94 protein-coding genes and 1 pseudogene (1 of these 95 only partly in view) are annotated in these 103,195 nt (G+C 58.1%); 63 read left to right on the top strand and 32 right to left on the bottom strand.

Features of this window, described 5'->3' with window-relative positions; translation table 11 throughout:
• The 4 genes from P4L78_RS22665 to P4L78_RS22650 form a co-directional block, all read left to right on the top strand.
• Positions 1–191: hypothetical protein (locus P4L78_RS22665; RefSeq protein ID WP_309330953.1), on the top strand; the 191-nt coding region annotated here is incomplete at its 5' end.
• 19 nt (positions 192–210) lie between these two features.
• Positions 211–582, top strand: a complete 372-nt coding sequence (locus P4L78_RS22660; protein ID WP_309330950.1) for a hypothetical protein — start codon at positions 211–213, stop codon at positions 580–582.
• A gap of 487 nt (positions 583–1,069) precedes the next feature.
• Positions 1,070–2,209 (top strand): hypothetical protein, encoded by a 1,140-nt coding sequence (locus P4L78_RS22655; protein WP_309330948.1) that lies wholly within the window; start codon positions 1,070–1,072, stop codon positions 2,207–2,209.
• A 1,059-nt stretch (positions 2,210–3,268) separates the two neighbouring features.
• Positions 3,269–5,158, top strand: a complete 1,890-nt coding sequence (locus P4L78_RS22650; RefSeq protein ID WP_309330947.1) for a methyl-accepting chemotaxis protein — start codon at positions 3,269–3,271, stop codon at positions 5,156–5,158.
• A 240-nt stretch (positions 5,159–5,398) separates the two neighbouring features.
• Here the strand turns inward: P4L78_RS22650 and P4L78_RS22645 are convergent, their stop codons facing one another.
• On the bottom strand, positions 5,399–7,609 hold the full coding sequence (locus P4L78_RS22645; protein WP_309330945.1) for an OsmC domain/YcaO domain-containing protein: 2,211 nt from the start codon (positions 7,607–7,609) through the stop codon (positions 5,399–5,401).
• A gap of 227 nt (positions 7,610–7,836) precedes the next feature.
• On the opposite strand from P4L78_RS22645, the gene P4L78_RS22640 reads away from it, so the two are divergent.
• Positions 7,837–9,267 carry an MFS transporter gene (locus tag P4L78_RS22640; protein ID WP_309330942.1) on the top strand — a complete coding sequence of 477 codons (1,431 nt, stop codon included), beginning with the start codon at positions 7,837–7,839 and terminating at the stop codon, positions 9,265–9,267.
• Between the two features lie 147 nt (positions 9,268–9,414).
• Here P4L78_RS22640 and P4L78_RS22635 read toward each other — a convergent pair whose 3' ends face one another.
• From P4L78_RS22635 to P4L78_RS22610, 6 genes are all read right to left on the bottom strand, one after another.
• The gene (locus P4L78_RS22635; RefSeq protein ID WP_283147997.1) at positions 9,415–10,158 is read right to left on the bottom strand and encodes a FadR/GntR family transcriptional regulator; all 744 of its coding nucleotides are present in this window, start codon (positions 10,156–10,158) and stop codon (positions 9,415–9,417) included.
• Positions 10,159–10,203: 45 nt separating this feature from the next.
• A complete protein-coding gene (locus P4L78_RS22630; protein ID WP_309330940.1) occupies positions 10,204–11,736 on the bottom strand; it encodes an alpha-N-arabinofuranosidase in 1,533 nt (510 codons plus the stop codon).
• A 95-nt stretch (positions 11,737–11,831) separates the two neighbouring features.
• Complete coding sequence (locus P4L78_RS22625) at positions 11,832–13,166, bottom strand: extracellular solute-binding protein (RefSeq protein WP_309330938.1); 1,335 nt, start codon at positions 13,164–13,166, stop codon at positions 11,832–11,834.
• Between the two features lie 63 nt (positions 13,167–13,229).
• A complete protein-coding gene (locus tag P4L78_RS22620; protein ID WP_283148000.1) occupies positions 13,230–14,072 on the bottom strand; it encodes a carbohydrate ABC transporter permease in 843 nt (280 codons plus the stop codon).
• The gene (locus P4L78_RS22615; protein ID WP_309330936.1) at positions 14,069–14,989 is read right to left on the bottom strand and encodes a sugar ABC transporter permease; all 921 of its coding nucleotides are present in this window, start codon (positions 14,987–14,989) and stop codon (positions 14,069–14,071) included. Before P4L78_RS22615 ends, P4L78_RS22620 begins: the two co-directional genes overlap by 4 nt.
• A gap of 11 nt (positions 14,990–15,000) precedes the next feature.
• Entirely contained in the window at positions 15,001–16,083 is a 1,083-nt protein-coding gene (locus P4L78_RS22610) for a sn-glycerol-3-phosphate ABC transporter ATP-binding protein UgpC (RefSeq protein ID WP_309330933.1), read from the bottom strand.
• 507 nt (positions 16,084–16,590) lie between these two features.
• Here P4L78_RS22610 and P4L78_RS22605 point away from each other — a divergent pair.
• The 3 genes from P4L78_RS22605 to P4L78_RS22595 all read left to right on the top strand — a co-directional run bounded on the left by P4L78_RS22605 (position 16,591) and on the right by P4L78_RS22595 (position 20,858).
• Positions 16,591–18,279, top strand: a complete 1,689-nt coding sequence (locus tag P4L78_RS22605; protein ID WP_283148003.1) for a SulP family inorganic anion transporter — start codon at positions 16,591–16,593, stop codon at positions 18,277–18,279.
• 106 nt (positions 18,280–18,385) lie between these two features.
• On the top strand, positions 18,386–19,771 hold the full coding sequence (locus tag P4L78_RS22600; protein WP_309330930.1) for a diguanylate cyclase: 1,386 nt from the start codon (positions 18,386–18,388) through the stop codon (positions 19,769–19,771).
• Between the two features lie 193 nt (positions 19,772–19,964).
• Entirely contained in the window at positions 19,965–20,858 is an 894-nt protein-coding gene (locus tag P4L78_RS22595) for a DMT family transporter (RefSeq protein ID WP_309330928.1), read from the top strand.
• Between the two features lie 91 nt (positions 20,859–20,949).
• Here P4L78_RS22595 and P4L78_RS22590 read toward each other — a convergent pair whose 3' ends face one another.
• The gene (locus P4L78_RS22590) at positions 20,950–22,224 is read right to left on the bottom strand and encodes an MFS transporter (protein WP_309330926.1); all 1,275 of its coding nucleotides are present in this window, start codon (positions 22,222–22,224) and stop codon (positions 20,950–20,952) included.
• A gap of 178 nt (positions 22,225–22,402) precedes the next feature.
• Between P4L78_RS22590 and P4L78_RS22585 the strand changes: the two genes are divergently transcribed.
• Positions 22,403–23,287, top strand: coding sequence for a LysR family transcriptional regulator (locus tag P4L78_RS22585; RefSeq protein ID WP_283148007.1), 885 nt, complete (start codon positions 22,403–22,405; stop codon positions 23,285–23,287).
• Between the two features lie 91 nt (positions 23,288–23,378).
• Here P4L78_RS22585 and P4L78_RS22580 read toward each other — a convergent pair whose 3' ends face one another.
• Entirely contained in the window at positions 23,379–25,067 is a 1,689-nt protein-coding gene (locus tag P4L78_RS22580) for a carbohydrate-binding protein (protein ID WP_309330924.1), read from the bottom strand.
• A gap of 344 nt (positions 25,068–25,411) precedes the next feature.
• Here P4L78_RS22580 and P4L78_RS22575 point away from each other — a divergent pair, with 344 nt between their 5' ends.
• The 8 genes and pseudogenes from P4L78_RS22575 to P4L78_RS22540 all read left to right on the top strand — a co-directional run bounded on the left by P4L78_RS22575 (position 25,412) and on the right by P4L78_RS22540 (position 31,848).
• Entirely contained in the window at positions 25,412–26,038 is a 627-nt protein-coding gene (locus tag P4L78_RS22575) for an ABC transporter substrate-binding protein (RefSeq protein WP_309330922.1), read from the top strand.
• Positions 26,039–26,463: 425 nt separating this feature from the next.
• Positions 26,464–28,851: a HAMP domain-containing protein gene (locus P4L78_RS22570; protein ID WP_309330920.1), complete on the top strand. Its 2,388-nt coding sequence runs from the start codon at positions 26,464–26,466 to the stop codon at positions 28,849–28,851.
• Positions 28,852–28,920: 69 nt separating this feature from the next.
• Entirely contained in the window at positions 28,921–29,286 is a 366-nt protein-coding gene (locus tag P4L78_RS22565; RefSeq protein ID WP_283148011.1) for a response regulator, read from the top strand.
• 579 nt (positions 29,287–29,865) lie between these two features.
• Positions 29,866–30,132 (top strand): annotated as a pseudogene (locus tag P4L78_RS22560) (methyl-accepting chemotaxis protein); the annotation flags it as partial.
• A 3-nt stretch (positions 30,133–30,135) separates the two neighbouring features.
• The gene (locus P4L78_RS22555; protein ID WP_309330918.1) at positions 30,136–30,708 is read left to right on the top strand and encodes a hypothetical protein; all 573 of its coding nucleotides are present in this window, start codon (positions 30,136–30,138) and stop codon (positions 30,706–30,708) included.
• 75 nt (positions 30,709–30,783) lie between these two features.
• On the top strand, positions 30,784–31,041 hold the full coding sequence (locus P4L78_RS22550) for a hypothetical protein (RefSeq protein WP_309330915.1): 258 nt from the start codon (positions 30,784–30,786) through the stop codon (positions 31,039–31,041).
• Positions 31,042–31,043: 2 nt separating this feature from the next.
• Positions 31,044–31,196 carry a hypothetical protein gene (locus P4L78_RS22545; protein ID WP_283148013.1) on the top strand — a complete coding sequence of 51 codons (153 nt, stop codon included), beginning with the start codon at positions 31,044–31,046 and terminating at the stop codon, positions 31,194–31,196.
• 136 nt (positions 31,197–31,332) lie between these two features.
• A complete protein-coding gene (locus P4L78_RS22540; protein ID WP_309330913.1) occupies positions 31,333–31,848 on the top strand; it encodes a hypothetical protein in 516 nt (171 codons plus the stop codon).
• A gap of 103 nt (positions 31,849–31,951) precedes the next feature.
• On the opposite strand, the gene P4L78_RS22535 is transcribed toward P4L78_RS22540, so the two are convergent.
• From P4L78_RS22535 to P4L78_RS22525, 3 genes are all read right to left on the bottom strand, one after another.
• On the bottom strand, positions 31,952–33,220 hold the full coding sequence (locus P4L78_RS22535) for a cytochrome c peroxidase (protein ID WP_309330911.1): 1,269 nt from the start codon (positions 33,218–33,220) through the stop codon (positions 31,952–31,954).
• Between the two features lie 87 nt (positions 33,221–33,307).
• Positions 33,308–34,639 (bottom strand): alkaline phosphatase family protein, encoded by a 1,332-nt coding sequence (locus P4L78_RS22530; RefSeq protein ID WP_283148016.1) that lies wholly within the window; start codon positions 34,637–34,639, stop codon positions 33,308–33,310.
• Positions 34,640–34,870: 231 nt separating this feature from the next.
• Positions 34,871–36,265 carry an FAD-containing oxidoreductase gene (locus P4L78_RS22525; protein WP_309330909.1) on the bottom strand — a complete coding sequence of 465 codons (1,395 nt, stop codon included), beginning with the start codon at positions 36,263–36,265 and terminating at the stop codon, positions 34,871–34,873.
• 279 nt (positions 36,266–36,544) lie between these two features.
• On the opposite strand from P4L78_RS22525, the gene P4L78_RS22520 reads away from it, so the two are divergent.
• The 8 genes from P4L78_RS22520 to P4L78_RS22485 all read left to right on the top strand — a co-directional run bounded on the left by P4L78_RS22520 (position 36,545) and on the right by P4L78_RS22485 (position 42,555).
• The gene (locus P4L78_RS22520) at positions 36,545–37,117 is read left to right on the top strand and encodes a flavodoxin family protein (RefSeq protein WP_283148018.1); all 573 of its coding nucleotides are present in this window, start codon (positions 36,545–36,547) and stop codon (positions 37,115–37,117) included.
• 118 nt (positions 37,118–37,235) lie between these two features.
• Positions 37,236–37,856 (top strand): esterase, encoded by a 621-nt coding sequence (ypfH, locus tag P4L78_RS22515; protein ID WP_309330907.1) that lies wholly within the window; start codon positions 37,236–37,238, stop codon positions 37,854–37,856.
• A 53-nt stretch (positions 37,857–37,909) separates the two neighbouring features.
• Positions 37,910–38,119, top strand: coding sequence for a hypothetical protein (locus tag P4L78_RS22510; protein WP_283148020.1), 210 nt, complete (start codon positions 37,910–37,912; stop codon positions 38,117–38,119).
• Between the two features lie 260 nt (positions 38,120–38,379).
• Entirely contained in the window at positions 38,380–39,249 is an 870-nt protein-coding gene (locus P4L78_RS22505) for an HDOD domain-containing protein (protein WP_283148021.1), read from the top strand.
• A 60-nt stretch (positions 39,250–39,309) separates the two neighbouring features.
• Complete coding sequence (locus P4L78_RS22500) at positions 39,310–39,651, top strand: FKBP-type peptidyl-prolyl cis-trans isomerase (RefSeq protein ID WP_309330905.1); 342 nt, start codon at positions 39,310–39,312, stop codon at positions 39,649–39,651.
• A complete protein-coding gene (locus P4L78_RS22495; protein ID WP_309330903.1) occupies positions 39,644–40,054 on the top strand; it encodes a nuclear transport factor 2 family protein in 411 nt (136 codons plus the stop codon). The genes P4L78_RS22500 and P4L78_RS22495 overlap by 8 nt, the downstream gene beginning before the upstream one ends.
• 133 nt (positions 40,055–40,187) lie before the next feature.
• Entirely contained in the window at positions 40,188–40,721 is a 534-nt protein-coding gene (locus tag P4L78_RS22490; protein ID WP_309330902.1) for a GrpB family protein, read from the top strand.
• 214 nt (positions 40,722–40,935) lie between these two features.
• Complete coding sequence (locus P4L78_RS22485) at positions 40,936–42,555, top strand: methyl-accepting chemotaxis protein (RefSeq protein ID WP_309330900.1); 1,620 nt, start codon at positions 40,936–40,938, stop codon at positions 42,553–42,555.
• A gap of 40 nt (positions 42,556–42,595) precedes the next feature.
• Here P4L78_RS22485 and P4L78_RS22480 read toward each other — a convergent pair whose 3' ends face one another.
• On the bottom strand, positions 42,596–43,684 hold the full coding sequence (locus tag P4L78_RS22480; protein WP_309330898.1) for a CAP domain-containing protein: 1,089 nt from the start codon (positions 43,682–43,684) through the stop codon (positions 42,596–42,598).
• 592 nt (positions 43,685–44,276) lie between these two features.
• On the opposite strand from P4L78_RS22480, the gene P4L78_RS22475 reads away from it, so the two are divergent.
• The 11 genes from P4L78_RS22475 (at position 44,277) to P4L78_RS22425 (ending at position 55,063) form a co-directional block, all read left to right on the top strand.
• Positions 44,277–45,398, top strand: a complete 1,122-nt coding sequence (locus tag P4L78_RS22475; RefSeq protein WP_283148027.1) for a methyl-accepting chemotaxis protein — start codon at positions 44,277–44,279, stop codon at positions 45,396–45,398.
• Positions 45,399–45,468: 70 nt separating this feature from the next.
• Entirely contained in the window at positions 45,469–45,837 is a 369-nt protein-coding gene (locus tag P4L78_RS22470; RefSeq protein WP_283148028.1) for a response regulator, read from the top strand.
• 9 nt (positions 45,838–45,846) lie between these two features.
• Positions 45,847–46,170 (top strand): STAS domain-containing protein, encoded by a 324-nt coding sequence (locus tag P4L78_RS22465; RefSeq protein ID WP_309330895.1) that lies wholly within the window; start codon positions 45,847–45,849, stop codon positions 46,168–46,170.
• Between the two features lie 2 nt (positions 46,171–46,172).
• On the top strand, positions 46,173–48,353 hold the full coding sequence (locus P4L78_RS22460; RefSeq protein WP_309330893.1) for a chemotaxis protein CheA: 2,181 nt from the start codon (positions 46,173–46,175) through the stop codon (positions 48,351–48,353).
• 13 nt (positions 48,354–48,366) lie between these two features.
• Positions 48,367–50,004: a methyl-accepting chemotaxis protein gene (locus tag P4L78_RS22455; RefSeq protein ID WP_309330891.1), complete on the top strand. Its 1,638-nt coding sequence runs from the start codon at positions 48,367–48,369 to the stop codon at positions 50,002–50,004.
• Positions 50,005–50,015: 11 nt separating this feature from the next.
• Entirely contained in the window at positions 50,016–50,552 is a 537-nt protein-coding gene (locus P4L78_RS22450; protein ID WP_283148031.1) for a chemotaxis protein CheW, read from the top strand.
• A gap of 125 nt (positions 50,553–50,677) precedes the next feature.
• Positions 50,678–51,250, top strand: coding sequence for a chemotaxis protein CheW (locus P4L78_RS22445; protein WP_309330888.1), 573 nt, complete (start codon positions 50,678–50,680; stop codon positions 51,248–51,250).
• Between the two features lie 56 nt (positions 51,251–51,306).
• The gene (locus tag P4L78_RS22440) at positions 51,307–52,131 is read left to right on the top strand and encodes a CheR family methyltransferase (RefSeq protein WP_309330885.1); all 825 of its coding nucleotides are present in this window, start codon (positions 51,307–51,309) and stop codon (positions 52,129–52,131) included.
• On the top strand, positions 52,128–52,649 hold the full coding sequence (locus tag P4L78_RS22435) for a chemotaxis protein CheD (protein ID WP_283148034.1): 522 nt from the start codon (positions 52,128–52,130) through the stop codon (positions 52,647–52,649). Before P4L78_RS22440 ends, P4L78_RS22435 begins: the two co-directional genes overlap by 4 nt.
• Before the next feature lies 1 nt (position 52,650).
• Complete coding sequence (locus P4L78_RS22430; RefSeq protein ID WP_309330883.1) at positions 52,651–53,787, top strand: chemotaxis response regulator protein-glutamate methylesterase; 1,137 nt, start codon at positions 52,651–52,653, stop codon at positions 53,785–53,787.
• Positions 53,788–53,845: 58 nt separating this feature from the next.
• Positions 53,846–55,063 (top strand): EAL domain-containing protein, encoded by a 1,218-nt coding sequence (locus P4L78_RS22425; RefSeq protein ID WP_283148036.1) that lies wholly within the window; start codon positions 53,846–53,848, stop codon positions 55,061–55,063.
• A 2-nt stretch (positions 55,064–55,065) separates the two neighbouring features.
• Here P4L78_RS22425 and P4L78_RS22420 read toward each other — a convergent pair whose 3' ends face one another.
• Complete coding sequence (locus P4L78_RS22420; RefSeq protein WP_283148037.1) at positions 55,066–55,470, bottom strand: lysozyme inhibitor LprI family protein; 405 nt, start codon at positions 55,468–55,470, stop codon at positions 55,066–55,068.
• A gap of 211 nt (positions 55,471–55,681) precedes the next feature.
• Here P4L78_RS22420 and P4L78_RS22415 point away from each other — a divergent pair, with 211 nt between their 5' ends.
• Positions 55,682–56,455 carry a DUF4105 domain-containing protein gene (locus P4L78_RS22415; protein WP_309330881.1) on the top strand — a complete coding sequence of 258 codons (774 nt, stop codon included), beginning with the start codon at positions 55,682–55,684 and terminating at the stop codon, positions 56,453–56,455.
• Here the strand turns inward: P4L78_RS22415 and P4L78_RS22410 are convergent.
• The gene (locus P4L78_RS22410; RefSeq protein ID WP_309330880.1) at positions 56,452–56,802 is read right to left on the bottom strand and encodes a hypothetical protein; all 351 of its coding nucleotides are present in this window, start codon (positions 56,800–56,802) and stop codon (positions 56,452–56,454) included. The two genes, P4L78_RS22415 and P4L78_RS22410, sit on opposite strands and share 4 nt — an antisense overlap.
• Before the next feature lie 291 nt (positions 56,803–57,093).
• On the opposite strand from P4L78_RS22410, the gene P4L78_RS22405 reads away from it, so the two are divergent.
• Positions 57,094–58,494, top strand: a complete 1,401-nt coding sequence (locus tag P4L78_RS22405) for an HdeD family acid-resistance protein (protein WP_283148040.1) — start codon at positions 57,094–57,096, stop codon at positions 58,492–58,494.
• Positions 58,495–58,556: 62 nt separating this feature from the next.
• Positions 58,557–59,111 carry a DUF1697 domain-containing protein gene (locus tag P4L78_RS22400; RefSeq protein WP_283148041.1) on the top strand — a complete coding sequence of 185 codons (555 nt, stop codon included), beginning with the start codon at positions 58,557–58,559 and terminating at the stop codon, positions 59,109–59,111.
• A gap of 19 nt (positions 59,112–59,130) precedes the next feature.
• On the opposite strand, the gene P4L78_RS22395 is transcribed toward P4L78_RS22400, so the two are convergent.
• Positions 59,131–60,051, bottom strand: a complete 921-nt coding sequence (locus P4L78_RS22395) for a polysaccharide deacetylase family protein (RefSeq protein WP_309330878.1) — start codon at positions 60,049–60,051, stop codon at positions 59,131–59,133.
• Between the two features lie 221 nt (positions 60,052–60,272).
• On the opposite strand from P4L78_RS22395, the gene P4L78_RS22390 reads away from it, so the two are divergent.
• On the top strand, positions 60,273–61,652 hold the full coding sequence (locus P4L78_RS22390) for a S41 family peptidase (protein ID WP_309330876.1): 1,380 nt from the start codon (positions 60,273–60,275) through the stop codon (positions 61,650–61,652).
• Here P4L78_RS22390 and chrA read toward each other — a convergent pair.
• Positions 61,632–62,861: a chromate efflux transporter gene (gene chrA / locus P4L78_RS22385; RefSeq protein WP_309330874.1), complete on the bottom strand. Its 1,230-nt coding sequence runs from the start codon at positions 62,859–62,861 to the stop codon at positions 61,632–61,634. The genes P4L78_RS22390 and chrA overlap by 21 nt on opposite strands.
• Before the next feature lie 241 nt (positions 62,862–63,102).
• On the opposite strand from chrA, the gene P4L78_RS22380 reads away from it, so the two are divergent.
• From P4L78_RS22380 to P4L78_RS22365, 4 genes are all read left to right on the top strand, one after another.
• Positions 63,103–64,731 carry a methyl-accepting chemotaxis protein gene (locus P4L78_RS22380; protein WP_309330871.1) on the top strand — a complete coding sequence of 543 codons (1,629 nt, stop codon included), beginning with the start codon at positions 63,103–63,105 and terminating at the stop codon, positions 64,729–64,731.
• Between the two features lie 210 nt (positions 64,732–64,941).
• Positions 64,942–65,745, top strand: a complete 804-nt coding sequence (dkgB, locus tag P4L78_RS22375; protein ID WP_309330868.1) for a 2,5-didehydrogluconate reductase DkgB — start codon at positions 64,942–64,944, stop codon at positions 65,743–65,745.
• 256 nt (positions 65,746–66,001) lie between these two features.
• A complete protein-coding gene (locus tag P4L78_RS22370; protein ID WP_309330866.1) occupies positions 66,002–67,342 on the top strand; it encodes a tetratricopeptide repeat protein in 1,341 nt (446 codons plus the stop codon).
• Positions 67,343–67,434: 92 nt separating this feature from the next.
• A complete protein-coding gene (locus tag P4L78_RS22365) occupies positions 67,435–68,322 on the top strand; it encodes a phytanoyl-CoA dioxygenase family protein (RefSeq protein ID WP_309330864.1) in 888 nt (295 codons plus the stop codon).
• A 15-nt stretch (positions 68,323–68,337) separates the two neighbouring features.
• Here the strand turns inward: P4L78_RS22365 and P4L78_RS22360 are convergent, their stop codons facing one another.
• Positions 68,338–69,033: a glutathione S-transferase N-terminal domain-containing protein gene (locus tag P4L78_RS22360; protein ID WP_309330863.1), complete on the bottom strand. Its 696-nt coding sequence runs from the start codon at positions 69,031–69,033 to the stop codon at positions 68,338–68,340.
• Between the two features lie 131 nt (positions 69,034–69,164).
• On the bottom strand, positions 69,165–69,425 hold the full coding sequence (locus P4L78_RS22355; RefSeq protein ID WP_309330861.1) for a cysteine-rich CWC family protein: 261 nt from the start codon (positions 69,423–69,425) through the stop codon (positions 69,165–69,167).
• A gap of 122 nt (positions 69,426–69,547) precedes the next feature.
• Here P4L78_RS22355 and P4L78_RS22350 point away from each other — a divergent pair, with 122 nt between their 5' ends.
• On the top strand, positions 69,548–70,309 hold the full coding sequence (locus P4L78_RS22350) for a 3-oxoacyl-ACP reductase (RefSeq protein ID WP_309330858.1): 762 nt from the start codon (positions 69,548–69,550) through the stop codon (positions 70,307–70,309).
• Positions 70,310–70,375: 66 nt separating this feature from the next.
• Here P4L78_RS22350 and P4L78_RS22345 read toward each other — a convergent pair whose 3' ends face one another.
• Both P4L78_RS22345 and P4L78_RS22340 read right to left on the bottom strand, forming a co-directional pair.
• Positions 70,376–71,305: a lysophospholipid acyltransferase family protein gene (locus tag P4L78_RS22345; RefSeq protein ID WP_309330856.1), complete on the bottom strand. Its 930-nt coding sequence runs from the start codon at positions 71,303–71,305 to the stop codon at positions 70,376–70,378.
• A 128-nt stretch (positions 71,306–71,433) separates the two neighbouring features.
• Positions 71,434–72,711 (bottom strand): MFS transporter, encoded by a 1,278-nt coding sequence (locus P4L78_RS22340; RefSeq protein WP_309330854.1) that lies wholly within the window; start codon positions 72,709–72,711, stop codon positions 71,434–71,436.
• A 125-nt stretch (positions 72,712–72,836) separates the two neighbouring features.
• Between P4L78_RS22340 and P4L78_RS22335 the strand changes: the two genes are divergently transcribed.
• Positions 72,837–73,451 carry a TetR/AcrR family transcriptional regulator gene (locus tag P4L78_RS22335; RefSeq protein ID WP_309330852.1) on the top strand — a complete coding sequence of 205 codons (615 nt, stop codon included), beginning with the start codon at positions 72,837–72,839 and terminating at the stop codon, positions 73,449–73,451.
• Between the two features lie 30 nt (positions 73,452–73,481).
• Here P4L78_RS22335 and P4L78_RS22330 read toward each other — a convergent pair whose 3' ends face one another.
• The 3 genes from P4L78_RS22330 to P4L78_RS22320 all read right to left on the bottom strand — a co-directional run bounded on the left by P4L78_RS22330 (position 73,482) and on the right by P4L78_RS22320 (position 75,357).
• The gene (locus P4L78_RS22330; protein ID WP_283148055.1) at positions 73,482–73,664 is read right to left on the bottom strand and encodes a hypothetical protein; all 183 of its coding nucleotides are present in this window, start codon (positions 73,662–73,664) and stop codon (positions 73,482–73,484) included.
• A 293-nt stretch (positions 73,665–73,957) separates the two neighbouring features.
• Complete coding sequence (gene bla / locus P4L78_RS22325; protein ID WP_309330850.1) at positions 73,958–74,857, bottom strand: class A beta-lactamase; 900 nt, start codon at positions 74,855–74,857, stop codon at positions 73,958–73,960.
• A 185-nt stretch (positions 74,858–75,042) separates the two neighbouring features.
• Positions 75,043–75,357 (bottom strand): FlxA-like family protein, encoded by a 315-nt coding sequence (locus P4L78_RS22320; protein ID WP_309330848.1) that lies wholly within the window; start codon positions 75,355–75,357, stop codon positions 75,043–75,045.
• Between the two features lie 321 nt (positions 75,358–75,678).
• On the opposite strand from P4L78_RS22320, the gene P4L78_RS22315 reads away from it, so the two are divergent.
• The 10 genes from P4L78_RS22315 (at position 75,679) to pgaD (ending at position 87,332) form a co-directional block, all read left to right on the top strand.
• A complete protein-coding gene (locus tag P4L78_RS22315; protein WP_283148058.1) occupies positions 75,679–76,710 on the top strand; it encodes a M14 family zinc carboxypeptidase in 1,032 nt (343 codons plus the stop codon).
• Positions 76,700–77,500 (top strand): alpha/beta fold hydrolase, encoded by an 801-nt coding sequence (locus P4L78_RS22310; RefSeq protein ID WP_283148059.1) that lies wholly within the window; start codon positions 76,700–76,702, stop codon positions 77,498–77,500. The genes P4L78_RS22315 and P4L78_RS22310 overlap by 11 nt, the downstream gene beginning before the upstream one ends.
• A 124-nt stretch (positions 77,501–77,624) precedes the next feature.
• On the top strand, positions 77,625–78,872 hold the full coding sequence (locus tag P4L78_RS22305) for a SpoIIE family protein phosphatase (protein WP_309330845.1): 1,248 nt from the start codon (positions 77,625–77,627) through the stop codon (positions 78,870–78,872).
• The gene (locus tag P4L78_RS22300) at positions 78,869–79,471 is read left to right on the top strand and encodes a SiaB family protein kinase (protein ID WP_309330843.1); all 603 of its coding nucleotides are present in this window, start codon (positions 78,869–78,871) and stop codon (positions 79,469–79,471) included. The genes P4L78_RS22305 and P4L78_RS22300 overlap by 4 nt, the downstream gene beginning before the upstream one ends.
• 24 nt (positions 79,472–79,495) lie before the next feature.
• Positions 79,496–79,885 carry a DUF1987 domain-containing protein gene (locus tag P4L78_RS22295; protein ID WP_283148062.1) on the top strand — a complete coding sequence of 130 codons (390 nt, stop codon included), beginning with the start codon at positions 79,496–79,498 and terminating at the stop codon, positions 79,883–79,885.
• Between the two features lie 9 nt (positions 79,886–79,894).
• A complete protein-coding gene (locus P4L78_RS22290; protein ID WP_283148063.1) occupies positions 79,895–80,611 on the top strand; it encodes a diguanylate cyclase in 717 nt (238 codons plus the stop codon).
• A gap of 367 nt (positions 80,612–80,978) precedes the next feature.
• On the top strand, positions 80,979–83,489 hold the full coding sequence (pgaA, locus tag P4L78_RS22285; protein WP_309330841.1) for a poly-beta-1,6 N-acetyl-D-glucosamine export porin PgaA: 2,511 nt from the start codon (positions 80,979–80,981) through the stop codon (positions 83,487–83,489).
• Positions 83,489–85,516: a poly-beta-1,6-N-acetyl-D-glucosamine N-deacetylase PgaB gene (gene pgaB / locus P4L78_RS22280; RefSeq protein WP_309330839.1), complete on the top strand. Its 2,028-nt coding sequence runs from the start codon at positions 83,489–83,491 to the stop codon at positions 85,514–85,516. The genes pgaA and pgaB overlap by 1 nt, the downstream gene beginning before the upstream one ends.
• Positions 85,513–86,826 carry a poly-beta-1,6-N-acetyl-D-glucosamine synthase gene (gene pgaC, locus P4L78_RS22275; RefSeq protein WP_309330836.1) on the top strand — a complete coding sequence of 438 codons (1,314 nt, stop codon included), beginning with the start codon at positions 85,513–85,515 and terminating at the stop codon, positions 86,824–86,826. The genes pgaB and pgaC overlap by 4 nt, the downstream gene beginning before the upstream one ends.
• A complete protein-coding gene (gene pgaD / locus P4L78_RS22270; protein WP_309330834.1) occupies positions 86,823–87,332 on the top strand; it encodes a poly-beta-1,6-N-acetyl-D-glucosamine biosynthesis protein PgaD in 510 nt (169 codons plus the stop codon). Before pgaC ends, pgaD begins: the two co-directional genes overlap by 4 nt.
• A gap of 34 nt (positions 87,333–87,366) precedes the next feature.
• Here pgaD and P4L78_RS22265 read toward each other — a convergent pair whose 3' ends face one another.
• From P4L78_RS22265 to P4L78_RS22255, 3 genes are all read right to left on the bottom strand, one after another.
• Positions 87,367–87,519: a hypothetical protein gene (locus tag P4L78_RS22265; RefSeq protein ID WP_309330831.1), complete on the bottom strand. Its 153-nt coding sequence runs from the start codon at positions 87,517–87,519 to the stop codon at positions 87,367–87,369.
• Positions 87,520–87,591: 72 nt separating this feature from the next.
• The gene (locus tag P4L78_RS22260; protein ID WP_309330829.1) at positions 87,592–89,265 is read right to left on the bottom strand and encodes a sialidase family protein; all 1,674 of its coding nucleotides are present in this window, start codon (positions 89,263–89,265) and stop codon (positions 87,592–87,594) included.
• Positions 89,266–89,628: 363 nt separating this feature from the next.
• Positions 89,629–90,519, bottom strand: coding sequence for a metal ABC transporter substrate-binding protein (locus P4L78_RS22255; RefSeq protein WP_309330828.1), 891 nt, complete (start codon positions 90,517–90,519; stop codon positions 89,629–89,631).
• 407 nt (positions 90,520–90,926) lie between these two features.
• Here P4L78_RS22255 and P4L78_RS22250 point away from each other — a divergent pair, with 407 nt between their 5' ends.
• Entirely contained in the window at positions 90,927–91,475 is a 549-nt protein-coding gene (locus tag P4L78_RS22250; RefSeq protein ID WP_283148071.1) for a glutathione peroxidase, read from the top strand.
• 189 nt (positions 91,476–91,664) lie between these two features.
• On the top strand, positions 91,665–93,029 hold the full coding sequence (locus P4L78_RS22245) for a DUF6445 family protein (protein WP_309330826.1): 1,365 nt from the start codon (positions 91,665–91,667) through the stop codon (positions 93,027–93,029).
• Here P4L78_RS22245 and P4L78_RS22240 read toward each other — a convergent pair.
• The 3 genes from P4L78_RS22240 to P4L78_RS22230 form a co-directional block, all read right to left on the bottom strand.
• Positions 93,026–94,468 carry a sigma-54-dependent Fis family transcriptional regulator gene (locus P4L78_RS22240; protein ID WP_283148073.1) on the bottom strand — a complete coding sequence of 481 codons (1,443 nt, stop codon included), beginning with the start codon at positions 94,466–94,468 and terminating at the stop codon, positions 93,026–93,028. The genes P4L78_RS22245 and P4L78_RS22240 overlap by 4 nt on opposite strands.
• A gap of 100 nt (positions 94,469–94,568) precedes the next feature.
• Positions 94,569–95,858 (bottom strand): HdeD family acid-resistance protein, encoded by a 1,290-nt coding sequence (locus P4L78_RS22235; protein ID WP_283148074.1) that lies wholly within the window; start codon positions 95,856–95,858, stop codon positions 94,569–94,571.
• Positions 95,859–96,086: 228 nt separating this feature from the next.
• Positions 96,087–97,697, bottom strand: coding sequence for an alpha-amylase family glycosyl hydrolase (locus P4L78_RS22230; RefSeq protein WP_309330824.1), 1,611 nt, complete (start codon positions 97,695–97,697; stop codon positions 96,087–96,089).
• Between the two features lie 237 nt (positions 97,698–97,934).
• Here P4L78_RS22230 and P4L78_RS22225 point away from each other — a divergent pair, with 237 nt between their 5' ends.
• The 3 genes from P4L78_RS22225 (at position 97,935) to P4L78_RS22215 (ending at position 101,068) form a co-directional block, all read left to right on the top strand.
• Positions 97,935–98,606: a glutathione S-transferase gene (locus P4L78_RS22225; protein ID WP_283148076.1), complete on the top strand. Its 672-nt coding sequence runs from the start codon at positions 97,935–97,937 to the stop codon at positions 98,604–98,606.
• 171 nt (positions 98,607–98,777) lie between these two features.
• A complete protein-coding gene (locus tag P4L78_RS22220; protein WP_309330821.1) occupies positions 98,778–99,803 on the top strand; it encodes a tetratricopeptide repeat protein in 1,026 nt (341 codons plus the stop codon).
• A 107-nt stretch (positions 99,804–99,910) separates the two neighbouring features.
• Positions 99,911–101,068: an iron-containing alcohol dehydrogenase gene (locus tag P4L78_RS22215; RefSeq protein ID WP_309330819.1), complete on the top strand. Its 1,158-nt coding sequence runs from the start codon at positions 99,911–99,913 to the stop codon at positions 101,066–101,068.
• Positions 101,069–101,090: 22 nt separating this feature from the next.
• Here P4L78_RS22215 and P4L78_RS22210 read toward each other — a convergent pair whose 3' ends face one another.
• Complete coding sequence (locus tag P4L78_RS22210) at positions 101,091–101,363, bottom strand: GNAT family N-acetyltransferase (RefSeq protein WP_283148079.1); 273 nt, start codon at positions 101,361–101,363, stop codon at positions 101,091–101,093.
• A 44-nt stretch (positions 101,364–101,407) separates the two neighbouring features.
• The gene (locus P4L78_RS22205) at positions 101,408–101,638 is read right to left on the bottom strand and encodes a (4Fe-4S)-binding protein (RefSeq protein WP_283148080.1); all 231 of its coding nucleotides are present in this window, start codon (positions 101,636–101,638) and stop codon (positions 101,408–101,410) included.
• Positions 101,639–101,897: 259 nt separating this feature from the next.
• Between P4L78_RS22205 and P4L78_RS22200 the strand changes: the two genes are divergently transcribed.
• Positions 101,898–102,914: a tetratricopeptide repeat protein gene (locus P4L78_RS22200; RefSeq protein ID WP_309330818.1), complete on the top strand. Its 1,017-nt coding sequence runs from the start codon at positions 101,898–101,900 to the stop codon at positions 102,912–102,914.
• A gap of 162 nt (positions 102,915–103,076) precedes the next feature.
• Positions 103,077–103,195 carry the 5' portion of an FAD/FMN-binding oxidoreductase gene (locus tag P4L78_RS22195; RefSeq protein ID WP_309330817.1) on the top strand. Its footprint extends 3,763 nt past the window's final position, so the window shows 119 of its 3,882 coding nt (coding positions 1–119); it begins with the start codon at positions 103,077–103,079; its stop codon lies off the right edge, out of view.

Here is a 103,195-nt window from a genome sequence, read left to right as displayed (position 1 = left end):
GCCCCCTGTTGGGAGGCTTGAGCGGCAGCTATCGGGATCGACTGTTGCAAATGGTCATGATGATCAGCGCGGTGATCACATACGAACAGCGTCGTGATCAGGAATGGCAGATTGGGTGCTCACGAATAAACAGATTTCGCACATGGTCATTGAATCGAGGTGGGCGTCCGGCGCAATATGATCGGGTGTAAAACCTGGAGGGCCCAAGTCATGAAAATTGCGTTTCAACAATCTCTGATTGAGCAATTGCACGAGGCCGGCTCCCGGTCTTTGTCTCCAGCGAAAGTGTGTGAGTTCTTCGGGTTCAGTAATCAGGATCTGGCAGACAGGGCGAGAGTGGATCGGCATACCGTGACGGCGTATCCGCAAGCGCCGCAACTGCAGAAGTACCTGAAAGATCTGGTTTCGGCCCTCGCGGTGGCGACCGAAGCAACCGGCGATGCGAAGCGTGCGGCCTTCCTTTTGCGCAATGAACCTCTACGCGTGTTTGGCTACAAAACGGCCGATACACTAATCCAGGAAGGGCGAACCAACGCAGTTATCGCTTACATCGAATCAAGCAGGGCCGGTGCAGCAGGCTGACCCACATTCAGAGCTAAATGACGAGTAAAGGCCCTTGATTTGGCGTTTTCCGCTAGTCTAGCTGCACCCACAAGCGCCGCAATTTATGCGGAAGCCGCCCTGTCGTCGGCGGGATTTAACCGATGCCAGTACTAGGGAAAGGCCAGAGCTATGCCTTGAGGGGCATATGCCATGGGGCACAGGATATGACTTCTGATTATCGGAGAGTCTGGACGCTACCACTGCTGGATAGCTGCGACGGTACCTGTTCACATGCTTCTCCCTTTCGAAGCTGGCGCTCTTCTCGCTTGATGCGATCCCACCCCCAATTCGGGTCTGGGGTACGCATTTCATGTACTTCGGCCCGAGTTTGAGGCCAACCAGGCGATTTGAATTTGATTTCTCGCCAGCAGGCTTTCGGGCCCTGTCTCGCCATACGAAAATAGCTCAATTATCCATAATAATCCGAATAGGATAATTTATCCTTTGTGGATAATTCAGGATAAATATGGCCGCCAACGACATTTTTGTGTTCCACCGGCCAGAGCTTGCAAAGCAGTTCTGCGATGCCCTTGAGGGCAAAAGTGCGCTGCTCGACAAGCGCAGCGGGTTGTTCCTTGCTGCAATGCGCCGGGTAGGAAAGACAACCTGGCTTCGTCAGGACTTGTTGCCGGAGGCGAAGCAGCGCAAGTGGTGCTCAATCATTGTGGACCTGTGGGCAGACAAAACGTGTGATCCTGCGAACCTGTTGATCCGTGCCATCAAGCAAGCATTGCTGGACAACATTCTCTTCGTTGGCAAGACCGCCATCAAGACAGGGTTCAAGACAGTCAACGTCGCCGGCTTCAGCTTCAACATGGATGCGAGGGGCATCCCGGAAGGCGTGACCTTGACCGCCGCGCTCCAGGCGCTGCATGGACAGGTGAAAAGGCCAATTCTGCTGATGATTGATGAGGCGCAGCACGCGCTGATCAGTGAAGCAGGCCTGAATGCCATGTTTGCCCTGAAAGCGGCCCGCGATGCAATGAATCGGTCCGATCAGGCACCGGCACTGATGCTGGCGTTCGTTGGATCTGATAGGGACAAGCTCGCCCAGCTATGCGCCGGCCCGGCAATGCCCTTCATGGGGTCATCGGTCACGGCATTTCCCCTACTGGACCGCGAATTTACCGATGCCTACACCGCCAAAATCAACACCGGCCTGGCGGCCACCAACCAGTTCAAGCCCGAAGATGTATTTGAAGCATTCAAAATGGTGGGCCAACGGCCAGAATTTTTGCGGGAAATCATCAGCACGATCGCGCTGGACGCCATTGCAGCGCCCGAGCTGGGCTCCCGGCTCAAGACCGATGCCTGGATCAAGGCAACTGTGTGGAAGGAGTTTGAGCAGGCCTACAGCTCGTTGAGTGGCCTGCAAAAAGCGATCGTCCGGGTCATGGCCAGCTCGCCCGCTGGTTCCTTCTCGCCTTTCTCGAAAGCATCTATGGACACATACGGCAAGGTTACCGCCAAATTGACCTCAGGCGCCGTGCAGAAGGCGCTTGTTGGGCTGCGCGATAAAGGCTACGTATGGAAGGAGGCTCGTGGTTCCTATGAGCTTGGGGACGCCGAATGGGCGACCTGGCTCAAGTCCCACGATCTGATTTAACGGTGCGGCTTGATGCACCTCGCAGTGACGCTGTTGGCCGCACCGTATGCCTGCGTGGCATCAAATTTGCCAGAAATCCCTGGTTTTCGCTGCTCCGGTTTTGCGGGAGGAGATCAGTCACAGTCGAGATATCAACTTTAATTGTCAAAATGCGAAATTCTGACGTGCTGGAACCCGTATGAATGCTCGAAGTGAGATATCAACTTTAATTGTTAAAATCACGTTTTTTTATGCAATTAAAGTAGAAAACTACTGCCCCTTGGCGGTGTCGCCGGTTGCGGGAGGCCATTTTGCAAGCTATTCCAGCCTAAAGTCGAACACTCCAAAACTATTGATTCACATTCCGGGTTCGCAAAGCCCTAAACAGCAAAGTACGGCCTTTCAGAATTAGCACTTAAATGCGATATCGGGGATTCCAATATCACGCGCTACCCGGCGCGGGTTGAAGGCGGAATCTACACAGAATGGTTTGTGATTTTTATCAAATTTTCCCGAGCTTTCATGTTTTGCTCAGATTTGCTCAGGAATGTTGCCCTCATACTAACCGGCCCGGCGTTGGGAGTTATCGTGCTGATATGGGGCCTTCGCGATTGAAGTTCGTCTTGTGGCCTTGGTGGAGTTGCAGCATTCCGCTGAGAGAGATTACTAAGGAATCAGTAAACGCGCCCAATGGGCATGCCAGTCCGCATGTCCGGATCCAGACCCAGAATTGCTTTTGCTGAGACCGGGACAGTTGCCCTCGCATAGCCCGTGGGTCTCTCGGCCCCACGACTGGCCAAAAATTATATACAGTGCCAAACCCCGGAGTCTATTTACTATTTTTCACGCGCCCAGCCAAAGGTTGGCTTGGGACTTGGCAAGCTGGTTGCGTTGCGCCGGGTTGCTGGGTCCTGTCGTGGCATGGGTAATTGCGGATATGCCGTGTAGCCCATTGGGCAAGATAATTCAGGCGGTTCGAGCATCGCTAGCAGACCAAAACCAGACAAAACTCCGGCGGCGACGGTGTCGCGCTTAAACCACCTCGCAGTAGAGATAATATTCAAAAGAGTGAGCTAGCCCGTGTATTTACGAAGTCTACAAAGCAAGCTGGTGCTTGCTGTCAGTGTGATCGTCATTGTGACCGGTGTGGTTGTTGCCGGTGCCGGATATCAGTTCTCGGCAAAACAGCAGGAAGAAGAGTCCAGAGCCCAAATCAGTACCGTGGGCAGTGTGCTAGGCGTTCATATTGGCAACTGGATTGGCAGCCGGGCCCAAGTGCTCAATGCCTTCAAGCCGGTTCCCCACGATGCCGGGCTCGTACCAATGATGGGGTACGTGCGCGATGCAGGCGGATTCGCCAACGTGTTTCTGGCCTATCCGGATGGCACGCAACAGAACGCCAACAATGTCGTATTGCCGCCGGATAATAATGATCCTCGCAAATGGCACTGGTGGGGCCGCGCAGAAGCCGAGCAGACCGGCACCTTTGTCGAAATGCCTTCTGTTGCCGCCGCGACTGGCGCGGCTGTTTCCAGCTTTGCGCATGCTGTAGTCAGCAATGGGCAGGTTGTGGGCGTGCTGGGCGCGGATGTCGAAATCTCGGTCATCATGCAGGAACTCAAGCGCACCCAACTCCCGGGCGAGGGTTATGCCTTTATCGTCAACAAAGATGGCCAAATCTTTGCGCATGGTGACCCTGCTCGCCTGAATCAACCTGCTTCCGCACTGGGGGCCACGCTGACACCGGCGCTGCTGGAATCCACCTTCAATGGCAAGGTTTTTTCCGAAGTAGACATCGATGGTCGAACCAAAATGGTTGCGGTGTTCCCGGTGCAAGGGACGGAATTCCGTCTGGTTGTGGTCAGCGACAAATCCGCATTGCAGAGCGCCAATCGCGAGTCGCTGCTGAGAAATGCCGAGTTCCTGGCTGTGCTGCTGGTATTGATCATCGGTACAAGTGTGTTCTATTTGCGCTGGCGTCTACGACCCTTGCTGAATATTCGCGATGCGATGCGTGAGATTTCTCAGGGCGATGCGGATCTCTCGCGCCGTCTGCCCGTACTGGCCAACGATGAAGTCAGCCAGACCAGCGAAGCGTTCAACCAGTTCATTGGTCAGTTGGGCGGGACGATTGCCGCCGTGCGTCAGCGCAGCCAGCAACTGGTTACCGGAGTCGAGAATGCCCGTAACGAAATCCAGCGTATTGCGGGCGATGCTAACTCGATTTCTGATTTTGCCGGCCAGAACGCCGCGGCCATCGAGCAGGTGACAGTCAGTGTTTCGGAAGTGGCATCATCCGCCCAGGAAGCGGACACCTTGGCGACTGAGACTGCGGAGCAAAGCAATCGTAGCGCACGCGATCTGGAGCAGATTACCAAGGAAAGCGGGCACACCCTGCAAACGGTGCAGGCCGTCTCCGGCATGCTCGACACTCTGGCGCAACGTGCCAGTGAGATCCGTTCCATCACGACAGTGATCGGCGAGATTGCCGGACAAACCAATTTGCTGGCGCTGAATGCGGCCATCGAAGCGGCTCGTGCCGGGGAACAGGGACGCGGGTTTGCGGTAGTGGCAGATGAGGTTCGTAAACTGGCGGAACGGACTAGTTCAGCGACCCACGAAATCACCGAAATGCTTGAGTCGATCAGTACCGAAAGTGCGCATGCGGCAAGCAGCATGCAAGGCACGGTGGATAGTGTGAATGCGAGTGTGGGCCTCACCAATACTGCCAGTCAGCGCATGTTGGCGGTTTCGGGCAGCATCCAGGAAATGGTAGGGCGCGTGGGTCACATTGCCGATGCGACCTTGGAGCAACGCAATGCTACCAATGCGATGAGTGAAAGCACCGAGCGGATCAACCAGCGCATTGCAAAGACCGATGCGGAGTTGCAGGCTACTTCTCGCAATCTGTCCGATCTGGAGCAACTGGCCCAAGCCATCAACGCGGACTTCGAACGGTTTCGCTTGTAAGCCCCGTATTGCCAGGAAACCGAACCGCTGAGCCGGTTCAGTTTCCTGGCATCCAATGCGGAGCTGATCCCCGGTGTTAGCCAATGAACTGCGCGGGTTACCCGTCTAGCAATTTGCTCCCACCGCTGCGAAAGCCATCGCCATGCTCCGCGCGAATCGTACTTGTCGGGCAGCTGGCTATTTGACTCGCCCCGGTTTTCCTGAAGACCGGGACGGTCCAAACAAGCCCGACAATAACTCCTAACCTTGACTGGAAATAGCCGCCGCCGTGGCCCGTGCTACGTGCAGTTTCTTGTAGCTGTCGATCAGGCGATGGTGGCGGTCAAGCCCTTCCAGTTTCATGCTCGTTGGCGTCAAACCGAAGAAGCGCACGCTGCCATCCACGGACCCGAGCACTGCGTCCATGCGTTCATTACCAAACATCCGGCGGAAATTGGCGACGTAATTGTCCAGTTCCAGCTCGTCGTCCAGCAGCACTTCCAGCACCACATTCAAGGCCTGATAAAACAAGCCGCGCTCGAGTGTGTTGTCGTTGTACTGCAAGAAGGTGCCCACCAGCTCTTGCGCGTCTGCAAATTGTTTCAAGGCCAGATGAATCAACAGCTTCAGTTCCAGAATGGTGAGCTGGCCCCAGGCCGTATTTTCGTCAAATTCAATACCGATCAATGTGGCGATGTCGGAGTACTCATCGCGCTCACTGTTATCCAGGCGCGCCAGCAATCGTTGCAGGCTGGCATCGTCCAGGCGATGCAGGTTCAGGATGTCTTCGCGGAACCACAGCGCAATGTTGGTGTTGTCCCAGACCAGATCGTCGACCGGATAAACCTCAGAATAACCCGGCACCAGAATGCGGCAGGCCGTGGCGCCTAACTGGTCGTATACCGCCACGTACGCTTCTTTGCCCACGTCTTGCAGAATGCCGAACAAGGTTGCGGCTTCCTCTGCATTGGAGTTTTCACCGTGGCCGGAAAAATCCCACTCCACAAATGGGTAGTCCGCTTTGGCGCTGAAAAAGCGCCAGGACACCACACCGCTGGAATCGATGAAATGCTCAACAAAGTTATTCGGCTCAGTCACGGCGTTGCTTTCAAAGGTGGGCTGAGGCAAATCATTCAGGCCTTCAAAACTGCGACCCTGCAGCAGTTCGGTCAGACTGCGTTCCAGCGCCACCTCCAGGCTTGGGTGCGCGCCAAACGAGGCAAACACGCCGCCAGTTCGCGGGTTCATCAAGGTGACGCACATCAATGGGTACACGCCACCTAGCGATGCATCTTTCACCAGCACCGGAAAGCCTTGTTCTTCAAGGCCTTTAATGCCAGCCACAATGCCGGGATATTTGGCCAGCACTTCTTGCGGCACATCCGGCAAGGCGATTTCACCTTCAATAATTTCGCGTTTTACCGCGCGCTCGAAGATTTCCGACAGGCATTGCACCTGCGCTTCGGCCAGCGTATTCCCGGCACTCATGCCATTGCTGACGTACAGGTTTTCAATCAGATTGGACGGAAAATACACCACCGCGCCATCCGACTGGCGCACATACGGCAGCGAGCAGATACCGCGCTCGACATTGCCGGAGTTGGTGTCGATCAGGTGCGAGCCACGTAACTCGCCATCCGGGTTGTAGATGTCCAGACAATATTCATCGAGGATTTCAACCGGCAGTGCATCTTTGGGGCCAGGCTTGAACCAGCGCTCGTTCGGGTAATGCACAAACGCCGCGTTGGCGATGTCTTCGCCCCAAAACGAACCGGCGTAGAAATGGTTGTTGCTGAGGCGCTCGATATATTCGCCCAACGCCGACGCCAACGCGCTTTCTTTGGTCGCGCCCTTGCCATTGGTAAAACACATTGGCGAGTGCGCGTCGCGGATATGCAGCGACCAGACATTGGGAACAATATTGCGCCATGAGGCGATTTCAATCTTGATACCCAAGCCCGCCAAAAGGCCCGACATATTGGCGATGGTTTGCTCTAGCGGCAGGTCCTTGCCTGGAATAAAGGTGCGGGCATCGGAGTCGGAATTGAGCGTCAGCAATGCCTGCGCATCGGCATCCAGGTTTTCGACCTCTTCAATCACAAACTCGGGCCCGGCTTGCACCACTTTTTTCACGGTACAACGGTCGATGGAGCGCAAAATGCCCTGGCGATCTTTGTCGGAGATATCCGCTGGCAATTCGACCTGAATCTTGAAAATCTGCTGGTAACGGTTTTCCGGATCAACAATGTTGTTCTGCGACAGGCGGATATTCTCGGTCGGGATATTGCGGGTGTCGCAGTACAACTTCACAAAGTAAGCCGCGCACAAAGCCGATGAGGCCAGAAAGTAGTCGAACGGGCCGGGAGCCGAACCATCGCCTTTGTAGCGAATGGGCTGATCGGCAATGACCGTAAAATCATCGAATTTGGCTTCAAGACGAAGCTTGTCGAGAAAGTTGACCTTGATTTCCATGGGGCGAATTCCAGAATAATGCGCAAAATGATTTGGCCGCTATTATCCGGGTTTTTTCCGCCCTGAACCTGGGCTTCGCAGTAATGGCTGCTGACCGGGTCCACGCCCGCTCTGCGCAGCAAGCAAAGTACGCTCTCGCGCGGATACGAAATTCGGCTTATGGGTGCCATGGTCTGGACGCGTTAGTATCGATATGAAACCCGGCAGTGCTATCAGGTAAGAAACAGATGTCTACGAATTCACAAGCCCTCACCGCAGCAAGCCATCGGGGTGTGGTCTGGTTGGTGGCGGGCGCATTTTTTATGGAGTTGCTCGACTCCACCGTCATCACCACCGCACTGCCACAGATGGCGCAGAGTTTTCATACGCAACCCATTCATCTATCCATCGGCGTCAGCGCTTATATGCTGGCGCTGGCGGTGTTCATTCCATTAAGTGGCTGGATGGCCGACCGGTTTGGGCCCCGTGCGGTATTTGGTGGGGCGTTGCTTTTGTTTACACTGGCTTCGCTGCTCTGCAGCGTCAGTACCAGTCTCTGGTTTTTTACCGGCGCGCGTATTTTGCAAGGATTGGGCGGGGCGATGATGGTGCCCGTCGGGCGCATGGTGGTGCTGCGTAATACGCCTAAAGAAAAGCTTGTGCATGCCATCGCCACGCTGACCTGGCCCGCGCTAGGGGCGCCGGTACTCGGGCCGCCATTGGGTGGTTTCATTACCAGCCACTGGAGCTGGCACTGGATTTTCCTGTTGAATCTCCCGTTTGGTTTGATCGGTTTCGGGTTGGCGCTGTGGCTGATCAAGGGCGAGCCGGGCGGACGACGGCCATTCGATATCGTGGGTTTTCTGCTGAGTGGCCTCGGCTGTTGCGGGTTGATGTACGCGTGTGATCTGGCCAGCCACGCACCATTTGATCCGCTACAGATCGGTGTATCTGCCAGTGTTGGTTTGGCGGGGCTGGTCGGGGCGGTCCGTCATTTGCAGCGCACGCCTCACCCCCTGGTCGATCTGGCGGCCTTGCGTATTCCGACGTTTGCCGCAGCCATGCGCGGGGGCTCGTTTTTTCGCATGGCAATCAACAGTGCGCCGTTTCTGATGCCGTTAATGTTCCAGCTTGGCTTCGGCATGGATGCCGTCACCTCAGGCCTGCTACTGCTGGCACTGTTCGCCGGCAACATCTGCATGAAACCGGCGACCACTCCCTTGATGCGAGCCTGGGGTTTTCGCACTGTTTTGCTGATCAACGGGATCATGGTGGCACTGGGCTTTCTGCTGTGTGTGGGTTTGACGGCGCATACGCCTGCCTGGCTGATCATGCTGGTGCTGTTCTTTACCGGGCTGAGCCGCTCCATGCAGTTCACCGGCCTGAGCACGTTCAGCTTTTGCGATATCCCCAACGAGCGCATGAGCGGCGCCTCTACGTTGAGCAGCATTCTGGTACAGATGAGCGCCGGTCTGGGTGTGGCATTGGCCGCAATTGCGCTGCGGCTGGCTTCAATCTGGTTTCCAGCACCCGGGCAAACTTTGTCGGTGGCGGCTTTTCAGATCACTTTCGTGGTGATGGCCCTGCTTTCGCTAGCGGGTCTGCCCGATCTGTATCGCCTGCATGCAAATGCGGGTGCTCAAGTCAGCGGGCATCGCCCGGTTGCCCAGGCGGTGTAACCCAGCCATCCAGGGTTGTGATGCTGGTGGATATCGAGCGCTCGTTATGCAGATAGTCTTACCTGCCAATCACCGTTGGTATGGCCACGTCCGCTATTTGATTCAACGAGATTGAATGGCCAATCCTGGCTTGGGAAAAACGCCAAATCAAGGCTGATGATGCCCGCCAAGTCGTTGTTCATCACCCACGGCCAAGGGCAAAACTCTAGCATGGGAGACCGTCAGCAACTTCACCATGGCTTCGGCGGCGACTGCGGGCGAGCGGGCGGCGATGGCTTCATGTACACCCAGGTAATACGGAAGGTCTTCGCCCGGATTTGAGCCGTGCCGGTGCAGCATGCCGGAAGAAACCCGCAACGCCGCTTTGATGGCGCCGCCAATGGTAATGAACATGCCATTGCGTGAGGCGTTGATGATGGCCATGTGAAAGTCCAGATCGGCCTGCGCCGCCATACGGACGTTGGTGCCCGCGTTGGCCAGCTCGCCATAGCCGCGGGCAATCAGACGCAGGTCATCAGGCGTGCCATGCAACGCGGCCAGATGGCTGGCGCGTGGCTCAAAGCACAGCCGCATTTCGAAGATGTCCTCGACGATGTCGCGGTCAAACTGGGCGTCGAGCCGCCATGCCAGCACGTCGCGGTCCAGCAGGTTCCAGTCGGTAAACGGCAATACCCGAGTACCGATTTTGGGCGATACCTCGATCAGCCGCTTGCCCGCCAGGCTTTTGATGGCCTCACGGATCACAGTGCGGCTGACACCGTAAGCGGCGCACAGATCAGCCTCGACCGGCAGCACCTCGCCGGGGCGAAACTCACCCCCGACCACGCGCATGCCCAAGATGCGGGCCACTTGCGAGCTCATGGTGCCGACCAGCTTTTCACGTTCGAACACAGTGGTCTCCTCGCGACGCACGGCAAGCGGCCCGTTGCCCGGGGTTCAGGACGTTGCGCCGCAACGGTCAGCAGCGCGGGTCACGATCACGTTCCATGAGCCCGGCTTGAGGCGCGCGATCAGCGTTTCGCCATCGGCGCGGACATCCGGGTTGATGGCCGGAGCCACGGTGTCGGGCGCTTCGAGCGTATTGGTGGCTTTCATATTGGCGTGATGCAGCTCCAGCGCCGTTTCAATATGCCGGTCACGCCCAAGCCCGCGCAGTTCAATCTTCAGTTCCATGTCTTCTGACAAGTGCCGGTTCAGGGCAAAGATCACGGTCTGGCCGGTCGCCTCATCGTCGACCACGCTGGCACACAGGTAGGGGATTTCTGCGAATGACTTGGCACTGTAGCTGGGCGATTCCACGACTGAGCGCAGCACCCGGCCATGGGCGAACTTCGAGGCTTGGGCAAACGGGTAGAAAATGGTTTGCCGCCACGCCGCACCGCCCGGCTCGGTCATGATCGGGCCGATCACGTTCACCAGTTGCGCCAGGCACGCCGTTTTGACGCGGTCGCAATTGTTCATCATGACGATCAGCGCGCCGCCGTTCACCAGCGCATCTTCAAAGTTGTACACCTCTTCGATGAGCCGTGGCGCTTGCGGCCAGCCGGGCTTGCGCAGGTCGTCGATGCTACGGGCTTTGTACCAGACATTCCATTCGTCAAACGACAGCATGATGCGTTTGCGCGAATGCTTGCGTGCCGCCACGCCATCGGCCACGGCCACGATCTCTTTGATGAACTGGTCGGTCTGTTCGATGTTGCCGAAAAACTCCTCGGTGGAGTCATAGCGGTTGGTGAAATAGGTATGCAGCGAGATGAAGTCCACTTCGTCAAAACAGTGGTCGAGTACGGTGTGTTCCCACTCGCCATAAGTGGGCATATCCCATTGGGATGATCCACATGCCGCCAAGGTAATGGTCGGATCAACCTGGCGCATGACCTTGGCGGTTTCCAGCGCAATGCGCCCGTATTCCTCTGGCGTTTTGCGGCAGATTTGCCACGGCCCGTCCATTTCATTGCCCAGACACCAGAACTTGATGTCATGCGGCTTTTCAACGCCATGTTCACGGCGCAAGTCGCTCAGCGCGGTGCCGCCGGGGTGATTGCAGTACTCCAGAAAGTGCCGGGCTTCGTCCGGCCCGCGCGTGCCCAGATTGACCCCAAACATGGGCTCGATATCCGCCTTGGCCGCCCAGCGCATGAATTCGTTGGTGCCAAACTGGTTGGTTTCGGTGGAATACCACGCCAAGTCGAGGCGCACCGGGCGTTTTTCTTTCGGGCCAACGCCGTCTTCCCAGTTGTAGCCCGACATGAAGTTGCCGCCGGGATAACGCACGATGGTTGGTCCCAGTTCGCGCGTGAGTTCCAGCACGTCCTGGCGAAACCCGTCCTCATCGGCAGTGGGGTGGCCCGGCTCGAAAATACCGGTGTAGACGCAGCGGCCCATATGCTCGACAAATGTGCCAAACAAACGACGGTCCAGGTCGGCAATTACAAAATCGCTGTCGACGATGAGGCGCGAACTGATCATGGCAAAACGTTCCTGAATGAAAATATCCGGTTTCGGTTATGCCGGGGCCGGGAAGCCACGGCATAACCGACGGGTAGATGGGCGATGGCTGCGCGTTACTTCACACTGGCCAGCAGCGTATTGACGCGTTGTTCAATGGCATCCTGCACGGCGGGAACGGCTTTGCCGGACAGCATCATGCTGGAGATTTCTTCGCCGATAATCGCTTCAATGGCGCGCTGACGCGGCACATTGCTAGGCGTGGTGATACCGATCTGCGTGATCTCCAGGATGTTCTTGCGGAACGGCAACGCCTGGTATTGCGCGCTCTGCGCCACCTTGTTGTTGGCAGGCAGATGGCCGGTGCGTGACCAGTCATAGTCGTGTTCCCACAGGAACTTCATGAAGCTCAGCGCGGCCTTTTTCTCGGCCTCGTTGTGCGTGCCACCCTTGATCATTACCCAGCTATGACCGTCGGCGAACACGGCTTTCTTGCTGTAAAGGTTGGGGAACGGCACCACGTCGTAGCCGTTATGCAGCGGCGAATCCGCTTTGTCGGCAGCGGTCATGAAGTCGTCAATGGTCCAGTTGCCGACCACATCCACGGCCACATCACCGTTGGTGAACGCTTGCTGGGTCGCGCCGTAATCCAGGCCCTTTTTGATGTAGCCGTCGGTCCACAATTTGTTCATCAGATTGAGGGCATTGGTGGCAGCAGGCGTGTGCACGTTGATCTTGCGGCCATCTGCACTGAATACCTGCGCATTTTGCTGATACAGCAGCGTCAGAAAGGTGCGGGTTGGTGCGGCAGTTTCATTGGCGGTGGTCCAGGAGAAATACGGCTTGCCGGTGGCGTCCTTGATCTTTTTGGCCTGTGCCAGCAATTCGTCGGGCGACTTGGGCAGAATCGGCGCGCCGTCGGCGCTGGTCAGGCCGGCTTTCTTGAAGTCATTGACGTTGATGTGCCACAGCCACGACCACGTATCAAACGGCAACGCATAAGTTTTGCCACCGATGATCACGCCACGACGTGCTTGCGGGGTGAAGTCGGCAGTGTTGATGCCCACGCTCTTGAAGCTGTCGTCGAGTGGATCAACCAGCTTGCGCGAGACAAAATCGCCCAGCACGGATTGGTGCATGACCGCGATGGTAGGCGTGTTGTGAGCAACGATGCGCGAGGTCAGCTGATCGTAGTACGGGCCCCATTCGGCCACTTCCGGCTTCACCACCACGCCATCCTTGTTGGTGGCGTTGTATTGGTTGACCAACGAAGTGATGATGCCGCACTCGCCCTTGGCCTTGCTCACGTCCGTTACCTTGCCGTAATCGGCCTCGCACGCGCCGAAAAAGCGCGCCAGAGTGATTTCCGTAGCGCCATGTGCGGTGGTCAGCGTTGCGCCCAACAGCAGTGCAAGCCACGGTTTGATCTTGTTGATTCCTGCAGTTTTCATGGGTTCTCTTCTCCAGCTTATGTAAGAGCGCCGGGCGGGCAGCTTGGCAGCGCTGCCGCGCAATTAGCGCACGGTGGTACCGGCCACGGCCGAAACGATATGTTTCTGGAAAAACAGGTAAATGATGAAAATCGGTAACCCGGCAAATACCGCCTGCGCCATCAGGTAACCAATACCTTCAGACTGGGCAAAGTTGCTTTGGGTGGCCGCCAGCCCGAGCGTGAGGGTGTACATCTCGGGTTTGGAGGCAGAAATCAGCGGCCACAGATAATCGTTCCAGGCCGTGAGGAAGGTGAAGATGCCCAGCGTTGCTTGCGCCGGAATCGACAGCGGCAGGACGATGCGCAGAAAGATCTTCCAGCGCGGTGTGCTGTCGAGCAGGGCGGCTTCTTCGATATCTTTGGGGATGGCGCGGAAATACTGCGTCATCAAAAACACCCCGAACGGTGCGGCCAGCCGCGGCAGGATTAAACCGCTGTAGGTGTTGTGCAGATCCAGATCGGCAAACATGCGATGCAATGGAATAACCACGGCTTGTTCCGGCACGGCCAGCCCGGCCAGCACAAAAACATACAGCCACTTTTGCCCCGGAAACGACGTGCGGGCAAAGCCATAACCAGCCAGCGAGCACAGCACCAACGTCAGCAGCGTCTGGGTAATCGACACAATGGCGCTATTCAGAATCCAGCGAAAAACCGACGAGGTGCCCAGAATGTCGGTGTAGTTTTTCAGCGTGAATGGCGCGCCGATCAACACATCGGTGTGCTGCGCCAGAAAGGCATTGGGTTTAAATGAGAGCGCCAGCACCCAGGCCAGCGGCGCAATCCATGCCAGCGCCAGGATGACCACCGCCGCCAGGATCAAGCGGTTGCCCCATTGCCCGCCACGATATTGACTGGTGCTCATGGCTGCCCCCGGCTGGAAACCCACATCTGAATGGCTACGCCGATCAGCATCAGGCCAAACAGCACCTGCGCGGCTGCCGCGGAATAGCCCAGCGCCCATTGCTGGAAGCCAGCTTCGTAAATGAATTGCACGATTGGGCGTGAGGCGTTGTTGGGGCCGCCGTTAGTCATCAACTGCGCCTGGCCGAACAACTGAAATTGCAAGATCACTTCAATGATGGCTACTAGCGCAACCGTGCGGCGGATCGAAGGCAAGGTGATGGCCCAAAAGGTGCGCCAGCGCCCGGCGTTGTCCATGGCGGCGGCCTCGTAGATTTCTTCCGGAATCTGTTGCAGCGCGGCCAGAAACAACATCATCGGCAAGCCGATAATCCACCAGACCGTCACCATGCCAATGGCCGGTAATGCCAGCGCGCTACTAGTGAGCGGGTTGATGGATTCCAGCCCGACGGCGTGCATCAGATTGGCCAGCAAGCCTTTGTCAGTCATGAACACCAGCCGCCAAACCAGGGTGACGATGGTGACCGACAGCACAGAAGAGCCAAAAAAGATGGTGCGCAAAACGGTGCCGATGCGGTCTTGCCGGTTCAGCGCCAGCGCCAGCAGCAAACCCAGCGCCACAAATGCGGGCGTGGTCATCAGCACAAACAGAAAGGTATTGCGGATGGCGCCGCGGAAAATATCGTCGTGCCAAAGGCGGACAAAATTGGCCAGGCCCACGTAAACGCGATCACCAGACAATACGTCGACTTCGTTCAGGCTTAGCCAGAAGCCGTTGAAGACCGGCACCACCAGCAGCGCGATATAAACCAGCAAAAAGGGCAGGACGAACAGCGCGTTGGTCCAGTGTCGCACGCCCCGGCTTTTCAGCCGGACAAGTGCAGGCGCGGTGACCGGCGTGGGCAGCGAACGTGTCATGGCAACCTCGCTCATGCTGCGTGCCAGCCGCGACCGGCTTCGTCAAACAGATGGACGTGGCTGGCCTCGAAATGCAGACCCACGTTGTCACCGCTGCTGACCGGGGATTCACGATGCGCTTGTGCCACCACGATATCGCCACTGCCGAGCGTGACATGGACTAGCGTGCGCTCGCCGAGGCGTTCGATCACATCGGCGCGGCCGCGTACCGGTGATGCGTCATCCAGCGTGAGCGACTCGGCGCGCACACCCGCCACCAGTTTTGCGCCGCTCTGAATCGGCGCCGCCGGCACACCGGTTTGCAGTTCGGTGCCATCCGCCAGGCGCACCCGGATACAGTTATCCGCAGCGGCAACTGGCGTAGCGTCGATGAAGTTCATGGCCGGAGAACCAATGAAGCCCGCCACAAAGCGCGTGGCCGGGCGGCGGTAGATTTCAATCGGGCTGCCCATCTGCTCAATGCGGCCGCGATTGAGCACCACAATGCGCGTGGCCAGCGTCATGGCTTCAACCTGGTCGTGCGTAACAAACACCATCGTGGTTTTCAGGCGCTGATGCAGCCGCGCCAGCTCTACCCGGGTGCGGTTACGCAGGGCCGCATCCAGATTGGACAACGGCTCGTCAAACAGAAACGCTCCGGGTTCTTTCACCACGGCGCGACCGATGGCGACGCGCTGGCGCTGGCCACCGGAAAGCTGTATCGGCTTGCGGTCCAGCAGGCTTTCCAGTTCCAGCATGCGGGTGGCTTCGGTAATGCGCCGGGCGATATCGGCTTCGGGCACGTTCACGTTGCGCAGGCCGAAAGCCATGTTCTCGCGCACCGTCATATGCGGATATAACGCGTAATGCTGAAACACCATCGCCAGATCGCGCTCGCCAGGCGCGAGCGGGGTCACGTCTTTGTCGCCAATGCGGATTTGGCCGGCACTGACGGGTTCCAGCCCGGCGATCATCCGCAACAAGGTGGATTTGCCACAGCCGGATGGTCCGAGAAAAACCAGGAACTCGCCGGATTCCACTTCGAGATTGAATTCGGGAATGATCTCTGTCGTGCCATAGCGCTTGCTCACGCCAACCAGTTGTATGCCTGCCACTGCCGCGCCTCCATGTCTTGTTTTGGTGCTTTGGTATTATGAAAGGCATCATAAAGGGGCAAGTTATGGCGCTGGCATGGGGTGGCTGGCTGGGTTTCTGGATAATCCGGCTATGGATTGTCTTGGAAATGACCCCAACCTGAAGAACTGACTTCTTGAAAGTCTTTGCAGGTTTATCGATGCGGATTGGTGTGGCGGCATACCGTGCTGTGACGTTCACAATGCCGACTCAGTGGTCAGCAGATGTCCGTCCCCGTAACGCGGACTAGTCACGAGATGGTAATCGTGCGCCTTAGCTTCTAAGCTAAAACAACAATTGCCTCTAAATAGGTGCGGTTACCAGCAGGCTGGATACGCCAAATAAAGTCGCCACGCGTGGCGGAACAGTGTTCCGAGGGTATTCACGCGAGGGACGTAGCAAATGGCGGAATGACTCCCCCGCGAAACTTCCCCAGCAAAAAAACGCCGATCTCAATAGCTATTCAAGTTAATTGCGGACCCATTCCCATGAATGCACAAGCCAGCAGCGGTATCGCAACGCTATTACCGGAGTGGCTGCGGCGTTACCAGTCCGCCTGGTTACAGCCTGACTTGCTGGCAGGCGCAACCGCCGCTGCGGTGGTCATCCCCAAAGCGCTCGCTTATGCCACCGTCGCCGGGCTCCCGGTTCAGGCGGGCTTGTACACCTGTTTTATCCCGATGCTGATTTATGCTTTCGCGGGCTCATCCCGGCCGCTCAGTGTGAGCACCACCACCACGCTGGCGATCCTGGCCGGTGCCGCCTTGCTGCCTTTTGCCAGCGCGGATGCCGGGACGCTGGCATTGGCCTCCGCTGCATTGGCGTTTCTGGTTGGCGTGATTTTGTTGCTGGCAGGCGTATTGCGCTTGGGCTTTGTCGCCAACTTTATTTCCGAACCGGTATTGATTGGCTTCAAGGCCGGTATTGGCGTGGTCATTGTGCTGGATCAGTTGCCCAAACTGATTGGCGTTCATATCGACAAAGGCTCGTTCGGTCACAACGTACTGGCGACGCTGGCGGGCATCCCCCATGCGTCTATGCCCACGGTGGCCGTCGCAATTTGCATGCTGGTTATTTTATTGGGCATGGAGCACTGGGCACCGCGCTGGCCGGCGCCGTTGATCGCCGTGGCCGGGGCAATTCTGGCGACAAAGCTGCTGCATCTGGATCAGCACGGCGTGAGCATTGTCGGGGTGGTGCCCACCGGCTTGCCGCCCGTGACGCTCCCGGATTGGCATCTGTTTGCTGGTCTCTGGCCCGCCGCCACCGGTATTGCGCTGATGAGTTTTACCGAAAGCATCGCGGCAGGCCGGGCCTTTGCCGACAGCGACGAACCCGTGCCACGGCCTGATCGCGAGTTGTTTGCCCTTGGCCTGGCCAATATGGGTGGTGCGTTGCTCGGTGCAATGGCTGCGGGTGGCGGCACCAGTCAGACCGCGGTAAATCGTCTCGCTGGCGCACAGTCACAACTGGCTGGGTTGATCACCGCGCTGCTCGCGTTGGTCACCATGCTGGTTTTGGCCCCGCTGATCGGCCTGATGCCTCACGCCACGCTGGCTGCGGTGGTGATCGTGTATTCAATTGGCCTGATAAAACCGGCGGAATTCGCCAACATCCTCAAAGTGCGCCGCACAGAGTTTGTGTGGGCATTGGTGTCGATGGCGGGCGTCATGCTGCTCGGCACGCTGCAGGGCATTGTGGCGGCAATCATTGTGTCTTGCGTGGCGCTGGCGTGGCAGGTCTCCAACCCGCCAGTGCATGTTCTGGGCCGCAAACCCGGCACAAACGTCTTCCGGCCGCGTACCAACGAACATCCAGAGGATGAAACCTTCGCCGGTTTGTTATTGCTGCGCCTGGAAGGTCGCCTGTTCTTTGCCAATGCCGAACATATCCGCTTGAAAATCCAGCCGCTGGTGCTGCAAAGCCAGGCCAAGGTGGTCGTCCTGGATTTACGCGCCGTATTCGATCTGGAATATACCGCCCTGAAAATGTTGATCGAAGCTGAACAGCATCTTCGCCAGTTGGGCATCACGCTGCTACTGGTTGGGCTGAATCCCGGCGTGCTCGCCGTTGTGATGCAATCCCAACTCGGCACAACACTCGGACGTGAACGCATGCTGTTCAACCTGGAACAGGCCGTGACACGGTATACAGCGCGGGTGGACGATTCAGGCTGAGGTTTGTTGTTGCCAGGGTTACTAGTCCATTCTGTGATCGCATATTGTTTCAGACAACTCATTATTGCCGCAACCGGACGCTTTTCAGAATTGAATGGAGCCAGCTATGTCCCAGCAGTTGACCCAACCCGCTATCGCCTGGCATGACATGCTGGGCAGCGTTTCTGTCCAGGCACGCGAAGTGGTTTGCCAGATGGCCGCGCAGCATCGGCGTGAACTGGCGACCCATTTTTATGAACAGATGCTGCAAGACGAAGAAGCGTCGCGGCTGATTTCGCATGATCAGGTCAAAACCCGGCTGCATAGCGCCATGATGCAGTGGATCGCCAACCTCTTCGCCGTAAAGTCGGGCGATGATGTCCAGCCGCTGATTGAGCAGCAGACCCGCATCGGCGAAGGTCACGCGCGGATTGATGTCCCAGTGCACTTGGTATTGCGCGGTGCCGGCCAGTTGAAAGTGGCGTTTGTTGCCTTGCTGCGGCAATCGCCCATGCTTGATGAAGGCCAGCGCCTGGAGGCGCTGTGGTTGGTGTCGCAAGCCATTGATATGGCCATGCAGATAATGAGCCAGGCGTATGGCAAATCGCATGACCGTAACTCGCGTGCCGAAGAGGCGTATCGGCTGTTTTCGGTGATCCAGAACGCGGCGGCCGAGCAAGAACGCCAGCGCGCGGCCATGCTGGATTGGGAAAACCTGTTGATGTTTGAGCTGGCTATCAATCCGGAAGGAACCAGCTTGCCGCAGATACGCGCTTCGGAATTCGGTTTGTGGTTCCGCCACAAAGGCGCGCATGCGTTTGAAGGTGCACGCGAAACGGACATCATTTTGCAGGCGATGGACGCAATCGACATGGCGCTGTTGCCTGGTTTTGCTCCGTTGCAAAATGCGGCGCCTGAAGTCAGGGTGCAGCAATTGCGCGATCTGCGTGAGCAAACCAGCAATATCGGTTTCAGTCTGGAAGCCTTGTTCCAGCAAAGTGGCGAGCTGGAGTCCGGGCGCGACGTGCTCACGCGGTTGTTGAACCGCAAGTTTCTGCCGGTGGTGCTGAGCAAAGTGGTTAAGGTCGCAGTCCAGCAGGCCAGTTATTTTGCGGTGCTGGCCATTGATATTGATTACTTCAAGAAGGTGAACGACACCTACGGGCATGAGGCGGGCGATATGGTGCTGCAGCAATTGGGCTCCATGCTGGTCAGCTCCTGTCGTGGCGGCGATTACACCTTTCGCCTGGGCGGTGAAGAGTTTTTGATGATAGTGGTAGATGTCACCGCCGCCAACGCGCTGAAAGTAGCCGAAAAATTGCGCCAGCAGGTGCAGGATTTCGTCTTCAATTTGCCAGGTGAACAGACGCTGAAATTGAGTATCAGCGTGGGCGCTGCGCTGAACGATGGTCACCCCGATTACCAACGCACATTGAATCAGGCCGACGAAGCGTTGTACAAGGCCAAACACAATGGGCGCAATCGGGTCGAGGCTGCCTGGAGCGCTCACTGAGGCTGTACTGATCATGCCCCAGCCGATCTGACCCTCTGCCAGTCAACGGCAAGTAGCCAGACTGGGGAGCGCGAACGCTTCCTTTTTTGCCGGGCGGCGATCCGGAATGCGCTTCGCCTTGCGGTAAACGGGCATTGCCACAGGTCAAGAAACCCGCTTATTGTCTGGCGATTGCCTGTTAATCCGGTTTCTCATGAAGTCCCTCTCTTTGCTCCCCTCGCGTCAGGAACTGGCGCTCATTCTGGTCACCGTATTCTGGGGTGGTACGTTTTTTGTAGTGCATCTGGCCATGCAGCATGCGGGTCCGCTGTTCTTTGTCGGCGTGCGTTTCTGCACGGCTGGCGTGATGGCGTTGCTGTTTTGTCGTGGGCATATGCGCGGGCTGATCCGTAAAGAGGTGGTGGCCGGGGCGTTGATTGGGGTGTCGATCTTTCTGGGTTACGGCTTGCAAACCTATGGCTTGCAGACCATACCGGGCAGCCAGTCCGCGTTTATCACCGCGATGTATGTGCCCATGGTGCCGCTGGTGCAGTGGCTGGTGTTGGGTCGACCTCCGCATCTGATGGCATGGATCGGCATTCTGCTGGCGTTTGCCGGTTTGATGTGCCTGTCCGGGCCGGACGCCGGATCGCTCAGCTTTGGGCCTGGAGAAATCGCCACCTTGCTGTGTGCCGTGGCCGTGGCTGGCGAGATTCTGCTGATCGGGCGCTTTGCCGGGCGCGTGGATAGTCGCCGGGTGACTGTGGTGCAGTTGCTGGTGGCCGGTCTGTTATCCCTGTTGATCATGCCGGTGGCGGGTGAGCAAATCCCGGATTTCTCCTGGTATTGGGCGCTACCTGCGATCGGCATGGGTTTGATGAGCATGGTGATTCAACTGACCATGAACTGGGCGCAGAAAACCGTTTCGCCTACCCGGGCCACAGTGATCTACGCCGGTGAGCCAGTCTGGGGCGGCGTGGTCGGGCGCATTGCCGGTGACCGCTTGCCCGCGCTGGCCATTGTGGGCGGTGCGTTGATTGTGGCCGGGGTTTTGGTCAGCGAACTCAAATTCAAAGCTGCCCCGGCGGTTGAGACTGCCAAACCCTGAGCATATTGATTGCGCTGTCAGGCCAGATACCGCTTGAGCGGCATCTGGCCTGATCTTTCGAGTACAACTGGTGGCCAGGCTGTCACAACGGTTATTTCCGGGTGTGGCGGGTTTTAGCTGCCCAGTAGCGCACGCCGAAGGCAGCCAGCGAGGCCAATGTGGCCATGCCTGTCACTGCCATCCAGCCCCATTGGGCCAACAGCGCACTACCGAGCGCTGCGCCCGCTGCCATGCCGATAAACATGCTCACAAACAGCACCGCGTTCAGGCGGCTACGGGCGCCGGGTTCGATCCCGTAAACAATGCTTTGATGGGCTATAAGCGTGGTCTGTACACCCATGTCAAAGGCAACCGTGCCGACACCCAGCAGCCACAGCTGACCCACTGGCGAGAAAAACGGACTCAGGCACAGCAGCGCAAACGAAAGCGTAGTAATGCCAGTGCCAATGCGGGTAACCAGTTCCGGGCCTTTGCGATCGGCCAGATGCCCCGCCAGTGGCGCTGCCAGCGCGCCAGCCGCTCCGGCCAAACCAAAAGCCCCCGCTACAGCACTGCCCAGATGAAACGGTGCAGCGTGCAGCATGATGGCTAGTGTCGACCAGAAGGCGCTAAAGCCCATAGACAATAGCTCCTGTGCCAATGCCGCGTGGCGCAGTGCGCGATGGCGGCGCAACAAGTCAAGCAAGGAAGCCAGCAAAGCGGCGTAGGACAAACTGGTGGTTGGGGCAAACCGCGGTAAGCCACGCCAGATTGCGATGCCAATGAGTGCCACACCCATCGCCGCAGCGATAAACATCGCTCGCCAGCCAAAGTGTTCTGCCACAAAGCCGCTCACCACGCGGGACAGCAATATGCCCATCAGCAAGCCGGTCATGACCGTACCCACCACCTTGCCGCGCCGGGTTTCGTGCGCCAGGGTTGCTGCTGCGGGCACAATATCCTGTGCCAGGGTGGCAGATAAGCCGATGACCAGGCTCGCGCCCAGCAGCAGGGCCAGAGACGGCGCCAGCCCTCCAGCGAGCAACGCCACCATCAGCACGACCAGCTTGATCAGGATGATGCTGCGCCGATCATAACGATCCCCCAGCGGAGCCAGCAGCAAGATGCCCAAGGCATAGCCTAATTGCGTCAGCGTGGGCACAAAGCCAATGGCCCGATCGCTGGCGCCAATGTCTGCCGCGAGCACACCCAGCATGGGCTGGCTGTAATACAAAGAAGCAACGGCCAGGCCAGCCCCGCCAGCCAGTAGCAGTGTTAGCGGCCTTGAGGGGCCATGATGCGCGGCAGTTCCCGCAGTTCCCGCAGTTGTGGCTGCGTGGGTAGCCGTTAATGACGTCTGGTTATACGATTTATGGATGTCAGACATGATGCGATCTCCGCTGTAATCAAGTGATGCAGAGTGTGATTGCGAACGGGTAGCTGCGGTAGTACCGTGAATTGCACAGTTGTTATACATTGAACGTATGAAGAAATCAGTCATTGCCCTTCCAGCCCGTGCCCCCATGCCACCGCTGCTTTCTGAAGCGGGAGACCGGATTGAATTGATGCAGACGTTTGTACGCATCGTCGAGGCGGGCAATCTTTCCATTGCCGCTGTGCAGATGGGCACCACCCAGCCCACAATCAGCCGCCGCTTGCAGGCATTGGAACGCTCGCTGGGAGTGCGGTTGCTACAACGCACCACCCACACAATGCGCCTGACGGTAGATGGTCAGCGCTGTTACGACCGCGCCAAAGAGCTGCTGGCAAGCTGGGCCGCATTTGAGTCGGACATGCGCGGTATTGGTGATGAACCGGAAGGCGTATTGCGGGTGGTTGCGCCGCATGCATTTGGCCAGGAGCGCATGGTCAAACCGCTGGCCCGGTACCTGGAGCGTTATCCACGCATGTCCGTCGAATGGCTGTTGCATGATGACAGCGCCATCCAGGATCTGGTGAGTGCCGGTATCGATTGTGTTATCCAGTTGGGCGAAGTGACCGACTCCGCGCTGGTTGCCATCAAACTGGCTGAAGTACCGCGCATTGTGGTGGCGGCGCCTTCGGTTCTGGCAGGCGCGGCAGTACCCCAGCATGCGGCTGATCTGGCCCGGTTCCCGTGGGTGGCGTTGCGCACGTATTACCGCAACGAGATCACCTTGCAGCATATGGAAACGGGCGAAGAACAGCATATTGCGCTTGCCCCGCGCATGAGTACCGACAGCCTCTATGCCTTGCGCAGCGCCATGCTGCTGGGTCTGGGGGTCGGCGTGGGGTCGGCTTGGGTACTGGCGGATGATCTGGCGGCCGGTAACCTGATTCAACTCACACCACAGTGGCAAGCGACGCCGCTGCCGGTGAGCCTGGTTTATCCGTATGCCCGTTTCTACCCGGCCCGATTGCGCTGTTTTGTCGAGATCATGCGGGCGGCGGTGCCTGGCGTGGTGGTGTAGTGCATCGGGTAATTTGGCCATTGCGTTTGACCTGACCAGCCGCGTCCCGATCACGGCGACGCGGCTGGTGTGATGCAGCGTTTACTCTCGTTTATTGCCCGTATTGGTTCAGATAGGTCCGATACGGTTGCGAGAACGAGAAGTTGCTATAAGCATCCCAGTTGATCGACCACGTCATCAAGCCGCGCAACGTCGGGCTGACCTGGTGCGGCGTGTAGGTGCCGCAACCTGTTCCCTTCATCAGGCAATCCAGCGCAGATTCAACGCCGGTGGTGTCCACAAAGCCATTACCCGCATTGGCGTTGGCAGGGATACCGACCGCAATCTGGTCTGGTCGCAAGCCTGGCCACACTTTGCCGCTATTGTTGGCCACGGCAAAGCCCGCGATCTCCATATCGGTCATCGCGGTGAGGAAGTCCGCGCCACCCATGGTGTGGTACTGGCCATCCAGTCCGGTGATCGGCCCGGAGTTATAGTCCTGCACCATCAGCAATGTAAGCTGATTGCGCATGGCGTAGATCACCGGCAGGAAAGCACCAGAACGCGCGTCGGCCGAGTTGTTCGGACCAGGTCCATAAAAGCTGCGGCCCAACTGCACGAAGAAGGTTTCCGGCGCCATGGTCAGGACAAAATTGCTGCCATAGTGGCTAGTAATCTGCTGCAGCGCGCTGATCAGATTGACCACAATCGGAGTGGTAGGGGCCGTGAAGTCCGTATCACCCTGATTCAGTGACAGTGACTGGTTTTCAAAGTCGATATCGACGCCGTCCAGACCCCACGTATCAATGATGTGTTCGACCGAACTCACAAAATTGTTCACCGCCGTGGCGCTGGTAAGTTGCACCAGCCCGTTGGCGCCGCCCACAGAGATAATCACCTTCTTGCCTGCCGCCTGCTTGGCCTTGATGGCGGCTTTGAAGTCGGCATCGCTTTCCACGTTCGGGCATTCGCTCGGTTGGCAGCGGGTGAAGGTGATATTGCCGCTGGTATCCGAATCACCGAAGGCCAGGGCGATCACGTCCCAATTGCTGGAGACATTGGCCATCGGGATATAACCGGAGCCATTGGCAAAGCTGGAATGCAGATAACCCACCAGCACGTGCCTGGGCAAGCTACCCGACGGGGTCGGGGCGGGTGTCGGAGTGGGGGTAGGCGTCGGCGTTGGCACCGGAGTTGGCGTTGGTGTGGGAGTCGGCGTTGGGGTAGGTGTCGGAGTCGGAGTTGGTGTGCCACCGCTGCAGTTACCCACAACCAGCCACGGCTGGCCGCTGCCTGCAGCGCCGGAGTTGGTGGCCGGGCTCTGGTTTTGAGTCCAGAAGTTGGCTTTGTAGTTGACGCCATTCAGGCTCACCGTGGCGCCACCGTTATATGCCGTGGCGGCGCTCCACGTGCTGTAGCAACCCGACGAAGGAGTAGGGGCTGGCGTTGGGGCCGTCGTTGGTGTCGGTGTTGCGGTCGGAGCAGGCGTTGGTGTTGGCGTAGGCACCGGGGTGGGTGTCGGGGTAGGCGTTGGTGTCGGTGAGGCGCCGCCAGTATCTACGCCCAAATCCTTCCACAAACTGGGCGTAGAGGCCGGGTTCCAGCCCGCGCCAACGTAATCGGTCTGGGTTACCAGCGCCGAATAATCATGGCCGTTGTAATAGACAACGGTACCGGCGCTGTAAGTGCCACCATCTTGCCAGACCGGGTAAGCGGCAAAGGCCATGGTAGCGGCAAAGGTGGCTGGCAGCGCGGCGAGCGCAAGCCGGCCCCGTCCGCGTGCGAACAAAGGTCGTTTCATATAAGTCTCCATCCATCCAGTATTGGCTTATTCGTTTATTACGCCCGCTTGCCTGCCGGGTCGTGCTCGTATGATAACGGCATTGTTTGACGAATCAAGGTGTTGATTGAAATAGAGAAAGTCAGATGGGAGGAGTCTGGTTTTACGGTGGAAACGGGCAGATCGGCGGCTGCGAGAAGCAACTGCCGGGCAATTCACCGCATTTTCTGGCAAAACACCTCACAGGCGTTGTCGACATGGTCATGTTAGGGTCATGCAACTGCGGCATTGTTACGTTTCAAGTTGCCGTGCCAAGCAGATTTGCTACCCACCCTCGGCCCACCTCCCACTAGAGAGACCCCTACATGACTCGTTTTACGCAATGGATTGTTGCGGCCTTGCTGCTCGCCTTGTTGCCGGTTTCTGCCATGGCGCTGGAGTCCGATCCGGCTTCTCCTGAAGCCATCGTGCGCGGGGTGAGCAAGGATGTGCTGGAAATCATCAACGACAACGGACAAGACCCGGCGCGTCAGCACACGCTGGCGGATGCCCGGTTGGTGCCACTGGCCGATTTCAATCGCATGACCGCGCTGGCGGTGGGACGTTACTGGCGCAGCGCTACGCCCGATCAACAACAGGCGCTCACCACCGAGTTTCGCGCCATGCTCGTGCGGACCTGGGTGGCCGTGCTCAGCAATCACAAAGGGGCGCAGGTTGATGTCAAAGGCGCTCGCCCCGGTGATTCTGACGATGAGCAAACCGTGCATAGCGTGGTGAACCAGCCTGGCCAGCAAGCCATTGCGCTGGATCTGAACTTTGAAAACACCGCTGCGGGCTGGAAGGTCTATGACATTTCGGTCGAGGGCATCAGCTTTATCAATAGTCACCGCAACCAGTTCGGCACGGTTATCCAGAAAGATGGCGTAGATGGTTTGATCAAGCAGTTGGCCGCCAGCAACGCCAAAGCCGCCAGTCGCAATGCCACGAAATAAGCTGGTCGCGCAGATATCGCGATAAAACAGCGGCACCTGCCCAATCTGGCCGGACCCACACTGTTCAGCCCCAAAAAAAGCCGCCCACGAGGGCGGTTTTTTTTGTTCCCCATTCGGCGTGCAACGCGTCATCAGCTTGAACTGGAGCTCAACAACATCGCCGTTTGTCAGTGAAAATGTAATTTTGTGTCAGCATTCGTCCATAAATGGTTAATGAGAACACTCTAATATAGTGCGCTGATGAACACCTCGTGATGTTGTTACGTGTGTGTTACAGGCGATTTTTAGAATTTATATAATTGAATTGTATGAATTTTATTGATGATCACGATTCAGTGGGCTGGTGGGTCAAGCCCGGCAGTGCCCTGGATGGCAAGTTGCAACAAAAGCCGAATTCGTAAGTAAACTCAGAAGGGATTAGTAAGATGACTATCCGGCAACGCATCATCCTGCTTGTGGCGCTGACCTTTGCCGCAATCATGGCGATTGGCGGCTACGCGATCATTCAGTCTCGTGCCAATGCTTCTGAAGTCAAAATCGTGACTGAAGGTGTGGTGCCCAGCACGCTGGCCTCGGCGGATCTGGTCGCGCGCCTCAAAGACGTACAGCAAGCCACCATGAGCCTGGTGTTTGCGCCTGATGACAACGTTGCCGCTCAGGCTGCCGACAAGCTCAAGCAGCAGCAAGCGTTGTTGCAAAAGAGCCTGGAGTTGCAACGCCAGCAAGCTAATAGCGACACCCAGAAAGCGCTGGTGCAGCAGGCCACGCAAAGCATGGCTAGCTACTTTGGCGCGATTGATGACACCGCCAAATTCAAGGCGGCCGGGCAGCAAGACGTGGCCGCAGCATCGTTGTTTGCCAGCGTCGCGCAGTATCAGGGCGAGCTGGAACAAATTGTCGAGACTTTGCGGGTAGAAAAAAACCGCACCAAAGATGCCGCCATTTCTGGCCTGAACCAGAACCTGGCGCGCACGGTATCGACCATTTCTGTGGTGACTGCGCTGGCCGTGATTGTGCTGACCGCAATTGGCATCTTGCTGTATCGGCAGATCGCCCGGCCGATTGGCCAGATGCAATCCATGATGAGCGGCATCGCTGCCAGCCAGGATTTCACCCAACGCCTGCCGGTTGAGCGCAAGGATGAAATTGGCCAGTCCATGACCGCATTTAACGTCATGATCGAGCAAATTCAGCACAGCTCGGTCTTGCTGCGCCAGAAAACCAACGACATCCAGTCCATGCTGCAGAACATGCCGCAGGGGATTCTGACCGTCACCGCAAATCAGAAGATTCATCCGGAATACTCCGCTTACCTCAGCACCATCCTCGAAACCGCCGACATCGCCGGGTGCGACGTCATGGACGTGTTGTTTACCCATACCAATCTGGGTGCCGATGCGCTGTCGCAAGTGAACGCCATCTGGGGCGCGTGTATTGACGAAGATGTGATGAATTTTGAGTTCAACCAGCACTTGATGGTGGGCGAAATCGAAAAGACCATGCCTAACGGCAAGGTCAAGATTCTGGATCTGAACTGGTCGCCGATCACCGACGAAAACGACACCACCGTGCGTCTGATGCTGTGCGTGCGTGACGTGACCGAACTGCGCCAACTGGCGGCAGAAGCCAACGACCAGCGGCGTGAACTGGAAATGATTGGCGAAGTGCTGGCAGTGAGCCAAGACAAATTCCATGAGTTCATCATCGGCACCATCCGCTTTGCCGATGAAAACGAGATATTGATTCGCGAATCGCAGGCGATGACCGAACACGTGGTGGCGCAGTTGTTCCGCAACATGCACACCATCAAGGGCAATGCGCGCACCTACGGCCTGCATCATCTGACCAACGTGGTGCATCTGGCTGAACAAAGCTACGAACAACTACGCAAACCACACGCTGCCATCGTGTGGGATCAGCAGCAACTGCTGGATGAACTGGCACAGGTGCGCGCCACGGTGACGCAATATGCGCGCATCAATGAAGTGAGTCTGGGTCGCAAGGGTTCCGGTCGCAACGATCAGGCCGAGCGTTATGTGATGGTCGATAAACACCAGATTCAGGAAACGTTGCGTCGCCTGGAAAACATCAATACCAACAATCTGCATGAACTGGTCGCCGCCCGCGATGCCGTGCGCAAGACCTTGCGTTTGCTCGGTACTGAACCGCTGGCGCAAACGCTGGCTGGTGTGCTGGACTCGCTACCGGCGCTGGCCACCGAGTTGGGCAAAGCTGTCCCGCAAATCAAGATTGAAGATGAAGGCTATGCCATCCCGGCGCATGCGGCTTATCTGTTGAAAAACGTGTTTATGCATCTGATGCGCAATGCGCTCGATCATGGTCTGGAAGATCAATCAACCCGCTTGGCGCAGGGCAAAGCGGCGGCGGGGACGCTGGCGCTCAAACTGGCTGTGACCGACGGCCAGCTGCAGATCGCCTTGCAGGACGATGGTCGCGGTCTGGCGCTGGCGCGGATTCGGGCCACTGCCATGCAGAAAGGTTTGATTGCCACAGATGTCACGCTCAATGACGAACAAACCGCACAACTGATCTTCCATCCGGGGTTCTCCACTGCCGACAAAGTGACCGAAATTTCCGGGCGTGGCGTGGGCATGGATGCGGTGCAGGACTTTATCAAACGCGAGCGCGGCGATATCCGCATCCAGTTTGTCGATCAAGCCGAGGGCGCCGATTTTCGGCAGTTTGCCACCGTGGTTGCGTTGCCGGAGTCGTTTGCCGTGCATATCGACGCTCCGGTGGCGCCGGTGTTGATTCACGCCGCTGCAGTACCGGCGCAAGCCGCGCTGGTTTAACCGTTTACCCAATCTTCAATTTAATCGAGGCGCCGCAGGTGGGCGCCTCTCTTACCTGGAAATAATCCAATGGCACAAGTACTGGTCGTCGACGATTCAAGCACCGTTCGCAACGAAGTCAGCGAATTTCTCAAATCCAGCGGGCTGACCGTGGCCGTTGCGGTAGACGGCAAAGATGGTCTGGACAAGCTCAAGGCCGACAGCGGCATCAAGTTGATTGTCAGCGACGTCAACATGCCCAATATGGATGGCCTGACCATGGCCGAGAAGATTCGTGGCGATCTGAAAAACAGCGCGGTCAACATCATCATGCTGACCACCGAAAACAGCCCGGTGATGAAAGAGCGCGGTAAAGCGGCTGGTATCAAGGGCTGGATTGTGAAGCCATTCAATGGCGCTTCGGTGGTGGCGACATTTAAAAAGCTGGCGAGCTGATCGTTTGCTGGCCGTTAAACCCGCGGGGCACCGATCTGCGCTGCGGTATCAAGGAACAAGTTTTCAATGAATGTATGGCTTTATGGCGTGGCGTTTACGGCGGTGGGCTTTATCTGTGGCGCCGCCATATTCTGGTTGCGTGCGCACACACACCAGCGCGATTTCGATCTGCTGCAACGCGCCCAGGCGCGGCGTCTGGCCGAACTGGAACAGCGGCCAACTGCTGCCGTGCTGGATGAGCAGTTGCGCCCGCTGCGTGACGAGATCAACCGTCTGACCCAGCAATTGGCCGAGCAAGGTGCGGCCCACGCCGTGGCGCTGGACGTTGCCGCACAGCAAGCACTCGCCGAGCGCGACCAATGGCTGGTGCAAACGCAACGCGACCATGCCACGCAATACGAGCGCCTGCACATGGCGCTGGCGGATGAACACGCCACGCTCAAGCAGGATATCGATTCGTTGCTGGGGATCGTCAAGGTGGTGGAACGCTGGCATGACGAACTGCAAGGCATTCTGGCCAACAACCGCCATCTGAAAGCGCAAAACGAAGAGTTTGCCCGCATCGTCAAAAACGTAGTGATGCTGGCGCTCAATGCCGCTATCGAGGCGGCTCGTGCAGGCGAGCATGGGCGCGGTTTTGCGGTGGTGGCTGATGGCGTACGCAATCTGGCGCTGACCTCCTCGGACGTGGCTCGTCAGTACCAGCAGAATCTGGATAAAAACGATTTGATCACCACCACCACATTCCAGGACATGCAAGCCAGCGGCAACATGATCCGCAACGCGGTGTTCGGCCTGCGGGCCACGGCGGACAAGATTCACGCCACCATGGAAGTGACCGGCTAATTTATGTTTACCGCAAAAGCTGTCACCGCCATCAACGGGTTATTTGAAACCGCCATCCAGAACCACGCCCGGGCCGATGCTGCTGAAGCGTGCGTGGTTGACTATGTGGCCCAGGCGCCAGCGTTATCGAAAGATGGCAAAGGGCTGCTGGTGGTGCTCAATATTTCGTCTTACCTGTTTCGTATTGTCGCGCTGTTTGATTTCGGCACTGACCAGGCCAGCACGGCGCATCTGGCGCGCCTGGTGCGTAGTAACGAGAGCACCTTGAGCGGCCAGGCGTTGCACGATGCGTGTTCGGAGTTGGTGAACATGATTTGCGGCACGGTGAATCGCAGCGTGTGCAGCAGTTTTCGCCATGCGGGCATGTCCACGCCATTTATTCTTGAACGTAGTTGCGCGCAGTATCTGGCCGAGATCAACCCTTCGGCCACACAGGCCCTTGCGGTAACGGTCAATGAAACCGTGCGCTTCAATGTCACGATCTGTTTGTGCTGTGCGGCTGATACCGAGGTGGATTTCTCGGTAGAAGAAACCCAGCTAGAAGAAGCGGAATCGGGCGAGCTGGAGTTGTTTTGATCACCACCGGCGTCTATCAAGTCATGCAAGTTGAAAGCGTAGTCACCGCGTAACAAGCGCACCACATACTTATAGATGAAGCACGATGTCACTCAGAAGCCGCCCGCAAGGGCGGTTTTTTTTGCCATTTCGCGCTTTGTTCCAACGATTGCCCGTCGTCGGAAATGGGTGGGAATCACGGAAAAAAGACGACAAATCGACCACTGGTCGGGGCGCTGCCAGCGCGGCCAGAGAATGCGGGCACATCAGTTTTTGCTGTTTTTAATCTTTGTGGTGCTGCAGCATAATCACCTCGATTCTTTTCGTTTGAGCATGAACAAAGCGAGGACATGACCATGAATGATCTATCCAGGACCATCGTGCCAGCCAACTCCCGCCGGCCTGCCGCCGCGCCGGAATTGCCCAAGAAAAAACGCCGCCAGACCTTTGAGCAGCGTAACCCGGCCGGATTTGCCTGGCTGATGCCGCAAGACGAACCCAGGAAGTAAATCCAGTCCTGCGTCCTGAGAATCGGCGCGCGCAGGGCCGAAGGCATTATTGCCAAGTGCCGTAAGGATGGTGTCGTGTTTCTGATAAAACTATATATACTGTATATATTATTTTTATCAAAAAGTTGAGGGCGCCATGAAGAAAGCCGCAGTAAATGTTCCAGTGACCGAAGTCGCAACCGCACCCGCCAAACCCGCCGCTACTCCCCGCCGCCGTCCGCTCTCTGCCAAATCCGAAACTTCTGCTTCTGCCGCACCAGCCGCCAAAAAAGCTGCTGCCACGCCAGTCGCGAAGAAGGTCGCTGCTGCTCCGGTAGCCAAAAAGGTTGCAGCTGCGCCAGTTGAGGTGGTGGTGGAAACCAGCAAGAAAAAGAAAAAACCCAAGGTCATCCGCGATAGCTACACCATTCCGGAATCGGACTACGCCAAGCTGGCTGAACTGAAAAAGAAAAGCCTGGAACTGGGTATTCACGTCAAGAAGAGTGAACTGCTGCGCGCTGGCCTGCATGCGCTGGAAGCCTTGCCGGTGGCTCGCCTTAAAACTTTGCTGGGCAAAATTGAGAACATCAAAACCGGGCGCCCTGCAGCTGAAAAACCGGAAGCCCTGGCCAAGACAGACAAAACTGCTGCGCCAAAGCAACCCGCCAAATAATTGAGGATTGAACTGGTGCTGACTTGTGTCGGCCACCAATAAAAACAGCCCCGGACTATGTGTCGGGGCTGTTTTGTTTTGCGGCTCCAGTTCAAATGAGCGCTTATTTTTGCGCCATCTGGGCATCCGCATCGTTCAGCGTTTTGAGAAAGGCGATGACATCGTCAATCTGCTGGTCGTTCCACGCTGGATTGCCGCCACGCTTGCGCGTCAGTGGTTCGTCGTTGGTATCGACGTTGTCGCGTAATGCGGTAGGCAGATCGTTGAACTTGTCGATCTTGCCCTTGTGTACCGGATACCAGCGTTGCGGCTGGGTGTCGCGCTGTACGTAAAACTGCAGCGCGGTTTTCAGGTCGTGATACTGGCCGTTGTGAAAGAACACCTGGCGCGTAGCAACGTTGCGCAAAGTAGGCGTGCGGAACATGCCGCACCAGGTTTTTTGCTTGCTTTGATCCTGACGCAGCGGTCCGCACAGGCCCATGTCAAAAAACTTTGGATCACGGTTCACTGCCAGCTTGTTATTGCGCGGTACGCCCAATACTTCAAATTGATAATCGGTAAACAGCGGGTGAGTGCCATCTGCCCCTTTGGTATCAAAGTGGCAAGAAGCGCAGTTGCCGCTTTTGGGGTCATCAAACAATTGCTTGCCGTGCAGTTCCTGGTGGGTGAGCGTGGCTTTGCCATCCATCCAGGCATCGAACTTGCTGCTGTAGGGATGAAAACTCGCGTCGTTCAGCTGGAATTGCGCCAAGGCGACACCGGCAAAGTGCAGGGCGTCCTGATCGCCTTTCAATGCCTGCTCGCCAAACACTTTTTTGAATGCGGCGGCATTGGGGCTACGGCGCAAACGCGCGGCGAAATCAGCTGGCGAGGTATTGGCCATTTCATCCGGGTTTAACAACGGAAAAGCAGCCTGGTCATGCAAGGCGTCAAAGCGGCCATCCCAGGTGAAGCCGCCCGTTGGCGGTAGTTCCTGCGATTCCAGTCTTTCCATCAGGCTGGATGGCGATTCCACATGCCATGCCGGTGTGCGATTCAACACGTAACGCAGTGTCGGCACTGCCCGCATGCCCTGGTGTTGCATATCCGGGCCGCCAGGTTGTACCGAGAGCGCATTGGGCGGGCCGTAGGCCTGACTGGCAGAGTGGCAAGAGGCGCATGCTTGCTGGCCAGATGCCGACAAGCTGCGATCAAAAAACAGTTGTTTGCCCAGGTCGGCTGCACCTGGCCATTGTTTAGGGGTTGTACTCACCGCGCTTTGCGGCTGGCTGGCAGTGGGCTGGGTGTGGCTGGTGGTGACCAGGGCAGTGGCGCTGGCCACGCCAGCCACCAGTAGCAACAGCCAGGCTTTACGTTGGATGAGGGGATTCATTGTGCTTTGGGGTGAAAGCACCGAACCGCGCTCATCTTGCCGGCGCGGTTCGGTGTAAAGGTCAATAAGAGATCAATCAGCCATCAATCAATGCAGATTGGTGAAGATGTCGCTGCCAAAACTGGCCAGCCCAGTTTGCCCGGCATATCCCAGATGACCCAGCTGGAAGATGTCTTCAATCGTGCGCAGCATCGAATAGTGGTTGTAGCCGGTGCTGGTCACCGTGCCGCCCTTGATGAACGGCGACAGCAGAACCGCACCGGTGTTGTCACCACCAAAGCTGTTGTAGGTAATGTTGACCTGGAAGGTAATGCCGTGAGTCAAGTACGAGCCCAGCGCTTGCGTTTGCGGGTAAGACGCCAGGTTCGGGCCTGGTTTCTGGCCGCAGCAGGTTGCGCCGGTGTAGATCGCGGTCAACGTGCCCGTAGTGGCGCTGGTCATGACTGTGGTGCTGGTCGCTGCCGAGCTTTCGTCAAAGTTGATGATCAGCAAACCGTCTTGCTTGAAGGCAGGCGACGCCATGATGATCGGCACCCATTTCTTCAGGAAGGCATCGGCGGAAACCAGACCGCCAGTCTCACCGGTGACGCAGGTGCCGGAGCTGCCGCCGCCGCCATCGTGGCCGTCATGGCACAGGTTAGGCGTAATGAAGTTGAAGTTGGAAGTGGTCGAGATCGACTGCAGATCGGTCTGCAGATGAGCCAGTTCCACCACATTGGCCGCGCAATCAGACGAATCAATGATCGAGTGGAAATACGCAAACGGATTATGACGTGTCGCGTACTGATCGCCATTGGCCACAGCCACGCTGGACGCTTCCGGGCTTTGCGTCATGTCTTGTGTGCCAATCACCGGATGGCCACAGGTTGCGGATTCACGGGATGGATCGTTACCCATGTCTTCCATGTAACCGTGCCAGGTCAGATTGGCTGCTTTCAACTGGTCAGGCAGGGTTTTGACTGTGGCGGGGTAAACGCAGCCATGACCGATGGCCTGGCCGTCAGCATCGGTGCCGGTTTGCGCGAAATCGCTGTAGGTCTGGCAGTCGGTATTGGTATCCGGATTGCCTGCCTGACCCGAGATCATGGCGATGTAGTTATCCAGACTGACGTGGCCGGTGCCGAAGTACTGGGTCAACAACGCGCCCTGGGTCGGCAGAGTCTGCGATAGATAGGTCGCCGGGCTGCTCGCACCGAAGGTGGTGGTGTAGTTTTCGTTTTCCAGCGTAATCACAAAGACGTGCTTGATACTGCTGCTGATGGTCGGCGCAGGAGTCGGCGTCGGGGCTGCAGTAGGCGTTGGGGTCGCTGTCGGCGTGCTGCTGCTATCGCTGCTACCGCTATTACAGCCCACCATCGCGCCCATGACGATAAACGAGCCGAGTAATGCGGCAAGCCACCGGTTCGATCTTGATTTCATTATTGATGTTCCCTGATCCAGTTTTTTGGGTTCACGCCAACGCTCGAGACGGCGCTGGTCGCTGCTGTATCAGAACATACATGTATGTATTTTTTATGAAGGCAAGGTTGCAGTGGGGTGCAACCGGGCACGCCCAAGTGAGATTCACTGCAAGGAATGGCAGGGGTAATCAGGAAGGGAGAGTGCCACTGCCACTGGTCAAGGCAGCAGCCACCCGGCGGGTCGGTGAACTCAAACCAGTGGCTTTAGCCCATCCAGCAAAGTGGGCACCAGCTCGCTGATGGTGGGGTGGATATGCAGCGCGTATTGCAGCGTAGGGTAAGGTGCGCCAGCGGTCATGATGTCGATGATGCTATGGATGGCTTCGTCGCCTTCGATGCCCAAAATGCCTGCGCCAATGATCTGGCGGGTTTGGGCATCGACCAGCACTTTCATCATGCCGTCGGTTTCCCCGCGTTCACGGGCGCGGCCGACGCGTGACATGGGCATGGTAGCGATCAAGGCGTCGCGGCCGCTTTTGCGCACTTCGGCTTCGGACATACCGACGCGCGCCAGTGGCGGATCAACAAACACCGCATAAGCCATGATCCGTGAGTCGACGCTGCTGCGGCGGCCATCCAGCAAGTTGGCGGCCACGATCTGGAAGTCATCATAAGAGGTATGGGTGAAGGCGCCGCGCCCGTTAACGTCACCAATCGCCCAGATGCCGGGCACGGATGTACGTAACTGGCCATCCACGGTGATCAAACCCTGCGTGTTGGTGGTGATGCCAGCCGCGGCCAGGCCCAGATCGTCCGTGTTGGGTTGGCGGCCAGTGGCAAACAGCAAATGTGAGGCATCCAGCGGCTCGTTGGCGTTCTGCAAAGTCAGGCGCACGCCATCGTCAGGCAGCGGGTCAACGCGGGCGAGGTCAGCGTTGAACAGAAAATTGACGCCTTCGCGCTGCAATACGCTTTGGATGATCAACGCCAAATCTTCATCTTCTCGCCCCAGCACGCGTTCGCCGCGCACCAACACCGTAACGCGGCTGCCAAAACGCCGGAAGATCTGCGCAAACTCCAGCGCAATATAACTGCTGCCGACAATGACCAGATGCTCAGGCAAGTCAGTTAATTCCAGCAACGTTGCGTTGGTGTGGTAGCGGATATGTTCCAGGCCAGCTACCGGCGGCACCATCGAACGCGTGCCGGTATTGATGAAAATCTCGCTGGCTTGCAGCTCTTGGGTTATCTGGCCATTCGCGTTGCTGATGCTCAGCGTATTGGCACTGGTAAAGCGGGCGTGACCGTTGAAAATCGTCACGTTGTCTGCGGTGCGCAGCCATTTTTCCACGCCATCGCGCGACTGGCCGATGATCTGGTCTTTACGTGCTTTGACCCGCGCCAGATCAACACTGATCGTGCCGGAGATATCGACACCCAGCGCGGCGGCATGGCGTGCGACATGCGCGGCGCGAGCGCTCGCAACGTAGCTTTTGGTCGGCGTGCAGCCAACGTTAACGCAGGTGCCCCCAAACGCCGCCCGCTCGATTACCGCGGTTTTGCGCCCGCTGGCGCCCAGCCGCACTGCCAGCGGCGAACCGCCCTGGCCGGTGCCAATGACAATTGCATCAAACTGATCGGGCATGACTGGTTTTCCTGTGGCGAGCGTCAGCACAAGCGGCGACGGGCTTTGTGAGCATAGACGATGCCACCGGGGAAGAAAGCCGCGTTGCCGCCAGCGGCGCTGTCACGTGTTGACTAGACCAGTCGTGTACTTCTCCCCATCACTTTTCCATCCTATAGTGGCGGCTGGCGTCCCGATCCGGGTGGTGTGTTTGTGGCTCGGGTTCGTGCTGTCTTGTCTGTGCAATGCCCGCTTCAAACCGCGTTTATTCCCCTTTTCTTATGACCAGGAAGGTTACCCATGACGAAGATTGCCATTGTGTTTTTCAGCGGCTACGGCCACACCGCCAAGCAGGCGCAAGCAGTACACGAAGGTGCGGATTCGGCTGACGGCGCGCAAGCCACGCTGTATCAGATTGATGCCAATGGTGATTTGCCTGAGGGGGCATTTGAAGCCATCAGCGCGGCGGATGCCATCATTTATGGCAGCCCGACCTATATGGGCGGCCCGGCATGGCAGTTCAAGAAATTTGCCGATGCTTCATCCAAACCATGGTTTACCCAAGCCTGGAAAAACAAGGTTGCCGCTGGCTTTACCAACTCCGCCTCGGTGAACGGCGACAAGTTTTCTACCATTACCTATTTCTGGACGTTGTCGCAGCAGCACGGGCAAGTCTGGGTCGGCACCGGTTTGATGCCAGCCAACACCAAGGCCCATGGCCCGAACGATGTGAACTGGACTGCCGGCTCTGGCGGTGCGCTGGCTATTTCGCCAGCGGATGCTTCGCCGGACGAAGCACCGCGCGCTGGTGATCTGGAAACCGCGCGCCTCTTGGGCAAGCGCGTCGCCGAGTTTGCAGCGCGTCTGAAGTAATCCGCAGTAATCAGTCTGAGTATGAGCGGGGTACGGTGCGAAAATTGCACCGCCCCGCTTTTTGGTCGCCGGGGTGGGCTGTCCATACCGGCAACGATGAATATCCAGTGAAAAGCGAATGAACAGTTCAATCATCATCCAGCAACCGCAAGGCTCGGCCACGCAACTGATTTTGTTGTTTCACGGCGTTGGCGCCAGTCCGGAACATATGGTGCCGTTGGGTGAACAGTTGGCAGCCCGGTTTGCGCAGGCGTTTGTTGTCAGCGTGCAAGCATCCCACGCATCTGATCTGGGGAGTGGTTATCAGTGGTTTTCAGTGCGCGGCGTCACCGAAGAAAACCGCCCCGCGCGGGTGGCGGAGGCGCTACCGGTTTTTGTCGACCACGTTAAGCATTGGCAAACGCAAGCTGGGGTTAACGCGGCCGCCACGGTGCTGGTCGGATTCTCGCAAGGTGCCATCATGGCGCTGGAATCAACTCAGCTGGCGACACCCATCGCTGATCGCGTCATTGCTTTGTCCGGCCGTTTTGCCCAGCCGCCACGGTCTGCGGCGTCAGGCGTCAAACTGCATTTGATCCACGGTACAGCCGATGCCATCATGCCGTATCAGCAAGCCGAGCAAGCTGCCCGACAATTGAATGACCTGGGCGCCGAGGTTACGCTGGACCTGATTTCAGGCCTTGGCCATGGCGTAAACGGTGAGGTACTGGCGCATTTGCTACAGCGATTGACCAGCTAACAGCGCGGTTCATGGCGGGCCGGTCAATTCGCTATTTGCCTTGGTGTTTTTCAGTGAGATTCGATATCTACGGCAGATTCCAGCTGGAAATACGGCGCGAGCAAAACCAATGGGCTATTTATCGCCCAGGCGTTGGCACATTGCTGGCAGATCACAAAATCGTGATTCCGGCCGATTTGCCCGAAAGTGAAATCACCTTGTTTCTGAATGACATGTTTCATGAAGTGGCCGATGGATCGCGCGATATTGTATTAATGCCCTAACGCTGAAGTTACAGCCCAAACGCAGAAATTTTTTTATTAGTATTCGCTTAAATACGCCTGCACATTGTTTGGGCAATACGGCACAACAAAGCAGATTCAAAGCGGATGTTGCCGAGGCTTTTGCCGCTGTATTCATGCCAAACGCCGTGCATTGTGGTTTTGTTGCGGACAGAACCAGCGGGGCTGGCCAATTGCGGCTGCACCCTCGCGCCCGTTGAACTAGAATACAGCCATCTTGTTGGAGGCCTATTTTTACCATCATGTCTGAACATCAATCTCCGGATTTGGCTGGCCAAAAGCTCAATGAGCAGCGTTTTCATATTCTGGAACGCATTGCCAATGACATGGGCGGGAATATTGTTTTTCCGGTTTGCTTTGAAATTACCGCCAAAATCAGTTTGGTGATGCGCAGTAATTCTGCATCAATCCAGAAAATTGCCGTTGAAGTACAAAAAGACCCGTTGGTAACCACCAAGTTGCTGAAACTGGCTAATTCGGTGACGTATAACCCGACCAATGCTACCACCGTCGATTTGCACACGGCGCTGTTGCGGGTCGGCATGGAAGCGACGCGGGCTTTGGCGCTGGCCTGTGCCATGGAGCAAATGTCGCAATCCAAAGAGGTTTCGCCTTTTGAAGCGTTTTCTCGCGAAATCCTGGCTCACAGTCTGAAAACGGCGGTCATTGCCAAGCTGCTGGTGCAGCGGTTGAATGTGCGGTTGAATGCCGACACCGCATTTCTGGCCGGTCTGGTACACGATCTGGGTGCGTTTTATATCCTGCATCACGCCGCACGTTATCCAGAACTGGTCGAACGCCCGGACTCGGTGAAGTACCTTGTGGCGCAATGGCATGAAAGCATTGGTGTGATTTTGCTGGACGCGTTGGGCCTGCCAGCCGAGGTGGTGGAGGCCGTGGCAGATCACGATTTCCCGCGCAACCGGGTGGAAAACCTGCGCACGCTTTCGGACGCGGTCTATGTCGCTAACCTGTTTGCGGACGGTTTTGGCGAAATGAACAAACTCGATACTCCCGATCTACACTTGCCCGATGAGTTGGCAGATCCCAAATACGTGGATCTCAAACCGGAAATGGATGCCGCCTGCGAAGAAATCTTGAGCACCTGGTAGGCTTGCGCCACACGTGAATGGATTGCACGGGCAATACAAACGAAGAACGGAACTTGTTGAATGAGCACTGAATTACAAATTGAAGATATCACCGTGGGTGACGGCAAGGCGGCGGTCAAGGGCGCGCTGATTACCACGCAGTACAGCGGGTTTCTGGAAGATGGCACCTGTTTTGATTCGTCGTACGAGCGTGGTCAGCCGTTTCAGTGCGTGATTGGCACCGGTCGCGTAATCAAGGGCTGGGATCAAGGCTTGATGGGCATGAGGGTGGGCGGCAAGCGCAAGTTGTTTGTACCAGCCCATCTGGCCTATGGCGAAAGGCAGATCGGGGCGCATATCACGCCCAATTCGAATCTGGTTTTTGAAATTGAATTGCTCGAAGTGCTGACTCGCGATGACTGAGCCTGCCGAATCCATTAATGTCATGCAGCAAGTGGCGCAGACGCAGATTCTGGCGGCAGAAGAACAATTGCGCCAGGCCATGCTCGACTCCGACATCGCCACGCTCCAAGCCCTACTGGCGCCCGAGCTGATTTTTACCAATCATCTGGGCCAGCGGGTCAGCCTGCAAGATGATCTGGATGCCCACCGTTCGGGACAATTACAGATTCATACGCTCACCCTGAGCGAGCAACAGGTGCACACGCACGGCGATATGGGCGTGGTGTCGGTGCGCGCCCAGATAGCCGGGATTTACGCGGGTCAACCGGCCAATGGTGATTTCCGGTTTACGCGGGTTTGGGCCTTGACTGCCGACCGCACGGCCTGGCGAGTTGTCGCCGCGCATAGCGGGCTGGTAGTGTGACGGGTTGATCGTAATCCCGGAAATGCCAGATGACACTCCTGTTTGCCGTTCGCGTCCTGGCGCTGCTAGTCTGGCTGGAAGCGCTGTCCTGGGCGTCGGTGCGCTGCAATCCAAAGTGGTTTGAACAACAGCAATGACGCCCGAAGAGTCATTGCACCAGGCCATCAATCAGCAGGTGGCGCTGGTGCCTTATGACCCCAACTGGCCGATATTGTTTGCCCGGGAGCAGGAACGGCTAAGGCAGCTGTTCGGCCCGATATTCCTCGATATCCAGCACATCGGCAGCACAGCCATCCCCAATATGCTCGCCAAACCGGTGATCGACATCCTCGCCGGAGTCGAGTCCATGCCGGTCGCGGTGGGACTGAACGGGCCGCTGTGCAACGCCGGCTACACCACCTCCGCGCAATTCAACGCTTCACTCACCGATCGGCAATGGTTCATGCGCTGGTCTGAAGGCGTGCGTACCCATCATTTGCATGTGGTCGTCTACGGCTCGACTCAATGGCAAGAGCGTCTGCAGTTTCGCGACGCGCTGCGCCATAACCCCCAACTCGCCGCGCAATACGCCGCGCTCAAGACGCAACTGGCGCAGCAGTTCGACGATGACCGCGAGGCCTATACCGATGCCAAAGGCGAGTTTGTCCGGGCAGTGCTGGGCAGCTAAGCACCGACACCCCCTCCGGGCTAGCCCTCCAGAATGTGCCACTCCGGATTCCAGGTGCGAACGCCATCCACCTGCTAGATTGCAGCAATAACGGTGCAAAACCGAACGTCAGCCGCCCTTGCAACGCCTGTTCTCTCTCGCCACGACCTCCAGTCACGTGTCGTCGGGCTTGAACACGCGCATTACAAAAATCAGATATGCCAGGAGCAGGCTCATGAATATCAGCACCCGCATTGCGTCTCTTCTTGCCCTTGCCGTGATGGGCCTGGTGGTGCTCGCCGCCTGCGCCTTTGTTTCTTTCAGCCGTCTCACGGGCAATCTGCAAGACATTGCCGATAACACACTACCCAGCGAAGCCACCATCGCTGCCATTCAGCTCAACATCAGTCGTACCAAACTGGCGGTGGAAGAATTGCTGCGGCAAGACGGCGGCCAACAGGCGCAGGATGCGCACATGGCGGAACTGCGCACCCAGGTGGCCGTGCTTTTCAAAAAGTACAATCACAGCATGATCTCGGATGAGAAAGACAAGGGGATGCTGGAAGCCAACCTGGCGTTGTTCAACCGCTGGCTGGGTGGCGTGGACCAATACATGGCGTTGGCTAAAGCGGGGCAGGCTGACAAAGCCCGGCAACTTCTGACTGAGCAAGTGCTGCCACTGGACAAACAACTGGACGATGGTCTGGATGCCTGGACCAAATACAACGACGGGCTGGGTGAGCAAGCCAAGCAGGCGGCGTACAGCACTATTTCGGCATCAAGGATCACGCTGATTATGGTCAGTCTGGTGACTATTCTCGCGGTCTTGGGCATTGGCATCTGGTTGTATCGCGGCATTACCGGACCGGTTTCCAGCTTGCGTACTTTGCTGCAGGACATCTCGCAAAGTCTGGATTTCACCAAGCGCTCGCCCGCCACCTCAAAAGACGAAATTGGGCAGACGGTCACCGCAGTCAACCACTTGCTCGAGACGGTTGAACGCAGCATGCAGCAAATTCTCTTTGCCACCGGCGAGGTGTCCACCATGGCCAGTACCATGTCTGGCACTGCCAACGAGGTTGCCACCAGTTCCCGGCGGCAAAGTGACGCGGCCAGCAATATGGCGGCGGCGGTCGAGGAGGTCACCGTCAGTATCAACCACGTGGCAGATCAGGCTCGCCAGGCGGCCAATGCGTCGTCACGCTCGGGCGAACTGGCATCTGAAGGCGAGCGGGTTATCGGCCAGACCACCAGCGACATCCGCGAAGTTCAGCGCACCATTGAAACCGTTGCCACCAAGGTCGAAGAAGTAGAAGGCAGCAGCTTGCAGGTCGACTCAGTACTCAAGGTCATCAAGGATGTGGCCGAGCAGACCAATTTGCTGGCGCTGAACGCGGCCATTGAAGCCGCCCGTGCAGGTGACGCGGGTCGTGGTTTTGCCGTGGTGGCCGATGAAGTGCGCAAACTGGCCGAACGCACAGCATCTTCGACCGTGGAAATTGGCAAGATCATTCAGAAGATGAAGGACACCAGTCTGGACGCCAACAAGCAGATGTCTGGCGCAGTGGAAGTTGCGCGTTCAGCCGTAGGCCGTGCGGCGCAGGCAGAAAGCTCGATCGCCACCATCCGCGAGTCGTCCAGCGTTGCGGTGGATTTGGTCGGGCAGATTACCAATGCCATTGCCGAGCAAAGCACCGCCAGCAATGTCATCGCCAATCAGGTCGAATCGGTCGCACAAATGACCGAACAAAACAGCGAGGCGGCACAAAGTACAGCCAGATCGGCGGACGAACTCAAGCTTATTGTGGCGCGCCTGACCGCCGAAATTGGCCGTTATCGCCTGGTGCCAGCCTGAGCCGGGATCATCCGCTCAGGCCAGACAAGCGCCCTGGGGCTCAGGGCTGCACAAAAGTCACGGTGTAACTGAAGCTGCGTGCGCTGCCGCCGATCATGACATTGGCGATGCTCACGCTCAGTTTGGTGTCGGCAGGCAAGCGTGACCAGCCGCTGGCGGAAGTGCTTAGCGACCAGCTCAGGGTGTTGTCACCGTAACCATTGGGTAATTGGCCGACACCGGTCAAAGCCACTGGATTGCCCGCATCATCTTGCACCGTGACGGTCGCCGCCGAGAAATCGGCGCCTGGATAAGAAAACGACCATTGCATAGCGGGATCAGCAATGTGGCTGTCTACCGGGACGTAACCAGCCGGTGGCCACGCCACGCCATTCGCAAGCGTCACTGCCGGGCCATCATTGCCGAGCACCCACAGCGCGTTGGCACGTGGGGTATCGCCAGGCCCGACGATGGCCAGACGCGAATACAGTACCCAGCGCCGATGCCCCAGCGAACTGACGCCGGAATCCTTGATGTACAAGCCCGGGCCGCCAATGCCGCTATTCAATGTGGGCGAGCCGAGCGCCAGATTGGAACTACCGGCGGCAGTGGCGCCATCTGCGGTGTAACAAGTCCAGCTGGTGGGTGGCGAGTGATTGAGCGCGCTGTTGGCGTCCATCATCAGTGCGGCTTGCTGCGCCTTGGCGGCCAGCGGCAAGGACAAGGTGACATTGCCGCTTTCACCGGCCATGGCGCGGTAATAATTCAGCAGGCGGACTTCGGCGTTTTTATAGGCCAGGGGCGTGTCGCCAGCCAGGCAACTGCCGACATTGCCGGTCCAGCTGAAAGCGGTTTGCTGCAATGGCAAAAACGAATCCTGATACCGTGCGATGACCTCGGCCCGGTTGCTGGTATCGATCGGGGCGAAAGCGGTACCGCTGGCATTGCCCACAGGCGTTGGTGTTGGCGTGGGCGTTGCAACGGGTACTGGCGTCGGCGTGGCTGTCGGCGTCGAAGTTGTTGAATCCGAACCACCACCGCCGCCGCAAGCGGCCAGCAGCAAAGTGGCTTGCAGCGTTAAAGCCAAAGCCAGTTGGCGGGTTTGTCGAGCGGATCGGGTCGGCGCGGAGGGCGTTGAATATTTCATCATGTATCCGGTTCTGGTTTGGGCGCCATAGTAAATGCCGCGCGTCGCCAGGCCTGACGTCGGTGATGATTGGTTGGCTTCAAATCCGTCTTCAGGGGGCACAAGAAATGGGGCAAGCCGCTTTACCTGATCCGCTGAAAATGGTGACTAACTTTTAACACGTGTCAGCAAAAGCGCTGCGCCGTTATGTCTGCAGCTTGTTGCTTGGCAGTTGGCTGGCGAGTTGCAGTGACCGAAAACAGGACCAGCGGTAGCAGTCGGTAGGTGCTTTTTTATCGATTTATTTCATCGGCTTACTTGTTGCTCAATGGGCGGCCGGAAACAATATTTACCGGTGTTCCTTGCTTTATCAGCGCGCCTGATTACTCTCATAAATACTGCCGTATAAAATTACAAAACCATGATGCGCTGATTGAGTTTTCCTGTTCAGGCTTACGGATGATGTCTGCTGCAGGAGTCTGGTTGCGCCATCAACCGCGCACTAATTACAGCGTGCCAGCGTGTTCGTGATCGATGTAGATCAGTCACCAGTGTTGCCGCCGCCAAGGCGCAAGCTGGGCCGACGGAGCTGGGTCTGGTGCAGAAGGGGGGCAAGGTGAAACAACAGCACATCGCATTATTGGCGCTCGGTCTGATCAATCTGGCCGTGAGCTGTTTGATCGCCAGTATCTGGTGGTACGGCTTGATACTCGGGCTGGTGGTGGGCGCCCTTGCCTGGCTACTGGTCAGCCAGCTATCCAGCCTGGCCGCGCGTGAGGTTCGCAGCCTGGAACCCATTGTCCAGGTCGATTCCGAACTCACCCGATATGCCCAATTGCCTGATCTGGTCACCGGCGTGGTGCCGTTGTGGTGCCGCAATATCGAGCTGGCGCGCGGGCAAACCCGCGAGGCCGTAGATAACCTGGTGGTGCGCTTTGCCGGAATCAACCAACGCCTGGGCGGTACGGTTGAGCTGGCATCGGCTAGTGGCGGCGGCGCCATGGTGCGCATGATCGATGAATCCCGCACCCAACTGGATGGCATTGTGCGCGCGCTGGAACAAGTGCTGCATGCGCGTGAATTGCTGCTGCATGAAATAGAAGGTCTGGGCGAATTCAACGCCGAACTCCAGAAAATGGCCGCTGACGTGGCGCAAATTGCCGGGCAAACCAATTTGCTGGCGCTGAACGCTGCCATTGAAGCCGCGCGGGCCGGTGAGGCGGGCCGCGGGTTTGCGGTGGTGGCCGATGAAGTACGCAAGCTGTCCAATATGTCGGGCGACACCGGCAAGCGCATTGCCACCAAGATTGAATCCATCAATCACACCATCGAAGCCGCGCTGCACTCCGCCAGCGAAATCTCCAAAGAAGAAGCCGTGATGATTGCCAACTCGCAGCATGTCATTACCGGCGTGGTGGAGAACTTCCAGCAAGCCGCCGAGCAACTGGCGGGCACGGTGGGGCAACTGGAGGCCGAAAGCCGCTCGGTGGAACAAGAAGTGCAGGAAGTGCTGGTTAATCTGCAGTTTCAGGATCGCATCAGCCAGATTCTGGAACACGTCACGCTGGATATGCAAAAGCTCGCCAGCCTGTTGCAAGGCCAGCAATTGTTGCCGGAACAGCGCGCATGGCTGGCCGAACTGGAGCGCTCTTACACCACGCTGGAACAGCGCTCTGTGCATCACGGGCAGCAAGCGAATGCGGCGGCGGCCTCGTCATCATCCATTGAATTCTTTTAGCCTGGCCCGGTTAATCCAGCCACTGAACCCCCCTGATTACATTGACTGACCTTTTCCCAAGGACCTCTTCATGGCCAAGACCATCCTCATCGTCGATGACTCTTTCAGCTTGCGCCAGACATTGGGTATCGCCCTGAAAAGTGCTGGCTACGACGTGGTGGAAGCGGTCGATGGTAAAGACGCGCTGACCAAACTCGATGGCCGTAAATTCAATCTGATCATCTCTGACGTGAACATGCCCAACATGGATGGCATCAGCTTTGTCAAAGCGGCCAAGTTGCTGCCCAACTACAAGTTCACGCCGATCATCATGCTCACCACCGAAGGCGACGAAACCAAGAAGGCCGAAGGTCGGGCGGCGGGAGTACGGGCGTGGGTGATCAAGCCGTTTCAGCCGCCGGTGCTGCTCGATGCCGTCTCCAAACTGATCATGGCTTAGGAGCCAGCGATGATGCCAGTGGACTCCGCCGGGCCAGTTGCCACCTGCAAATTTGAAGGTGAGATCACCATTTTCCGGGCGGCTGAACTCAAAGACACCTTGCTGCAGGCGCTGGCGCTGCCCGAACCGGCACTGGAAATCGATCTGTCCAGCGTTGAGGAAATCGACAGCACCGGCATCCAGTTGTTATTGGCCTTGCAGCAAGAAGCCCGCCGCCAGGACAAAACGGTGATCTGTACCCAGCCCAGCCCGCAATTTCTGGCGGTGGCGCAATTGCTGAATCTGGCCGATCGGCTGCTGGCGGGACCGGTAGTGCTGGTTGAGGAGGGCTGAGCATGGATATGGATATGGCCCGTGACGCGCTGGTGCAAGAAGCGCGCGAATTACTCAGCGCAATGGAAAGTGCGCTGCTGCAAATTGAAACCAGCGGTGCCGACAGCGAGGCCATCAACGCCATTTTTCGCGCCGCGCACACCATCAAGGGCTCCGCCGGGCTGTTCGCATTCAATCGCATCGTCAGCTTTACCCATATCGTGGAAAGCGTGCTCGACCGCGTGCGCAACGGCAAATTGCCAATTGATGGTCCGATGTTGTCGCTGCTGCTCAATTGCGGCGATTACATCGCGCAATTGGTCGATGCCATTGCTGATCGGACTGAAGAAATTGAACCCGATGAAACACGCCGCGCCGGGCTGGAACAACAGCTGAATGGTTTGCTGGGAGAGATTCCCTCGGTAGCTGCGGCGGCTGAAACCGCTCCGGTAGAGGCCGTCGACGATGTATTGCCAGAGGTGGTGGCTGCTGATGGCGTGGCCAACGACAACTGGCATTTGTCGCTGCGCTTTTCGCCCGACGTGCTGCGCATGGGTCTGGACCCTCTGTCTTTCCTGCAATACCTGGGCAACGTCGGCACCATCGTTAATCTGCATACCTTGACCGAGGGTGTGCCCGCGCTGGCTGAACTGGACCCGGAACAACATTATCTGGGGTACGAGCTTGATCTGGTTTCCACTGCCGATCGTGCCAGCATCGACTCGGTGTTCGATTTTATCCGCGATGACGCAACCATCCATCTATTGGCCCCGCATGCGCCAATTGCCGAATATCGTGCATTGCTGGCCGAGGTTGCCGAGCCGGAACGGGTGGCAGAGCTATTGGCGCAAGGCAGTCTGACCGCCGACGAACTGGCACAGGCGCTGGCACCCGAAGGGGGGGGCGAAGAGGTCACCGCCGTGGCGCAAGTGCTGGCGGTGGATTCGCTCCTCAAGGCCGCTGTGCCGACCAATCGTCCCGGCGAAGAAAAGCGGGGCTATGAACAGAAGTTCATCAAGGTTGAGGTCTCCAAGCTGGATCAACTGATTGATCTGGTCGGAGAGTTGGTGATTGCCGGGGCCGGGGCTTCGCTGATTGCCAGCAAGCGCAAGGATTCGCAGTTTGAAGAGGCCGTGCAATCCATCTCGGAACTGGTCGAACACATCCGTGACGCCGCGCTCAACTTGCGCATGGTGCCCATCGGCGAAGTGTTCCAGCGCTTTCCGCGCGTGGTGCGGGATATCTCGCTGGAACTGGGAAAAGAGATTGAACTGGTGGTGACCGGGGCGGATACGGAACTCGATAAAAGCATGGTGGAACGACTGGCCGATCCGCTCATGCATATTGTGCGCAATGCCATGGACCACGGCATTGAAGCCACCGAAGCGCGTATTCAAGCAGGCAAAGCGGCCGCGGGCACGCTGCGGCTGAACGCCTATCACGAGTCCGGCAGCATTGTGATCGAAGTCTCGGACGATGGTCGCGGCCTGAACACCGCGCGCATTCTGGCCAAGGCGGTGGAGCGCGGGCTGGTCGCGCCGGAGCAGATTCTGGCCGAACACGAGATTTTCCGGCTGATCTTTGAACCGGGTTTTTCCACTGCCGAGCAAATCACCAACTTGTCTGGCCGCGGCGTGGGCATGGATGTGGTGCGCAAGAACATCGAGTCGCTGCGTGGCGAAGTGGAGATTCTCAGCACCGAAGGCGTCGGCACCACCGTACGCATTCGCCTGCCGTTGACGCTGGCCATTATCGATGGCTTCCAGGTCATGGTGCATGACGCGGTGTTTGTGATTCCGCTGGATCTGGTCATCGAGTGCATCGATCTGGCAGGCCAGGACGGGCATCACGATATCGTCAAACTCAGAGGCGAGCCGCTGCCGTACTTGCGCTTGCGCGATCTGTTTGAAATGCCCCGGCTGGAACAGGGCCGGGAAAGCCTGGTGGTGGTGCAGTTTGGCCAGCAACGCGCCGGGCTGGTGGTTGATCGCTTGCTGGGCGAATTCCAGGCGGTGATCAAACCTTTGGGCGAATTGTTCAGCAGGATAAAAAGCATCAGCGGTTCCACCATCCTGGGCGATGGCAAGGTGGCGCTGATTCTGGATGTACCGAATCTGGTGCATCAAGCCATGGTGCAACAAGCCGTACCGCACCCCGGCAAGGCCGCCAATGGCTTTGCTTCCCCCCAGAAAAGCAACGGATGATCAGGGAGTTCTCATGAATGCCATCAATCAAATGCGGCTGGGCAGCAAGCTGCTGATCGGCTTTTGTATTGCGTCTTTATTGACGCTATTGATTGGGGTCTTTGCCCTGATCAACATCACCCGCGTGGGGGCCGGTGGCAGTGCCATCTATACCGAAAACTTGATGGCTATCAGCAACCTGGGGCGGGCCAATACCGCGCTGAGCGCACACGCCCGTACCGTGGTGCGGATGATGACGCAACCCGACCAGACCGAGGAACTGCGCAACGCTGCGGTGCGTTATCAACAGTATGCGGACACGTTCAATAAATATTGGCCGCTCTACCTGCAAACCGCGTCATCAGAAAATGAAGGACGCCTGCGCGAAACGCTCAAACCCATGCTGCAAGACTATTTTGCGGCCTCAGATAAAGCACTCAAGCTGATCCTGGATGGCCATGCCGAAGAGGCAAAGCCGCTGGTTAACAATGATCTACGCAAAATGGTCAGCAAGATGGACGGCATCCTCAGCGATATCTCCACCGATAACGAGAAACAAGCGCACGACGCCAACGAGAACAACCAGCAAACCGTCACCAATGTGCGCAACATGACCATCGCCATTGTGATCGTGGCATTTGTCCTCTCGATTGCCATGGGCATTTTGCTGGCACGTATGGTGACCCGTCAGGTCGGCGGCGAGCCGACCGAAGCGGTGCGCATTTTGCAGCAAGTGGCAGACGGCGACCTGACCGTGCGCGTAGATGTACGGCCCGGCGATACCACATCGATGCTCTACAGTATTCAACTCATGATTGAGAAACTCACTGGCGTGATGAGTGATGTCTCGACCTCGGCCAGTGCGCTGGCGTCGGCTTCAGAAGAAATCTCCGCCTCTGCCCAGGCGCTGAGTCAGAACGCCTCCGAGCAAGCGGCCAACGTGGAAGAAACCAGCGCGGCGGTGGAAGAAATCACCTCCACCGTTTCGCAGAATTCCGAGAACGCACGCGTTACCGACGGCATGGCGACCAAGTCTTCCAGCGATGCGGGCGAGGGCGGTGATGCGGTGAAACAGACGGTGCAGGCCATGCAGCAAATTGCCGGCAAGATCGGCATCATCGATGACATTGCCTACCAGACCAATCTGCTGGCGCTGAATGCCGCCATTGAAGCGGCGCGCGCGGGCGAGCACGGCAAAGGCTTTGCCGTGGTGGCCGCTGAAGTGCGCAAGCTGGCAGAGCGTTCGCAAGTGGCCGCGCAAGAGATCAGTTCGGTGGCGGCCAATAGCGTGATGATGGCGGAACGCGCCGGTAGCTTGCTGGATCAGATGGTCCCGGCGATCCGCAAAACGGCTGATCTGGTGCAGGAAATCTCGGCGGCATCGCGCGAACAGGCCAGCGGGCTGGACCAGATCAACACGGCGGTATCGCAACTGGCTCAAACCACGCAAATGAACGCCTCGGCCTCTGAACAATTGTCGTCTACATCCGAGGAAATGAGCGCGCAGGCTATCCAGTTGCAAGAGTTGATCCGCTTCTTTCGCGTGGCCGACGGTGGCAGCAGTGCCAGTCATCGTCAGCCAGCGCGCCGGGCTGCAGCAGCAGTTCCGCGGGGCGGTTATGGCGGGCGTGGCAACGAAGCGGTCGATGAATCCGCCTTTACCCGCTTTTAGGGAGCGCCACCATGCTCAGTCCGGCAGCGGTGACCGCCGCCAGCGGCCCTCCGGCATTGTTGGCAGCAGAGAATCTGCAGTTTCTGACTTTCTCGCTGGAAGGCGAGCTGTTTGCGGTCGCCATTGAACATATCCGCGAAATCATCGAGTTCAATGGCTTGACGGCGATTCCGCTGATGCCCGCCTTCTTGCGCGGCGTGATCAACCTGCGCGGCGCGGTGGTGCCGGTGATTGATCTGGCCGCGCGCTTCGGGCGTGAAGGCACCACGATTGGTCGTCGCACCTGCGTGGTGATTCTGGAAGTTGAACTGGCGCAGCGCATGCTGCCCATTGGCGTGCTGGTCGATACCGTAAACGAGGTGCTGACTGCCGAGCGCCAGCAAATTGAGCCACGTCCGCAGTTTGGTGCGCGGCTGCGGGCGGAATTTATCGTCGGCATGCTCAATCAGGATGAGCGTTTTGTGATCGTGCTGGATATCCAGCAAGTGCTGTCGGTGCAGGAGATGTCTGATTTGATCGGCCTGAGCGTGGACGCGCATACCGGCTAGCGTGGTGCGGCTGGTTTTCAGATGCGCGTAGCTATGATGGATTGATGGCGGTTTTGCCCCGCCAATACGTGAGCTGCGGCGGTACTGGCGGTGATATCGCTCCCGGTGCAGTTCAGGAGAAAAACATGGTCAGTAGCATTGCGCCGGTTGCCAGGACCAGCCAGCCGGCGGCCAGCGAAGTCAGCCAGCAGTTTCTGACGTTCTCGCTGGCCGGGGAGTTGTTTGCCATCCCCATTGAACATATCCGCGAGATTATTGAATTCAACGGCCTGACCGAGATTCCGTTGATGCCGTCGTTTTTGCGCGGGGTAATCAATCTGCGTGGCGCCGTGGTGCCGGTGATTGATCTGGCCGCCCGTTTTGGTCGAACCGCAACCGTCATGACCCGGCGTACCTGTAACGTGATTCTGGAAGTCGAACAGGCCGGGCGCATGCTGCCGCTGGGCATTATTGTTGACGCGGTCAATGAGGTGCTGACGGTAGAAGACCAGCAAATTGAACCGTGTCCGGATTTCGGTGCGCGCATTCGGGCCGAGTTCATTCTGGGCATGCTGCGGCTGGGCGAACGCTTTGTGATTGCGCTGGATATCCAGCAGGTGTTGTCGGTAGAAGAAATCGTGCAACTGGTAGTGGATGACGCCCAGGCTGTGGCCGAGGCCGAACCCGCTGCCCTCGTCATCACCGATGAAGGGTTCTGACCCGCTTTGATACGCAGCCTTGGCCTGTTGGCAAAATCGACAACTCAGGAAGTGCAATGGCTGAACCCGTGACTTTGCCGCCGCCCGTGAGCGACGAAGAAATGCGCTTGTTCCGGGACTTGTTCATGCAGCAGATTGGCATGCATCTCCCCGAATCCAAACGGGCGCTGTTATCCAGCCGTCTTTCCCGACGGCTGCACGCGCTCGGGTTGCCCAGTTTCAAGGCATATCACACCTTGATTGCCGCGCCAGGCGAAGCGCAAGAACGGCAACGGGCGATCGACCTGATTACCACCAACGAAACGTTCTTCTTTCGCGAGCCCGCCCATTTCAAGTTCTTGAGTGAAGTCGTTTTGCCGCAAACGCCAGCGCGGGAAACCTTGCGCATCTGGAGTGCCGCCAGCTCCACTGGCGAAGAAGCGTATTCGATAGCCATGCTGCTGGATAACGAACGCCATGACGCGCCGTGGGACATCCTGGGTTCGGACATCAGCCAGCGCGTGCTGGATTCGGCGCGGCGCGGTGTGTACCCGATGGTGCGCGGTGAAAACATCCCTCTGGCCGATCTCAAACGCCATTGCTTGCGTGGTACCGGCGAGTACGAAGGCTACTTTCTGGTCGGCCGTCATTTGCGTGATCGCGTGCAATTTACCCAACTGAATCTGATGGCTTTACCGGCCAGGCTGGTGCCGTTTGATGTGATCTTTCTGCGCAATGTGATCATCTATTTTGATGCGCCCACCAAGGCCAAAGTGCTGGCTTCAGTGGTGCATTTTCTGCGTCCGGGCGGCTGGTTGCTGGTTGGGCATTCCGAATCACTGCATGGCATCCAGTTGCCGTTGCAAATGGTTTCACCGTCTGTTTATCGCAAGCTGCCATGAGTACGCCGCGCACTTTCGTCAATCCCGGCGATATCTATTTTGGCCGTGGTGATCAACGCATCGAAACCTTGCTCGGGTCATGCGTGGCCGTCACGTTCTGGCACCCGGCGCTGCATCTGGGTGGCATGTGCCACTTTTTGTTGCCGGGCCGCATCCACGAAAAAGCGCCGGTCATGGCCGGAGATGGCCGTTACGGTGATGAGGCCTTGCAGTACCTGGTCGAGGAAATCGCCTTGCACCACACACAGCTGCGGGATTATCAGGTCAAGGTATTTGGCGGCGGCCGGATTTTTGCCACCGAGTTGCCCGGCGCCAGCATTGGCGAGGCCAACGTGCGCTTTGCACTGGATGCCTTGCGCAAGTTCAATCTGCCGGTGGCGGGGCAGGATGTGGCCGGGTTTGGCTACCGCTATCTGCGGTTTGAACTGGGTAACGGCGATGTCTGGGTACGGCGCGGGCGCGGCCTGCCCGCGAGCGCAGAAGGTACTGGCGTAGTGAAACCGGTCAGGAGCATGTGATATGGCAATCAAGGTAATGATCGTGGACGACTCTTCGGTAGTGCGCCAGGTGGTGCAGGACATCCTGGCGCGCCATCACGATATCGAGGTGATCGGCACCGCGCCTGACCCGATCTTTGCCATGACCCGCATGAAAACCCAATGGCCCGATGTGCTGCTGCTGGATATCGAAATGCCGCGCATGGACGGCATCACCTTTCTGAAACAGATCATGGTCGAGCATCCGACGCCGGTGGTGATCTGTTCCACGCTGACGCAAAAAGGCGCGGACATCACCATGGAAGCGCTGGCCGCGGGCGCGGTGAGTGTCATCACCAAGCCCACACTGGGTTTGCGTAACTTTCTGCAAGACAACTCAAATGACTTGGTGAGCGCCATCCGCGCTGCATCCCGCGCCAGGGTGAGCAATTTGCGCAGCATGCCCGCACGTGCATCAGCGGCATCGTCCTCGTCCTCGTCCTCGTCCTCATCCTCGACTTCGGCAGGGGCAATTCGCGAGCGTATGGAAAACCCCAAACTGAGCGCTGATGCCGTGCTCAATGCGCCGACCTCCAATGCGTTTTTGCCCACTACTGAAAAAATCGTCGCGCTCGGTACATCGACCGGCGGCACGCAGGCGCTGGAAGTCATCCTCACCGCATTGCCGCGTAACACGCCCGGCGTGGTGGTGGTGCAGCACATGCCGGAGAAATTCACCAAAAGCTTTGCCGACCGGCTTAACGGCATGTGTGAGGTTGAAGTGCTGGAAGCGCAACATAACGACCGTATTGTGCCAGGGCGGGTGTTGATCGCGCCGGGCGGCAAACACATGGTGGTCAAACGCAGTGGCGCGCAATATCACGTAGATGTGGTGGACGGCCCGCTGGTTAGCCGTCACCGGCCTTCTGTGGATGTGTTGTTTCGTTCGGTCGCCAAATGCGCCGGGCGTAATGCGGTGGGCTTCATCATGACCGGCATGGGTGATGATGGCGCGCAAGGCCTCAAAGAGATGCACGACACCGGAGCAACCACCTACGCCCAGGATGAAGCCAGTTGCGTGGTGTTTGGCATGCCCAAAGAAGCCATTGAACTGGGCGGAGTGGATGAAGTGGTCGGGCTGGATCGCATCGCCGGGCTGATCCAGCGCGTCGGACGTTAAACGCCCAACCCAACCTAGCCCAGACCAGAAAAGACAAACCGCAGAGGAAAGCAACGCAATGCCGAACGCTCGCCCGTCCATGTTGATTGCCGATGACAGCTCGCTGCAGTTGAACCACGCCGTTGAACTGTGTGTGCAGTACGGCTGCGAAGTCATCTGGCAAGCCATGAACGGCCAGGAAGTACTCACCTTGCTGGCGAGCCTGCCGGAGCGGCCCGACATTCTGCTCACCGATCTGGAAATGCCCGGCATGGACGGTGTGGAGTTGCTGCGCCACCTGGCCGAAAACGACATCCTGATGCCAATCATTTTCATGAGCAGCACCGACGAGCAAGTGCTGCATGCGGTAGAAGCTGCCGCCCTGGCTTATGGCTTTCCGGTGCTGGGTACGCTGCAAAAGCCAATGGCGATTGACGAGCTGAACGCCGCGCTTGACCACTTCACACCAGTGAATCAGCCCGCGTTCAGCCCGGCGCCGGCGGTGGATGTCAGCGACATGGTCCGCGCGCTGGATGCCAGCCATTTTGTGCCGTGGTTTCAGCCTAAAGTGACCACCCGCAGTGGTTTGTTTCAATCGGCCGAAGTGCTGGCGCGCTGGATGCATCCAGAACTGGGCATGATCGCGCCAGTGCATTTTGTGCCGTTTATGGAGAAATCCGGCCTGATCGGACGGCTGACCGAGCAGATCATGGTCAAGGCCATGCGTGAGACCAAATTGCTCTACGCCCGCGGGCTGAAGTTCGGGCTGGCGGTGAATATCTCGGCCGAAAACCTCCCCGAGCCAGGCTTTGCCGAGCGCATCAAGTCACTGCTGGCGCAGGAATCTTTTCCGCCCGGCCAGATGACGCTGGAGATTACCGAATCGGGCGTGATTGCTGATCTGGCTCGCTCGCTGGGCGCCCTGGCACGGCTGCGCATGGCGGGCGTGGGTATCTCAATTGACGATTACGGCACGGGTAACGCCACCTTGCAGCAATTGATGCGCACGCCGTGTTCCGAACTGAAAATTGATCGGGCCTTCGTCAATGGTGCCTCGCGCCGCCCGCAATTACGCACTTTGCTGGAAAGCACCGTTGAGATGGCGCACCGGCTCAAGCTGATCGTGGTGGCCGAAGGCGTCGAAGATGCCGAAGACTGGAAGCTGGTGCAAGAACTGGGTGTTGAACTCGTCCAGGGCTACTTTGTCGCCAAACCCATGCCGGGCGAAAAAATCCACGAGTGGGTACGCAACCGGCATGAGTGGCTGCATTTGTGGGGCAAGCTGCAAAACTGCTGAGCTTATTGCTGGCCACAACCGATATCGCCTTCCTCGCAATGCAGTTGTTCATCCAGCAGTTTGGTCTGTTCTTGGGTTAAACGATCAAGGCACATTAAATGCAGCATGGGCTGGGCGCTGTAGGGCGTGGTCGATGAGGTCAGGTATTCGCACTGCGCATCGCGATAGATCAGCCACGCACGCTGGGCTTTTTGCAGCAGCGGTTTGCCATGCTCACTGGTTTGCTTGAGCAGCTGGTTGTAGCTGGCGTTGAGCTTTTTGTCGGATGCTTTGTAGTCCTGTCCGGCGCAGATATTCAGGCTGGTCTGGTCTGAAGCGTTCTTGCAGTCGACGGCAGCGCTGGCGCTGGTGGCAGTGACTAACAAGGCGAATGCCAGCGAACAGGCAGAGATAAGGCGCAAGGTCATCGGGTGTTCTCCAGAATTGAATGCAATGAATGAAAAAACGCGCTGGCAAAAAGAAGCGCCTGCCAGATGTTCAAGCGATGAGTGCTGGATAAAACGGTTGTCGCATCAACGTCTCGTAAAACTGGCAAAAATTTGCGAGTGGCTTACTTTGCCACCATAGTCAGGCTGCGCTTTATGGCGCGTTAACCCATCCTGGTGATCTGACTACACCGTGCCCAGCTTTTTGCAACCCAAGACCCCGCCCAGCAATGGTGACTGGATTACCGAATACGCCAGAACGACCCGCGTTCAATGGCAGGGTGATTGCGTTACTTTGCGCGATATCCGCAATTTTCGGTATATCACCCGCGACCAGCCTCTGCCCGCCTGGTACGACGCCAGCTATGACCTCAACACCGTGCAGTCGGTGGACCTGGTGGTATCGCACTGGTCCGGTCCGGCTATCGCGCATGTGTTTATCAGCTTTGGTTTCAGCGATGGCCGCTATCTGGCCATTTCGATAGAAACGCGACGGCAGAACGGTCAGAAGTACTCCCCGTTTGGCGGCTTTTTACGCAATTACGCGCTGATTTACGTGGTGGCCGATGAGCGTGACCTGATCGGCGTGCGTACCGATATCCGCCGCGAGCGGGTGCATCTGTATCGGCTTGATCTGTCTCCCGCCGTTGCCCGCCAAGTATTTGAGCAATACCTGGCCCGAGTCGATCATCTGAACCGGCATCCCGAGTTCTACAACACGCTTTTCAATAACTGCACCACCAATATCCTGCGTCATGCCCGCGCCTTGGCTCCGCAATTTCGCTATAGCTGGAAAATCCTCGCCAGCGGTTACGCCGATGCCTACACGTGGGATCTGGGCTTGCTTGATCAGGCCATTCCTTTTGCCCAACTCAAGGCACAAAGCCTGATCCAGCGACCGGCCGACGCGCAGATCGACGAACAGTTTTCCAGCACTGTCCGCCAGCAGCGAGGCACGCATATTTAGCGCGGCAAGCGTTGGGTAATGAAGGCGATCTCGTATTGATGCCCTGGATAACGGCTGCTGACGCGGCTGGAGAAATCCGTCACCGACATGCGGTGATCATAAGTGTCATGCAGCCATTGCACGAACTCATTGGCTTGTTCATCAGTGTTCAGCGGAATCTTGCGGTATTGCCGGTCGGTCTGGATGTCGCTGGCCAATTGCATATACCAGGCGAAAAAGGCCGGGTCATTGTGGGCAGAAACGGCGCGCGGGTCGTTCACGCTGGCGCAGCCCTGAGTGAGCAGCACACCGCCCACAGACAACGCAATCATTACGCCAAGCAAAAATTTTCTGAGTTGTTGCTGCATGGTGATTCTCCTCAATCTGTAAAACCGGAAACAACCGGTGGGCGAATCACTGCAGTGTGGGCGCGTCGTACGCTTGGGTAAACCAGGCTAAGTATCGTTATCCATTGCCAATTTTCGCTTAGGTATGGGCATAGGCGATCCCGCATTGGTGGGACGCGTTGGCTGGCGTTTTTTTGCATTGCGCAAAGCCGCCACAGTTTTGAATTGAAAACGAGGGCTTTCTGCGAGCTTGCTTTACCATTTGCCACGGATAAACCTAATATCGCCTGAAATGAAATATTGATAGTGAGTGTGGATGAAATGGTTCGGTTGATTTTGCTGTTGCTGGGTGTGGATTACCTGCGTAAACGCTGGCGTGCGCTGCGGTTGATGGGCTGGATCTGGGCAATACTCGGCATCGGGCTGTTTATTGATGCGCTGGATAACGCCATTTATTTCCCGCTCAATTTCTTTGCCGGGCTACTGATGCTGGATGGTTTTTCCACGCTGGCCGTGGCGTGGACGGGCATGGGCGGGCAGAAAATGCTGCGCTACGTAAAAGGCGGCGCGTTTGTGTTTTCTGCCATGCTGATTCTGGCCGGGCATCACCACGGCAATTTTGTGTTGTCGATGATCTTTGGCACGTTGTTCCTGGCTGATGGCTTGCTGCAAGCAGTGTCGGCGTGGGTGGTGCGTTATCCGCGCTGGCGCCCGGCGTTGATTGGCGGAGTAGTGGAGATCGGCATCGCGATCTTTTTCTATCAGCCATATCCGACTCACTACGTTGGCACCGTGCCGTATTGCATTGGCCTCGGTTTGTTTTTCAGCGGCTGGAGCATGTTGCTGCTGGCATACCGTGTGCGGCGCATGTCCGATAAAGCCTTTGTGAATGCGGTGCTGGAGCGGCCCGCTGCCCAAGCCTGGAAGAACTACAACCCCGAGATTGCCGCCGATGCGCCGCTGGAATGGGATGGCCCGCCAGCAGAAAGCGAGCGGGCGCTGACGGTGCATGTGTGGACGCCGGTTGGCTCATCCAAAGCGCCAGCCCAGCGGCGCTTGCTGGTGGACCGTTATATTGCGGCGGTCGATGCCAATGGCGTGATCTCCACCGGGCATGCGGCACTCGAGTCGCCCGAAGGCATCTACATCAGCTTGTATCCGGGCGTGGAAATTGATCGCTCGCCAGACGATTTTGGCCGCCTGTTGCGCGCCACACGGGAGAACGACGTACCGGGTGTGTTCCAGCCGGATTACGCGACAGAAGCGCAAGCCTGGTGCCCGTCGACCACTCGCGTTCGTATCCGCAATTACAGCCCGGAGCGCTTGCGCGTGTTCTGGGAGGAATACCGCCAGGACACCACCTATAACCTGACCTGGCGCAATTGCTCCAGTACGGTGGCGCGGGCGCTGGAAGCCGCGGTGGAAGGTTCGGTCGGGCACTTTCGCGGGAAGGATCGCGGCTGGGCGCCGTTTTTGCGCATGTTGAGCACGCCGGAATTATGGGTGGCGGCGCAAATTCGCAAACGTGCCAAAACCATGGCCTGGACTCCCGGTTTGACGCTGGATTACGCTCGCGCGCTGAGCATGTTGGTCGATCCGCGCCCGTTTGGCTGGCTAAAAATGGCGCGGATCGCCGTCAAGCGCATGGTGCGTTCGCGGCGGCGCTGGCATCAGGAAGAAGCAACGGCCAAGGCAGACGGGCGTCCTCATTAGCCGGTGAGTGCATGGCAACGGGCCAGCGACAAGTGCGCAGTCATGCAACACCGGGAGATGCCATGCGCTTTGCCGTTTTCTTTCGCAATCTCAATTTCGGGCACGCGGGCAGCCCGACCAAAGCGCAATTTTTGCAGGCGCTAGAGGCTGGCGGCGCGAGGGCGGCCGCGTCCATTCTCTCGCATGGCACAGCGGTTTTTTCGGCCGATTCTGATGAGCATGCCCAGTCTGTAGTGGCGGCGACGTGCGGCCAATTGCAAACGTTATGTGGCTGGCTTGATGCAGCCCATGTTCGCTGCATCGCCGACCTGGCCCGGTTGGTGGCGAGCGAGCCGTTTGCCAGTGGCCCGCAAGACGAGATTTACGAGCGTTGTGTCACTTTTCTGCCCGCCAAAGCAGGCCACGCACTGACTATGCCGATCATCAGCCCGCGCCGCGATATCGAAGTCTTTGCCGCTTTGCCGGACATCGCGCTTGGCGTGGTGCGACTGGTGAACGGCCGCCCCGGCAATATCAATGCATTGCTGGAGCGCCTGATTGCCGCCCGCCTGACCACCCGCAATTGGAACACCGTGTCACGCGTGGTGCGGCAAGAGGCTGCGGCGGGTTACTGCTGATCAGATCGCGCGGCGGGCATCATTCCCAGATCCATTTCCACAGACCAGGTAGTTCCGGAATTTGAGTGCCGTCTTGCACGCTACGGCCCAGTGCGGCACGTTCCACCGCGCGGCGGTCGTCATAAAATGGCTTGGCGGCAGTCTGCAGATGCACTTCGCGGGCGCTGGTGGTGAGAATCTCCAGGTACTCCGCCATGTGGTCAGCGGTGTAGCTGTTGATGTCGTGAAACGCGACCAGCACCGGGATATTGCCGTCAACGACTGGCAGTTTGCCCTGGGCGATATGCTCACGCAGGTCCGCCAGTTCATGCAGCAAATTGGAGCGGCGGCGTAAGCTGCCTTTGATGCCATAGATCTTGCCGTCGTTGGCGCTCAAATCGGTCAGCAGAATGTGCATGCCATGCTGCTGGTAAGCATTGAAAGTGCGTAGGTCGTAATTCCAGAAGGGCGGACGTACCAGCTTGGGCGGCTCGCCCTGCAGCGCGGTGATATCGCTAATACCTTCGTTCAGCGATTGTTCCAGCACTTCTGGTTTCAGAAAACGGTGATTGGAATGGAACGGCGTGGCGGTATGAAAGCCCAGCAACTGCCCCTGCGCCACTTCCTGGCGCATGATTTCTTGTCCGGCCACCGTGTCGCCTGCGCCCCATGAGCGCGTTTGCACGAAGAACAGTGCCTTGATGCCGTTTTCTTGCGGGTTGTCGGCCAGCGTATGCAGAATCGACAATGTGGGGTTGTCGGTTTTGTCGCGGCTCGGGCCATCATCAAAGGTCAGCAAGAAACGGATGGGTGGTTGCGCTTTGAGCAGCGCCTCGGTTTGCGGCGATAGCGGCGGTGGCGCAGCCGCGCAGCCAGCCAGCAATACGGCAAGCGCACTGATGCTCAATGCCGAATGAGTACGTTGACGAACTGCGGTGATTGTTTGCTGGAGCATGGACATACGGAAGCATCTGATAGAAAAGGCGAAATGGCTGCGAATAATACCCGTGTCTTTACGCTACTCCCGCAGCTTGTTACAAACGGCTACAGCTGGCTGTGAGGTTGTTCGCAGTATTAAGCCAAATTGAGACAGATATCGCCGCCGCGAGGAGTGCCGCAAAAATCTGCAGACTTCGCGTAAATCGGCATAAGATTTGCGCGACTCATTTTCTGGATTGCCGCGTGTCATTTTCGATCAGTCAGAACCGGCCGAACTGGCTTGCCTTGCTGCACAAACTGTTATTGGTGGCCGCAATAACGGCCCTCACCGGCTGCGCCGTGCTGGACCCGCACCGGATTGTCTCGCGCCAGGTCGACCGGCTTACCGTCAGCAGCACGCTGGACGCCCACAACCGGGAGGCAGCGTTCAATCAGGTATGGCAAACCATTAACGACGGTTATGTTGACCCGCATTTCAACGGCGTCGATTGGGTGGCGGTGCGTGAGCGTTACCGCCCGCTGGTGCTGAACGCGCCGGATGACGCCACCTTCTGGGCCGAGCTGGATCAGATGGCAGGCGAGCTGAACGATGTCCATACCCGTGTGGAAACACCGGCCCGTTATGCCCAGATCAAACATGACAAAGCCGCTGGCCTGGGCATCGGTGTGGCTTTGCTGGATGGCCAGTTGGTGATTGATGGCGTGGGCGGACAGACCCAGGCGGCGTTGCTGGGGGTGAGGTCCGGGCAAGTTCTGACCGGTATCGACGGTCAGCCTGCGCTGGATTGGTGGCAACAACAGCTGGCGCATGTGCGTGGCGGTTCCACCAGTTGGTCACGCGATGCCTACGTGCTGCGGGCGCTGAATAATCCGCTGCCCGCCACGCAGCGCATGCTTGAACTGGAACGTCCGGACAAATCGGCTTTCAGCGCAAGCCTGCGCGACGAACAGATCAAAGCACCGCCGTGGCTGCTATCCCACACGCTGACCGGCAACATCGCCTACCTGCGTTTTTCCGGATTTGACCGGGATATCAAATCCGACATCATGACCGCGCTGGATCAGGCTCAGACCGCGCAAGGCATCGTGCTGGACCTGCGCAGCAACGGTGGCGGTGATGGGCTGATGGCGCTGGATATCCTTGCCCGCTTTGTCACCGGCGAAGTCAAAGGCGCGCGGGTAATTACCCGTGATGGCAAGCCGGTACGGCTATTGGGATACCCGCTGCTGGAGACCGAGCCCGTATTGCAAGGGTCGGCTCACCCGCTGACCGCACCGTTGGCGATTTTGATTAATCGCCACTCCGCCAGCGCTGCCGAGTTAACCGCCGGGGCCGCGCAAGCCATCGGCCGGGCTCGGGTGTTTGGCGAGGTCAGTTGCGGCTGCTTGCTGGGTTTCTTTGATTACGACCCGCTACCGGGCGGCGGCGCGCTCGCCTACAGCGAGGTGGATATGCTGCTGCCCAATGGTCAGCGCATCGAAGGCCGCGGCGTGCAACCGGACGAGCCAGTCAAAGTGACGCGCCAGACCTTGAGTCAGGGATCGGACCCGGTTCTGCACGCTGCGCTGGACTGGCTGCAACAGCAAAAACACCCCGCCGCGTCAGTGCAGAAGACCAGGTAAAGCACCGGCAATGCCACTGGCGATCACTACCAGCCAAGGTGGTAGTCGCCATAATATCAGCGCAGCCAGTGCCAGCAATACCAGGGCGATATCGGCGACTCCGTGTACTGCGCCAGTCCATACCGGTTGATACAGTGCCGCCAGCAACAGGCCCACCACCGCCGCGTTAACGCCGGTCAGCGCGGCCTGGGTACGCTGGCTGTGGCGTAATGTCTCCCAGAACGGCATTACTCCCAGCACCAGCAGTATCGACGGCAAAAAAATGGCAACCAGGCACCAGCTGCCGCCCAGCCAGCCACTGGGTGTCCCACTGCTGGCCGCCCCGAGAAAAGCGGCAAAGGTGCTGAGCGGGCCGGGCATGGCCTGGGTTACGCCATATCCTGCAAGAAACAGATTGGCCGAGACCCAGCCATGCGGAATCACCTGTGCCTGTAGCAGCGGCAGCATGACGTGCCCGCCACCAAAAATCAGCGAGCCGGTCTGGTAAAACTCGCTGAACATGGTCAGTGTCTGGCTGGGCCACTGCCGCGCCAGCAATGGCAAGCCTGCCAACAAAGCAAAGAACAACAGCAAGAAGACGGCGCTGGCAGAACGGCTGCGAGTCGGGATGATTGATTCCGGTTGCCGCACTTGTTGCTGACCGGCAAACAGGCGCATTCCCAGCAAACCTGCGAGCGCAATCAGCGCTAATTGCATGCCGGCCATTGGCCAGAGCAGGACCGTGCCAGCCACCAACAGGGTCAGCAACGCGCGCGCGACGCTTCCACTATGCGTGCGGGCCATGCCATAAACAGCCTGCGCGACCACGGCCACCGCCACCAGTTTCAATCCATGGAGCGCGCCAGCGGGCACCAGATTGCCCCAGTGCGTCAGACCTTGCGCCAGGGCGATCAGCAAGCAGGCTGACGGCAGGGTAAAACCGGCCCAGGCGGCCAGCGCTCCTGCCACACCGGCTCGGCTTAATCCGATCGCCATGCCGACCTGGCTACTGGCCGGGCCTGGCAAAAACTGGCACAACGCGACCAGATCACCAAAGCTGTGCTCGCTGAGCCAGCGGCGGCGCACCACGAATTCCGCACGAAAGTAACCCAGATGCGCGACTGGCCCGCCAAATGCCGTCAGCCCCAGACGTAAAAAGGCAATGAAGACAGGCCATACGTGCCGGCCATGTTCGGAGTCAGGTTGCAGTGCCGGGGCGACTTGAGACATCGGTTGATTCGGTAATCCAGAAAAAATGATGAGCACCGATTCTGCCAGAGCTTGATGGCAACTGGTGCTTTGCCATTCTCGCTTGCCCCGAACAGTTTTTATGCCTTTGGTATTAAGAACGTCGTCATAATGCCGATATAGCGGGGGCGGCGTGACAATAGAGCAGCATAAACAGAAGTACCGGCCTGAGCTTAATTGAAACCGGTTTCAAGATTTAAGTCTGAGTCCTGGGGAGGGCACCATGTTCAAGAGCATGGGTATACGGCAGCGCATGCGCGTTTTGCTGATTTGCATGATGGCGGGGCTGGTTATCGTTTCGGCGCTGGGTTTGTTGTCGACGCGGCAAGGCATGATGGCCGATCGCGAAACACGGGTGCAGCACATGGTCGAAGCGGCCATGGGCATTTTGAAGTACTACCGCGAGCAAGAAGTGAGCGGCAAGATGAGCCGGGCCGACGCGCAAAAAGCGGCGGGCATGGCGATTCAGTCGGCGTCATACAACGGTGGCAAAGACTACTTTTTTGTTTTCGATTACAACTCGGTCGAACTCTATATTCCCAACCCGAAAATGGTTGGCAAGGATATGAGTAACGTCGCGGATGCCGACGGCGTGAAGTTCGTGCCGGAGATGGTCAAGGTCGGGCGCAATGGTGGCGGCTTTGTGCATTACGCCTTCCCGCGCCCGGGTAGCACTGATCCCAAACCCAAGGTCAGCTACGCCATGGCGTTTGATGACTGGCAATGGGTGGTGGGCACCGGGATTTACATCGATGACGTCAGCACTGCTTTCTGGAACGAAGCGCTGCGGCAAATGGCCTATGTGCTGATTGTGCTGGTGGCACTCGGCGTGATTGGCGGCATGCTGGTGCGCTCTGTGTTGCGCCAGTTGGGTGGCGAGCCCGCTTACGCCAGCGAAGTCATGCAGCGTATCGCCGCCGGTGATTTGACCGTGCAGGTACGTACCGACGGCGACAATGAAAACAGTCTGCTGGCGGGCATTCAGCGCATGGCCGTTTCGTTGCGGGCGCTGATCCAGCAGATTCATGAGAACGCGGGAGAAGTCGGACGATTGACGTCAGAAGTGGCTGGTGCGGCGGATAAAGTAGCCTTTGGCTCCGACAGCCAGAACGACGCCACCCGCTCCATGGCCGCCGCTATCGAACAAATGAGCACCAGCATTGTGGTGGTGGCCGACAACGCGGGCGAGGCCAGCCGCCTGAGCGCAGAGGCTGGTTCGCAAGCCGAGCGCGGTAACGAAATCATTGGCGGCACCAGTCACAAGATCAACCAGATATCCGGGATCGTGGCGGACTCGGCGACCAGCATTGGCGCGCTCGGTGAACAAACCGACAGCATTGCCAGCATCATGCAGATGATCCGTGAAGTGGCAGAGCAGACCAATTTGCTGGCGTTGAATGCCGCCATTGAAGCCGCGCGCGCCGGTGAACAAGGCCGTGGCTTTGCCGTGGTTGCCGATGAAGTGCGCAAACTGGCTGAACGCACCAGCGGAGCGACCGCCGAAATCAGCGGCAAGATTGATTCGATTCGCGATGCTTCCAAAGAAGCAACGGTGCGCATGGCTTCGGTGGTGAAAGAGGTGGCACAAGGCGTGCAGATGGCGGGTGAGGCCAGCGCCGCCATCGCCAGCATTCGCACTGATTCGGGCAAAGTGGTGGTTTCTGCCAACCAGATTTCCGAAGCGTTGCGTGAACAAAGCGCGGCCAGTCACGCCATTGCCAGCCATGTGGAAGACATTGCCAACATGACCGAGCAAAACACCGACAACGCGCGCCGGGCGGCAGACGCGGCGCGGCGGCTGGATCAACTCACCCAAAGCCTGCGCGATGCGGTGGATCGTTTCAAGGTTTAGTCCCTTACTGCGCAACCCTTGTTTGCAGTTATCTCAGACCCGGCTTCGTGCCGGGTTTGTTGTTTACCGTTACCTGGAACGCATGCGTAAACGCCGTAATTGTTGCGCAAAAATCAAAAGTATCTGGACGGCAAGCGGCTTAAAGCAAGAAACCGACTCGCGCATACTGCAGTCCAGCCAGCAACAACACTGGATACAAAGGAAAACACTATGAGCATCCCGGCATTGGGCCTTGGCACGTTTCGTCTGAAAGACCAGGTGGTGATTGATTCGGTACGTAATGGCCTGGACGCAGGTTATCGCGTAATCGATACCGCGCAGATTTATGGCAACGAGGCCGAAGTTGGCCAAGCCATCGCCGCCAGCGGCGTGTCGCGCAAAGATCTGTTTATTACCACCAAAATCTGGATCGACCACCTGGCGCACGACCGCCTTATCCCTAGCCTGCAAGAAAGCCTGCACAAGCTGGGGACCGATCATGTTGATCTGACTTTGATTCACTGGCCATCGCCCAATAACGCGGTGCCGGTGAGCGAATTCATGGGCGCGCTGGCTGAGGCCAAACGACAAGGGCTTACCCGGCAGATTGGCGTTTCCAACTTCAATATTGCGCTGCTGCGCGAGGCCATTGCGGCAGTGGGGGCGAGCGAAATTGCCACCAACCAGATCGAACTGCATCCGTATCTGCAAAACCGCAAGCTGGTCGAGTTTGCCCAAAGCCAGGGCATTCATATCACGTCCTATATGACGCTGGCTTATGGTAAGGCACTGCAAGACCCGGTGATTGTGCAGATTGCGCGCAACCACCAAGCTACCCCGGCGCAGGTGGTGCTGGCGTGGGCCATGCGACTGGGCTACGCGGTGATTCCGTCATCTACCAAACGCGAAAATCTGGCAAGCAACTTGCTGGCGGTTGGGTTGACACTCAGCGAGGCCGAAATGACGCAAATTGCGGCGCTGGACCGCAACGAGCGCCTGACTGACCCGGACGGACTGGCTCCGGCATGGGACTAACAAGTTAGCCCGCCTGCATTGGGCATGGCGCTGGGGTTTGCCAGCGGCAAGCGGACCACCTTCGTGTGGTCCGCTTGCCGTTTAAAGTGGGTTTGATCCCGCCGGTCAACTTGCCGGGTAAAAAGATTTGCCTGGCGGGTCATCCGGCCTGGGCTTTGCGGCGTTTGAACTAAAGTTCAAAGCAGATGGTGTCTGGCTGCCGGCTTATTGCCCCGGCCAGCCGCCATCTCCCTTCACGCCACCAAGGCAGGCCGTCATGACCGCACCCAACGCCGTAGCTTCCGATACGGATAACGCTGCCTTCACGCAACTGGTTCAACAGGCCATTACCTTGCATCTGCAAGGCCAGCGCGAATCCGCCGAGGCTATTTATCTGGCCGTGCTGCAGCAACAACCACATCCTGATGCGCTGCACTGGTTAGGCATATTGCGCCACCAGCAAGGCAACGGGGCTGAGGCGGTGCCATTGCTGGCACGCTCGTGTGAGTTGCAGCCGGAAAACGCGGAATGGCGCAATGATCTGGGCAATGTGCTGGCCAGCAACGACGCCGTTGTTGATGCCGCCGAACAGTTTCGCGCCGCGTTGCAGCTGGATGAGCGCAGCGCCGTGTACTGGAACAACTTTGGCGCGATGTTGCAGCGCCTGAATCATGAGACCGAAGCGGGCGAAGCCTGGTTGCAGGCGGTGACGCTGGCCCCGGATTATATCGACGCGCTGGATAACTATGGCCAATGGCTGATCCGCCAGGGCCGGGATCAGGAAGGCGCCGAGTTTGTCTGCCGCGCCTTCGTGCTTAAACCGGCGGCACATCAACCACCGATGATGCGCGGCATCGCCTTTTACCGGCTGGGGCAGATCAGCGATGCTGCGCAGGTTTACCGGCAATGGCTGGACGCTGATCCGGGCAATCCGACGGCAAAGCACTTGCTGGCAGCCTGTTCGGGCGAAAACGTCCCGACCCGCGCTGGCGACGATTATGTGCAGACCACCTTTGACGATTACGCGGCCACCTTCGATGCCCGGCTTAAACAATTGGGCTACGCCATCCCGCAAGCTTTGCACGACACGCTCAAACAGCTGGCCCCCGCCAACCAGCAATGGCAGGTGCTTGATGCCGGTTGCGGCACCGGCTGGTGCGGCACGTTTCTGCGCGATTACGCCAATACGCTGGTCGGGGTTGATCTGTCGGCCAAGATGCTTGAGCAAGCCGCCCATCGCCAGCTTTACGATCAACTGGAACACGCCGAGCTGACCGGCTGGCTACGCCAATGCGCGCAGCAGTTCGGGCTGGTGTGTGCTGCTGATCTGATGATCTATTTTGGCGATCTGACCGAACTACTGGGAGCCACTCGCCAGGTCATGACTGCAGGCGGTTTGCTGGTGTTCTCAGCCGAAAACCAGACCGACACCCATACCGGAATTGACGGTTTTCAGTTGCTGCCGAGCGGGCGTTACGGCCATAGCGAACATTATCTGCGCGAGGCACTGGCAGAAGCCGGATTTACCGTACAGAGCATCAAATCCCAAGTGGTGCGCCAGGAGTTTGGCCGTCCGGTACCCGGCTGGATTGTGGTGGCGACACGGCGGGCGCACTGACTCCCCCACGCGTATGATCGCCGCCGTGCGGTATGGTCAACACCTCGCACTAGCAGAACCTCGACGACTTTCAGGAAATAGGAAATACCAACTTGGAATCCCTCTACGGCGGCTTTGATCTGGCCCAGTTGCGCAGCGAAGACACCTGGCATGCCATCGCCCCCAGCCTGCACGTGTGTGACAGCGCGTTCTGGCAAAGCCAGCAGGCGCTGCAACTGGATGACACCACGCTCGACACACTGGCACAACTGACCACGCGGGAAGGCTATTTTCAGACTGACCCGGTGGATTGGCAGTTGCCGGTGTATGACATGGCTAATCTGATCCACGCGCTGCGGCAGTTGCGTATTCCGCCGGTGTTCGGCTTTGTGTATGACGAGTTCTGGTTGATGTACGTAAAAATGCAGCCGGTGCTGGCGCGGATATTGGGCGACGACTATGTGACGCTGCCCAATGTGTGGGCCTGGCATATCGATCCGGCGGCCAACGAACACGGCTGGCGCCCGCATCGGGATCGCGGCCGGGCTTCGATCTTTGAAGATGGTCGCCCCAAGATATTGAATGTATGGCTGCCGCTGACCGACGCCACGCCCATCAATGGTTGCATGTACCTCGTGCCCGCCGATCGCGATCCGACCTATAACACCGCCGAAGAAATGAACATGCAATATCAGCTCAACGATATCCGCGCCTTGCCTGCCGCTGCGAGCAGCATGCTGGCGTGGAATCAGGCGGTGCTGCATTGGGGCTCGCACGCCGCGCCGCGCATTGCGACACCACGGATCAGCATTGGCGCCGAGTTCCAGCGTCGCGACGTGGCGCCGTTCAGCGAGCCGTTTCTGGAGCCTGGCACCCAGCCGACCTTCGCCGCACGCCTGTGGATGATCGCGGAACAGTTCAAACGCTACCGGCACCATCACCCGGATGATGCCGGGCTGGCTTTCCTGGCGGACAACCTGGTGCCGGGCAGCGCCAGCTAAGCGGGCGGCTCTGGGCTATTTCGGGTCCTGACCAAACAGCAGCTTGCGCGCTTCGGCGGTCATCAGCGCTTGTGGATCAGTGTTGATCTGTTCCACCAGCGCGTAAGCACGCTGTACCGCAGGCCGGGCCGCCATGCGCTCCAGCCACGCCGCCATATGCGGGAAGTCTTCAATTTTCTGGCGCTGGCCTTCCCACAATTTGGCCCATGGGTAAATGGCCATGTCGGCAATCGAATAGTCCCCGGCGACGTAGTCTTTGTCCGCCAGTTGCCGATCCAGCACGCCGTAGAGTCGGGCGGTTTCTTTGACGTAACGGTCAATCGCATACGGAATCGGCTCGGGTGCATAACGGCCAAAGTGGTGATTCTGCCCGGCCATCGGCCCCACGCCGCCCATTTGCCAGTACAACCACTGCAGCACGGTAAAGCGACCGCGCACATCATTTTGTGGCAAAAACTCGCCCGTTTTGTCGGCCAGATATTCCAGAATCGCCCCCGACTCAAACAAGGAAAACGGCTCGCCACCATCCAGCGGATGCTGATCCACAATGGCTGGAATACGGTTGTTGGGCGCGATTTTCAAAAAGGCCGGAGCAAACTGCTCGCCCTTGCCGATATGGATCGGGTGGATGGTGTAATTCAGCCCGGTCTCTTCCAGAAAAATCGTGACCTTGTGGCCATTGGGCGTAGTCCAGTAATACAGATCGATCATGTCGGTGCATCCTTGTGCGTGGCGTTCACTGGCGTTGACTGATGTCGCCGCAAATCATTGCACAACCTGGCACGTCCGCCCAACCTGCGCAGTTCGTCGGGGGACTTATTGGGTGGAATGATCCGCGAGGCCTAGTGGCCCGCTTGCAGGCAGCGCGGGCACAAACAGGCGCGATCAAGCTGCTCTGGCGGTAGCTGACTCAACGCCGTGGCATCTACCGTGACGCTCATGCACCAGCAGCTGGCGGCGGCGTCCGGCCCCGATTGCACCATGGCGCAGCCGTTCAGGCCGCCGCAGAGCGGGCATATGGCGCTGGCTGGAATACTGGCGGGGTCGGGGTGGTCGGGCACGGGTGACTCAAACAGGATGTGGATGAATGTCCACTTTGCCACGGTTGAATCGCTGCCTCAATTGCCGCGCGATGTACCGGGCTGGCCAGCTAGTGCGAACCAGGCATTTTGCATGAACGCGTTGTGCCGTAAAGTAACGCCAACTCCAACATGACGAGGTTGAAATGAAGCTTTCCGAACAGTGGGTACTGGTGACTGGCGGCGCGCGGGGTCTGGGTGCATCGATTACTCGCGCATTGGCGCGTGAAGGCGCCGGGGTAATCATCAACTATCACCAGAGCGCCGCTGCAGCACAGGCGCTGGCAGCCGAGCTTGGCCCGCGCGCCATTGCCCTTCAGGCTGACGTGACCGATGCCGCGCAGGTACAAGCGCTGTTCCAGGCAGCACAAGCACAAACCGGCCAGCCGATCGTGTCGGTGGTGAACAACGCGCTGGTGGATTTTCGCTTTGATGGTGACGCCCGCCCCAAGATCGGCGAGATCACCTGGCAGCGTTTCGAACAACAACTGGCCGGAGCGATGAAAGGTGCGCTCAACACCATCCAGGCCGCGCTGCCCGGCATGCAAGCGCAAGGTTTTGGTCGCGTGGTGAACGTGGGGACTAATCTGTTCCAGAACCCGGTGGTGCCTTATCACGATTACACCGCGGCCAAAGCGGCGCTGCTGTCGCTGACACGTACCGCTGCAAATGATCTGGGGCCGGACGGCATTACCGTGAATATGGTGTCTGGCGGCTTGTTGCGCACGACCGATGCCAGCGCGGCCACGCCAGAAGCGGTGTTCGACATCATCGCCAGCCTGACGCCGCTGCGCCGGGTGACCACGCCGGACGAGTTTGCCGATGCGGTGTTGTTCTTCCTGTCGCCGTGGTCGCGCGCAGTCACCGGGCAAAATCTGGTGGTCGACGGCGGGCTGGTCAAGAACTAACTCTGTTACAACTCAGGCGGGCGAGCGCTCATCAGGCTCGCCCGCTTTGTCTTTGCAGGTGCCTTCTCACGCGCCGCGCGGATGTTTGTAGCGGTTATAGCCCCACAGATATTGCTCGGGCGCGCGGGCGATCAGCTGTTCGAGCTTGCTGTTCAGATGCGATGCGGCAGTCTGACGGTCACTGGACAATGGCTCGGTAAGCACTTCCATATGGATGTGATAACTGCGCGCACCGGGCAAACGCTCGGCGAAGACCAGCACAATCGGTGCGTCGCTGAGTGCCTGCAAACGCTGCACCAGATTCATGGTGTAGGCCGATTTGCCAAAAAATGGCGCCCAGTCGCCTTCGCCACCACCTGGACATTGATCCGGCAAGATGCCGATGGTTTCGCCACGCTTGAGCGCTTTGACCAGCATACGCACACCGCGTGGCGTGGCCGGGGCCATGGCCAGATTCGGGCGACTGCGGGTGCGTTCAACCCAGTCGCGCAACCATGGGCGATGCGGCGGCTTGAACAATACGGTGGATGGATAGCGCTGGGCAAACAATGGCCCCAGCAATTCAAAACCGCCCAGATGCGGCGACAGCAGAATCAAACCTTTGCCTCGGGCCAGCAAGACATCCGTCGCTTCATGGAAGTTGGCTGGGGCTATGTTCAAGCCCTCAACCGGGTTGTTACGCATCCAGAAATAGGGAGTCTCCAGCAGCATGCGCCCGGCAGCACGGCGAGCTTCCTGCAGTTGCGCCAAAGTCCGCTCGGGAAAGGCTTGCAGATAATTTTGCTGCAGACGCGTGCCATAACGGCCCGGCAAGCGGGCAGCACCGGCGCCCAACCACGCCCCCAAAGCTTGTGCCCAGCTAAGCGGCAATAAAGAAAGCAGCCAGAAAACGGCGGTCATGATGATCCTGGCTCGACGACGCGGAGCGGCGGTAACAAACTGGAATGGAACAACGCCCGACGCAATGCGGGTGTTGACGAGTGAGGCCGGTGTCAAGGCAAGGCACCGAGCGCACTCTACCGGGAAAAGACCGCAAGGCTAAGTGCGCATGTGTGTCGCGGGTGTAATGACGACACCTGTTGTGACACGGCTAACTCTACGCGCACCGTGGTGGGGATCAGCAATCAGGCGATGGCCGGGACCATGGCGCGCCGGTGGATACGCAATACCAGGATCGCCCCCACTACGCACAGTCCGCCGGAAATCATGGTGGCGACGGTGTACGAGCCCAGACTGTTGCGCAACATGCCCGCACCCAGCGCGGCAAAGGCGGCCCCTAATTGATGCCCGGCGACAATCCAGCCAAACACAATTGGCGCATCGCGGGAGCCGAATACGTCGGTGGTCAGCCGCACGGTGGGCGGTACCGTGGCAACCCAGTCCAGCCCATAGAAGAAAGCAAAGATCGGCAGGCCAAAGTAGGTGATACCAAATGCGTACGGCAAAAAGATCAGCGCCAGGCCGCGCAGGCCGTAATACCAGAACAACAGCACGCGATTATTGAAGCGGTCTGATAACCAGCCGGAGAACGTGGTGCCCACCAGATCAAGCAAACCCATCGTTGCCAGAATGCTGGCGCCTTTCACTTCCGACAATCCGTAATCGCCACACATGGCAATAAAGTGGGTGCCGATATAGCCGTTGGTGCTGGCCCCGCAGATAAAAAAGCTGAAGAACAGCAGCCAGAAGTCACGCGATTTGCTAGCTTTGCCCAGCGCGTCAAAGGCGATTTTGATGGGGTTTATGTGGCTGGCAACTTGATCGGCCGGAGCATCCACTGGCTCGCCGAACGGGCGCAGCCCAACACTGGTGGGGCGTTCCGGCAGCAAGAAAGCAATCAATGGCAAGATCAGTACAGCCAGTGCGGCAACGGTAAGCACAATCGGCCGCCAGCCGTAGCGCTCCACAATGGCCGCCATCAATGGCAGAAATAGCAACTGCCCGGTGGCGGAGCTGGCGGTGAGGATGCCCATCGCCAGACCACGCCGTTGACTGAACCAGCGATTTACCACAGTGGCGCCCAGCGTCATTGAAGTTGCGCCGGTAGCCATGCCCACCAATACGCCCCAGATCAGCACCATATGCCAGGTGGAGGTCATCAGGCTGGATAAGCCCACGCCAATCGCCAGAATGGTGAGTGCGGTGAGCACGGTGCGGCGCAAGCCAAAGCGCTGCATGGCGGCAGCGGCGAATGGGCCCATCAAGCCGAACAGCGCCAGGTTGATCGACAAAGCCAGCGATACCGTGGTGCGGCTCCAGCCGAAGTCGTGCTCTAGCGGCACCATCATGACGCTGGGTGTGGAACGCGTGCCGGCGGTAATCAGCATGATCAAAAAGACTACGGCCAGGGTGACCCAGCCGTAATGGAAACGGCCTTTGGACCAGCGCGCGAATGCATACATAGGTTTCTCTCTCTGCCACCGAGGCCAGGTTTTTGAGTGAATTGTTACCGACCGGTAACATTTGCTTGAGATGTTAGTGACCGAGCGGTAACATTGTCAACACTTATGCAATGGAGTATGCAACGATGACCCCGCAAAAAGCAGCCGCCCCACGCACAGTCACGCAGGGTGCACTGGCGCACAGCCAGATTCTGGATGCGGCGGAAGAGTTGTTTTATCAGGAAGGCGCCCGCTCCAGCGGGATCGACGCCGTGGTCAAACGGGCTGGTGTCAACAAGATGAGCCTGTATCGACAGTTTGAATCCAAAGATGATTTACTCAAGCAGTATTTGCAGCGGCGCGACGAAAAATTCCTGGCCTACCTGCATGCCAGCCTGGATAAACATCCAGGTCAGCCGCGGCGGCAACTGGAACAGTTTTTTACCGATCTGGCTGCGCGCACGGCGACACCGGGCTATCGCGGCTGCCCGTTTGTGAATATCGCTGCGGAATTTCCGGATACCGAACACTTTGCCCGGCAAATGGTGGCGGGTAACAAGGCGCGCTTGTTGGCCGCTTTGACAGAACTGGCGCATGCCGCCGGAGCGAGCGATGCGCCCGGCCTGGCCGCCGGGCTGGCGCTGCTGATTGAAGGTGCTTATACCGCCAGCCAGACTTATGCTCCGGGCAACAGCCTGTTGCCCGCTTTGCCGCTGGTGGCAAAGATCCTGCTGGATGCCGCGTTGCCCGCGAACACCTGAGAGCGGAGTTCGCGAATTACGGCATGCTGCTTACTTGGGTTCGACGTGGTCTTTGAGCAAACGACCCAGCAGCGATGGTTTGGCTTCTTTGCCATCATCGGTTTTGCCTTCGGACGATGCTTTGCCAAAACGGTCGGGCGAGCCCTTCTTGCGCATGGATTCTTTGAGGCGCACAGCGGCGAGGCGCTGCAGGTCAAAATGGTTGATCGGCATGGTGGTTTCCTGATTCAGATCACAAAGATCAATATATGAAATAGCTGCCGCCAAGAGCGCTCTGACGTTCACTCATGGCAACGTCAGCGGTTTTTGCGGCAGTCCAGAGAGGCTCGATCCGATGCCGGTTGATCGACAAAAGTCCTGTCAAATCAGCAGGATCGGCCAGAAAAGTGCGGGCGGGGCCTGCTTGGTCAGGGCGAATGATACGGGTACAGGGCGCCGGGCTGTCAACCGGCACCTCTGAATGGCAGGAAACCGCCCGCAGCCAGGCGCGCTATTCCGGTCGGGTTTTAACTAAAACTGGCGTGTACCAGACGACCCACTTCGGCCAGCGTGGATTGCTCGCGTTCGGTTGGCGTGACCTTGTTGCCGTGGATATACGCCGTGACCAGAATCGGCGCCCGCTGTGGTGGCCAGATAATGGCGATATCGTTGGTTGCCGCACCGGCATTGCCCGAGCCCGTCTTGTCGCCGATCTGCCAGTCCGCCGGTAAACCGGCCTTGATTTTGGCGGTGCCGGTGGTATTGCCGCGCAGCCAGGTGGCCAGTTGCTGGCGCGAAGCGGCCGACAAAATATCATTGCCCAACAAAATGCGTTGCATGGTGGCCAGCATCGCGGCTGGCGTAGTGGTATCGCGTGGATCGCCCGGAATACAAGTATTCAGCGACGGCTCATTGCGGTCCAGCCGGGTAACGGCATCCCCGTGAGCGCGTAAAAACGCGGTCAGTTGCGCCGGGCCGCCAACCATATCCAGCAGCAGATTGGCGGCGGTGTTGTCACTGTATTGCACTGCGGCGGCACACAGTGCGCCGACACTCAATTGGCCTTGCGCCAGATGCTCCCGGGCAATCGGTGCGTATTCCTGCAAGTCCGCCTTGCTGTATTTAACGGGCTGTTCCAGTTGCGTCTGGTGGGCGTCCACCCGCGCCAGGATCGCCGTTGCCAGCAAAAACTTGAAGGTACTGCACATGGGGAAACGCTCATCTGCCCGATGCGCAATGCGCTGACCCGTGCCGGTATCCAGTGCCAGCACGCCAAGACGACCACCGACGCGGTTTTCCAGTTCTTGCAAGCGGGCCGAAGCCGTGGCGACGGGGCTAGCGTTGGTGGCTGCGTTGGCGGGCAAACGAGCGAAGGCAAACAAGGCCGCTGCGCCGGTCAGCAATTGACGGCGAGATAGGTAAGACATGAGGTGATTCATTCCGCGAGAGGGCAGGCGCGACGCCCGCCAGCTATTGAAGGAGAAGCCGAACGCGGAAAGTATAGACAAACACCAGCCCGACGTGATGTGAGTGAGTCGGCAAAATACACAAAATGGCCTGAATGGGGCAGAACAAGGTGGCCTCGCAGTCTGAGCGAGGCCAGTGTTCTAGATCAGGCAGAAGTATTAACCAGCGTGCCCGCTGTGGATGTCGCTGCCGATGCCGTCGTAATGGACGGGGTAGCGGCAGCCTGAGTCGCCGTGTTCTGCTGGGCGGCGATTTCTTGCTGGATGGTCTGGATCTGCAACTCGATGGACTGCACCTGCGCGGCGCCTGCCGGAGTGCTGGCGTTGGCTTCGGCGGTGGCCAGTTGTTTCTCCAGCGCTGCCAGTTGTTGCTGCAAGCTGGTGCTGGAACTGCTGCTGGTGCTTTGCGTGGTGCTGCCAATGGCCGAGGTGGACGAAACTGCGCTGACTGAAGTAACCATGTTCTTATCCTCTAGATATAAGAACCATTCATTCATCCGCTCTGACTAGCTGCATTTGCTGGCGCGGGCTCCCGGAAAAGCGGCAGGAATGGTTCAACACATAAAAAAGCGTGGCCGGTCAGCGCGCGTGCGTGCGCTAACCTCTTGATGGTTAGAGCATATGCCCCACAAATAGTGAAGTCACCGAGAGATACACGCCCGATACAAAAATCCTGCTTTGGCTGGGCGGATCGCGCGCTCTGGCCATACTTGTCATGAAAGCGTCACGGCTGCCCGAGCGCGGACTGGCTATGCTGTTTCCAGTTCAATTAGCGCGCTACCGTGACTCCACTCAACGACCTTCTTCCCGAGCTGGCCCAACTGGAACGTCTTATCAAGATGGGCCAGGGGCGACTCACTGTGCGTACTGTCGCCGAGGTCAATGTGGCGCAGTACTGCTTGCCCATCATGGTGCTGACGCTGGGTAGTTCGGCGCCCGATGCGCCGCTGGTGGGCTTCTTTGGTGGCGTACACGGACTGGAACGCATCGGTACCCAGGTGGTGCTCACTTTTCTACACAGCCTGCTGACTCGGCTGCATTGGGACCCAGTACTGGAACATCAGCTAAGCCGGGTCCGCTTGTTGTTCATGCCGCTGGTAAATCCGGGGGGCATGCTCAAGCGACGTCGTTCCAATCCTGCCGGGGTTGATCTGATGCGCAACGCGCCACTTGATGCGATCGACCCGGTGCCCTGGTTGCTGGGGGGGCATCGTATTGGCAGTTGGCTGCCGTGGTATCGCGGGGCACATGGCCAATGGATGCAGCCAGAAAGCGAAGCGCTCTGTGCGGTGGTCGAACAGGAAATCCAGCAGCGCAGCCAGGTCTTGATGCTCGATTGCCACTCCGGTTTTGGCATGCATGACCGCATCTGGTTTCCGCTGGCGGGCAGCCGTCGCCCCATTGAATCGGTGGGGGAGATTTACACCCTCAAAACGCTGTTCGACCAGGCGTATCCGCATCATCGTTATGTATTTGAACCGCAGAGTCACCAGTACCTCACGCATGGCGATTTGTGGGATCACCTCTATCTGCAAGCGCGGGAGCGCAATCCGGACCAGCTGTTTTTACCGCTCACGCTGGAAATGGGTTCGTGGAAATGGGTGCGCAAAAATCCGCGGCAGTTGTTTTCGCGTCTTGGCGCGTTCAACCCGGTGGCGCCGCATCGCCAGCAGCGGGTGATGCGCACGCATCTGGCGTTTATGGAATTCCTCACTCGGCTGGCTGGCAGCGAAGAGCGCTGGCTGGCGGGCGATCAGCGCAGCGCGCGCCACCGGCGTGAAGCCATGAACCTGTGGTATCGCAATGGCACTTGATCCAGCCCACTTGCCAGCGCCAGACAACGCCCGGCCATGGGTGCTATTGCGCGGGCTCGGGCGTGAAGCACGGCACTGGGGCGAGTTTCCGCAGCGATTGCAGCTGGCGCTGGGCGATGTGCCGGTGCTTACGCCAGATCTGCCGGGTAATGGCTATTTATGGCAAGAAAACGCTGGTGTGACCGTCGCCGAACAATGCGAGCACTTGCGTGGACAGTTGGCTCCAGTGCTGGCCGAAGGCCCGGTGAACGTGCTGGCATTGTCGCTGGGCGGCATGGTGGCGCTGGATTGGGCTAGCCGCTATCCGGCTGAAGTGGCGCGACTGGTATTGGTGAACACCAGTCTGTCGGCGCTGGCACCATTCTGGCGCCGTTTGCGCTGGCAAAGTTATCCCGCATTGTTGGGGCTGCTTGGGCAGAAAACAGCCCTGCGCGAACAAGGCATTCTGGCTTTGACCAGCAACCTGCCAGCGCGACGCTCGCAAGTGCTGGCCGACTGGGTCGCGTGGCAAACCGCACATCCGGTCTCTGTCGCCAACCTGTTGCGTCAGTTACTGGCCGCAGCGCGTTTTCAGGCGCCCAAAGTTTGGCCGCGCTGCCCGGCGCTGGTGGTGACCAGCGCACAGGACCGGCTGGTTGATCCCTACTGTTCGGCGCAACTGGCGCAGGCCACCGGTTGGCCACTGCAGATCAATGCTCACGCCGGGCATGACTTGCCGCTGGACGACGCGCTGTGGCTCGCGCAGGCGGTGGTGTTGTGGCAGGGCATGCAGACCAGGTCGCTTGCCTGAGGTGAAAACGGGCCGCCAACCGACCAACGCCTGTAAGAAATCTGCTGAACAAACTGTTATCGTAATCAGCATTTAATAATTTCCTGATACAAATTGCGCATTCCTGTCCCGTAAGGGTTGCCCGATGCCAGCGCAATTTAATGCCTCACGTGGTTCATTGCCGCGTTTTCGCCAGCCTTCAGCTGCCGATTTGTGCGTCGTCGCGACCGCAATTACTTCAGAAGAAACCAATCAAGCCGTGCTGGATGTCTTCAACGACCAGCGCGAACTGATCAGCTTGCCGGTGGTGGAAAACGGCCGCCCGATCGGGCTGATCAACCGCAATATTTTTATGTCGCAAATGTCCAAGCCGTTTCATCGCGAGCTGTACGGCAAAAAAAGCTGCATTGCTTTTATGGACAAAGAACCGCTGATTGCTGAAGCCAACCTGGGCATCGAAAGCCTGACTTTTCGCGCCGTTGAGTATGGCGAAAAAGCACTGGCCGACGGCTTCATCATTACCCGTGATGGTCAATACGCGGGCGTGGGCCACGGCTTGCAGTTGATGCGCGTGGTGGCCGACATGCAGGCGGAGAAAAACCGCCAGATCATGCACAGCATTGATTACGCCAGTGTGATCCAGCGTGCGACCTTGCAAGTGTCGCGGGCCGCGCTGGCCGAAACGCTGACCGATGCCAGCCTGGTGTGGGAGCCGCGCGATGTGGTGGGTGGCGACTTCTATCACTTTGCCCGCTTTGCCGATGGCTGGTTTGCAGCGATTGCTGACTGTACCGGCCACGGCGTGCCCGGCGCCTTCATGACGCTGATTTCGTCGTCCATGCTGGCTCAGGCGATTGAGCGCAACAACCCGCGTGATCCGGCCCACTTAATGGGGCTGGTAAGCCGGGGCATTAAACAGATGCTGGGGCAGACGGCAGAACGCAGCGAACTGGCTGAATCCAATGACGGGCTGGATGCGGCCTTTATGTGGTTCGATAACGCCACGCAAACGCTGACCTTTGCCGGCGCCCGCACCGCGTTGTATCTGCTTTACCCAGACGCTCCGCAAATTGAAATGATCGAGGGTGATCGGGCTGGCGTGGGTTATGTGGACAGCAATGCGGACCACCAGTGGACCAACCGCGTGCTGCCACTGACGCCGAACACCTTGTTGTTTGTGACCACCGACGGTCTGGTAGACCAGATTGGCGGGCGCAAGCAAATTGCCTTTGGCAAACGGCGTATCCGCGACGCTATCGTGGCGCGACGCCATCAGAGTACAACGCAGATTACCGACGATTTGCTGATCGAACTGGCCAACTGGCAAGTGGACGAAACGCGCCGCGATGACCTGACCTGCTTATGTGTGCGCATCGGTGGCACCCAACCATGACTGAACTGAACATGTATATGAGTACGTTGCCGGAGCACGACATGATTTATCAGCAATACCGCGACTTTTGTGATGCCGCGCGGCAGCGCCATGTGATTTTTTATTACGTAGGCTATTTTTCGCAGCACATTATCGGTGCCATGGCAGATGCGCTCAAGCTGCGACTGGAAGTCAGCGGAATGGCTGGCCCAACGCGGCGCAAACTGTTCTCGTCTTTTGTCGAGATGTCGCAAAACATCATCCATTATTCGGCCGACGCGTTGACGCCGATTGATCTGGATAACCACGAAGTACGCCATGGATCGGTGTGCATCGGCATTCAGGATGATCACTACTACCTGCTGTGCGCCAACCCGATCAAAGCCGATTCAGCCGAAGCACTGCGCCAGCGGATCGAGCCATTGCGCTCGATGACGCTGGAAGAAATCAAGCAAGCCTACAAAGAAGCACTGCGCTCGGATGCGCCCGAAGACAGCAAAGGCGCTGGCGTGGGCTTTCTGACCATGGCGCGTGACGCTAGCGTGCCACTGGAATTTGAATTTGTGCCGATGCCGCACGAGCCGGATCTGTGCATGTTTTATATCAAAGCCATTATCTGACCGACCAGAACACCAGGACTTATCATGGACAACCTGTTTATCGCCGCCACGCCGACCTCGCCTGAGGTCGATTTCCGTTTTAGCCAACACGTGCTGTCGCTCAAAGGCGAGTCCTATCCGGAAAACGCGGCCGCCTTTTATGGCGAAATCATTGCCAACGTGCGCACGTATCTCGCGGGCTGCCAGCAGGCCAATATCGAGGTCAACGTGGCACTGGCCTACTTCAATAGCTCCAGCACCAAAGTGTTGTTCAATCTGTTCGATGCCTTCAATCAGGCCGCGCTGATGGGCAATCACGTCACCCTGAACTGGTATCACGACGAAGACGACGACACCATTCTGGAGTTCGGTCAGGAATTGCAGGATGACTTTGGCGCGCTGGATTTTCACGATCACGCACTGAGCGGCGTTTGAAGCCGACACATGCCTGGTACTGATCCTGATCTGTTTGACCTGGAACACGCTGCGCTGGCCGAGGCGAGCGTGGTGTATGACGACGTGCATGCGCCGGCGGGCATCCAGCGGCTGGCGCTGGGTGAGTTGATCGGGCATTACGAGCGCTTGTTGCGTGAAACGCGGCGGCTGATTCAGCGCAGCGACCGGCAAGAGCGCGAAATGAATGTGCTTAACCAGCGGCTGCAAACGCTGGCCATCAACCTGGATTACCGCGCCCGCCACGACACGCTCACTGGCGTGCTCAATCGTGGTGCGGTGATCGAACTGTGCAACGACACACTGCTGCACAGCGATATCGCGCTGGTGGTGCTGGACCTGGACCACTTCAAACGCATCAACGATACCTTCGGCCATCCGGCGGGCGATGCGGTGCTGTGCGCGGTGGTGGAGCAACTGCAGTCGGTGGTGGGTGAGATCGGGCAGATTGGTCGGGTCGGCGGTGAGGAATTCACCGTCATGTTGCCTGGGCTGCTGCTGGACGATGCCATGCAACTGGCGGAGTACATGCGTGCTGCCGTGGCAACGCACGTTTTTCCATCTCCGATCGAACGGGCGATGACTGCCAGCTTTGGCGTGAGCTGGAGTGCCGCGGGCACTCCATTTGAAAGTGCCTACAGCCGCGCTGACGAGGCGCTATATGTGGCCAAGCGCAATGGCCGCAACCAGGTTGTGCGCGCCCGCTGATTGTTGTTTTTCCTTTCCGACTCAACTCGCCCTGCGCGCTGACTTTTCCCCAAGAAACAAGTACTTGTCCAATTGCCGCATCCATATGCGGCTTTCTTACGTATATCCATTGAAACGGCGCTGAGCGGTCATTGCCGTTGCGGCATGCTATTTGTCATGTTTTATTGGAAATTTATGGTTGTACGTAAAAATAAAGTGTTTGTCTTACATTTTTAATGTGACTAAATAAGCTTTTGATTATGCTAATAATGAGTCCAATCTATTGTATGTATTGATATTTTTGATTATCATTCGGCCGTGTTTTATGAGAATTTGTATCGCCAGTTTGAAATAATCTAACAGATATAGACAGGAATCAGGTTGGTTAATGAGTTGCCCTAATGCCGTAACCTCCCTGTCGAGCATAAGCTGGCGTACTGCAAGACGCTCTGTCCTGCCGTTGTCTCTTGTTTTACTTACGGCTGCGCCCCTTGCGTTGGCCGCTTCTTCTGCCAGCGAAGACCTGCGCTACCGCGAAGCAATCGAAAACGCCCGCAACAGCAAACTGGATGACGCCGCTCAGTCCTTGCAGGATTTGCTGGCCGCACACCCCACTGAATTGCGTTATCGCCATGATCTGGTTGCGGTTTATGCCTGGCAGGGTAGTTATGCCCAGGCAGTCGCGCTGGCGCGTGGTTTGAGTCTGGACACCACCCCGCTGTACGTTCTGCAAGCGTGGGCTGACGCCGAAAAGAACACGCAAAACCTGGATCAGGCCCAAGCCATCTACCAAGCCATTGACCGGCGCGAGCCAGTACGGCTGGCGATTCAGATTTCGTTGGCGCAGCTGGATATCCTGCGTGACAAGGCTCCGCAAGCGCTGGCCCGGCTGCAAGCGGTCGATGCCGACAAACTCAATCCAGCTGACCGTATTGCCTTGCAGGAAATGCTGATCCGCACCTGGCTGGCTTTGCAGGATTACCCCGAAGCGATCAAGCAGAGCGACGAGTTGCTGGCGATTGCCCCCGCCAACCGCACCGCGCTGGAGGCGAAATTTGTCTCCAACCTGCGCATGGATGCGCCACGTCTGGCACTGGCCACCAGTTTGACGCTCACTCCGGCTGATCGCGCAGCGGCCAAAACTGCCGCCATTTCACGGGAAATCCGCTGGGGTCGGGCCGAGGCCGATAACTCGCGGGCATCGTCGCCCACCCGTTGGGTGACCACTGACGCTGCCATCAATTCCGCCCAACAACATATCGATGAACTAAGCCGCAACGAGCCAGCCGGATCGGATGCTCTGTTGCGTCAGCAATACGATCTGCTGGTGGTGCTGGTTGATCGCCGCCGCAACCGCGAGGCGGTTGATCTGTACCGCATGCTGCAACTGCAGGGCGCGGCTATCCCGGCGTGGTTGAAAATACCGGCCGCCAGCGCTTACCTGGCGCTACGGCAGCCAGACATGGCCATCAAACTGTATGAACAAGCCTTTGCCGCCAAGGTGGGCGACTTTGATGCGCATGTGAATTATGTTTACGCGCTACTTGAAGCCGAGCACGCCGAGGCCGCCATCGCCGCGGCGGATCAACTGGTGGCCGACACCCCGGAATGGCGCAACAACGCGTATCCGGCGCTGCGCGTGGAAAACCAGAATTATCCGGCAGCGCAACTGCTGGCGGCGCAGGTGCGGGCGTTTACCGAGCAACTGGCCGATGCCCAACGGCGGGTGGATGACCTGCACCGACGCGCACCGGGCAATGAAGACATCGCCGCTGCCCAAGCTGACATTGACCGATTGCGTGGCTGGCCTCGTCGCGCGCTGACGCAACTGAACCGGCTGCATACGCTTAGCCCGGATTACATTTGGGTGATTCCGCCCACGTTTGACGCCCATATGGATACGGCGGACTTTGCCGCCGCCGCGACTGATCTCGCGCGAGCCCAACTGGAAATGCCTGACGACAGCGTCACCCAGCGGATGGAACGCAACTGGCAGGATCATCTGCGCCCGCAAACCGTGACGACGCTGGCATTCGGGCGCAGCGGTGGCGGCAAGGAAGGGCTGGCTGGCAACGGTGATGTCCACGATCTGATGTTTGACAGCCGCGTTTACAGCAGTCCGTTCGCCGACAACTGGCGCGCCTATGCTCGCGCTGGCTGGCAACAAAGCACCAGCAATGTAGAAAACCTGCTGCGGCGCGTGGGCGGTGCTGGCCTGGAATATCGCTCACCCGATTGGTCCGGCGAAACCGAACTGGATGGTGCCAATGGCTCGTCTGGCACAGCCGGTGGGCATGTCGCGGTGAGCTATCACCCTAGCGACTTCTGGACCGTCGACTTGGGCTACGCGCACGACGGTGATGACACACCGCTGCGCGCTTTTGCCGACGGCGTGCATACCGACTTCACCAACACGGCGTTGCGCTATCGCTGGAGTGAATCGCGCGAAGTGGGGCTGGTGCTGTCGCATGGTCACTTCTCTGACGACAACACCCGGCTGGGCTGGGGTGTTTACGGCGTACAGCGGGCCGTCACCCAACCGTATTACCAGATGGATGTGCGGCTGGATGTCGGCGGCATGCATAACGACTTGCCTGCTACGGCCGCCAACTATTTCAACCCGTCCAGCCAGCAAGCCGGCGTGGTTTCGGTGATCAACCACTGGGTGCAATGGCGTCAGTACGAACGCCAGTTGAGCCACCGTCTCACGCTCAGCGCCGGAGAAAACTGGCAGCGCAGCTATGGCGCAGCCACCGTCGGCGGCGCTGCGTATGAACTCGAATATCAACTGAACGCCTTGCTGGACTGGCGGATCGGGACGGGCATTAACCGTGCGTACTACGACGGCAATGGCGAAACCGATTACTCCGTGCACGCCACGCTAGACTGGAAATTCTGATGAAGCACTCTCTGGCAGCGATCTTTCGCTCTGCTCTGGCCGCCGCACAAGGCCTGGTCAACTTGCCGCTACGGTTAGCGTCTGCGTTGGCGCTGGCTTTGACGTTGCTGCTGGCCTTGCCGCTGGCCCGCGCCGAAACCGCCACCTGGCCTGCCGACAGCTTTGAAGTGCTGTGTTATCACGAAGTGCGTGACGACGTGTGGGTGCTGCCTGATCCGTACGCCATCAGCACGCGACGGCTGGTGCAGCATTTTGAGTGGCTGCGTGAGAATGGTTACACCGTCATCAGCGTGGACGACATACTGGCGGCCCGCGCGGGCACCAAACCACTGCCACCCAAAGCCGTGTTGCTGACCTTCGATGACGGCTACAAGAGTTTTTATACCCACGTTTTTCCGCTGCTCAAAGAGTTTAACTACCACGCGGTGCAAGGGGTCGTCGGGCACTGGATTGACGCTGCCGACGGTGCCGACATTACCGCCGAATCGCGCAATTACAGCCGCGAAGACATCATGACCTGGGCTGAGGTCAAAGAGTTGTCTGACTCTGGCCTGGTCGAGATTGCCTCACACAGCTACAACGAGCACCACGGCATTCAGGCCAATCCGCAAGGTAATCAACTGCCGGCGTTGATTACGCATATTTACGACGCCACCACCGGCAAATATGAAACCGACGCGCAATATCTGGCGCGGGTGCAGCTGGACCTGAAAAAGAACGCAGAAGTTATCGCGCAGCACACCGGCAAAGCCCCGCGTGTGATGGTGTGGCCGTATGGACGCTACAACCAGGCGACAATTGAGGCGGCCAAAGCGGCGGGCATGCCGATCACGCTGACGCTGGATGACGGACCAAATGGCCCGGATATTCCGCTGGACCGCCTGCGCCGCGTGCTGATTACCCATTCCGATGGCGAAAGCGTGAAAGCGCTGGATGCCGCCATGCGCCCGTCGCCCGCCAAACCCATCCGCGTCATGCATGTGGATCTGGACTACGTCTACGACCCGGACCCCAAGCAGCAAGAACTGAACTTGGGCAAATTGCTGGATCGGGTCAAAGCCAGCGGTGCCAACACCGTTTTCCTGCAAGCATATGCCGACCCCAGTGGCGCCGGCGCCGCAACGGCGCTGTATTTCCCTAACCGCCATCTGCCCATGCGCGCTGATTTGTTTTCTCGCGCGGCTTGGCAACTTCAGACGCGCGCCGGGGTAAAGGTTTACGCCTGGATGCCGCTCAGTGCCTACGTCTTGCCAGAAACCGACCCGCTGGCAGGAAAACTGGTGACCGCCACCACGGCCAAAGGGGCGCAGGCTTATCACCGGCTCTCGCCATTTGACCCGGCGGTGCGCCAGTTGATTGGCGAAATCTATGACGATCTGGCCACCCATGCGGTGTTCCAGGGCGTGCTGTTCCATGACGACGCCACGCTCACCGACTTTGAAGATGACAGCCCGGCTGCCCGTGCGGTTTATCAATCTTGGGGTTTGCCCGGCAGTGTGGATGAAATCCGCAAAGACCCGGCGGCGATGCAACGCTGGACTGCGCTCAAGACCAGTTATCTGACGGATTTCTCGCTGCAACTGGCAGACCGGGTTCGCCACTGGCAACCCAATCTGAAAACCGCGCGCAATATGTACGCCCGCGTCGTCCTGCAGCCCGAAGCCCAAGCCTGGTTTGCCCAGTCGCTACCGGATTTCCTCGCCCATTACGACTACACCGCCATTATGGCGATGCCGTATATGGAAGGCGCAGCGCAGCCATTGCCATGGTTGAGCACGCTGGCCAAAACCGTGGCGGTTATTCCCGGCGCGCTGGACAAGACGGTGTTCGAGTTGCAGGCGGTGGACTGGAAAACCAGCAAGCCGGTGACCGGGCACGAACTGGCAATGCAGATGGACACCCTGATGGACGCCGGTGTCCGCAGCTATGGTTATTACCCGGATGATTTTGTCAAAGACCAACCCAAGCTGGATGAACTGGTCGAGCGTTTCTCGCTGCGCAGCTTTCCATATCGGGGCAGCAAGTGAATACGCTTTCATCACTCAGCACCGTGTTGCTGCAATTTGCCTTTTTCTATCCACTCACGATGGCGTGGATGTGGATGATTGGCGCGGTGCATTACTACTGGCGCTTTGAACGCCGTACCGCCAGCCTGGCGATTCCGCCCATCCTGGATAACTACCCTGGCGTATCGCTGGTGGTGCCGATGCACAACGAAAGTGCTAACGCGCGCGAAACCATCGCCCAGTTGATGTGCCAGCGTTATCCATTGTTTGAAGTCATTGCCGTCAACGATGGCAGCCGCGATGACACCGGCGAAATCCTCGATGAACTGGCGCTGGAATACCCACGTTTGCGGGTGATTCACCTGGCCACCAATCAGGGCAAGGCGATGGGGCTGAACACCGCAGCCCTGATTGCCAGATATGAATTCCTGATCTGCATTGATGGCGATGCGTTGCTGGATGAATACGCCGCCGCCTGGTTCATGCAGCACTTTGTCCACGGCCCGCGCCTGGGCGCCGTTACCGGCAACCCGCGCATCCGCAATCGCTCCACCTTGCTGGGCAAACTGCAGGTGGGCGAGTTCTCGTCGATTATCGGCATGATCAAACGGGCGCAGCGCACCTACGGGCGCATCTTCACCATCTCTGGCGTGGTTAGCGCGTTTCGCCGTGCAGCATTGCATGACGTGGGCTACTGGAGCCCGGAGATGCTGACCGAAGACATCGATATCAGCTGGAAACTGCAGATCGCCCACTGGGACATCCGCTACGAACCCAAGGCCCGTTGCTGGATTCTGATGCCCGAAACGCTGATGGGTTTGTGGAAGCAGCGGCTGCGCTGGGCCATGGGTGGGGTGCAGGTGCTGGCCAAGTATTTGCCGTCGCTGCTGTTCTGGCGCAAACGCCGGATGTGGGCGATTTACCTGGAATTCCTGCTGAGTGTGGCATGGGCTTACATCATGGGTGGCGTCATGGTGCTGTGGCTGCTCGGCCAGTTTTTGCCGTTGCCAGAACCGTTGTATATCCAGACTTTGCTGCCCGGCTGGAACGGCGTAGTGATCGGTGCGACCTGTTTGTTGCAGATTGCTGTCGCGCTGCGGCTGGACGCGCGTTACGACGAAGGGTTGGGGCGTTCGTATTACTGGATGGTCTGGTATCCGCTGGCGTACTGGTTGCTCAACATGCTGACCACCATCTGGGCCGTGCCCAAAACCCTGATGCGCAAACGCAATGCCCGCGCTGTCTGGGTGAGCCCGGATCGAGGCATTCAGCAAACCGTGCAAACGCCGCATCCGCCGGTGCATGAACACCATGTGAGTACCAAATCATGATGACGCAACCGCCGCTGCCATCGACGCATCTGATTATTGAACGACCCGACTGGCAAACCCGCCGTCAGCGCGTGGTTTATGGCTCGCTAACGGCCATGGGCTGGGCGCTGTGGGGATTTTTGTGGCTGCCACTGCTGACCGCAGTCGGCTGGCTGGGTGAAGCCTTCTTTGCCTGGCATCACATGGTGCAACTGGACGGATTCTCGGCTTTTCGCCATCTGGCCGCGTCTTATAGCGGCGCGCTGGTAGTGCTGGGCGGGATCTTCGTCGGCTGGGCCTCGTATAACTATCTGCGCTTTCGCGGCTACGACCGCCGCCGTCCACGCCCCACGGTAACCGACCACGATCTGGCTGACGCTTACCATGTGCCCGAAAGCGATGTTGCCCGCTGGCACGCGAGTCGACGGCTGGTGGTGTGGCATGACGAACACGGGCAGGTGGTGCGCGTGCAAACTGATCCGCCGCCACAGCACGAGATCGTGCCGGAGCCGGCGCCGGTGGTCTGAATTAGATACGACACGCTTTCAAAATGGTGGCCAGCTACTGGCGATCAATGTGTTTCTTGCTGTTCCGGTAGCGCCGCCATTGCCAGATGATCACCACTCCGGCGATCGGAATCAGGAACAGCAAAAACTCGAATGACCCGTCACCGCCGTCGGGAGAGAAGCCGAATATTTTTTCGATAAAGTCCATTGTTGCTCCTCATCGCCCGAGGCAGCCGTAGCGGCCCACCCGGCTTTGCCGCGAAACAGGTTGGCACCCATGTTATTCGAGCTCATTGGACTGGCCCGTCGCACCGGCGAGACCCGAATGGCTTTGGCTGATTTTTCTGGCGAGCACTTCTGCACTGGTCTGCAACGCGATCTGGGTCCACTGCCGCGCTTGTTCGGCGTTGACGCCAGCCACGGTATCCAGGGTAGCCAGTGCCTCCAGCACCTGGATCACCGGGGAACGGGGCGGGATACGGATGATCTTGCCGCCCACGATGATGAGCCCACCGCCGTCTTCAACCACACCCGCCAGAATTTGCGCGACCAGATCCGGCAAGCGTGGGCAAACAATTTCTTTGGTTTGAACCAGATTGAAAAACAGCTCCTGCACGCCGGTACGCGTGTCGGTCCAGAGCACGGCAAAATCTTCGACGCCTGCGGCCAGACCGAAGTACTCGCCAATGAAGGTGACATTGGGGTCGCCGTGCACTGCGGGTGCATCAACGGCTGGGTCCCAGGAGCGGTCGGTTACGTCGACAAACCAGGAAAAATCGCTGGCGTTGTTCCATGATCCGGCCAGTTGCACTTTGATCAGGTGCTTCCCGAACTCCTCGCCAAATACGTAGAACGCGCAGCCCACCACGCCCGTTCGCGTGCAGGCAATTTGGGGGTGAAAACAGTGGCTGCTTCCATAACTGACGTTAGGCAGTAAGGGCTGACCGGAAGGGTCTCCCTCCCACGTCACCCCGTTGTTGAGCGAGCGCCGGTAATAGATGCGGCTGTAGCCCTCGCGCATGTCAGCCCACGCCACCACCAGCACGCCTTGCGTGGTCACGCAGTCGGTTACCAGGGTAATGACGCGGAATTTGCCGAATTCGAAGTGGGGCCAGTCATCAGTAATCGGCAAATTGCCGCGCAGGCTTTTGATCCCGGAAACAACGGTAGTCGCCGCTTCGAAGGTTTCTCCGCCATCAAGGGAGCGGATATGCTGGATTTCATCCGAGCCATCGTTATGCCAAAGAATATGCAGCGTGCCGTCGGGCGCTACGGTTAATTCGGGCGAAAAGGAGAACGAAACCAGGGCACTGCCCGGTGCGTCAGAGCCTCTGCCTTTCCAGCTTTGCCCGCCATCCGTTGAGCGGGCAAAGCGTAGCGGCGATGAAGCGCCCCAGGCGACGTAAACGTTCCCGCGGTGAGGGCTGCCTGGCTGGTTGTCGCAAACCACCCATTGCTTGTCATCCGAAGTGTCGCTGGTTAGCTGTATGGGTTCTTGCCAGGTGACTCCGCCATCCTGCGAGCGGTAAACCACCATGCCCAGACCGGTCAGGTCGCCTGCTCCGGTCGTTCCGGTATTGAAGTGATCGGGTTCTCCCACCAGGAACGCATTGCCGGAACCGTCAAACGTGACGGTAGGGTCGGTCATTACATCCCAGCCGGGTTTAAGCGGAAGTTGGGATTCGGCCCAGGTCTCACCGCTATCAAAGCTGTAAATGACGCCGAGACGAAAGCGGTAAGTGGCGGGGTCGATAAATTTTTTCGAGGCGCCGACCAGATTGGCCGGGTTTTTCGGATTGATGGCAATGCACGATTCACTGCGTTGATTCTGCGGGCTGCTGCTGGTGGCTTGCTGGTTTGCGCCAGGATACAAACCTGCGACCACGCTACAGATGCTGAACTGATGCAGCAGCGGGACGAAATCGCGAACACCATCAAAGACATGGGTAGTCATGCTCTGGCTTCCTTGCGAGGCGTGGGCAGGGTGGTGAGTCCTGACCCGCAATCTGTGGCAAGTGGTTGCCTGTTCGCTCATGAAACGCAACGGTGATCGTGTTTGAGGAGGTCTCAGGCCTGATTACAGATACGCACCGGATGGATGTCTGCCTAGCATAGGCTTCATGCGCCGACGGAATGCCGTTGGCGTACCGAGTGGGCGATAGGTGGCTTCGTTTGCAGTCAGCAAAAAACAACTGAAATGTCAGTGTTTGCTGTGCCTTTTACACAGCTTGGTCAGTGGTCATGGCGCAATCCTGTTTTCGCCGGTCAGGTCAGCGTGCGGACAACGCTGCCAGACCGGTCGATCCTGCATAAAGGGTTACTTCGTCGATTTGGTCATGCCTGCATACAGCGTATCCACGTTGTAGCGGAACATGGCCTCATACGTTGCTGCGGGGCCGGTTTTGGGCGACAACGCCTCTACATACAACTCGCCACCAGGTTGCGCACCTGTGGATGACGCAATCTGCCGCACCAGCCGCGGATCATTGGAGTTCTCAAAGAAATACGCCGCCACGTTCTCGCGTTTGATCTGGGTAATCAGCCGGGCGACATCGGCTGCGGCGGGCTCGGCCTCGGTTGATATCCCCACAGGCGACAAAAACGTGACGGCGTATGCCGCACCAAAATAACCAAAGGCATCATGGCCGGTCAGCACTTTGCGCCGGGCTTTGGGAATGCTGGCAAATTTTGCCTTGGCGTATTGATCCAGCGCTTGCAGTTTGCCGATGTAGGCCTCGCCATTTCTGGCAAATTCGGCGGCGTCTTGCGGGTCGGTGGCGGACAGCGTTTTAATCACATTGCGGGTGTAGATCACGCCATTGCTGATGTCGTTCCAGGCGTGCGGGTCAGTGATCACTTTGCCATCGTCTTCCATCTTGCGCGTATGAATACCCGTGCTCGCCACAGTAATACTGCCTTTGTAGCCAGACACCTTGATGAGCCGGGTCATCCAGCCTTCCAGACCCAAGCCGCTCACAAATACGGCATCGGCATTTTTCAGCGCGGTAGCATCTTGCGGCGTGGGCTCATACACATGCGGGTCACCATTCGGGCCGACCAGACTGGTGACATGCACATGATCGCCGCCGACGTTCTGCACGATATCTGCCAGTACGGTAAAGCTGGCCACCACATTCAGTTCTTTGGCTGCAGCGACTTGGGCCACGGTGGCTAGCGCCAGACCGGCTAGCCAGACTTGCTTGTTCATTGCAAAACTCCTTCCTGCCAATGGGAGGCACGCGCCGGGCGTCGTGCCGGGAAACGGTGAGGTGCGGGCTCGCAGTCTTGTGCTGCGTTTTTTTGGGGATATTTCGACAAAATGCAACATTATTGCATTTCGTCGAAAGCGTAGAATAAGCCAAAATGCAACAATGTTGCAATTTGTGTATTGAAAATGAGCCGGGCGAGGATCACGCAGTGGTGTGCGGACTGTTTTTGCCTCGGCATTGCATACGGCAGCGGAAGATCAAACAGCTGATCGCACTGGCACTGGCACTGCCATGACAAATGGGTTCAAATAACGCCAGGACGGGTCACGACAATAGACCGCTCACGGTTATCGACATTCCGGTTTCATCACGTTCCAACCATCTCACTGACTACTTGGGATTCACCATGACGCAAGCTGTGCAAAACATTCCTCTGCAAAAAATCGACGGTTCCGCTGCCACCCTGAATGACTACGCAGGCAAGGTATTGCTGGTGGTGAATGTGGCCTCCAAGTGCGGTTTGACCGCGCAATATCAAGGTCTGGAACAGTTCTATCGCAGCCATCAGGCCAAGGGTCTGGAAGTGCTGGGATTTCCGGCCAACAACTTCAAAGGTCAGGAGCCTGGCACCAATGAAGAAATCGCCAGCTTTTGTTCCACCACCTATGACGTGACCTTTCCGCTGTTTGCCAAGATTTCGGTAGTGGGCGAAGACCAGCATCCGCTGTACCAGGCATTGATTGCGGCCCAGCCGGACGCGCTGGGGGAAGGCCCGTTCCGTGAGCGTTTGTCGGGCAAGGGCATTGATATCGCGCCGCAACCGCAAGTGTTGTGGAATTTCGAGAAATTCCTGGTGAACCGTAAAGGTGAAGTAGTCGGGCGTTTCTCGCCGGATGTCACCGCAGAAGACGCGCGCCTGGTCGCCGCAGTGGAGGCTGAACTGGCCAAGGCTTGATGACGGCGGCTCAGCCGCTCGTGATCGCATCAGAAAGCATCCTGTGGGGTGCTTTTTGTTTTTCCGCGAATGCACAGTTTTGCCACCATCGGGCGAACACCTGAGTAAGCCCGTTGATGAAGCAGACTATGATGTGCGACTGCTTATGGCGGTTTCAATCAGTAGATTTTGATCGGGAAAGGAAAGGGTATGGGAGAGAAAAAACGGCGTCTGGCCGCTGGTGGCACTGGAGTGGCGGAAGCAACATCACCCACTCAAGCCGTAGATCAACTGGTTGAAACCGGTATGCGTCTGCATCGCGAAGGCCGTTTGCCGGAGGCGCTGGCGACGTATCAGCGCGCACTGGAGCGCAATCCGCAACAGGCCGATGCCATGCATTACCAGGGTTTGGCGCTGGTTGCCATTGGCCAGCCGCAGATTGGCGTGAACCTGATGCAACGCTCGCTTGCCATGGCACCCGATAATCCAGGTTTTCATTACAACCTGGGACTGCATCTGCGTCGGGTTGATCCTGCTGCTGCGCTCAAGCATATGGCTCGCGCCAACGCGCTGGTGCCGGACGATCTGGAATACACGCTTGAATATGCTCGCTTGTTGTCGCATCAGGGCGATGATCGCACCGCGCTGGATGTACTGGCTGCCGGCAAACCCCATCATCCGGAAAGCGGAGCATTGGCGGAACGCCTGGTACAACTGGCTTATGCGCAAGACAGTCTCGAACTGGCCCGCAGTACCGCGCAGGAAATCTCCGCCCAACATCCTCAGTTTGAAGCGCGCTTTCGCGTCGGTTTCGCCTTGCCGCGCAAAGATCAGCCAGAACACGAAACCATCATGACGGATTCGCAGTGGCAGAACGTCACCCTGCAAGGCGCAGCGCTGGCTGATTTTATTGCCGAGCGCGATTTGCACGTGATTGATGATTTTCTGCCCGATGCAGCGGCCTGGCGTGAGCACGCGCTCAAGCAGGCGTTTCAGGCCAATCTGTATGAAGGTCAGAATTTCCCGGGCGTGCAAACGGATGGCCAGCCTTGTCAGGAAGTCATGGAGCGTATCGCCACCGTGCTGCAGCGCCCGGTGAAGTGGTCCTCGCCTGATAACGGCGCCTTCCGGGTGAGCGTGGCCAGTGCGCAGGCTCGCACGGACATCCATATCGACAACGAATCGCAGGGGCAGACGCACACTTATGCTGCCGTTCTGTATCTGAACCCGCCGGAGCAATGTCAGGGCGGCACCACGTTCTGGCAGCATCGCGCCACCGGTTGGGATCGGCGCCCGCCCGAGGCCGAGGTCAAAGCCGCCGGTTATGCGAGCTTTGCCGCTTTCCAGGAAAGCTGGAGCACTGGTGAAACGGTGCGCGCGTTTGACGAGCTGCAAGCCGAACGCGAAACCTGGCTGGCGCAAGCCGAAATCCCCATGCGCAGTAACCGGCTGGTGATTTATCGCGGCAATTACTATCACTCCATCAGCAACGTGTTTGGCAGCACTTTGCAAAATGGCCGACTGGCACAGCTGTTCTTTTTTGAGACGGTGGCCGACGCCAGCTCCGTGGTTTAACGCTCGATGCCGAGTGCAGCCATTTTCTTGTAGAGGGTAGCGCGGCCCAGCCCGAGGCGCCGCGCTGCCAGCACTGCCCGCCCGCCGCAGGCTTGCAGCGCTTCTTCAATCAGCCGTTTTTCAAAGGTGGCCATCGCTTGTTGATGGCTGGGTGCGTTGTCGACATGGCCACGTAATGCGCCCGCATCGACCAAGGCCGCCAGATCATCCACCCGCAATTCGGCGCGGTCGGACAGCATGATGGCGCGTTCCAGCACATTGCGCAGTTCACGCACATTGCCGGGCCAGTGGTAGTGGCGCAAAAATTCAATGGCTGCCGGGGCGATATGCCGCACGCCGCAAGTCATGGCCAGATCATTCAGCAAGGCATGGCACAGCGCGGGCAGGTCTTCCTGGCGTGAGCGCAACGGCGGCACCTCAATGGCCAGTACGTTGAGCCGGTAAAACAGATCCGCGCGGAACTCACCGGTTTCCACTCGCTGCGCCAGCCGGGCCGACGTAGCAGCGATAATGCGCACATCGGCGCGGATTACCTTGTTGGCGCCTAGCGGCTCAAACTCTTTGTCCTGCAGCACGCGCAACAACTTGCTTTGCAGGCTCAGTGGCAAGTCACCCATCTCATCCATAAACAACGTGCCGCCATCGGCCAGCTGGAATTTGCCGATGCGCCCTTTGCGATCCAGCCCGGTATAAGCGCCGGGCGCCGCACCAAACAGTTCGGCTTCCAGTAACGTTTCTGGAATGGCGGCCATATTGATGCTGACCAGCGGTTTATGTGCACGCGGCGAGGCGGCGTGAATGGCGTGCGCCAGGACTTCTTTACCGGTGCCGGTTTCACCCAGCAGCAGCACGGGTGAATCCATTTGCGCCGCACGCTGGGCGCGCCGTTTGACTTCGGTGGCGGCTTCGCCATCGCCAATAAAGTTGTCGAAGGAATATTTGGCCTTGCGCGCTTGCGCCAAAGATTCGCGGGCGTTGGCCAGTTCTTCTTGCAGCCGGGTGAATTTGGCAACGATGGGCGAGAGCGACTGCAACTGGTCGAACAAGGCAAAACCAATGGCGCCCACGACCTGGCCGGTTTTGTCCTTGAGCGGCAAGCGCGTGACGACCAGCGATTCATTGCCCGCTGCGGGCATGATATCCAGCAGTTGCGGCTTGCCGTTGCGCACCACCTCCCGCATCTGGCTGTGCGCAATGACTTCTTCTACCGGCTTGCCAATGGCCCCGGCCGGATCATCAAAGCCAAAGCGGGCGGCATAGCGCGCGTTGATCCAGACAATGCGCGCATCGTGATCGACAATCACCGTGCCTTCGCAAAAGTCTTCCATGGTGTCGAACATGCTCTGGATTGCCCACTGGCGCACCGAGTCATAATCGGTCAACAGCACATTCAGGGGGAGGTCAGGCGGACTCAGACTGGCAGGGGCGGCTGGGTTCATGGCAGTGGCTCAAGCACTTGAAGAGTGCGGCTAGCCTACTACGCCGCTGGCCGGGCGGGAATGCGGGTTCTGCCCCGGCATGCAAACCGCTAACGAACGGCTAATCAAACAGCCGATGCAGCGTACGCACCAGCCAGCGTTCGCGCTGGAACTCACTCACCCGGCGCAACAGTCGGGCGTAGTCCAGCATCAAGCCAGGGGTCCAGGTCATGGTGTTGGCGCGAGTGCGCAACAACGACAGCAACCAGATATTGGGATCAGTAAACAGGATGAAAAAACGGTACCAGGGCCGTGTGTGGCCGACCACGCCTTCCAGTGCCACGTCCAGGGCCAGCGCAACGGTGGTGGAGCAATTACGGCTGGTGAGATTGTATTTGGTGTCTTTGCGATAGATTTCCCAAAACGCCCGTAATGCCGGTTCGTTGTAATTGCGAAACCAGATTTGCCGGTTGGGCTCGCACCAGGCGGCAACTTCCGTCTCGTACGATTCCAGAAAACGCCCGCGCGTGTCGTTTTCGACCCGAGAGTTCAGCATGTCGCGAAACTGCTGGGAAGAGGCATCCAGTTCATCCGCCGGATACAGGCTGATATACAGATCGGGCGGCAATTCCAGCGAAGAGTGGCCGGTGGATACTTTGCCGCTGGTATCCACAGCGGCGATGTAACGATCCACAATCGCCCGCCGCTGCGGATTGGGAATCGACCCCACCGGCGTCCAGATATGCACCATCAGGGGAAAAAAAGGCCGTTCGGCCCGGGTCGCAAAAATGGGGAGCTTTTCGTACCAGTACCAGTTGCGCTTGCGAAAATAAGGCATCGACAACACTGAGACATTGGGCGGCAAGCGGCGAAACTGAAACCCCAAATGACACAGCATGTAGCCGGAGGAAATCATGACAATGCCAAAACATACCGAAAAGGTATGCAAATGGCTTATAGGCCAGTGCGTCATGACCTGGGCGGCAATGATGACTTCAAGCAATCCGGTTAGCAAACTGCGACGCCAGTAACGAAAGCGGATGACGTGCGCCGACGCCATGCGCAAGGTGCCATCGATCAAAAAGCCGATACCAAAAACCAGCGTGCTGCCCAGGCTGTCATCAAACGGCGCCCGAATCAACAGGCAGCCCAACAGGATCAAGCCGCATTCACGCAGCAGTAAAACCCATTGGTGCCTGCGGCGCGCCAGGCTTAGATCGCTGAGCCCGACCACCCCTTCAATAATGCAAATGATGCCGAATACATCGCTGACAAACATCAGCAGCCAGCTCGCCATATTCAGCACGCTGGCAATGCCCACCATGATCAGGATGATCCCCATCATCGGCAGCTTGTGCCATTCCCGGCGAAATGGCTCGGCACCAATCAAGAGAATAATGAGACGGATCATCGCGCTCCTCTTTGAGCATATATCCGTAGCACAGTATTGATTTATTCTTACGAAAGTTGCCAGTATTTCGGGACTTGCGGCAACACTTTCTGGAGAAGGTCAGGCAGGAAGAGCTGAAGATTGCAGCGCGATGACAAACCGGAGTGATTTGCCAGAGGCACCGGCCAAGCCCCATGGGGCCAGGCCAGCTTTTAAAATAGCGGATAAAACGAGAGCTGCCAGCCCGAATCAGGGCAGCGCGCGTTTGAAGATGGTGACCTGCTGGGCGGTCAGACTCAACTCGTCAGTTTGAAGCTGAATATCAGCTTTATCTGTTGTAGTGTAAAGAAACTGCCAATGCTGGTTTGCCAGTGCCGGCGGCAGCTTGAAGCTGGCCGGGCGGCGGCTGTAGTTCAGTGCCACGAGTATTTGTTCGCCCGCCGCTTCACGGGTGAATACCAGTACCGGATCATCGTCATCCGACAGCAGTTTGAGGTTGCCGGTTTGCAGCGCAGGATGGGCCTTGCGCAACGCAATCAGGGCGCGATAGGTTTCCAGCAATGAACCAGGTTGGCTTTGTTCGGCGGCGACGTTGGCTGTGGCATAGTTGGCGGCCAGTGCGCGGAACGGTTTGGCGGTGGAGAAACCGGCGTTGGCCGAGTCATCCCAACTCATTGGGCCACGCAAACGCTGATCATCCCATTGCACGGGTTCGCTGAAAGTCTGGCCGATCTCTTCGCCGTAATACAGAAATGGAATGCCCGGCAGCGTCAGCAAAGTGGCTGCGGCAATCTTGTTGCTGGCGATATCGCCACCCAATTGTTGCGCGATGCGTGCTCCGGCAAAGGTGTCATGGTTGGATAAAAACGTGCCCATGCGCGCTACGGGCTTTTGTTTGAGATAGCCGGTGAGCGTGTCCATGGTGCGGCCCATCTGCACGCTTTTGAGAATGGCCGTTTGCAGACCGAAAGCGAAGGCGCTGCCCGCTGAATCGCTGGCGGAAAACTCGGTAGGCGCACTGGGCACTTCTGCCACCATGTAGCGCTTGCCGTATTCGTTCAGCAAGTCGTGAACACGCCGCATGATCTGGTGGTTTTCCGGCTGGTTTTCCCACAGATTGGGGCCGTTTTCCACCAGCGCGCCTACCGCATCAAAGCGGAAACCATCGACGCCGCGATTAAGCCAGAAGCGCAGGTTATCGAGATGGAACTCCAGCACCTGGGGGTTGCGGAAATTGAAATCGGGCATGGTGCTGGCAAACGCGCCGTAGTAATAACCGCCCGCTTTGCCCGCATACCAAGGGTCGCCGCCGTAGGTTTGCCAGCCTTTGGGTTTGTCGTTCTGCCAGACATACCAGTTACGCCACGGCGAATTGCGCGCGCTGTTGGCGGCGGCGAACAGCGGGTGAGTATCGGCGCTGTGGTTCATGACGTAATCCAGAATCACGCCGATGCCGCGTTTGTGCGCTTCGGCCACCAGCCGGTCAAAATCAGCAAGTGTGCCGTAGTCCGGCTCGATATCCCGGTAGTCGGTAATGGCATAGCCGTGATCGTGATCGGCGCTGCGATACACCGGCAGCAGCCAGATGCCGGTGATGCCCAGTGCTTTCAGATAATCCAGCCGGCGAGTCACGCCATTCAGATCGCCAATACCGTCACCGTTGCTGTCCTGGTACGAGCGCACCAGAATTTCCATGAATACGCCGCGCTGCTGCCAGTCTTGCGGCAAGCCACTGTCGTGCGCTTGGGGCGCGACCGGGCTGATATCGGCCGGGGCGGTCAGCTCTGCTGCCTGCAAAGGCTGGCCCAGTAGCAGGGCGGTGAGACTGGCCAGGCTAAAAAGCGAACGGGGCAAATTCATGGTGATGGTTTCTCGTCTGGAGGCGCAGCGGCAATGCCTGCAAGCATATTTTCAAACCGGTTTGATATCCAGTAAGGCGTGAACCTTAAAGGGGCGCCTGGTCCGCGTAATGGCGGCGCAATCGCGCCAGTATCACCAGCTCAAGCTTGATCCTCGACCGGTTTGCACAAATCTGCCGCGCTGCCTTTCCGGGTTTCAGCTACATTCTTATGGCATATAAAAACCCTGGGCCGCCACATGATTACCGTTCATCACCTGAATAACTCCCGCTCCCAACGTGTGTTGTGGCTGCTGGAAGAACTGGGCGTGGAGTATGAAATCAAGTATTACCAGCGTGACAAAGCCACCATGCTGGCCCCGCCTCAGTTGCGGGCGATTCATCCATTGGGCAAGGCGCCAGTGATTACCGATGGCGATATCACGGTGGCCGAGTCCGGTGCCATTGTCGAATATCTGCTGGATCAGTATGGCGAAGGATATCTGCGCCCGGCTGCAGGCACCGCACCGCGCCGCCAGTTCACGTACTGGCTGCATTACGCCGAAGGTTCGGCTATGCCGTTGCTGGTGATGAGCCTGATATTTGGCAAGCTACCGCAACAGCCCATGCCGTTTTTTATCCGGCCGATCGTGCGCGGCATTGCCGATAAAGTACGCAAGGTGTTTCTGCGTCCCCAACTGAAAAACCACGCCGATTTCATGGAGGGAGAACTGGCCCGTTCTGGCTGGTTTGCCGGCGACGAATTTACCGCTGCCGATATCCAGATGAGTTTTGTGGTGGAGGCCGCCGCAGCGCGTGGTGTGACTGAAGATCGACCGCATCTGGCGGCTTTTTTGAAAAACATTCACGCCCGCCCGGCGTATCAGCGTGCGCTCACGCGTGGCGGCCCTTATGAATTGATGGGCTCCTGAAGCCGGGCGTGAGCAGGTGGCCAGCGGCAGGATGTGCATCATCTTCTCTACTGGCGTCACGCTTGGCGGGCACAGAATGCGAGTGTCAGTTTCTAGTCATGCTCGGCTTGAATGAGTGTGACATTAGAGATAGTCTCTCGTTTTGCTTTTTTCCCCTGACTGGTCTTTTTCATGCAATCAAGCAAGTCTGCTGAAATCGCGGCATTGATCGCACAAAGTGAGCGCCTGACTTACTCTGATGCCGACGAAGCATTGCGCCTTGCCGAAGAAGCCGCCAGGCAAGTGCCCGGTAGTACCGACTTGATGCTGGCCGTGCGCGCGTTGCAGCGTTGCGCCACCATGCAGCTGATTTTTGGCCAGATGCATGAGGGTCAGCGCTCCTTGCTCAAAGCCCTGACCATAGCCGAGAAAGAAGACTTCGAGGCCGTGCGCGGCGAAATCATGCAGGACATGGCCGCCGTGTATTACACCATCGGTGAATACGACGACGCCATTGACTACTGGGCGGATTGCCTTGATCCAGCCAATGCGCTGTTCACCGTCGAAACCCGCGTGCATTCGCATATCGGTCTGGGCCAGATCTACTTTGCTCACGAAAACTACGAGATGGCGCTGTCGCATCACCGCCGTGCCCAGCGCATGGCCGGGACTGCGCTGGCCGCCACTTTGCGTTGCCGGGTGCTGATCAACGTCGCCACCGATTGCCTGCGTTTGTCTTTGCTGGATGAGGCAGAAAAGGCGCTGATTGAAGGGCTGGTGCTGGCTGAGCAAACCGGCCAGAACGAATATCAGGAAGAAATCTCGGTATATCAGTCCACCGTGGCGATGGATCGGGGTGACCTGGCTACGGCGGCCAATTGGCTGGACCGCGCCGAGAAAATAGAACATGTCTGTCTGTGGGGGCAGAATCTGCGCTTGCTGGCGCGCGGGCGCTTGCACATCATGAACAGCGAGTACGACGCTGCGCTCAATATCCTGCACCACGCGCTGGAACTGTCCGCTGAAATGGGCATCTCGCACAAAGCTTTTCAAGCGCATCACTTGCTGGCGCAGACCTACACGCATATGGGGCGTCCGGTGGACGCCGAGCAGCATCATCGCCGCTATCTGGAAGTATTTACCCGGATCGTCCGGCCCGGCACCTATAGCCGCCTGCAACAACTGGAAACCCGTTTCCAGGACCTGCTGACCGACTGATCCGGTCTGCTCACCCTGGCTGCACTTGCCTTTGTGCCAATGTAACTTCGATTGGTCACGTTTTTCGTCCACAATGGCGGGGCTCAGTTCCTGGGGAGTAACGCACGATGAAGTCCTTCACTTTTTACAATCCCACCCGCCTGCATTTTGGTAATGGCCAGATCGCCCGACTGGCCGACGAAATCGCCCCCGGCAGCCGTGTGTTGCTGGTTTATGGTGGCGGCAGCGTCAAAAAAAATGATGTATACGCACAGATCATGGCGGCGCTGGCCGGGTCTGAAGTCACGGAATTTGGCGGCATTGAGCCGAATCCGGAGTTCGATACGCTGATGAAAGCGGTGGCTTTGGGGCGCGAGCAACGGCCAGACTGGATTATTGCTGCGGGTGGCGGCTCGGTATCAGATGGTGCCAAGTTCATTGCCGCTGCGATTGATCTGGACCCGGCACTGGATCCATGGTTGATCGTGGGTAATCGCATCAAGCTGGAATCCGCAGTGCCGCTGGGTGTGGTGCTGACGCTGCCTGCGACCGGCTCCGAGAGCAACCTTGCTTCGGTCATTACCCGTTCCAGCACGCATGACAAAATCTCTTTCAAGAATCCACTGGTGTTCCCGCGCTTTGCAGTGCTTGACCCAGCGGTCATGGCCACCTTGCCGCCACGGCAGGTGGGCAATGGTGTGGTCGATGCCTTTGTGCACACCACCGAGCAATATCTGACATTCCCTGCGCAGGCGCACATTCAGGATCGATTGGCAGAAGGCATTCTGGCGACGCTGGCAGAAGTCGGCCCCAATCTGCTGACCGCGCAAGACGACGAAGCGCGTGCCAACGTCATGTGGGCGGCCAATCAAGCCTTGTTTGGTCTGGTGGGGGTCGGGCAGCCGCAGGATTGGGCTACGCACGCCATCGGCCACGAACTGACCGCGCTATACGGGCTGGATCATGCGCAAACGCTGGCGGTGACCTTGCCTTCACTACTGCGTTATTGCATTGCGGAGAAAGAAGCCAAGCTGGTGCAATATGCCAACCGGGTATGGGGTATTCCCGGCAGCGGCCCGGGCGTTGCCGCCGCAGCGATTGAAGCCACAGCCGATTTCTTTGAGCGGATGGGCGTACCAGTGCATCTGGGCGCTTATGGGATAGACCCGGACCAAGCCGCAACCCGCGTACAAGAGCAACTCATCCGTCATGGTCGTGCAGATCTGGGCGAACACGGACGACTCTCTCCGGCCGATTGTGCGGCCATTGTGCGGGCGGCAGGTTAGCTGTTGCAGCTCCTGGTTGGCGTCAGGCGCGGATATCCTGATAAGCGGGTGTGGTGTCGAATTCATGCTTGGCAAAGGGGCATAGCGGGATAATCTTGCGGCCCTCTTTGCGCATCTTTTCCACCACGCGGGCGACCAGTTGCTTGCCCACGCCTTGACCCTTCAGGCTCTCGTCTACCCAGGTGTGGTCGATTATGCTCAGCTTGTCGCCGGTGGGTACAAACACGATTTCGGCCACCAGATTGTCCTCCGCATCGTTCAGATAGAACCGGTTTTCGCCTTCCAGAATGTTCATGCCATGCTTCCCGTGTGTGGAGTTGCGTGCTATTTGGCCCGCAATTACTTGGTGCGATATACCAGTGCGCCGCTGGGGCATTGATCGATTACCTGCATGACGGTGGCAACATCAGCGTTATCTGGCACGATCCAGGGCTTGCGCTCGAGCTTGAATATCCGGCTGTCGCCGCGAACGCATTTTCCGGCATGTTGACAGATCTTCTGGTTGAAATAGATGTCCACATCGTTTCCATGATAAAGCCGGTAACCCGCATCGATCAGTGCTTGTTCCATCGCCTGGTTCCTGTTCCGGAGGTAGTCGTCACGTGAGACGCCAACGCGGCAAAAAGCGCGGCGGCCAATATGCCAACAGATATACGGGGACGTCTGCAGCTTCTGGCAGGTGGTTTGAACGCCTTGGCTGCCAGGGTGTCATCTATGATGAACATCTACAAACAGTAGTCCAGTCTGGCGCGGTTGGCATGCAAGACTGCTGCAACATGACAGTGCGAGGGTGTGCCTGTAGAAGCGCCCATTCCGGAGGATGTTGATTATGGCGACACAAGACATCGATGCCTTGCTTGATCGCGCACGGCGGCTGGTTTCGTCGCACAGTGGCGAGGCACTGGCACTGGCCGGACAAGCACGTGAGCTGGCCGTGGCCGAAGGCCTGCAAGATTTGCAGGCCGCGGCGCTGGTGGTGGAAGCCCACGCCATGACCATGTTCGGCCAGCAGGCAGAGGCACTGGACGCTTTGCTGGTGGCGCTTGATCTGGGCGATCACCATGGCATGGGGCTGGCCCGTGGTGATGCGTTGCAGATGCTGGCCAGGGTCTATTACACCCGCGGCGAGTATGAACGCGCCAGCGACTGCTGGTGCGCCTGCGTCGAACTGGAAGACGCAGATATTGCGCCAACCGTGCGCATTCGTGCCCACGTCGGCCTTGGTCAACTGCTGTATGCCCATGAGCAATACGACAGCGCGCTGGCGCACCACCGGCGGGCGCTGGTGCTGGCCGAAGAAAGCGACGATCCGCAACTGACTAGCAGTTGCCTCATCAATATCGCTGTTGATTTGATGCGATTGGGGCTGCTCAGTGACGCCATTGCTTCGCTCAAGCAGGCGCTACCGCTGGTGCGAGCCGACAAAAACTACGAGTACGAAGCAGAAATTTACAGCGTACTGGGCCAGATTGACATGGCGCGTGGCGATATCGAGCGCGCCCGCATGAGCCTGATGGTGGCCCTCAAGATCAATCGCCTGCACGTCAATTCCTGGGGCGAAGCCAGCAATTTGCTGTGGCTGGGGCAATGCAGCCTGGCCGAGGGTTTGCTAGAAACGGCGGACGACGAATTGCGTAGCGCGCTGGCGCTGGCGCAATCCATGGGCTCGCAGCATTTGCTGGCCAATGCACACCATGCGCTGGCCACGCTGTGCCGCTCCAACGGACAGACCGAAATCGCCGACAAGCATGAATTGAGCTACCGCGAATTGCGGCGTCAATTGCTGGAACATGCCCGCTCGCCGCGTCTGGCCACCATGGAATTACGCCTCTCGCCGGTGACCTGAAAACACCCTTGGCATGCACCAGAATTGTTGCAACTGCACACTCGCCAGCCCTTATTTGATGCCATTTGGAAAAACCCCAGTAAAAATGGGACTTTAGCTCCGCGTTTTTTCGATAAAATCGACCTTTAAACGTTGATTAAAAAAACCGCGAGCGCCCCCGCCATGGCCGATACGACCGCCGCAATCCCTGCTGACCAGCAAGATCGCCTGCGTGAAATTCCTTATAACTACACTTCTTTTTCTGATCGGGAAGTTGTCATTCGCTTGTTGGGTGACGATGG

It is taken from the genome of Silvimonas sp. (assembly GCF_031291215.1).
Classification (GTDB): Bacteria; Pseudomonadota; Gammaproteobacteria; order Burkholderiales; family Chitinibacteraceae; genus Silvimonas; species Silvimonas soli.
Note: the sequence above shows the minus strand (reverse complement) of the source record. Positions and strands in the feature narration are given on the sequence as shown.

Excerpts from the sequence above, each read along its gene's own strand:
- P4L78_RS22660 (WP_309330950.1), top strand. The coding sequence starts at position 211 with ATGAAAATTGCGTTTCAACAATCTCTGATTGAGCAATTGCACGAGGCC.
- P4L78_RS22655 (WP_309330948.1), top strand. The coding sequence starts at position 1,070 with ATGGCCGCCAACGACATTTTTGTGTTCCACCGGCCAGAGCTTGCAAAG.
- P4L78_RS22645 (WP_309330945.1), bottom strand. The coding sequence starts at position 7,609 with ATGGAAATCAAGGTCAACTTTCTCGACAAGCTTCGTCTTGAAGCCAAA.
- P4L78_RS22640 (WP_309330942.1), top strand. The coding sequence starts at position 7,837 with ATGTCTACGAATTCACAAGCCCTCACCGCAGCAAGCCATCGGGGTGTG.
- P4L78_RS22630 (WP_309330940.1), bottom strand. The coding sequence starts at position 11,736 with ATGATCAGTTCGCGCCTCATCGTCGACAGCGATTTTGTAATTGCCGAC.
- P4L78_RS22625 (WP_309330938.1), bottom strand. The coding sequence starts at position 13,166 with ATGAAAACTGCAGGAATCAACAAGATCAAACCGTGGCTTGCACTGCTG.
- P4L78_RS22620 (WP_283148000.1), bottom strand. The coding sequence starts at position 14,072 with ATGAGCACCAGTCAATATCGTGGCGGGCAATGGGGCAACCGCTTGATC.
- P4L78_RS22615 (WP_309330936.1), bottom strand. The coding sequence starts at position 14,989 with ATGACACGTTCGCTGCCCACGCCGGTCACCGCGCCTGCACTTGTCCGG.
- P4L78_RS22605 (WP_283148003.1), top strand. The coding sequence starts at position 16,591 with ATGAATGCACAAGCCAGCAGCGGTATCGCAACGCTATTACCGGAGTGG.
- P4L78_RS22600 (WP_309330930.1), top strand. The coding sequence starts at position 18,386 with ATGTCCCAGCAGTTGACCCAACCCGCTATCGCCTGGCATGACATGCTG.
- P4L78_RS22595 (WP_309330928.1), top strand. The coding sequence starts at position 19,965 with ATGAAGTCCCTCTCTTTGCTCCCCTCGCGTCAGGAACTGGCGCTCATT.
- P4L78_RS22590 (WP_309330926.1), bottom strand. The coding sequence starts at position 22,224 with ATGTCTGACATCCATAAATCGTATAACCAGACGTCATTAACGGCTACC.
- P4L78_RS22585 (WP_283148007.1), top strand. The coding sequence starts at position 22,403 with ATGCAGACGTTTGTACGCATCGTCGAGGCGGGCAATCTTTCCATTGCC.
- P4L78_RS22580 (WP_309330924.1), bottom strand. The coding sequence starts at position 25,067 with ATGAAACGACCTTTGTTCGCACGCGGACGGGGCCGGCTTGCGCTCGCC.
- P4L78_RS22575 (WP_309330922.1), top strand. The coding sequence starts at position 25,412 with ATGACTCGTTTTACGCAATGGATTGTTGCGGCCTTGCTGCTCGCCTTG.
- P4L78_RS22570 (WP_309330920.1), top strand. The coding sequence starts at position 26,464 with ATGACTATCCGGCAACGCATCATCCTGCTTGTGGCGCTGACCTTTGCC.
- P4L78_RS22565 (WP_283148011.1), top strand. The coding sequence starts at position 28,921 with ATGGCACAAGTACTGGTCGTCGACGATTCAAGCACCGTTCGCAACGAA.
- P4L78_RS22555 (WP_309330918.1), top strand. The coding sequence starts at position 30,136 with ATGTTTACCGCAAAAGCTGTCACCGCCATCAACGGGTTATTTGAAACC.
- P4L78_RS22550 (WP_309330915.1), top strand. The coding sequence starts at position 30,784 with ATGAAGCACGATGTCACTCAGAAGCCGCCCGCAAGGGCGGTTTTTTTT.
- P4L78_RS22545 (WP_283148013.1), top strand. The coding sequence starts at position 31,044 with ATGAATGATCTATCCAGGACCATCGTGCCAGCCAACTCCCGCCGGCCT.
- P4L78_RS22540 (WP_309330913.1), top strand. The coding sequence starts at position 31,333 with ATGAAGAAAGCCGCAGTAAATGTTCCAGTGACCGAAGTCGCAACCGCA.
- P4L78_RS22535 (WP_309330911.1), bottom strand. The coding sequence starts at position 33,220 with ATGAATCCCCTCATCCAACGTAAAGCCTGGCTGTTGCTACTGGTGGCT.
- P4L78_RS22530 (WP_283148016.1), bottom strand. The coding sequence starts at position 34,639 with ATGAAATCAAGATCGAACCGGTGGCTTGCCGCATTACTCGGCTCGTTT.
- P4L78_RS22525 (WP_309330909.1), bottom strand. The coding sequence starts at position 36,265 with ATGCCCGATCAGTTTGATGCAATTGTCATTGGCACCGGCCAGGGCGGT.
- P4L78_RS22520 (WP_283148018.1), top strand. The coding sequence starts at position 36,545 with ATGACGAAGATTGCCATTGTGTTTTTCAGCGGCTACGGCCACACCGCC.
- ypfH (WP_309330907.1), top strand. The coding sequence starts at position 37,236 with ATGAACAGTTCAATCATCATCCAGCAACCGCAAGGCTCGGCCACGCAA.
- P4L78_RS22505 (WP_283148021.1), top strand. The coding sequence starts at position 38,380 with ATGTCTGAACATCAATCTCCGGATTTGGCTGGCCAAAAGCTCAATGAG.
- P4L78_RS22500 (WP_309330905.1), top strand. The coding sequence starts at position 39,310 with ATGAGCACTGAATTACAAATTGAAGATATCACCGTGGGTGACGGCAAG.
- P4L78_RS22495 (WP_309330903.1), top strand. The coding sequence starts at position 39,644 with ATGACTGAGCCTGCCGAATCCATTAATGTCATGCAGCAAGTGGCGCAG.
- P4L78_RS22490 (WP_309330902.1), top strand. The coding sequence starts at position 40,188 with ATGACGCCCGAAGAGTCATTGCACCAGGCCATCAATCAGCAGGTGGCG.
- P4L78_RS22485 (WP_309330900.1), top strand. The coding sequence starts at position 40,936 with ATGAATATCAGCACCCGCATTGCGTCTCTTCTTGCCCTTGCCGTGATG.
- P4L78_RS22480 (WP_309330898.1), bottom strand. The coding sequence starts at position 43,684 with ATGATGAAATATTCAACGCCCTCCGCGCCGACCCGATCCGCTCGACAA.
- P4L78_RS22470 (WP_283148028.1), top strand. The coding sequence starts at position 45,469 with ATGGCCAAGACCATCCTCATCGTCGATGACTCTTTCAGCTTGCGCCAG.
- P4L78_RS22465 (WP_309330895.1), top strand. The coding sequence starts at position 45,847 with ATGATGCCAGTGGACTCCGCCGGGCCAGTTGCCACCTGCAAATTTGAA.
- P4L78_RS22460 (WP_309330893.1), top strand. The coding sequence starts at position 46,173 with ATGGATATGGATATGGCCCGTGACGCGCTGGTGCAAGAAGCGCGCGAA.
- P4L78_RS22455 (WP_309330891.1), top strand. The coding sequence starts at position 48,367 with ATGAATGCCATCAATCAAATGCGGCTGGGCAGCAAGCTGCTGATCGGC.
- P4L78_RS22450 (WP_283148031.1), top strand. The coding sequence starts at position 50,016 with ATGCTCAGTCCGGCAGCGGTGACCGCCGCCAGCGGCCCTCCGGCATTG.
- P4L78_RS22445 (WP_309330888.1), top strand. The coding sequence starts at position 50,678 with ATGGTCAGTAGCATTGCGCCGGTTGCCAGGACCAGCCAGCCGGCGGCC.
- P4L78_RS22440 (WP_309330885.1), top strand. The coding sequence starts at position 51,307 with ATGGCTGAACCCGTGACTTTGCCGCCGCCCGTGAGCGACGAAGAAATG.
- P4L78_RS22435 (WP_283148034.1), top strand. The coding sequence starts at position 52,128 with ATGAGTACGCCGCGCACTTTCGTCAATCCCGGCGATATCTATTTTGGC.
- P4L78_RS22430 (WP_309330883.1), top strand. The coding sequence starts at position 52,651 with ATGGCAATCAAGGTAATGATCGTGGACGACTCTTCGGTAGTGCGCCAG.
- P4L78_RS22425 (WP_283148036.1), top strand. The coding sequence starts at position 53,846 with ATGCCGAACGCTCGCCCGTCCATGTTGATTGCCGATGACAGCTCGCTG.
- P4L78_RS22420 (WP_283148037.1), bottom strand. The coding sequence starts at position 55,470 with ATGACCTTGCGCCTTATCTCTGCCTGTTCGCTGGCATTCGCCTTGTTA.
- P4L78_RS22410 (WP_309330880.1), bottom strand. The coding sequence starts at position 56,802 with ATGCAGCAACAACTCAGAAAATTTTTGCTTGGCGTAATGATTGCGTTG.
- P4L78_RS22400 (WP_283148041.1), top strand. The coding sequence starts at position 58,557 with ATGCGCTTTGCCGTTTTCTTTCGCAATCTCAATTTCGGGCACGCGGGC.
- P4L78_RS22395 (WP_309330878.1), bottom strand. The coding sequence starts at position 60,051 with ATGTCCATGCTCCAGCAAACAATCACCGCAGTTCGTCAACGTACTCAT.
- chrA (WP_309330874.1), bottom strand. The coding sequence starts at position 62,861 with ATGTCTCAAGTCGCCCCGGCACTGCAACCTGACTCCGAACATGGCCGG.
- P4L78_RS22380 (WP_309330871.1), top strand. The coding sequence starts at position 63,103 with ATGTTCAAGAGCATGGGTATACGGCAGCGCATGCGCGTTTTGCTGATT.
- dkgB (WP_309330868.1), top strand. The coding sequence starts at position 64,942 with ATGAGCATCCCGGCATTGGGCCTTGGCACGTTTCGTCTGAAAGACCAG.
- P4L78_RS22370 (WP_309330866.1), top strand. The coding sequence starts at position 66,002 with ATGACCGCACCCAACGCCGTAGCTTCCGATACGGATAACGCTGCCTTC.
- P4L78_RS22360 (WP_309330863.1), bottom strand. The coding sequence starts at position 69,033 with ATGATCGATCTGTATTACTGGACTACGCCCAATGGCCACAAGGTCACG.
- P4L78_RS22350 (WP_309330858.1), top strand. The coding sequence starts at position 69,548 with ATGAAGCTTTCCGAACAGTGGGTACTGGTGACTGGCGGCGCGCGGGGT.
- P4L78_RS22340 (WP_309330854.1), bottom strand. The coding sequence starts at position 72,711 with ATGTATGCATTCGCGCGCTGGTCCAAAGGCCGTTTCCATTACGGCTGG.
- P4L78_RS22335 (WP_309330852.1), top strand. The coding sequence starts at position 72,837 with ATGACCCCGCAAAAAGCAGCCGCCCCACGCACAGTCACGCAGGGTGCA.
- P4L78_RS22330 (WP_283148055.1), bottom strand. The coding sequence starts at position 73,664 with ATGCCGATCAACCATTTTGACCTGCAGCGCCTCGCCGCTGTGCGCCTC.
- bla (WP_309330850.1), bottom strand. The coding sequence starts at position 74,857 with ATGTCTTACCTATCTCGCCGTCAATTGCTGACCGGCGCAGCGGCCTTG.
- P4L78_RS22320 (WP_309330848.1), bottom strand. The coding sequence starts at position 75,357 with ATGGTTACTTCAGTCAGCGCAGTTTCGTCCACCTCGGCCATTGGCAGC.
- P4L78_RS22310 (WP_283148059.1), top strand. The coding sequence starts at position 76,700 with ATGGCACTTGATCCAGCCCACTTGCCAGCGCCAGACAACGCCCGGCCA.
- P4L78_RS22305 (WP_309330845.1), top strand. The coding sequence starts at position 77,625 with ATGCCAGCGCAATTTAATGCCTCACGTGGTTCATTGCCGCGTTTTCGC.
- P4L78_RS22300 (WP_309330843.1), top strand. The coding sequence starts at position 78,869 with ATGACTGAACTGAACATGTATATGAGTACGTTGCCGGAGCACGACATG.
- P4L78_RS22295 (WP_283148062.1), top strand. The coding sequence starts at position 79,496 with ATGGACAACCTGTTTATCGCCGCCACGCCGACCTCGCCTGAGGTCGAT.
- P4L78_RS22290 (WP_283148063.1), top strand. The coding sequence starts at position 79,895 with ATGCCTGGTACTGATCCTGATCTGTTTGACCTGGAACACGCTGCGCTG.
- pgaA (WP_309330841.1), top strand. The coding sequence starts at position 80,979 with ATGAGTTGCCCTAATGCCGTAACCTCCCTGTCGAGCATAAGCTGGCGT.
- pgaB (WP_309330839.1), top strand. The coding sequence starts at position 83,489 with ATGAAGCACTCTCTGGCAGCGATCTTTCGCTCTGCTCTGGCCGCCGCA.
- pgaD (WP_309330834.1), top strand. The coding sequence starts at position 86,823 with ATGATGACGCAACCGCCGCTGCCATCGACGCATCTGATTATTGAACGA.
- P4L78_RS22265 (WP_309330831.1), bottom strand. The coding sequence starts at position 87,519 with ATGGACTTTATCGAAAAAATATTCGGCTTCTCTCCCGACGGCGGTGAC.
- P4L78_RS22260 (WP_309330829.1), bottom strand. The coding sequence starts at position 89,265 with ATGACTACCCATGTCTTTGATGGTGTTCGCGATTTCGTCCCGCTGCTG.
- P4L78_RS22255 (WP_309330828.1), bottom strand. The coding sequence starts at position 90,519 with ATGAACAAGCAAGTCTGGCTAGCCGGTCTGGCGCTAGCCACCGTGGCC.
- P4L78_RS22250 (WP_283148071.1), top strand. The coding sequence starts at position 90,927 with ATGACGCAAGCTGTGCAAAACATTCCTCTGCAAAAAATCGACGGTTCC.
- P4L78_RS22245 (WP_309330826.1), top strand. The coding sequence starts at position 91,665 with ATGGGAGAGAAAAAACGGCGTCTGGCCGCTGGTGGCACTGGAGTGGCG.
- P4L78_RS22240 (WP_283148073.1), bottom strand. The coding sequence starts at position 94,468 with ATGAACCCAGCCGCCCCTGCCAGTCTGAGTCCGCCTGACCTCCCCCTG.
- P4L78_RS22235 (WP_283148074.1), bottom strand. The coding sequence starts at position 95,858 with ATGATCCGTCTCATTATTCTCTTGATTGGTGCCGAGCCATTTCGCCGG.
- P4L78_RS22230 (WP_309330824.1), bottom strand. The coding sequence starts at position 97,697 with ATGAATTTGCCCCGTTCGCTTTTTAGCCTGGCCAGTCTCACCGCCCTG.
- P4L78_RS22225 (WP_283148076.1), top strand. The coding sequence starts at position 97,935 with ATGATTACCGTTCATCACCTGAATAACTCCCGCTCCCAACGTGTGTTG.
- P4L78_RS22220 (WP_309330821.1), top strand. The coding sequence starts at position 98,778 with ATGCAATCAAGCAAGTCTGCTGAAATCGCGGCATTGATCGCACAAAGT.
- P4L78_RS22215 (WP_309330819.1), top strand. The coding sequence starts at position 99,911 with ATGAAGTCCTTCACTTTTTACAATCCCACCCGCCTGCATTTTGGTAAT.
- P4L78_RS22210 (WP_283148079.1), bottom strand. The coding sequence starts at position 101,363 with ATGAACATTCTGGAAGGCGAAAACCGGTTCTATCTGAACGATGCGGAG.
- P4L78_RS22205 (WP_283148080.1), bottom strand. The coding sequence starts at position 101,638 with ATGGAACAAGCACTGATCGATGCGGGTTACCGGCTTTATCATGGAAAC.
- P4L78_RS22200 (WP_309330818.1), top strand. The coding sequence starts at position 101,898 with ATGGCGACACAAGACATCGATGCCTTGCTTGATCGCGCACGGCGGCTG.